Below are 115,343 nucleotides of genomic sequence, written 5' to 3'. Positions count from 1 at the left end.
TTAATGGCGAACCCATCGGATTACCTCACTTTGGTCCCAATGTGTAATTCGTATAAGATAAATCCCTGGACTCAGTTTCTTTAGTTTTTCTGTCACCAGAATCTCATCAAAGTAACCTTTGAAAATTTGGGTTCCTTTGAGCTTGTGGATTTCCACCTGAATATTTTCAATATTCCAATTTGCAGGTATCGAAAGAAAAATTTCACCTTGTGTATACGGGTTGGGATAGACTTCGACTCTAGAAGAAGTGGAGGAAGCTGCTAATCGAAGCAATTTGCTCCAGTTTTCTTCTTTTTCTGGTTCCGTGTACTTGATTCTGTAATAATAATCTAGCGAAGGATTGACCAATGAATCATAAAATTCATAGTCCTTTCTGCCTTCGTCTGAACTTGCACGAAGTTCTCCGATTTGTTTTTCAGTATTCAAGTTGGCGGAGGAGGATCGGAAAATGCTGTAGTGCCCATCGGGATGATCTTCTGCTACTTGCCACTGCAGCAAGGCTCCTTGATCTTTGTTTTTTACCTCAAGGCTTAGCCAGTTAATCGGTAAGATGGTGAGTGTTCTGAAACTACCTACTGTAAAATTTACCCCTGCTAATTCATCAAAGGTCAAAGCTCTTCGTGCCCAGAGTACAGTCGGGTCTAACCCGATAAGATGAGTTCCCGGAGCAGCATAGCCAGTACCCACAATACGAAGGTCTTCCTCATCATCTACGATCAATTTATCGGCAGAAATTCTTAATTCTACGGAGTTGCTACTAGGGTTCAAACCAGAAAACTCAAAATAGGAATACAGTCTATATAAAATCGTGGTTCCGTCCGAATCATCAAATCCAGCATTGAGGTCAGCACCTTTAAATTCTGAAAATTGTATACTTAAATCACCCCCTGAAGAAGCACCTAGGAGCTGTACTTTTCTGATTCCCTCATTTTGGGTGTCCTCAAAGGGAAAGGTCCCATTGATAGCGTCCAGAACGGTAGGAGTATTGTGATAGGTAAAAAGAGAAATATTTTTCCAGCTTCCTCCCAGGTAATTGATTTCTCCACTTCCATCAAGATTGACATGAAGCTCATTGCCCGCCAGATTTAAACTTCCCTCAATCAAATTTAGATTTTGAAGGATTCTCAAATCTTCATCGACTATAAGTTCTCCTGCCATTTTATTTAAGGTAAGGTCTCGAGTTTCGAGGGAAAAGTTTTGGACCAGTTGATCTGTAGCTCCCAAGAATTGTAAATGAGAAAATTCAGAAAGAAATTCTCCAGTACCGGATTGGATTAAGTTTCCCGAGATAATTAAATTACTAGGGAGTATTAAGTCTTCATTACCTTCTAAAATCAGGTTTCTGATGGATTGAGGAGTGGCGGCATCGGTAAAGCTTTTAGAAAGAAAATTTTTCGTTGAGCTTCCGCTCCGGTGAATTACGGTGCCGTTTAATTGAATCGAAGCTGCTTCAATTAAAGGGTTTTCTCCTTCTAAAATCAGCGTACCTCCTTGTCGAAGGTCAAAAGAGTTAGAACTAACGGTGCCTGACCGGAAGCTAATGTCATCATTGCAATTTGTGATAAAGGTGGCTCCATCTTCAATTATCAACTCACCAAATGGTCCTGGTCCGTAGACCGTTGTTTCTGTGTTGAAAGAAAGTGTAGGACAATTGTTAGGAATGACGCTGGTGTCGAGCTCTTGGATGACAGTGCCTGACCGTATCGTAAAACTCAATGCTTTGAATGCCTCTTGGATTCTAAGCTCTACTCCTGGGCCGGGGTCAAAAATTACAGCATACCGACTATTTGTACTGAATCCGCTCCATGCGTCTAATGGAATAATTGTTCTGGAATTTCCTCTAAAAGTCAGCGTACTTGTGGTTGAGTTTCCTATCCAGTTTTGACTATTCCAAGCTCCTATGGGAGTGCCTGGAGCTGCGCCGTTAAAAGCCTGCAGAGTACCGTAAATATCAAGGTTAAATCCATTCAAATTCAATTTCTGCCCAGCTCCAGCCTCAGCATTGATAAATACACTTTTGACAGCTTCATTTTGACTAAGGCTCAGTGTATGCGTTTGATCGATGTAAATGTCATTGGTCTGATTTGGTGAGTTAGCTGCAGCATTCCAAATGAAACCATCGAAAACCTCCCATATTGTAAGATTTTGGAAATCTCCGCTTCCAACCGTTCTGTAGGCTCCTATTTCTTGAGAGAATACATAGCTTGTCAGAAGGCAAAATAATCCTATTGCCGACAATATCCTGTATATTCGGCTCTCAAAAAGTGCTAAGTAGTCAAACAATTTGTCTCGATCTTTCATCGTTTTGACAGTTTAAAAAAGGACAATTAAGTTAGTAAAATGAGTTTGAAAAACAAAATTTCGTTTTGGATTATTTCCTTGATATTCATGGGTTTGACAAGTGCTCAGGCTCAGATCTACCGCATCAGTTTACTGACTTGCGATCCGGGAGAGGACCTTTATATGGCTTTTGGGCATAGCGCCATCCGGGTGCTCAATCGTGCTGAGGGCACCGATTATGTTTTCAACTACGGCACCTTCAACTTCAATACGCCCAATTTCTACGGAAAATTTGCCGCTGGAAAACTCGATTACATGCTTTCGGTCTCTACCTACGGGGATTTTATCTCCACCTACAACAGGGAGCGTCGCGGGGTAAGGGAGCAAGTACTCGACCTCTCTTATGATCAGCAGCAGCACATGGTGGAGTTTCTTCAGGTCAATTACCTCCCTGAGCGGAGAAACTACCGCTACGATTTTTTCTTTGACAATTGCGCCACACGGATCCGGGATGCCATGGATTTGGTGTTGGGGGATAAGTTGGTTTGGAATGATCAGGAAGTAGAAACTAGAGATCGGACCTTTCGCAATCTGATTGATGAATATGTCCTAAGAATTCCTTGGGCAGATCTCGGTATTGATTTGGCGCTAGGCGCGGTGATCGACCGAGATGCGAGTGCACAGGAGGAGCAGTTTTTGCCAGACTACATGGAGCAGGCATTTGCCCGAGCGAGCATTGAAGGAGATGGTCCTACCCGCCCTTTGGTCAAAGAGTCAAATGTGATTTTGGAGTTTCCCAATCCCAATGAAAAACTTCCTGCTGTCAATCCGTATTGGATATTTTGGTTGCTAGCCATTGTATTCACCTTCATTACCTGGATAGGCTTTAAAAAGAAAAGGCTCTTTATTGGGTTTGATGTGGGTTTATTTGCGTTTTTAGGCTTATTGGGAATAGTAGTCTCTCTGCTTTGGTTTGCTACTGAGCATAGTGCGACGAAGTGGAACTGGAATATCCTTTGGGCATTTCCGGGACACCTGTTTTTGGCAGGAGCACTTTTGGCAAAAAATCTTAAAAAATGGGTGCGACCCTATTTGCTTTTCGCCCTGGTCATGGCAGATGCTGCTGTGGTATTTTGGATATTGGGCTGGCAGTCCTTTCATCCGAGTTTGATCCCAATGATGCTGGTGATTATTCTCAGAACCAATTACCTGTATTATAACATAGGAAAGTATAAACCGACGGTTTAGCCTTTGATTTTGGATTTTAAAAACTATTGTGCCCCGTTTTGGTGTTGGACTACTTGGAGACTCAATCATGGAATTTAAACTAACATCAGATTATCAACCTACAGGAGATCAGCCGGGAGCGATACGCCAATTGTCTGCGGGCATTCGCAATGGAGATGATGGGCAAGTCTTGCTTGGGGTAACCGGCTCGGGTAAAACCTTTACCGTGGCTAATGTGATTCAAGAAGTCCAAAAACCCACTTTGGTACTCAGTCACAATAAAACACTGGCTGCACAGCTGTATGGAGAGTTTAAGCAGTTTTTCCCCGACAACGCTGTGGAGTATTTTATATCCTACTATGACTATTACCAGCCGGAGGCTTTTATTCCCAGTTCGGGAACCTACATCGAAAAGGACTTGTCCATCAATGAAGAAATCGAGAAGCTGAGGCTCAGTGCGACATCAGCCCTCTTGACGGGGAGGAGAGATGTTATTGTGGTAGCATCTGTATCCTGCATTTATGGTATCGGAAATCCGGAAGAGTTTGCCAAAAATGTCATCCGACTTCAGGAGGGAGATAGAATTCCCCGTAATCAATTGCTTTTTAAATTAGTGGATATTTTGTATTCACGAACCCATCAGGATTTGACTCATGGTACTTTTAGAGTGAAAGGAGATACAGTAGATATATTTGTTGCGTATGCAGATTGGGGGTACAGAATTTTCTTTTGGGGGGATGAAATCGAAGCGATTCAGCGAATAGACCCTGCTACCGGAAAAAAGCTAAATGATGAGAAGATCATTTCTATTTTCCCAGCCAATTTGTTTGTCACTGGTCGAGATACTTTGGATAAGGCCATTAAGGAGATTCAAGATGATATGGTGGCTCAGGTTAATTTTTTTGAGAAAGAAGGGAAATTTATGGAAGCCAAGCGACTTCAAGAACGCACTGAGTTTGATCTGGAAATGATTCGTGAATTAGGCTATTGCTCAGGTGTAGAGAATTATTCTCGATATTTTGACAGAAGAGAGCCAGGAATGCGGCCTTTCTGTTTGTTGGATTATTTTCCGGATGATTACCTGATGGTGATCGACGAAAGCCACGTAACCGTGCCTCAGGTACGTGCCATGTGGGGCGGAGATCGGTCTCGCAAGGTGAACTTGGTCGACTTTGGCTTTCGGCTTCCATCCGCTTTGGACAATCGTCCGCTTAAATTTGATGAGTTTGAGGATTTGACCAATCAAGTGATTTATGTATCGGCCACTCCGGCGGATTATGAATTGGGTAAGACAGAAGGAGTCGTCGTGGAGCAGATTATCCGTCCCACAGGGCTCTTGGATCCTACTATCGAAGTCCGTCCTAGTCAAAATCAGATTGATGATTTACTTGAAGAAATCGATCAGACGATTCAGACGGATGCCCGTGTCCTGGTGACTACCCTGACGAAGCGAATGGCAGAAGAACTTCAGAAATACCTAGAACGAGCAGGTGTCAAATCCCGCTACATTCACTCAGAGGTGAAGACTTTGGATCGAGTGGAAATTCTCCGGGAACTGCGATTAGGAGTCTTTGATGTATTGGTGGGGGTGAACTTGCTTCGAGAGGGTTTGGATCTTCCCGAGGTTTCCTTGGTGGCTATTCTGGATGCAGATAAAGAGGGATTCTTAAGAAATGAGCGCAGTCTGGTACAGACCATAGGTCGTGCCGCTCGAAACTCCGAGGGAAGAGTGATTATGTATGCTGACAAAATCACCGATTCTATGCAGATGGCCATAGATGAAACCAAACGAAGAAGGGCGCTGCAGATAGCTTATAATGAAGAGCATGGAATCACTCCGACTACGGTCATCAAATCCCGCGATAAAATCATGGGACAAACGAAAGTGGCCGATTCGAAGAAAAATGCTAAAGTCTATGCAGAGCCGATGCCGGGAGACACTGCAGTAGCCGCAGATCCTGTGGTCCAATACCTTAGCAAAGAGAAATTGGAAAAGCTGATCGCTCAAACTCAAAAGCAAATGGAGAAAGCGGCAAAGGAATTGAACTTTATGGATGCGGCTCGTTTAAGAGACGAATGGATGGCACAAAAAGCAAGATTGGAAGAATTGCAAAGAGGGCCAGGAAACTAACCAAACATGACGCTGCAGGAAGTAAAGGCTCTAGCTGCAAAAGGTGAAGGGCTTAAATTGGAATTCAAGAAGAAGATTGCTTTTCCCGAAAAGGTAGTCCGGGAGCTTGTGGCTTTGGCCAATACTGCCGGTGGTGTTTTATTGGTAGGAGTGGATGATGATGGCACTGTCAGTGGTCAGCGATTTATAGAAGAAGAAATTTTTGTATTAGAAAAGGCTATCCGTGAATTGATTTTCCCTCCTTTGGACTATGAAGTCGAGTCGGTAAAGCTGACGGAAAAAAAAGGAGTCGCTATTTTTTCCATTCCTCTGAGCAATAATAGGCCTCACTATTTGAAGGAGAAACAACGAAATCAAGCCTTTGTCCGAGTAGCCGACCGAAGTGTACAAGCGAGCAGGGAAGTGTGGGAGGTGCTGAGGAGAGGTAAAAATCCCAAGGACATGGTATTCACCTACGGGAAGAAAGAAGAAGTCTTAATGAAGTCCTTGGAAGGATTAGGAAAAATCACTCTTAAGGAGTACGCAAAGCTTGCTAAGCTCCCATATTTTTTAGCGAGTAAAACATTGGTTAGACTGGTCTTGGCCAATGTACTGCAAATTCACCCTCAGGAGTCAGAGGATTATTTCACTTTGAAGGAGTCGGGAGTTTGATTCCCGTTCGCTCTGTAAAGCCTTCGATCCCTTGCAATCCTCCCGTATGAATACTGAGAATCTTGGTGCCATTAGGAAAAAATCCTTTTTTAATCAAATCCCAAATTCCATAAAAGTGCTTTCCGGTATAAATGGGGTCTAGATTAATCCCAAATTGCTCATAAAACCACCAGATAAACTCTATTAGGGCTTGCTGAAATTTGGCATAGCCTCCAAAATGATAGGAGGTTTCAATAATAAATTCAGCTTTCTGATGAATTTGATGTTGGTTGATGAGCGATTGGAATTCATCTTTTATAAAGTCTCCTTTCAAGGAAGAAAAACCAATCGCAGTTTGATTTGGTGACAACGCCTCCAGTATTCCTGCCATCGTGCCCCCTGTTCCCATAGCTACTGTGATAAAATCAAATTGGTAGTCCTCTTCTGTTAAAATCTCACTTGCTCCTTTTATTGCCAGTTGATTGGTACCTCCTTCGGGGATCAAGGAGAATTCTCCAAACTTGTTCTTCAAGTCTTCCAAAAATTCAGGTTTAGCTTTTGTCTTATACGCTGACCTGCTGAGGTAATGTAACTGCATTCCATTTGATTTTGCAGCACTCAAAGTGGGATTCAAAGGAAGTGTCTCCTCCCCGCGGATGATTCCCACACAAGGAATGTGAAGTAGCTTGCAAGCTGCCGCTACAGCCTGAATATGGTTGGAATATGCTCCTCCAAAGGTGAGGATTTTAGGGGTTTGATCATCTTGTGCATTTTTAAGGTTGTATTTGAGCTTGAAAAATTTGTTGCCGGAGACTTCCGGGTGAATGAGGTCCAGTCTTTTGACAGCAAGGTCAATTCCCATTTTTTCAAGTAAGGGATGATCAAGTGACTGATTGATGTTTGGGCTTGCAGAGAGCATGAGTTTTGGAATATTAGCAAAGTTAAAGGAGATCCTCTTATTTTTGCCAAATGAATAAGCAAGCCGAAGAAGACTTTGATGAGGAAGAAGTAGAGCTCTATGAGCATTACCGAATAGTCATAGACAAAGGACAGACAGCTACCCGCATCGATAAGTTTATCACGGAGAAAATTGCAAATGCTTCCCGAAATAAGGTGCAGCAAGCCATAGACTCAGGTACAATTTTGGTCAATGGCCAATCCATAAAGGCAAATTACAAAGTCAAGCCCAATGATGAAATCAAGGTCATGCTGACTATGCCTCCTAGGGAAACTGAAGTTTTGGCCGAAGACCTTCCTCTCGATATCGTCTTTGAAGATAGTGACTTGATGATTGTCAATAAGCCTGCGGGGATGGTGGTACATCCTGCTCATGGCAATTGGACAGGAACTTTGGTCAATGGATTGGTTTACCATTTTGAGCATCTTCCTGAAATGAAAGGGAATGTAGGCCGGCCCGGGCTAGTGCATCGGATCGATAAGGATACTTCAGGGCTTCTCGTAATTGCCAAAAATGAGGAGACCATAACCCATCTAGCCGCACAATTTTTTCATCACACCATTGAGCGAACGTATTTAGCTTTGATTTGGGGTGAGCCGGAAGCCGATGAAGGTACCATTAGAGGGCATATAGGTCGAAGTGCTAAAGATCGTAAGGTGATGGATGTTTTCCCTGATGGAGATCAGGGGAAGCATGCGGTGACGCATTGGAAAGTTATCAAGCGACTTCGCTATGTCAGTTTGATTCAGTGCAATTTAGAAACAGGGAGAACCCATCAGATCAGGGCTCATATGAAATACTTAGGACATCCGCTATTCAATGACGCCATGTATGGTGGAGATAAAATCAGAAAGGGTACTCAGTTTTCAAAATACAAAGCTTTTGTTCAAAATTGCTTTCAAATGTTGCCTAGACAAGCCCTTCATGCTAAATCCTTGGGATTTATACACCCTAAAACATCAGAGAAGTTATTTTTTGACTCGGAGCTGCCTGAGGACTTTCAGGGAGTGCTAGAGAAGTGGGAGGGGTATGTGACCACTGAATAATTATTGAATAAATAATTTTCAGCTTATTCATTAAAAAAAAATTAAAATTGGCCTCATTTTCTGAAAAATCATTACTTAACGGTTTAAAGTTTGAAGATTTGATAAAAACAGGCCTCTGAATTCTTTATTAATTAACAAATAGGTAAAATTCAATCGATTTCATTAATTAAACTGTAATAATTAGCTTTAATATTTGAATTATTTGCAAAAAAGAATCTGATCCTTGTATATTTGAATCATCAAGTTCACCTACAAAAGGTAATTGAATTTGATCTTTGAACACACATACTGTAGGATGTTGAAATTGGCAGACAAGCCCTCCTGTCTCGGGGGTGGAGTACCGGTGCTACCGGTGGGATAAAGCATTTTAGCGAGCTCGTAAATTTGCCTAACTACTCCGTGGAGGTTCGAATCCTTCTCCTACAGCAGGTTATTTTGGGTTTATTGTTAATTGACTAAAACCATGAAATTTTGTTTCATGGTTTTTTTTATGCCCAGTTCAAAATAGGTCATTGTCAAATTTTTAAAAAACTAATAGAAATTTTATTCTTAAATATCAATACGGTAATAAAAATCGTATTTAGATAAAAAAACAGAAAATAAATGGCTTATTTTTTATATTAATTTTAATAAACCAATGCTTTTGCTAAATTTGTCATAATCAATGAGGATATTTAGCTTACAAGCTTGAATCTAAACTCAATGATTTTAAACTTTTACTCTTAAACGGGGAGTAATTTCAAAAAGCGACAAGTTAAGCAATGGAGACAGGTTAGAAATAAGCTGTGAGTTAATTTGTCGCTTTTATAAAGCCTTGGCTTTAAATAAAATACAATACTGTAGGATGTTGAAATTGGCAGACAAGCCCTCCTGTCTCGGGGGTGGAGTACCGATAAAATCGGTGGGAAAAAGCGTAGAACAAACCGGACTATTGCCTAACTACTCCGTGGAGGTTCGAATCCTTCTCCTACAGCTTAACAAAGCAGCATCTCGGTGCTGCTTTTCTTTTATCTGGGAGTAATTAGTTATTTTACATCAAATTCACTCCGATGATTCATCGTTTTAAGGAAAAACTGACTAGACATCCCTTGCGAAAGAAAATCCTTCGGGTTTTGACTTTCATTTTTCTGGGGATTCTATTTTTAGAGTTTGTGATTTATTTTGGTTCTAACCTCTTGCTGGTCAATTGGACCCGAAATAAAATCAATGAAGCTACTGCCGGTGTATATCAGGTAGACTTTAATCGCTTGAACTTTTCTCTGATCAGAAGAGGGGTTTTTCTCAATGGAATTGTGATGAAGCCGGTGGAAGCGAATCAATCCGAAATCGATCAAGTTGTATTTGATTTTACCTTGGATGAAATAGCTTTTCGGAATATTTGGTACGATTGGTCTGAGCGGATCATCCGAATCGGAAAAATAGACCTGGATAATCCTGACATTGGAATAGAGCTACCTGAAAAAACAGAAGAGGAGGGGGGGGCTGAAAAGAAGACCCCTGTAAAGCGCCTAGAGGAAGAGATCCAAAAAAGTATTGAACGCATCTCCATGGGAGGAGTGTATATCGATGAAATCGAAATTAATCATGCAGATCTCTTTTTCTTGAATTTTCTGAGTCAAAAGTCCCTTAAAGCTGAAAACTCGAGGGTATTGATTAGGGATGTGGATTGGACGACTGCAAAAAATTGGGAAACACCTTTTAATGCTGCAGGTTTTGAATTTGAACTAGAGCAGGTAGAATTTCCGCTTTCTGATGGTGTTCATTTGATTTTGGCAGAGAATGTTCATGTGAGTTCTTTGGACCGACTGATTGATATTCAAGAATTTCAATTGATTTCAAATCGAGCTGTTCCAAGTAGGTCCTATTATGATCTCAAGCTAGACAGATTAAAAGTGGCTAATATGGATCTCAATCGGGCTTTTTTGACCTCTGAGGTGAAAATTGAGGAGATTGTATTAAATGATCCGGAGTTTCAAATGACAAGCTCAGGGGAAAAGCTTGAAGAGGAGGTCAGTGGTTCGGGTGATTTGAATGGATTGATTGAAGGGATTTTAAAATCATTTTCTATCAAGGAGTTTTCTGTCAATAATGGAAAATTCTCTTCTCGTGATTTGTCTGATAGCGCCAGGTCCAGAGTCGATATCGCTGACGTTGATTTCCGGATGGCTGAATTTTACTTGGGCGCAGATGAAAGTCAATTGAAAAACCAATTTTTTTATGGGAAAGATGCAGCGATGGAATTGGGGGATTTTACCTTGAGCCTTTCTGATGGGGTACATGTGATTAGAGGTGAAAAGGTTTCCATGTCTTCCTTTCTGGATGAAATTGAAGTAGAAAATTTTGAGATTTTTCCCAAAGTCGGAGATCATAGCGATACAAGTATCCGGCAAGTCGTTAGGCTCAGCCTGCCGAAGCTTCAGCTCAATGAAGCTAACCTTAAAAAGCTCTACAATGAATCAAAATTGGATGTTGATCTTCTGGAAATCAATCAGCCAAAGGTGGAGTTTATCGATCGAGTCGCCAGAAAAGACACTTCTCAGCGATTTGCCGCTCAAAAACTCCTTCAAGGATATCTGGAGGAGGTCAATATCAGGCAGCTTAAGATTAATGAAGGTACGGTCCGGTTTGAAAATGAATCCGGGGATCGAAGTGATAATATCGGCTTTGAAAAATTCAGCCTTGAGTTGGAGGATGTACTCTTGCGACCCGAGTCGTCGGCTAATTTGAGAGACTTATTGCTAGCGGAAGAAATGGTGTTGAGCTTGGATCAGTACCAACTGAAGTTAAGGGATAACCTCCATCTTTTTACTGCAGACAAGATTGTGATTGATTCAAAGAGAAACTTGGTAGATGTCAGAAACTTCTCTCTAAAACCCGAAAAGCCCGATCAAATTCAAGAGCTTCTGGATATTTATGACAAATCTGCCACTATTGATTTGAGTGTGCCTGTTTTTCAGCTGAATGGAATCGACGTTCGATCCGCATTGCTGGAAGGCAACCTATTAATTGATTACATCATGGTATCTGAACCTCACCTGATTTATAATCAATACCGCAAACGTAATCAGGAATCAGAGACTTCAGGTTTAAGCTCTTCGGGTGAAATTCAGGATTTGCTTTCTGATTACTTTCAGGTGGTTTCTATAGATTCTATCGCTTTTTTTAAGGGGAAGATGGATTTTACCGATATCACCGGGAGACAAGAAGTGAGTTTTAGCGAAGAGGACCTCTCGCTAAAAGTGAGGGATTTTTATTATGCTCCTGGGCAGGAGGTAGATTTATCGCGAAGCTTTTTCTCAGATGAAATCATCTTGAATCTTGCGGGTTATTCTTTTAGTCTCGCTAAGGGTGACTATGATGTGAGCACGGGTAATCTTCAGTTTAACACCAAGACTGAGGCCATCACCATTGACAGTCTATTGCTAACTCCGGGAGAGCAGCTTGAGAGTAAGTTAGCCTTGTCTTTGCTACTGCCTAAATTGACCCTAGAAGGAGTAGACCTGGAGGAATTTCTTTATGAAAATAGACTGGACTTGACCAAGTTAACTGTGGAGGGAAGCCGAATCAATTTGGATATTGAGCCAGATTTTATCCGTAATGTCAGTAAGCAATCCCAAAGAGGCTCGAGAGCTTTGAGTCGGTCCGTAGAGTATTTGAAAATAGAAGAAATATCTGCCTTAGAATCCGATTTGAGGCTGACTTTTCAGATAGCAAATAAGGAGGTAGAGTCTATTCAAGCTACTTTTGATGTAGCCGTCACTGATTTTTTTCTCGACGAGCAAATGGAAAATGAGTTGATTTTGGCCGAACTTTTTGATGAGGTTTCACTTGCTGTTAATGATTTTTCCTTCGTTTTGCCCGATAGCTTACATAGGGTTCGTTTTTCGGAAGTGTTTATTAACAATAAGGCGGATGAGACGGTGTTTTCAGGTTTGGAAATTGAACCTTTGGATCTTGAAAATGCTCAAGGGACGCTTTTTTCGGGTAAAATCGATGAATTGGGAATTCAAAATAATACCTTGGCTGAAATTCAAAGAACTGGAAAGGTAAATCTGGAAGGTATCCGCTTTTTGAAACCTGAGTTTGTGATTTACCTTGATAGCACTTCCACTCCTAAAGAAGAGCAGACTACCTCAAGAATCAGGAATGAGGAAGCATTCGTAAGTTCCTTGATTTTACAGAATTTATCCATTTCCGACGGGAAATTGGACTTTCATAGAAAAGGAATTGGGCCTCTTCCTCGTTTACAATTTCAAGGGATTGATTTTTCTTTAGCTGATTTGGACATAGACCTTCTCGATTTATCCAAAGCCAATAGTTCTGAATTCTTTTTGGACGAGGATTTGAGACTGTCTATATCGGATTATCAAATCTATAGTAAGGATAGCTTAGAAGTATTGAGGGTAAAAAAGGCATCTGTGTCGGAGCGGAATTTAATCTTGGAAGGTGTACAGTTCAGCCCGGCGATGGGTAGATATGAATACCTGCGCAAGGTTGGTTTTCAGACGGATGCCATTCAGTTGGGGGTGGACCGAATAGCTGTTGAGTCCATTAATACAGAAAAGCTGATTTCAGGTCAGGGCTTGGAGGCAAAGAGAGTTCATGCGACAGGAATGCATGTTGATGTACTTCGCGACAAACGAATTCCTCAAAAGGAAGGAGTGATTAAACTGATGCCTCAGGAGATTTTTCAAGATTTACCTTTCAATGTTAGGGTAGACTCTATTCTTGTGGAAGATGGATTTGTGAGGTATCAGGAATTTGTCGCAAATTCTATGTCTCCTGGAAAAATTGAGTTTGAAAACCTTGAGGTTGTATTGACGCCCTTTGCCATCAGTGATAGTACTACTGAACATCCCATAGCCCATTCGTTTCTTTTGGCGAGGTCCGCACTGATGGGTTCGGGCGAGCTTGACCTGCAAGTGCAGATGCATTATGCCCCACCTTATGAGATGGAGGTAACCGTACAGGTTGACAGATTTGATCTTACACAGATAAATGATATGCTCTCCAAAGGTGCTTTTTTAGAGATCAATTCGGGAGAAGTACTCAAAGGAGATTGGAATTTTAGACTCGATAAGGAGGAAGCCTTTGGTAGAATGGATTTCCGATACGAGGGATTGAAGGTAACTTTTTTGGATAGTGTCACATTAGAAAAGGGAAGAGGGAAACTGGGTCTGATGACATTTCTCGCCAATACCTTAATTAAGAATAACAATCCTAGGAAGTTTCTTGGGAATGTCGTCCGTTCAGATATTTACCTGAAAAGAGATCAATCCAAATTTATATTCAATGCCTGGTGGAAGGCAACCTTAACCGGTTTAAAAGGAAGTGTGGGATTAGGTCAACCCCAGCTGCCGGTGAGAAGGAAGGAAGATGAGGAGTAAACCTATTTATTTTTTAAGAATCTTTATATGATCTATTTTATCTCCCCAGACTATTTCTAGAACAAAAACACCAGTGGGTATTTGATTGACCCAGTAAGTAATCTTTGAATTGATTTGATCTATATTTTGCGCAGTAAAAGTTTCAGTTATGGATAAAGGATGTGTCATTCGTACAGAAATAGATTCATCATTGTATTGTTTAGGATCTAATAAACCTAATTTTAATTCGTTTCCTATTGAAGGGTTAGGATAAGCTCTCCAGACTCCTTTAGTGAATCCTACTCCAGGGATTCTATTGGCAAAAACTTCTGAGTAGATAAAAGCACCAGAAAAATCAACTTGTTTAATTCTATAAAATACATTTCCCCCACCAATTGGAAGATTAGAATCAATGAACAAATAATTTGACAAGTTGTCACTCCATCCAGTTCCAGAAACAGTTCCGATTTTTTGAAAAGATTTAGTTCCATCAATTGAACGCTCTACTTCAAAGTGAGAATTATCTCTCTCTTTTAGAGTTATAAATTGGATGTTGTTAACACGTTGAATTTGTTCAAACTCTACAATGGTATTTCCAAACTCAACACCTAATATTCTACAAGAAGTATAAAGTGCACAGTTAACGCCTGGTTCAGTATTGGGATCATTGGGGTCACAGTACTCTGGCACAAATGCAGGAGCACCCTCGTCTACTTCATTATGATCTGGTTTTTGACCACATATGTAAGCTTGAGTAAAATTATATTCAAGAAATTGACCATTACCATCTATAAACAGGCCTCCCTCACAGTTAACATCTTCATAAGTTCCACAACCTCCTTCAACAATCAAAATAGAGTTTTCACGCATCACCATTTTCCCACTTCCTCCAATATTCACACTGCCTTCAACCAAAATTTCAGAATTATCTCGCATGGCAACTGTTGCCTTTCCAATAATATCAATGTTTCCTCCTACAATTAGGGAGGCCTCATCTCTCATTATAAGTCCGCCAGTAAGACTTTCTTCATCAAAGTTACCAGTAACCTTAAGGTCTCCTTCAATGAGAACTTCACTTGTTCCACCAAGTGATATCGTTGACTCACCTTTTATATCAACATCCCCAGAGATTTTTATTGTTCCACCGAAGGCGTTTAGCTCAACTCCTCTTCCCCCACCGGCAATTTCTAGCCCATCAGTTTCGTAGTCACCGTAAACATTTATTTGAGAGCTATTTCCAGCATATTTTGTAAGTCCATTTACTTTAAGTGACCCATCTTCTAAGATATCAAAAATTACATTTTGATTGACGCTTAATGTTGTAACAATTAACTTGTTCGTACCATTTCCATTTAGGTCTAATTCAGTTGGATAAGAAGCGCTGCCTGTTGCACGACCTGATTGTAATAATAACTCGGTTGCAAAGATATTACCTCCTTTTGTATTTATAACATTGGCTTTAGTTTCACTTTTGATTAGGATTCTCCCATTTATATTCAAAGATCCTCCTGCATTTATATTTAATGTGACATGGCCACCTAGTGATAAGTCGCCTGCTATTGAAACAGGGTGATCTATATCAATCACGATTGGACAAGACGCTGTGCCTTCTGGAGAAGTTCCTGGAGAATTTCCACTTCCGCAAGTTCCTGTCACTGTCCAGCAAGAATTATTGGTCAATGAAGGCGTAGCGCAGGTTCCATTTGAAGTAAATATTCTTTGCCCATAGCTTTCCAACCCGATGAGAAAAATCATCGAAACCAAGACTAAAAGTTTTGTTGTAAAATTTTTTTTCATTTTCAAACCATAAAAAACGCATTTCAAAAATACAGATTTGCATTTCAACTTCCTAATTTTTTGTCCAAAATCTTTGGAAAGTCTGTGCCTAATTCATTTAAAATCAATGCTTAAAATAGAAAGAAGGAGCTGAAGTCACTCTTATCCATCCATAAATGCTGATGAGCTGAACATTTGTACTAGTTTACTTTATTTCCAAGCGGATTTAAAGAAAACCTCAATGTCTTGCCTACTGAAATTACTTTTTCCAGACCTTCAATACCTCTATGTCCTTGCCCCATTGAATCTCCAAGAATAAGATTCCGGAAGGAGCATGTACTATTGTTTCCCTAAGCGCTGTTTGGAGGCTTTGTGGAGACTCCACTTTTTGCGTTGATATATCCCAAATTCCAGCTGTCAATTTGAAGTAAATCTCTTCTCCGTGATAATTTTCTGGATTTGATATAGCGATATTAATAGCTGAACCTTCTGATGGATTAGGATATACGTGCCAAGTACCTTGCTTGGATGATATCCCTGGATAGGAGATGCCGACTACTTTGGAAAAGCTTTCATTGTTTTCCATATCCACTTGTTTGATACGGTAAAAGGAGTGACCTGCAAGTATGGGCAAGCTTCCATCCTGATATTCGTAAACTTTCGGTTCATTAGACCAACCTGCACTGTTTAAGCTAGCCACTGTCTGAAAATTACCGATTTGGTTATCAGATCGTTGGATTTCAAAATGACCATTGTTCCATTCTTGAAGTGTAGCAAATTGGATATGAGCTATTCTTTCTTTTTCCTCTAGTTTTGCGGAGACATATTGATAGTTGATCGGTAGAATTCTACAGCCATTTTGGTCAACATTAACTTCTTCTTGCATCGCTGGAGGAATAGTGTCAGGATTGAAAAGACCACCGCAAACGTAGAAAGAAGCTGTGGCTTCCACTGAAAAAACCAGCCCATTGCCGTTGCTATTGGTTTGTAGGGAGCCGCCTACTTCTACTAGGCTATTACCTCTCACTTCTACTACCCCTTGACCTTGTAATGAAAAATTACCCTCCACAAGCAAGATGCCTGCATCATTTACATCTAAGGTGGCATTGTTTCCAGAAACTGAAAAACTTGAGGTTCTAAAAGTGCCTTTTACGTCTAAGAGTACATCTTTCCCTCTTAATTTTGTTTCGTTTCGAATATGAAGAAAACCATTTTGCCTCACGAATATCTTTCCGTCATTGTCAAAATCAATGTCATCCGCCCGTACAAAGCCGGAATTATCTCCGTCTATTATCAAACTTGAGGCGGTTTCTATATTAACCTGACCATTTATTCTTACACCTCCGCCTTCATTGGTAATGATACTGATTTGATCAGAGCCATTGATGGTAAAATTACCATTTACTGTCAAGGTGGCGCCGTTGGCAACGGTGATCGAATTAAATCCACCGCCAAACTCTACATTTCCATTGATGACAATAGACTCGTTGATGATGACATTGACGTCACAAGGAGTTCTATTGCCACTAACGGTGGGAAAATAGGGTGGAATTGTGGCTGCACTTACTGTACATCCACTTGGCCCAGTGTTATTTGACTTGTCCCAACAGTTGGCGTTTGACCATTGATTATTGGTGCAACCTGTATTGGAAGTATCGAAAGTATAGGTTTGTCCCAAAGACAATAAACTTTGGAAAAACAAAGCTATACTGGCTATTATTTTTATTGATTTTAAGGTATTGTTCAGCATACTAGGATAGACATTTTAAAGCTGTTTTTTCCATTATACTTTTTTGTTAATATGAAATACAAAATTACATATTCAAACAAATAATATTTTGTTATTATCCTTTAAAATGGCTCTAAAGTAATTTATATACCATTTAAAACAAATAATATTTTAAAAATATTTATCTCAAGCCTGATAGATAGGATAGGGGTGGGCTTTCTAGTGAGTCTAAAAAACAGCTGTGTATTGCCAAAATTTTACTTCTCTATGCTATGTTTTTTTATGTGAAAAGATTCTTGTCTCAAATGCTTTTCAGAAGAAAATAACCTATCGAGCCAGTTGGATCTTTTGATATTCTTTTTGGATTCCCCAAGAAATCTCCATGGTGTAGATTCCGGGACGTTGAGTCTGAAGCCATTCTTGGACGTAATTGCCCATTAGCTCTACTTTGTCCACTCGAATGACCGTGTGCTGACCTGACATCGCAATAAGCCTTACGAGAACGGGAACGTCTTGATATGCCTCTTGGCTAATCAGCTCAATAGTTAAATTTGCGCCATTGGTAGGGTTAGGATAGGTTTTCCAGGCGGTTACGCCTTGAAGGGAGGATACTTTAAGGGCTTTGGTCTGACTATAAGTCTCTTTATTGTCAAAGTCTACCTGCTTGATTCTATAAAAAACATTTCCACCTGCGGCAGGAAGGCTTTTATCTACAAAATAATATCCGGTCAATTGATCAGAAAAACCAGCTGCATCAACTGTTCCTATAGATTCCCATGATTTGACATCGTTGATAGATCGTTCTATTTCGAAATACGAACTGTTCCATTCCTTGGCGGTGGACCAGCTGATTTGTCCAGATCTATTGGATGAGACGAGTTCGACTTTGAACTCGGCAAACTCAATCGGTAAAATTCTACATCCCCCGTAATATGCCGGAGAAGGTCCAATATTCATTCTTGCAAAACTGAGGGGAGGAAAAGCACCTTCTTTATTTCCGTCTGTTCGATCATTGCAGATAATTAATGAGCTTCTATCCAAAACAGAAATACTTCCCGAGTTTTCAGGTTTATTAAGGTCTCCTTTTACCAAAACATCTGCTTCACCAGAAACTTGCAAATCTGCTCCTCCACCTTTCAAGGTGAGGTCTGATTCAAATGTGGCAAATCCTAAAATTTTGATGCTTGCGCTTCCTTCAAGAGTGCTTTTGCCACCCACCAAAAGATTGCCATTAGATTGAAGTTGCGCATTGCCGCTTAGGGTCACTGACCCCTCAAAGTTGATGTTCCCATTAGAGATTATGGGGGTACTAGATCGTATTGTAGATGTTCCATTTACCTTGAGAAATCCTTGTTCACCTATGTTCAATGAGGCTGAGCCCGAAAAGTCAAAGTCTTTTTCTACCAGTAGATTTCCTTTAAGTAGGGTTGATGTACTTCCGCTAAGTTGAAAGCTTTCAACTTCACCTAATGCGCCCTCAAAGATTTGTAGAGAATTAGAATTAGAGCCGGTGTTGCTTAAAGTTTTGGTGGAAAAAGCGCCCGAAAGTTTTACGTTTGAGTTACTTCCAGATAGTTTGAATTCATTTTTTACTTGTATGCTGGAAGAGGCATCTAATTCTATGACCCCTCCGTTTCCTGCTGTGGATAAATTGTTTCTTAAAATGACTTTTCCACCATTGATTACTTTCAATTGGGCACCAGTACTAATTTCTAAATCAAAAGCTTCCAAGGTGCCACCGTCCACGGTGAAGATTACACCACCGAAGGAATTTCCGGAGAGTGTGATTTTTTGATCGGAAATGAAATTTAGTAACCCTTCTGAATTTATTGTAAGGCTTTTGAATTGCTGTGAAAAATCATTTTTTCCGGATTTACTTACTGAATGTTTGATGAAGACTTCCACAGGGCAATCAGTCTTGAATTTATCAGTCTGTGGGATCTTATTTGCTGCTTCACCACCTTTTCCTTTTGATGGCTCTTCACAATTGTTCTCTATGTTCCAAACACTCTCATTATCCCAGTCACCCTGACTGCGAGTGGCATAGTTCTGAGCAATTCCGACTCCGGCAAAGCCGAGCCAGAAAAGAAAGATGAGAAATATTTGATTTTTCATGCAGTAAAATTAACCTGCAAAAAAGTATATTCAAAATACAAAAATAATAATATGAAAAGAATCGGATTCTTTTTGATATTTAGCAAAAGCCAAGAATATTTTGATTAGGGCTGATTTTTGATCAAATGAAGAATAAAATTCTTTAAATAATGGAGGTAAAAATATAAAATTTCAAAAATATTGAATTAAGCTCTATAAATAGCTTTTATGTGTCTTTATGCACATAAAGGGGCATTGCTACTCCATCGGATTCAATTGAGCAATAATTAACGAACGAAGATTTTAATGTTCTCTGAATAAGCTTCAGAAGAAAGGTGTAGAAAGTAAAGTCCTGCTTTTTGATTTTTCAGGTATTCATTTAGTTGGCTTTCTACTTGTTCCAAACTGTTGGCAATAAAATCACCTGCGGAAATACCGCTAGAGTCGCTTATCTTGAATGCAATAGCTTGATCTTGACCAATATGGTTTTCCAATTGCACTAAGTGAACATAAGTGCCAGCTTCACTTGGATTTGGATAAAGTCTCCAAGTAGAATTTCCTGATACCGGGGCTACTTGAATAGCTAGTGTTTTGCTGTAAGTGTATTTGCCGTCAAGGTCTACCGATTTCAATCGATAAAATAGACGACCTCCAGTTATCGGAAGTTTCTCGTCTAAGAAGCTGTAGGCTGTGGCTAGGTCTGAGTATCCTACAGAATTTATATTGCCGATTTTCTCCCAGTTTTCTATTCCATTTTGAGCTCTTTCTATTTCAAAATGAGAGTTTTCCCATTCTTTAGCTGTAGCCCATTCTATTTTGGTTATTCGATCCTTTGGTTCAAGCTCTGCTCTTAAATAAAGAAACTCCACAGGGAGAATCCTGAACGAAACGCTGATCTCAACCACCCCGTCCCCACCATTACCCCCGCGATTTATTCCGCCGCCGCCGCCGCCTCCATTGGATGCGTTTGAGGCATTGCCAGTACTTCCAGATGTTCCTCCATCTCTACCTTGGCCTAGAGAATAGTTTTGTCCACTAGCTCCTGAGGCAACTCCACCTCCACCACCGCCAAAGCCGTCTATTCCAGCTCCTCCATCTCCTCCTCTTGCCGTTGGTGGAGATAGATTTGTAATACCTGAACTTCCGTTTCCTTGGGCACCTCCGCCACCTCCTCCAGCTAATAAAGGTTGAGAATTATTACCATTGCCATTTCCGTTGCCATTACCATTGGATCTTTCTATACTATTTCCGTTTCCTCTTAAAGTTCCCGAGCCACTATTTCCTCCTGGAGCGCCATTACCTCCATTTCCGCCTGCCCCTCCTCGGGCACTAAATCCGTTAAATATTGTGGTTTGTCCATCTCTTCCTGAATTATTTGTGCTGCTACCACCAGCCCCTCCTTGACCGATATAGCCGGTTAATACTGCTCCCTCTAAAGCTTCTATTCGAAGCGAACGAACTTCGCCACCACCGCCACCACCAGCTCCATTTCCTCTTCCACCACCGCCTCCTGCTCCTACAATAATTACTTCAAGATCAACCAAGACCTCATCTCCAGGACTTAAATCAGGTCCGGAGTAAGTGGGTACCGTAAAGGTAAAATTGCCACGTGTAGTGATCCTCTCTATGGTTTGACTCTTGACTACCTTTATGTTAATCAAGACTAAAAGGGAAATCGAAGCAAACAGGATTAGCCGCCTAGTCTTTGCAGGCTCTGCAAAGGAGAAAGTAAACTTGTTTGTGAATGAGATCATAATTCAATACGGATCAAATGAAGATCATGACAATAGTTTGGTCTGTCTCCGATTTTCTCAAAATCAGTTCTGAGAGACTTAAAAGACCTAGTCTTTAGATTCGATTTTGTGGGCCTGAGCGGATTTTGAATATTGCTCTCTGAAATACAAAATAAAGTTTGGCTGTAAGGATTTTTTGAATGCATTTTTAGAGACAATTTTTTGACATGAATTACCAGTTTTGAAATGATGATCATTGCATGTTTGATGTTTAGCGTTTTCATGTATTCAAAATGCAAAAATTTCTATTTAAACAAATTTTATTCTGTATAAACTTGAAATTATGCCTCTAAAGTATGTTTTATTAAATAAAAAACAAATATTATTTCAAAAAAAGAGAGTCCCTAAGGTCTCTCTATTTGATGTTTATGATGAAAATTTGAGAAAAGAAGTCCTATTTCCGAATAATTTTGATTACGTCGACACCTTCTTTTGATTGGATTTCGAGGAGTATTACTCCAGGGGAGGACTGCTGAATTTCAGAAGATAATTTTGCATTAAGTTCTTCAAGACTTTTCGTACTATAAAAAATGTCTTTTGTGTATTTCCCAATTAGCCTTACTTTAACCTCTCCCAATTTTGAAAAATCTGTTTCAATTGGTTGGATTTTAAATTCTCCACCAAAGGTTGGATTGGGATAGACGTGCCATTTCTTGTGGCTTGCTTGGGCCTTTGGGAGCTCTACTCTGCTAAGTTCTGAGTAGGAATAGCCTTCATTTGAATCGATTGATTTGATCCTATAGTAAATATAGGTCCCTGAAAGTGGGAGGTAATTATCGCTGAACTGATAAGCATTAAAGTCATCTTCAATGGTGGAGGGAGTAATGTCACCGATTTTGATCCATTCACTTATTCCACCAACTGATCTTTCAATTTGAAATTGAGTTGTATTTTTAGCATTATAGGTAGCCCATTCCACATTTACTTTTCTTGCTTCTTTGATCAGTTGGGTTTGGAGATAGGCCCATTCAAGTGGTAAGACTACTCCATTTAAGACCTCACAGAGTGAATTTAATTGTATCTCGCTAGTCCACGAGATATTTCCAGAACTACCGGGGATAGGAGGGTTTCCATTTTCACATAAATCACTTCCTTCACCAGTCCAGCCATCGATTACCAGTCCACCAGAGCCTATGTTGATGTCAGCATCTCCAAAACTCAGCGTCGCGTTGGGACCCTGCAAATCGATAATGACATTGTCAAAATTAAAATCATTACGATCTTGAGGGATATCTTTTTGGTCAAAAACAATTGAACCTCCATCCTCTACACAGATCCGAAGATTGGAAAGTTCAGTAATATATACCAATCTCAAAATAGAGCCACTACCAACCACAATACATCCATCACTTATCGTAAATCCAGGTTCATCTCCATTATTATCGCGGTCAAGTGTGAGATCGGCACCATTTGAAAGAATTATACCGCCCAGATTGAAATCTGTGGCTGTCCAAGTGTAACTCACGTTATTTCCTGAGAATTTTGGAATCTGCCCTTGGGTAAAATTTGTAGATCCGCCGTTCCATTTGGTTGAATTTAACCCTCCATTTGAATTGGTTTTATCGTCAAGCGAAGTGTTGCTAGAGGTATATGTCCTTGGGGTTCCGCATTCAGCACATTGTGCTTTTGCAGGATTTTGTGTTCCACAGGAGAATAGTAATCCTCCGAGGAGAATAAAATATAAGAAGACTTTTTTCAAGGGTGACGATTGATGGGTGATCAATAACAATCTGCTAACAAATTAGCGACCAGAAAGTTGCAAAACCCCATATCAACTGCAAAAATTATTTTATAAACTACAAAAAACAAAAAAGCCCTCGATTCTAAATAAGACCGAGGGCTTTCTCTATTTGTATTTTTTAACCGTTCATACTGATTAAAAACTCAGCATTATCGCGGGTACCTTTCATTCTATTTAACAAGAATTCCATTGATTCCTGAGAATTCATATCACTCATCAGTTTTCTTAGAATCCAGACGCGCTGCATCTCTTCTTTGTCCATGAGTAGGTCTTCTCTTCTAGTACCTGAACCTAGGACATCGATAGCAGGGTAGATACGTCTGTTGGCCAACTTACGATCTAGCGCAAGCTCCATGTTACCTGTTCCTTTGAATTCCTCAAAGATCACTTCGTCCATTTTAGAACCTGTCTCTACCAGCGCAGTAGCTATTATCGTCAGAGAGCCTCCGTTTTCTACATTTCGGGCGGCGCCAAAGAATCGCTTAGGTTTATGCAAAGCATTAGCATCCACACCCCCGGAAAGGATTTTTCCAGAGCTAGGCACTACTGTATTGTGTGCTCGGGCTAATCGGGTAATGGAATCCAAAAGGATCACTACATCATGGCCCACTTCCACCATTCGCTTGGCTTTTTCCAGAACGATATTGGAAACTTTCACGTGTCTATCAGCAGTCTCATCAAAGGTGGAGGAAATTACCTCTGCGTTGACGGATCTTGCCATATCTGTCACTTCCTCCGGACGCTCATCGATGAGTAATATCATCAAATGAACTTCTGGGTGATTTCTTGTAATGGCATTGGCGATTTGCTGAAGAAGAACGGTCTTACCCGTCTTGGGCTGGGCTACGATCATTCCACGCTGACCTTTACCGATAGGTGCAAACAGGTCTAAAATCCTAGTGGAGTAGCCATCCGGCTTGGTGGATAGATTCAGTCTTTCCTCAGGGAAAAGCGGTGTCAAGTACTCAAAAGGTACTCTATCTCTGATTTCGTCTGTAGTCTTGCCGTTTACTGTCCCAATTTTTAAAAGGGCAAAATATTTTTCGCCTTCTTTTGGAGGTCTGATAGATCCTTTGATATGATCTCCTGTCTTTAGTCCAAATAATTTGATTTGACTGGGAGAAACATAAATATCGTCGGGAGAAGCGAGGTAATTGTAATCAAGAGAGCGAAGGAACCCGTAGCCTTCAGGCATCATTTCCAAAACCCCTTCATTTTCGATGATTCCATCAAATTCCCTTGGGCTGACGTATGGTTTTTTCCTGTTGGAGGGAACCGTCTCGGCAGTTGGGGCTAGGATTTCGTCTTGCGACTTGAAGTTCTTCCTTTTTGGAAGTTCTATTTCTGGTTCAGCTTTAGGCTCTTTCTCGGTAGGGGATTCTTCTGTAGATTCAGTTGGCACGTTGACCTCCTCAAAAATTTTCTTTCTTGGTCTAAAAGTTTTAGCCTCTTCTTGAGCTTTTGGAGCTTCTTTTTTAGGCTCCTCTTTGGCTTTTGCTTCTACCTTTGGTCTAGGCTCGGGCTTTTTTGGCCTTTCTTCGGCTTTAGGCTTAGGCTCTTCTTTTGGCTTTTCTACAGGAGCTGCTGCTTTGGGCTCTTCTGTGATTTCAGTGACGTTTTGGCGTCTGAATTTTGGTTTGAATTCAGGCTCTTCTTTTTTTGCGGTATTCTCAGAGGGAGCTTTTGGAGCAGGTTTTTCACTGGTTTTTGGAGCTTCCTCTGATCCTTGCACTTCGGTTACCGAAGGTTTTTTCTTAGGCAATGCCTGTTCGGGGGTGATGGCTTGTTGATCTAAAATCGCGTAGACGAGTTCGTCTTTTTTGAGCGATTTAAAGTTTTTTACGCCCAGCTCTTCGGCGATTTCCTTCAGTTCAGATAAAAGTCTGATTCTGAGTTCTTCTATGTTGTACATAAAGAGGGAATGTAATAAATGATTTTTTGAATAAAATGCGGTATATGGAATCGTGGATGATTTTCTGAGCAAAAAAGGTCTGCAGGAAAAACTCAAGTCAAAGTGGGCTGACTTGCTCATTCACGGTGATTGCACAATATTAGGTCTTCTGACTGTATTTCGCAAATTTTGTTTCTATTATCACTAATAAATTTAATGCCGTTGAGATCAATTCATTAATTGTCTTAATATGGCCATGCATTTCCAGCTTTGGGAAGTTCCCAATTGTTCGCTGTAAAACTCCAACAGGTAGTCCAGGAGTTTTCTGCGAATCTGAATTCCTGGGTTGAAACTGCAGGCGTAAGAATCATTCATCAAATGCTTGAGGTAATCAAAGGCAAGGACAAATTCATCACCCTTGAATGCCAATGTTTTGCTTTCATCTATATACTCTTGAGGGTCTTCAGGCCCAAAGCCCAAAAACTTGGCTTGCTCGATCAAAAATACCTGGGGAAAATGACGAAGACTTTCTGCTGATCGATCCAAAAGAAGCAAACTTTCTTTTAGAAATTCGAAAAGGTATTCGTTTTGATAATTTTCATAAATGGATTTACCGATCACTTCTGCCATAAACATGGCCATCCCACTACGTTCAAAATTAAAGGGAATTTTTTGGAAAGGTGTGGCTAATTTGTATTCTGAAATTCGATGTAGCCCTTGGTTTTCTTTATCGTAAACCACAAGATCTAACAGGGTCATGGCTTGGAAAAGCGCTATTTTTGATTTTGCGCCCTGTGTTCTCACTCCGTTAATAATATAGGATTTGAGCCCTAGTTCTCTTGTGAAGATCTTGACTATGACACTACTTTCTTTGTAGCGAAGACAATTGATTACAATTCCTTCCGTCTTTTTTAGCATGGACTCAGGGTATGCAGAAGCTGGTTTTTCCTATTTTTGAACATTCTAATACCTTTGGCTTTAGCGTTTGTCTTCATAGAAACATTTTCTACATCTTGCCTCGTAGCTGTTTTTTTCTCCTAGCATCACTTTTTGTTTGGAGTCCGAGAGCCGAAATGAAAATGCTGCCAAGTCACCGCATTTCATGCAGATAGCATGGACTTTTGTAACGTATTCGGCAATAGCCATCAATTTTGGCATCGGTTCAAAGGGATTTCCCTCAAAGTCCATATCCAAACCAGCTAAAATTACCCGCTTTCCTTGGATAGCAAGCTTTTGAGAGACCGCTACAATCTGCTCATCAAAAAACTGCACTTCATCTATACCCACCACATCACAGTTGCCACTCAATAATAGAATGTCATCTGCAAAATTTACCGGAGTGGATCGGATGTAATTTTCATTATGAGAGACTACATTCTCCTCATGATAGCGCTTATCCACCGAAGGCTTAAATATTTCCACCTTCTGCCGAGCAATCCGGGCACGATTGAGCCTTCGGATGAGCTCTTCTGTTTTCCCCGAAAACATCGATCCGCAAATCACTTCGATTTGCCCCTTTTGATAAGGAGAGGAGTTTCTATTGATAGCTGGCTCAATAAACATAACTTATTCGCTGTATTCTAAATGGGGAAACTTATTGATTTCGGCAACTCGGATTCTAATCTCCCCTTTATCCAAAGTAGATTGACAGGAAAGGCGCTCTTGTGGTCCAAGGCGCTTCTGTTTAAAATAATTGGTCTCTCGTTCATTAGGTTCGCTGAGATTTTCCAAACCCTCCACCACAATCATTTTGCAACTGGTGCATCGGCCCTTTTTGCCACAGGCATGCATCCAGTCGATTCCGTTTTCATGAATTAATTCAATAACTTTACGCTTACTTGCCGTCGAATTAATTGTACGATTAAATAGGTTTTCAATGACTATTCTCGGCATTTGTTCGTTTACTTTTCTAAAACATCACCTAAGCAATGACAGTCCAAATTAACAGCAATTATTTAGAAAATTACGCCAAAAACTTCGCTTCTATTGCTTGCGATCGATATTATACAGATAGGCAGTTTATTACAGGCCAGGATATTGTACAGCTGACTTCAGCAGTGCAAGTCAATTTTTTTGTCATCCAACGGCTTTTTGAACTCTGGCAAGAAGAGCTCGAGAAGTTAAAATCCAATCCTTACTTCGATTATCGGGATATCGCTGTACATGAGTCTCTCACTCAATTTATGAACGTGCTCTCCAGAAGGATAAAAGTGGAGCGCAAGCATCTTGAGCCTCTTTTAGTCACCGCAGTCAAAAGTGCCATTCGATTAGCTACCGACCCGGTGGCGTATTATCAGTCAGAAATTGACAAGGCTCCTTTAGAAAAAATCAATGTGTATCTCAAAGAAAATAAGAAGTACTATAAATGGCATACTTCAGTGGTTTCCTTTTTGATAGATAAGACCGGTTTTGGTCATGAGTCCATCAATTATAAAAAAGCAATTGCTACCAATTTCCAAGCTGTCAATGAAAGTCTAGAGTCTGTTAATTTACTTTTGGCAACTTTAGGAGATGTTTTGGCATTTGATTTAGACTCTTATTTGGTAAAAGAATCTGAAATACTCGAGGAGACCCAACCGGAAGAAGTTAAGCCCAGCGAATCCACTTCCTTTTTTGATGAAGTGAGTGATGAGGAGTCTCCTGCACCTGCGGTAAAAACAGTGGAGGCACCAGTCTCCAAACCCGCCGTGGAAGTCCGTGAATTCCAGAGAGGGCCTCTGATAGCTGATGATTTGAAGGTGAAATTTTCGGTAGAGTCTTATAGAGGAATGAAAGCTATTCTGGGAGATTTGTCTGATAGTCTTGCTATCAATCAGCGATTTATGTTTACTAAGGAGCTCTTCGATGGCAATTCGGATTTGCTTAGCCATGCTCTAAAATCAATTGATGATTGCAGCAGTTTTGATCAAGCTATTGAACTAGTTAATCAGCGATATGTTTCAGAGTTGGAATGGGATGCCAACTCTGAAGTAGTGCATGAGTTTGCTCAGTTGATCTACAGAAAATTCTCAGATTAAAACCAAAAAATATTGATCAAAGCGAGGCTGTCTCAAGAGTGAAATTTGTCACATTGAGCACTTGAGAGCCGAGAGTCTCGAAATCGAAAAGTCGGCCGATACGATAGAAATGACCTTCGTACTGCCCAACTCTCGTTGGTCAGATGCTCTGTACACTAGAGCGATTTAAGAGACAGCCTCTTTTTTGAGAGCACTACTTAAACCTTCCTAATTGCTGCGTTCGGGAAGAGTCTAATTTGACAAAGATGAAAAGTAAGATGGTAAAAGCCCAAAGCGAAGACCCTCCGTAGCTGAAAAAGGGTAATGGAATGCCCACCACCGGGAAGAGTCCTACAGTCATGGCGATATTTATCATAAAATGGAAAAGCAATATCGAAATCACAGCGTAGCCATAGACTCTGGAAAAGCGGTTTTTTTGACGCTCTGCCATGATCACCAATCGAATGAGTAAGGTTACAAAAAGAGAGATGATGACAAAACTACCAGTCCAACCAAATTCTTCCCCCATCGTGCAGAAAATAAAATCGGTATGCTGCTCCGGGACAAAGTCAAACTTGGTTTGGGTTCCCTCAAGGTAGCCTTTTCCGAAAAGTCCACCTGAACCGATGGCGATTTTGGATTGAGTCACGTTCCAACCTACCCCCAAAGGATCCAAATTGGGATTGAATAATACCATAATTCGATTTTGCTGATGAGTGGGAAGCTTCGAAACGACATAGTCTATACTATAGCTATATGCGATAAGGCCTACACCGATCAAGGAAAAAACGATTGTTTTTTGCCAGGATTTTTTCCCAAGGAAAATTAAAAACAAGACTATAGCTATAATCCCTCCAGCCAGATAGAGATTGTTTTCTATGCCCAATGATAATAGTGTCAAGGCGATAAAGCCGAATCCCAAAATGTAGTATCGCTGCGGAAATCCTTCTCGATAAAACATCAATAGCAAAGAGAAATAAACCATAGCCGTACCGGTATCCGGCTGTAGAAGAATAAGAGCCACAGGGAGTAACAGCACTCCAAAAGCAATTAACTGATCTTTGGTTTTGGTGAGGTCAAATGTAGGGCGCTCCATGACTTTGGCCAAGGCCAATGCAGTGGCTAGCTTGGCAAACTCACCCGGCTGAATTCGAAATGACCCAAATCCTATGGATAAGACCTGACCATTAACTTCCTTGCCTATAAATGGTGTAATTACCAAAAGCGCAATAAAAAAGAGATAGATAAAAAGAGATAGATTTTCAAAAAAACGGTAATCTGCCACCATGATTAAAATGATCAAAACGACAGAAATCCCAATTCTAACGAGCTGCTGTCCAGAGTTGATTGACATATCAAACATGCTCTGAGGAGCCTGACTATCGTATACGGCTGCATAGATATTAAACCAGCCTATAATAACCAGTGCAAAATAAATGACTACCACTAGCCAATCTACTCTGTTGATATGTACATCAGAATCGCGCATTAATTTTTGAAGTTTCCAACCAAAACATACTCCTCTAGGGCTTGACGGTTGATGCTTCCCCTTAGGTACTTTTCAATCATTAAAGAGGCTGTACTAGCGGCAGCTCTTCCTCCCCACCCAGCATTTTCTACGTAGACGGCAATGGCTATTTTTGGATCATCTTTTGGAGCAAAAGCTACAAATACGGAGTGATCCTCACCATGTGGATTCTGGGCAGTTCCGGTTTTTCCAGCCACTACGATGTCTTGGATGATGGCTCTTGCCGCCGTACCATAGAGTGCCTCAGCCATAGCGTCTTGAATCATATCGAAATGGTGGGCGTCTACTCCTACATCTCTTTTGATTCTGAATTTCTCAGGGATTTGATTAGGGTCTCCATTGACTGCTTTGACCAAATGAGGCGTGTAGAAATACCCTTTATTTGCAAATATGGCTGCTAAATTAGCCATTTGGATAGGCGTAACCTGAAGTTCTCCCTGACCTATAGACAAGGAATAGATCGTGGAATACTTCCATCGACCCTCTCCATAAAACCTGTCATAAAGCTTGCTCGAGGGAACGTCTCCACCTAGCTCGCCGGTAATATCCACACCCAATGAAGTGCCTAGACCAAATTTCATCACTTTTTCTCTCCAGTCGTTGAGACCGATTTCAGTATCCTTATAAGTGTTGGAGGAAATTTCTCTGTTGATGATTTTTCTAAAAGCCTGATGGTAATAAGGATTGCAGGAGTTTCTGATCGCTCCGAATAGATTGACTGGTGAGGGATGATTATGACAAGCTACGAGAGATCGGTTGCAAGCGAAAGTAGTTTCGGGAGTTAAAATCCCGTCCTGCAAACCAATCAAACTCTGCACTACCTTAAAAATAGATCCAGGTGGATATTTGGCCATGATGGGTCTATTGAATAGCGGCTTAGTTTCCATTCGGTTTAGTGCAGTGTAGGTTTTCCCAAACTCTGAACCGGTAAGTTGATTTGGGTCGTAGAATGGAGCCGAGATCATCGATAATATTTCCCCTGTTTTTGGCTCTATGGCTACAACAGAGCCGGTTTTTCCAGCCATCAGCATCTCACCATATCGCTGCAGCTCCATGTCAATGGTGGAGGTAAGATTGGTTCCGGCTACAGAGGCTGTATCGTATTCCCCGTCTTTAAACGGCCCTTTGTCTACCCCTCTGACATTGACCATTTTGTATTTTACTCCTTTTCTTCCTCTTAGGACTTGCTCATAGTAGCGTTCAAGGCCACTCAGGCCCACATAATCTCCCTGTGAGTAGTAGTTGGTGGTGTCATTTTCCAGTTGGCGTGCATTAATCTCACCGATGTAGCCCAAAGCATGCGAAGCTACAGGTTGGGGATAGGCACGCACAGATCTAGTCATCACGAAGAGACCCGGATAATCAATCAAGTAATCTTGAATCCGAGCAAAATCAGTGGTTGAGATTTGCTTGATAAGTGGAGAGGGTTTTACCCAAGAATACTTTTTGGCTGCATTATAGGCTTCGATCAAGTTTTCTTTACTGATCCCAAAAAGCTCCAAAAATCGGGTAGTGTCACCGACTTCAAATTCTTGGGGAACAAGCATCAGGTCAAAAATCGGATTATTATAGACCAAAAGTTTTCCGTTACGGTCGTAAATCAGTCCTCTGTAAGGATGGTCGACGACTCGCTGCACGGCGTTTCGTTCGGCTCTTTTCATAAAACTATCGTCTACTACTTGGATAGAAAATAGCTTGATCAAAAGAATCAAACCTACCGAGAAAATAAAGATGATAATGACTACCGGTCTTTGATCGTTCATCAGATTCTTCTCTTTCTTTTAAAGAACAGCAATTGTACAAGTATAGCCAAAAGCATGCTGAAAATAGCGGAGAATAAACTTTTATTCAACACCCCAAACAACCCTCCTGTACCCCACTGATCGATCGTGAAGAATAGTAAAGAATAGATAAAAAGAAGTGGAAAAGAATAGCTTAAATACCAACTGATACCCATCTCCTGAATATCCGGGTGCACCGTGTCGTCATATCCTCCTGTGGGGCTAATTGCCTTCAGCCATACAGGTCTCAGAAAACCTATCAACGTAGCTGAAGCGGCATGCATTCCCAAACTATCATAAAAAATATCAATGACTAGGCCCAGACCAAAAGCCACAAATAAAAGGGTGGTTTTATTGATACTTATCGAGAGATCCAGAATCAAAAGCAGGTATAAAAAACCCATAGCTACCCCAAAAAGCGCCAGGTTCTTCAATAACAAAACCTGAACAGCCATCAGGATGATACCTGTAAATATAAAAGTGATCAGGGACCTAATATTCATTTTCTATTTCTGCTTCTCGATAGAGTGAATCGAGTTCTTTTATCTGATTGTTTTCGACTAGGTAGACGTAATTAATCTTGCTGAAGTCAGTGCTCAATTCGACAGTGATATCCAAATAGTTTTGATCTGATCCTGGATTGATTTGCGTGATAATGCCCACCTCGATACCCTCTGGAAAAATCGCATTGTATCCAGAAGTAACAACCGTATCTCCTGCTTGAGCAGTCACATGTCTCGGCACGTAGAGCATTTTGACCTCTTTTGAGTTTTTACCGTCCCAATTTATAGACCCGTAAACATCAGAAGATTTGATTTTGGAAGAGACCAAAAGCCCCGTATTCAAAACAGATATAGCTACAGCGTAATTTTTTGAGACCGACTTGATTCTGCCTACAATGCCCGAATGATTAAATACTCCCATTCCCGGCTTGATTCCTTGTGCTTCTCCTTTATCTATGGTCAGGTGATTTTGTGCATAGCGAAGCGTTTGACTGATCACCTTCCCGCTTTTGAAATCATACATTGCCACAAAGCTGCTATCCATAGAATCAGTCGATAAACTGTCTTCTTCTAGATTTACTTTCAGTCTAGCGAGCAGCTGTGCATTTTGCTCAAGGAGATCCTCATTAGCCTCAGCTAAAGAAAGGAAATCGCTGACATCTGATTGTGTCTTTAAGATAGACCCAAAGACTGCATTGGAAGAATTGAAGAAGGCTGCACCTTGAGGCGAATTGTTTGAGATGATTAGCCAAAGCGCCAGCATCTCCAGCAAAATAAATAAAAGAAAAGACCGGAGTCCGTATAGGAATTGGAGGATGCGTAGCATTCAGGCTTTAGGTCATCAAAACGGTTCTAAAATTATGTATGTTTTTCAGCGCAGTCCCAGTACCTCTTACCACTGCTCTTAGAGGATCTTCCGCAATGTGAATAGGGAGTTTTGTCTTTTGGTGTAGACGCTTGTCTAGCCCTTTAAGCAAAGCTCCACCACCTGTAAGATGGATGCCATTGTCATAAATATCAGCGGAAAGCTCAGGTGGAGCGATTTCCAAAGCTTTCAAAACAGCTTCCTCAATTTTTGAAACAGACTTATCCAGCGCAAAAGCAATTTCCGAATAGGAAACTTTGATAACCTTTGGAATCCCTGTCATCAGATCACGACCTCTTATTTCATAATCTTCAGGAGCTTCATCCAATTCAGTAAGCGCAGAACCGATAGCGATTTTCACTTTTTCAGCTGACCGCTCTCCGATAAGTAGATTGTGCTGTCTTCTCATGTAGTCGAGAATATCCTTGGTAAACGTATCCCCTGCCACACGGATGGATTGGTCTGCTACGATTCCAGAAAGAGCTATTAGTGCGATCTCAGTAGTACCACCTCCGATATCTACTATCATGGAGCCCATAGGTTTCTCTATATCTATTCCGATACCTATCGCTGCTGCTATGGGTTCGAATATCATATAGACTTCTTTGGCGCCTGCATGCTCTGCGGAGTCTCTTACGGCTCTTTTTTCTACCTCGGTGATTCCAGAAGGGATACAAATTACCATTCGGTGAGATTGGGGAAACATTCCTTTTTTCTGACCGGGAATCATTTTTATCAAGCCTCTAATCATCTGCTCGGCAGCATAAAAGTCGGCGATTACCCCGTCTTTAAGCGGACGGATGGTTTTTATATTTTCGTGCGTCTTTTCATGCATATTCATGGCCTCTCTGCCTACAGCCAAAACCCGGTTGTTGGTCTTGTCGATGGCAATGATAGAAGGCTCGTCGACGACGATCTTATCTTTATGAATAATCAGTGTGTTGGCCGTCCCTAAATCGATGGCTATGTCACTGGAGAAAAAATCAAATAATCCCATTTTAGATTGATTGGCTTTTGTAGTTGAGGTTTGTAGTTCAATAAATTATACGCAAGGTACACCTTATTAAACGGGGGTCGGCAAAATTATTATCTTCGAGGCAGAAATCGGAGAGAAAGTGGATATTTTTTGAGCTTTACCCCAAAGAAAATCAAGAAGGGCTTCAAATTAATTTTTTAGCAATCAAGCAGTTTAGGGGCAGGTGGGCATGTATTTGCATGATTATTCAATTTAAGGACCAATTGTTTTTCGATTAAAATTATTTTACCTTTGTGCCGTATTCGAAGTTTCTAGAGGGGACACCAAGTCCCCTCTTTCATTATGTATGCTATGTCTGATTTGCGATCTTTAATAGAAGAAATGGTTACTCGTCATCTTCCTGACGACAGCCATTTCCTAGTAGAAGTGAAGATATCCCCTAAAGGAGACCAATCACTTCTTAATATATTGATTGATGCGGATCAGGGTGTCACGATTGAAACTTGTGCAAAGATCAGTCGGGCGGTATCCAATGAGATTGAAGAGAAAAATCTCATAGACAATGCATATCGAATAGAGGTGTCTTCACCAGGGGTTGATTTTCCTTTCAGTGGCTCTAGGCAATATATGAAAAATATTGGCAGGGAATTGAAAGTATTTCTTGAAGATGGAAAAGAAATCAAGGGAAAGCTTTTGTCTGTAGGAGAGAAAGAATTTACTCTCCAGGTAAAGAAAAAAGAAAAAGGAAAGAAGGCCACCGAAGAGGAAGCTTCTTATGCATTTGAGGATGTAAAAAAATCAATTGTTCAAGTATCTTTTAAATAAATCAAATGGATGCCAAAGTCTTAATAGAATCCTTCGCTGAATTTGCGAGGTCTAAAAATGTGGATCGACCTACTATGATCCGTATTCTGGAAGATGTTTTCCGAGCGATGATTCGCAAGAAGTTTGAGACAGACGAAAACTTCGATGTGACGATCAATGCTGACCAAGGCGATTTGGAGATTTTCCGTATTCGGGAGATCGTTGACGATAATTCCGAGGATATTTGGGACTTTGATAAGATTAGTTTCTCGGATGCGCGGAAAATTGAGCCTGATTTTGAAATCGGCGAAGAAGTATATGAAAAGATAGAGTTGGAGGATTTTGGAAGAAGAGCTGTGCAAATGGCCCGTCAGACCCTTATCCAACGAATCAAAGATCTTGAAAAAGATTTGCTATTTAATAAGTACGAGGAGCAAGTAGGAGAGATCGTCACTGCTGAAGTATATCAGATTCTCGGCAGAGAAATTTTGCTCATCGATGGCGAGGGCAATGAGTTGATTTTGCCAAAAGGAGAGCAAATTCCTAAAGATAGATTCCGAAAAGGTGATAGCGTTAAGGCCATCGTGCACAAAGTAGACATGATGAATGGTACGCCAAAAATCATCCTTTCTAGAACCAGTCCTGTTTTCTTGGAGCGGTTATTTGAAAATGAAGTGCCAGAAGTATATGATGGCTTAATTACTATTGTCAAAATCGTCCGAGAACCGGGTGAAAGAGCCAAGGTAGCGGTAGAATCTTATGATGACCGTATCGATCCGGTAGGTGCATGCGTGGGAATGAAAGGGTCTAGAATTCATGCTGTAGTGAGAGAACTTCAGAATGAAAACATAGATGTCATCAATTATACCGAAAATCTGGACCTTTATGTGTCTAGGGCATTAAGTCCGGCTAAGGTTTCTTCTATCTCGGCCAATGAAGAAACAAAAAGAATTTCAGTCTATCTGAAGCCTGACCAAGTGTCGCTCGCGATAGGAAAAGGTGGATTCAATATCAAATTGGCAAGCCGATTGGTAGGTTATGAGATAGATGTATTCAGAGAGTTGAGTGAGACAGAAGAGGAAGATGTAGTCTTGGATGAATTCACCGATGAGATTGATGCTTGGATTATAGAAGAATTGAAAAAAACAGGTTTAGATACAGCAAAGAGTGTTTTGGCATTGTCCAAAGAGGATTTGCTAAGAAGAACCGAACTTGAGGAGGAGACAATCGACGAGATTTTCCGAATCCTCAAACAAGAATTTGAACAATAAGGGTTAGAAAGCCCTGAAAAATACCCAATTTTAAAATAAGATTTCGAAAGAGGTTTTTGCTTATGTCAGAAGAAAAAATGATGCGATTAGGCGCTTTGGCCAGAAAACTCAACGTGGGAACGGCAACCATTGTGGAGAGTTTGGCTAAAAAGGGCTTTGAAGTGCAGGATAATCCCAATTCCAAAATCAACATGGAGCAGGTAGAAATGTTGAACAAGGAATTTAAATCCTCCGCGCAGGAAAAAGAAGAGGCTTCCCATCTCTCGATAGGGAAACGTCATGAGACGGTGTCTTTAGAGCCAGAGCCAAAGCCCGAAAAGGCTCCTGAGCCAGCTCCTGCACCTCCTCCTCCAGTAAAAGAGGAGCCAAAACCTGCTGCCCCTGCTCCTGTAGAAGAAAAGAAAGAAGAGCTCAAGCCTGCTCCCGCACCTACTGCACCAGCTCCTGAAGCTGAGCCGGAAAAGGTTGCCCCAGAAGCTCCCAAGCTAGAAGGAATCAAAGTATTGGGAAAAATTGACTTGAGTAAAAAATCTACTCCAGCACAAAAGTCGTCTGCACCTGCGAAGGGTCAGCATCAGAAAGCACAGCAAAAACCCGCCGAACATAGATCACAAAAACCTCAGCAAAGAACTGAGAAGCCAGTCGAGAGACCTGCTAAAGAACAGCCGAAATCTACACCAAAGCCGCCTACTACTCCTTCGCCAGTAAAACCTGTGCAGGAGAGAAAGCAGGAAACTGAAAAGCCTGCTACTCCTGAGTCACAATTGATTTCTGCAAAAGCTGATTCACTCAAAGGATTGACAGTTTTGGGGAAAATCGAATTGCCTGCTGAAAAAAGCAAGAAAAAAGGTGGGCCAGTTGCCTCTTCTGACGAAAGAAATCGAGATAAGAAACGTCCTCGAAAACGTATCGATAAAGGTGGTAATCAAGGTAACCGAAATCAAGGTCAGCAAAGAGGAGGTCAACGGGGAGCACCTAGAAATGCTCAACCTAGAACACCTAAGGCTGAACCTACACAGAAGGAAATTCAAGATCAAATCAAGCAGACTTTAGCTAGACTTCAGGGGAATAAGCCTGGAGGAGGGAAAGGAAAAAGTCGAAGAGATAAGAAAGCGGAGAGAGATCGTGAAACCGAATTTGAAACCGAAGACAACAACAAGGTATTAAAGGTGACAGAATTTATTTCTGCCAATGACCTTGCTGCATTACTCGACGTATCGGTCAATCAAATCATCTCTACCTGTATGTCATTGGGGATGTTTGTATCTATCAATCAGCGTCTCGATGCAGAAGCAATTACCATTATTGCTGACGAATTTGGCTATGATGTAGAATTTACTAAATCCATAGAGGATGAGATCGTAGAAGAAGAGAAGGACGACGAGGATAACCTCCTTGATAGAGCTCCAATCGTCACCATCATGGGTCACGTCGATCATGGTAAAACCTCACTTTTGGATTACATCAGAATGTCAAAAGTAACCGAGGATGAAGCGGGTGGGATTACTCAGCATATCGGAGCATACGATGTGATGACCCAGACAGGGCATAAGATTGCCTTCCTTGATACACCGGGTCACGAAGCCTTTACTGCTATGCGTGCTCGAGGAGCTAAAATCACGGATGTTGCTATCATCGTGATTGCAGCGGATGATAATATCATGCCTCAGACCAAGGAAGCGATTAATCACGCGCAAGTGGCAGGAGTACCGATGATTTTTGCCATCAACAAAGTGGATAAGCCAAATGCTAATCCTCATAAAATCAAAGAGGAACTGGCAAATATGAATTTGCTGGTAGAAGAATGGGGTGGTAAATTCCAATCTCAAGATATCTCAGCAAAAACCGGTCAGGGTGTAGAGGAACTTCTGGAAAAAGTGCTCCTTGAAGCAGAGATACTTGAATTAAAAGCCAATCCAAATAAAAATGCTGTAGGAACTGTCATCGAGGCTTCCCTTGATAAAGGCCGCGGTTATGTGACTACAATTATGGTTCAAGCTGGTACCTTGAGAATCGGTGATATCATTCTCGCAGGTCAGCATCATGGTAGAGTAAAGGCCATGTTTGATCATAAAGGTAAAAAAGTCAAAGAAGCAGGGCCATCTACGCCAGTGCAGGTGCTCGGTCTGAGTGGTGCACCACAGGCGGGAGATACCTTCAAGGTATATGATTCTGAGCGTGAGGCCAGAGAGATTGCCAACTCAAGAGAGCAAATCCAAAGAGAGCAAAGCTTAAGAACCAAAAAGCATATCACTTTGGATGAAATCGGAAGACGATTGGCAATTGGAAGCTTTAAAGAATTGAATATCATCATCAAAGGTGATGTGGATGGTTCCGTGGAAGCCCTTTCTGATTCCTTGTTGAAGCTTTCTAAAGATGAGGTCAAAGTCAATATCATTCACAAAGGAGTAGGACAAATCTCCGAATCGGATGTTTTGTTGGCCTCTGCATCTGATGCAATCATTATAGGCTTCCAAGTAAGACCTTCTGCCAATGCCAAACGAGTAGCGGAGCAAGAAGAAATTGAAATCCGACACTACTCTATCATTTACGATGCAATCAACCAAATCAAGGATGCGATCGAAGGAATGCTAGAGCCTACCTTCGAAGAAGTCATCACTGGAAATATTCAAGTGAGAGAGGTATTCAAAATCTCTAAAGTGGGTACTGTCGCTGGTTCTTATGTGACTGATGGATTCATTACGAGAAAGAATAAAATCCGAGTGATCCGAGATGGAATCGTGATTCATGATGGTGAAATCGATCAATTGAAACGATTTAAAGATGACGTAGCCGAAGTAAAAGCAGGCTATGAATGCGGTATCTCAATCAAAAACTTCAACAATATCCAAGTGGACGATACCATAGAAGGATATGAGATGAAGGAGATTAAGCGAAAAAAATAAATAGTAATTAGAGGAGAAAAAGGAACGGCAGATGTCGTTCCTTTTTTAGTTTTGAGATATGCTAGAAGCAATACTTCTTCTTTTCTTGATTTTAGCTTGGCTTAGCCTACTCTTGCTTTTTGCCGGATTGATCCGACCGGTTTTAGTTTTATGGTTTTTGGACCGGATGAATCGGTTGAAAGTGATCAAAATTTATGGGTTATCTGTTTTACTTTTTATTGGAATTTATGTGATAATTAATTTACTTTCTGGGATATTATTTTGAATTTTGAACATGAATCAAAATACTGATTGATTTTGAAAAAAGTTTTACCCATAGTGCTCCTCCTTTGCTTTATGAGCTATCATTTTGGGTACTATCTTTTCTATTTTTCTCAAAAATACCAATTGGAAAGCAGCTGGCAGGATAAAATTTATGGAGTAGAAACCAATGAATGGGAAGAGCGCTTGCTGGAGATACCTCTAAGTGCTCCCTATATGGCTGATCAGGAGGATTTTCAAGCAACCAATACTCGATTTGAAAAGGAGGGGAAATATTATCGGGCTATCAAACAGCGGTATCAAAGTGACACCCTTCAGGTTATTTATGTACCTGATACTGCCAGAAAGACCTTGGAATCGACAGTATTGAAGTGGATATCAGTCCTGACTGATCAGGAATTTCCCGTGGAGGGGCAAAACTCAAATCAGCTTAAAGTCTTTGTCAAAGATTACCTGCAACTGGAGTTTCTCGATTTCCAGACCTTAACCATCACTTCCGATTTAAAGCATCAAGGGTTTACTTTTTCAGCTTACATGAGTCCTTATTTTCAATTAGAGTCCCCACCTCCACAGATTAGCTAAGCATTTTTTGGAACATGTAGCTGGCAGGATTTTTCTGTCCCAGCTCTGTTTTCCTACCCTGAGGACAAGGTTTAATCCCTGTTGTCCTCAATCCATTTCACTCTTCTTTCTGTGATTATCTCGATTTTCTTTGAGATCAAATCTGTGGAGTATGCGCTGTTTATTAGCTCAAACAGTCTACTTAACTCTATGGAATTTCGAAAAAGAATATCCAGATGAACAGTGGAGAGTGTGTTTTCTCAATACTATTACGCTAATCAAAAATGAAAAACATCATACTAATTATATTAATCGGGGCAGGGGCTTTCTTTAGCCCGAAAAGGTCATACAGTCAAGGCTGTGTGGCTATCCGTCAATTTTCTGGAATCGGCAATGCTGTAGGCCAGCTCAATGTACAGTCTAAGGGAGACTGGAACCTAAGCACTAATTATCGATATTTTAAAAGCTTCCGTCACTTCCGGGGTACTCATGAGGAGCCCAATCGCATCGAAGACAATACGGAAGTGATCAATTGGTCACATGGGGTGGATTTTAATATTGGATATTCCTTTACCGACCGGATTTATGGGTTGGTTTCTATTCCATTTGCCTATAATGAACGTAGCTCGCTCTATGAGCATGGTCGACAGTCTAGACATACCACTTATTCTGGAGGCTTAGCTGATGTTCGAGTTGGCGCGGGCTATTGGTTACTCTCTGGAGAAAAAGCAACAAAGGGTAATTTGGCACTCGGGCTAGGAGTAAAATTACCTACAGGAGACTACAATGCTGAGAGTACATTTTATAATGTAGGACCCAATGGTAGCTCTGAAATCCGCCCGGTCGATCAAAGTATCCAATTGGGAGACGGAGGTTTTGGGATTACACTAGAGTCTCAGGGATTAAAAGAGTTTAAACCTTCTTTGTTTGGCTATTACAATGCTTTTTACCTTCTCAATCCAAGAAACACCAATGGCACTTTGACCAATCGTTCCCGTCAGAGTGAGGCAATTATGAGTGTACCCGATCAATATGCGCTTCGCGCCGGCCTCTTTTATGGGATCAAAAGCATCCATGGATTGGGTTTTTCTCTTGGAGGAAGGTTGGAGGGGGTTCCCATCCGTGATGTGGTGGGAGAAAGTGACGGTTTTCGAAGACCAGGCTATGTGATTTCGGTAGAACCTGGGCTCAGCTATATGCTTGGCAATGTCACGGCCACTTTGAATGTGCCCGTCGCTTTGGTTAGAAATCGAACGAGAAGTCTGACCGACATCATTGAATCCACGCCTGACAATTTCCGCCATGGTGATGCTGCCTTTGCAGATTACTTGATCAATTTTTCATTGGCTTGGAGGATTCCTAAGAAGGTTCCACTGGTGTTTAATTCGTTGTAGCCAAGGTGAAGTCAAAGGGCCTTTGCGGGTTCTTTGACTTCACTTTTTATACTTTTTGTTGCTAGAATCAAGAGAGAAATCGCCAATACAAAAAGCAAAGCAGCGATTACTGAAAGCACATAAACTTGTTCCTGGAAATTTTTCCAAGCAAAAAGTCCTAACGAAACCAAGGTAACGGTAAACATGAAAAACATAGGAATGGTCACGAAGAGTGCATTTTCTTTTTTTCGTATCATCCAAACGGCAATGGTCAGCAAAGCTAAAGCTGCCAAAAGCTGATTGGCAGAACCAAAAATCGGCCAAAGGGTAGTGAATTCTCCCGAGGCGAGCAGCAGCACGGAAAAAACCATGACAAGCCCAGTGGAAATAAACCGATTATTGGAAATTAATTTTGCCGAAGGTTGTGAAACATCCTCAAAATACTCCTGCACCGTAAATCTCGCCAACCGGGTGCAAGTATCTAGGGTAGTCAAGGCAAAAGCAGAAACAGTCAAGGCGACAAATCCCACGGCAAATTGTTCGGAGATACCCAGGGTGGCAATCATACCTCCTAGTCCCGTAGAAAAAAGTGCAACGGGCCCTTCTACTCCCAGTCTATCCAGGTACTCACTTTTAGTCAAAACAACTACAGCTCCTACGGAGATGATGGCCAAAAAGGATTCGATCAGCATGCCCCCAAAACCCACCACTTTAGCGTCAGATTCTTTATCCAACTGCTTGGAGGTGGTTCCAGATGCCACCAGTGAATGAAAGCCGCTGATCGCTCCACAGGCGATGGTTACAAAAAGAACAGGAAAAATATAGCCCAGATTTTCTGAGGAAAAGGTGATTTCATTTCCCATTTTGATTTCAGGATTAGCAATGAATACTCCCACTATCGCCGCGATCATCATCCCATAAAGCAAGAAGCTATTTAAATAGTCTCGAGGCTGAAGGAGTAAACTTACCGGCGTCACGGAAGCAATAAATGCATAAGCTAAGAGCAAAAGAATCCAAACCTTGTAGTCTAATACAAAGGGCATTTGCATCCCCAAGTAGACAAAATAGTACATCAGAAGAACCCCTACTACAGTAATGACAATAAATGCTAGTTTTTTATTTCCGAATACACGGTTGACAATCCCAAATACCACCGCTAAAGCAATAAAAAGTATGGAGGCCGAGGCTACCCCCGGATTGCTGACAAAAGTCTTAGCAATAATATCTGCAAACACTCCAATGACTAAAATCAAAGTAGAGAAACTGAAGATGACAAATAATTGCTTTCCCCTCAGTCCGATCTGATTTCGGATAATTACTCCGATAGACTTTCCTTCTGTTTTCAGCGATGCGGCCATACTCCCCAAATCATGTACAGCACCAAAAAATATTCCCCCTACCAAAATCCAAATTACCGCAGGAATCCAGCCAAAAGTCACAGCGATAATGGGCCCGACGATCGGTCCTGCACCTGCGATAGAGGCAAAATGATGACCCAAAACCACAATAGGCTTGCTCGGTTCGTAATCGACACCATCTCTGAGCGCATGGGAGGGAGCGGGGTTTTTATCAGAAAGTCCAAATTTCCGATAGACAAACGAGCCATATATTCTATAAGCTAAATATAAAATCACGGCTGAGCTCAGTAAGAGAATGGGCAGGTTCATCTGTTTGGGTTTGGAATTTTAGAGGTCTACAAAATGAAATTCAATCGCTTCCTCCAAAATTAGAATAATTCTCAACGTAGTAAAATCTCTCTATCTATTTAGAGAAAGTATGAGGTCTTTTCATATTCAGTAGCCTTCATAAAGTCGAATCCATTTTATTTAATGGAATTATGGTCTAAATTTGTACTCTTTGACTCGTCAAAAAAAATCAAAAAAAACTCAATATGGCTTGGTTTAAAAGAACTGATAAAGGGATTAAAACCTCAACAGCAGAGAAGAAAGATGCGCCGGATGGACTGTGGTATAAGACTCCCAACGGCAATATCATTCATACTCGAGAGCTTAAAAACAACGCGTTTGTATGTCCTGATGATGACTTTCACGTTAAGATAGGCTCCAAAGAGTATTTTGAAATTCTTTTTGACAACAATAAATTCACGGAACTGGATAAGGATATGAAGTCCGGTGACCCACTCAAGTTTTCCGATACCAAACCCTACACTTCGAGGATCACAGCTACCATCGAAAAGACCGATTTGAACGACGCAGTAAGGACTGCCCACGGTAAAATGAACGGTTTAGAAATTGTGGTTGCTTGTATGGATTTCAATTTCATCGGTGGTTCTATGGGTTCCGTCGTCGGGGAGAAAATCGCTAGAGCAATAGACTATTCTTTAAAGCATAAAGTGCCCTTCTTGATGATTTCGAAATCAGGGGGTGCCCGTATGATGGAGGCAGGTTTTTCGCTGATGCAAATGGCAAAAACCTCCGCTAAGCTGGCGCTTTTAGATCAAGCGGCTATACCCTACATCTCTTTACTTACCGATCCTACCACAGGAGGGGTGACTGCTTCCTATGCTATGTTGGGCGATTTTAATATCGCTGAGCCAGGAGCATTGATCGGGTTTGCTGGACCTCGAGTGATTCGTGAGACTATTGGCAAAGATTTGCCTAAAGGTTTTCAGAGTTCAGAATTTGTATTGGAACACGGATTCTTGGATTTCATCATCGATAGACGGCAGTTGAAAAACAGGTTGAGCACTTTGTTAAACCTCTTGAACAATTAATCAGTTATTCTATAAAAATCTAGATGCCAATCAGGTCAAATTTGATCCTTATTTTGGTCTCTTTTACTGATTAATAAATATATTTGTGCTCCCAATGAAGGGATTTAATCCTTACGAAAAGTAAAAACTAAAATTTCATGGGTTCTGTAATTATTACATCCATAGTAGCATTTACCGTAATTATCTTGCTACTCGTATTTATTCTCCTTTTTGCCCAATCTAAATTGGTTAATTCTGGAGATGTGAAAATCATTATCAATGGTGACGAGAGTAGCCCACTTGTTACAGCTGCAGGTACTACACTTCTTTCTACCTTGGGTAATCAGAAGATTTTCCTTCCTTCGGCTTGTGGCGGTGGAGGAACTTGCGCCATGTGTAAGTGTGTGGTCGAAGAAGGTGGCGGAGAAGTGCTGCCTACAGAAGTTGGTCACCTCAGTAGAGCCGAGCAGCAAGGAAATGTACGATTGGCTTGCCAGGTTAAGGTAAAGCAAGACATGAAAATCCGGGTACCAGATGAGATCTTTGGTATCAAAAAGTGGGATTGTGAAGTCATCTCAAACTATAACGTATCGACTTTTATCAAGGAATTTAAAGTAAAACTTCCTGAAGGGGAAACTCTCGACTTTGAATCCGGTGGATATATTCAGATTGACGTACCTGTCATAACAGTTAACTTCAAGGATATGGATATTACTCCACATCCTGAGCTGGGACACCCTGCCGACGTGTATCAAAGCGATTGGGATAAATTTGGTCTTTGGGATCTTGTCATGAAAAACGATGAGGAACTTTTCCGAGCGTATTCTATGGCTAATCATCCTGCCGAAGGTAATATTGTAATGCTCACCATCCGTATCGCTACTCCACCATGGGACAGAGCTAATAACAAATGGATGGATGTCAATCCAGGAGTTTGTTCGTCCTATGTCTTCTCAAGAAAACCTGGAGATAAAGTGACCATTTCCGGACCTTATGGAGAATTCCATATCAACCCGACAGAAAGAGAAATGATTTATATCGGTGGGGGTGCAGGAATGGCTCCATTGAGATCTCATATTTTCCATTTATTCCATACAGAAAAGACTGGCAGAAAAGTGTCTTATTGGTACGGAGGACGATCCAAAAAGGAACTCTTCTATACTCCTCACTTCAGAGATATCGAGAAGGATTTTCCTAATTTCCAATTTAATATCGGGCTTTCAGAACCACTTCCTGAAGACAATTGGAAAATCAAAAAGTCTTTGGATGATAAAGAAGGTGATGGATATGTAGGTTTCATTCACCAAGTATTATATGACAATTATCTTAAGGATCATCCGGAGCCAGACGAGGTGGAATATTACCTTTGCGGTCCTCCTTTGATGAATGCTGCAGTTCTCAAAATGTTGGATGATCTAGGAATTCCACAAGAGAACATTAGATTCGATGATTTTGGAGGTTAATCTCCACTAAAAATCCCGCTTCGGCGGGATTTTTTTATTTCTTGGTCGGTTTTTGATTATTTTTACCTCATATCCACACCCGCATATGAGTATATCTACCTTTTTTGAGCCCGTAGCAGATTTTCTTTGGCAGAAAAAATTTCCTGACAACTCCTTCTTCAAGCAGATTCATTGGTATGGGGAGGAGTTTCCTGACCTGAAAGGTATCCAAATTGCCCTAGTGGGCCTAAAAGAGGATAGAGGAATAAAAAAAGGAGAGAGTATCGTCCGTTCCGCATCTGAAATTAGAGAGAAGCTTTATGATTTAAAAAAAGGAATAGGCTCTTATCGCATTGCTGATTTGGGAGATTTGATTCCCGGAGATACACTTCAAGAAACGTATGAGCGAATCCAGAAAGTAGGGGAATACCTGATGAAAAATCAAATCCTTCCCATCTACTTTGGTGGAACGCACGATTTGGACTACGGCCAATACCTTTCCTATCAAAAGATGAAAAAATTGGTCAGTTTGTTGACCGTAGATGCCAAAGTGGATATGGAGGAATCTGGAGAAGCTGCTGATCAACATACCCAGGAAATCATTCTTCATCAGCCGAATTTTCTTTTTTCATACACACATATTGCCTACCAAAGTTTTCTAGTAGATCCCTCTCTAGTTAATGTGATGGAGAAGTTATACTTTGATCACATGCGTCTAGGGATTGTTCGCAAGGAATTTAAAGAGATAGAACCCATGATCCGAAATGCGGATTTGTTGAGTTTTGATCTTTGTGCTATTCAGTCCGCAGATGCTCCGGGAGTTGTGGATGCTCAGCCTTTTGGGTTGACCGCGCAGGAAGCTTGTCAGATTTGTTGGTTTGCCGGGATGAACGAAAAATTGAGCTCCTTAGGATTATATGGTTATGAGCCCTATTTTGATGATAGCCACAATAAAACTGCAAAGGTAGCGGCAGTGATGATTTGGTATTTTATTGAGGGATTTTATGCCCGAAAGGATAGTCTTTCATTTAAAAGCAGTGACTACATCAAGTATACAGTCTCTATGGATACTAAGCCTAATACTTTGGTATTTTATAAAAGTAAAAAAAGCGGTAAATGGTGGATGGAAATCCCCCATAATGAGACAGAAAAGTTTGACCGAATCAGTACTGTGCCTTGTAGCTATTCGGATTATCAAACAGCCCAAAAAGGTGAGATTCCTGAGCGTTGGATCAACGCTCAAATAAAGTTGCTTTGATGAAAACTTATTCCAAGCAGCAGCTTGCTCTTCGCAATGGGCAGGATCGTCCCGAGATCTGGATTGCCTTTGAGGGCATAATTTACGATGTCAGCCATTCCAAATTGTGGCGCAATGGAAAGCATTATGAGCACTGGGCTGGGCAAGATCTTACCGAAGAACTTGAGGATGCTCCTCACAGCAGCAAGGTGTTTGAGCGGTTGAATGCCGTAGGAAAATTAGAGAATTTATGATATTGATAGCAGATAGTGGTTCGAGTAAAACTGACTGGCGAGTAATTCACCGCGATGGAACAATCTCTCAACATAGGGGAGTAGGCTTTAATCCCTACTATCAAACGTCAGAAGAAATGGCTCTTCAGATGCGAGATGACTTTTTACTCCAATTGGAAAATGAGATCGAACAAATCTTTTATTACGGCGCAGGCTGTTCAGCACCTGAGCGAAAGGCCGAAGTGTCTCAGGCGCTAGGGACTATTTTTTCAAAAGCGAGTATAGAAATAGATCACGATCTCTCTGCCGCTGCTCATGCTACTTGTGGTCATGAGGCTGGCATCGCTTGTATTTTAGGAACAGGATCAAATAGTTGCGATTACGACGGTGAAAAAATCATTGATTCTAGGCCGGCACCCGGATATATTTTAGGAGATGAAGGAGGAGGAGGATATGTAGGGAGAAAATTTCTAAGAGATTTCATCAATGATGAAATGCCAAAAGAAATTAGATCTGAAGTTCTAGAGCGTTTCCATTTGACTCGGGAGGTTATTCAGGACCATGTCTATCGTCAACCCTTTCCCAATCGTTATATGGCAAGTTTTTGCCGTTTTATTACCGAGCATAGTTCAAATCCCTATTGTTATAAACTTTTCTATGACTCGTTTCAGGAGTTTTTCTCCAAGCACGTATGTAAGTATCAAGATTTTGAAAAGAAACCCGTGAATTTTGTAGGCTCCATAGCTCATTACAATTCAACTATTCTACGGAAAGCGGCTACCGACAGAGGCTTACATGTCCAATTAGTCATCGAAAGCCCTATTGCAGGATTGACCCTTTATCATCAGGAAAAATTATGAAAATAACAGAAAGCACCTCCCACTACGATAACCTTGAGCTCATGTCCGTGCAGGAGCTTTTGCAAAACATCAACCTAGAAGATCATCGTGTACCTGAAGCTGTAAAGGAGCTAATTCCTGTTATCAGTTCCTTGGTTAAGGAAATTGTTCCTCGAATGCATGAGGGGGGCCGATTGTTTTATATTGGAGCAGGGACCTCCGGAAGACTAGGCATTCTCGATGCCTCTGAGTGCCCACCCACCTATGGTGTACCGCATGATTGGGTGATCGGCTTGATTGCAGGAGGAGATGAAGCTATTCGTAAAGCAGTGGAAAATGCCGAAGATGATGAGAATCAAGCCTGGAAAGATATTTCGGAATATGGTTTCAATGAAAAAGATACGGTAATAGGTATTGCGGCTTCCGGGACCACTCCTTATGTCATCGGAGGGGTAAAAGATGCAAAGGATAAAGGACTATTAACTGCCTGCATCACATGCAATCCCAATTCACCGCTGGGTAAAGAAGTAGCCTATCCGATAGAGGTAGTGGTAGGTCCTGAGTTTGTGACGGGAAGTACCCGGATGAAAGCTGGCACAGCTCAGAAGTTGGTGCTGAACATGATTTCTACTGCAGTCATGATTAAGCTTGGCCGAGTCAAAGGAAATAAAATGGTGGATATGCAGCTTTCCAACGCCAAATTAATCAATAGAGGAACAAAAATGATCATGGAGGCCACCGGCCTCAATGAGCGAGAAGCTAGAGCTTTGCTTCTTTCAGAAGGCTCAGTCAGGAAGGCTACAGAGTATTTTTATAAGCATAAGTGATTTTTTGGATTGATGAGCAAATTCCAATAATTGGTTGTACCTTTGCAGCCCAATTAAGGACTTGAGATACAAGTTCTTATTTTACAAATCTTAATACAGCAGTGATGTTGCATACTCTATGAAAAAAGACAATTCAAAAAGACCATTTTTTAGCTCAAAAACTGATTCAGAAGAATCAAAGGGCTATTCTAAATCCAACCCATCCAGTAAAGACGATCAAAGACGTTCACCCAAAAAATTTGATCCAAAGAATGATGGCAAAAGATCTTCTGGTCCCCGTAACTGGAAGCAGGATGAAAACCGAGATAGAAAAGGTAGATTCCAAAAGGATGAAGAAAGTAAATTTCCAAAGAGGACTCTTAAGCCTAGACCGGATTTTGCTAAAGACGAAAAGCCCAAAAAGTTCGAAAAGAAGTTTGACAAAGCTGAGCGAAGGGATGAAAGAGAACCTCAAAAGCGCACCTATTTAGGAAGAGGAAAGGATCAAAAACCAATTTTTGGCGAAAAGGAGCAAGCTCATAAATCGAGTGCCCCTGCCAAAAAAGGCTTTGGTAAGAATAGGCCAAAGGCTCCTATTATGGACAGCGATAGGCCTGATTATAACTTTGACGCTTTACCTTCTAAAAAGTCTAAGGCTGAGGCGAATGAAGAAATTCGACTGAATAAATACATTGCCAATTCTGGAATCTGTAGCAGAAGAGAGGCAGATGAATTGATCAGTAAAGGTTTGGTAAGTGTAAATAATGAGGTGATTACCGAACTGGGTTATAAAGTAAAAAAATCAGATCGTGTAGTTTACAATGGTAAGCGAATCAATCCTGAAAAGCCTGTTTATCTGCTTTTGAATAAGCCTAAGGATTTTATTACCACCACAGATGATCCTATGGATAGAAAGACGGTGATGAATCTTGTTGGGAATGCCTGCGAGGAGCGGATTTTTCCAGTGGGTCGATTAGATCGAAATACCACAGGTCTTCTACTATTTACTAACGATGGGGAATTGGCTGCAAAACTTTCTCACCCATCCAATGAGATTAAAAAGATTTATCAAGTCACACTGGATAAGCCGCTAACCAAAAAAGACGAAGAGGCGATTTTGGAAGGATTGACGCTGGAGGATGGTCCCGCAAATGTGGATGATATGCAGGTTTTGTCTAAGGATAGGACCATTCTTGGTTTGGAAATTCATATCGGTAGAAACCGCATCGTCCGTCGGATTTTTGCTCACTTGGGCTATGATGTGACTGCACTTGACCGTGTGATGTTTGCTGGACTAGATAAGAAGGATTTGAAAAGGGGACATTATCGGTTTTTATCGGAGAAGGAAGTGATCAAACTGAAGTTCTTTATCTAATAATCAAAAAGCTCCTTAATGGGGCTTTTTTTATGCGAGCTACTAATACACGAATTTTTTCTTGTTTTTGTCTGCCTAGATTTGTGTCCTCAAACCTGAAATTATTTAATAGAAAAATGTTTAAGCTAAAGCTTCCATCCATCTCGGAATTGCTTATTGGAATGGTCCAAAGCACCATTCCTAATCAAAAATTGTAATTTGTGAATTCCTGGCGAAAAAAATTATTTACTCGCCCCTGTTCGTGTCTTCACGAACAAGAAAATTCAGATGGGTAGTCTAGTGGTCTGTGAGACATGGGCCACGGAGAAGTATCCTATACCTGTAGTCCCAAAAAAAAATGCCACCTAATCATAAATGACCTGCTGAGGAAGCAGTGGCAAAATATTTTCATTTTCCATCCGCCTCCGGTCTTCTGTCTTTCTTCTATTCTCCGATCTCTCACCCTCTACTCCCTTGTCAATTTGATCACACAAAACCTTTTAAATACTGAGCGAGATCTTTTTTTGTCATAATTCCTCCTTTGCGCCAGAGGATTTTTCCTCTTTTGAACAGCGCATAATGGGGAATAGACCTTACTGCAAATTGCTGGGCAAGCTGTGGGTGCTTTTCCACATCGATTTTGAGGAGTTTGATCTTGCCTTCATAGGAATCAATCACCTCCTCGACCACCGGATTCATGGTTTGACAGGGTCCACACCAGTCTGCATAGAAGTCTACAAACAAGAGCTCCTGACTTTTGCTGAGTAGCTCTTTGAAGTTCTTTTTAGCCATACTTTAAAATAAAAAAAACCGGCTAAATAACCGGTTTTTTAATATGATTTTGATAGTTTAATTAATTGCTTCCAGCAGGAGGAGTTGGCATTTGTACGCCAAGTTTCGCCAAGACCAATTCAGTAAATTTATCTTCTTCCTTGGTGTATAGAAGGATAGGCGCCTGACCTGCAGTTTCAGCAAATACGTGAGTGTAATTGTTTTCTGCGGCTACTGCATTGATTGCATTGATCACCTTAGTCTGAACTGGCTCAAGTAGCTCTTGCAGTTTTCTCTGATAGCTGGTAGAAGCATCTTGATCATACTTCTGTAGATCTTGCTGTAATTTGGTTAATTCTTGCTCTTTGGCAGCTCTAGCTTCTTCAGTCATCGAAGCAGCTGCTTGCTGATAAGATTGTACCTGTCTTTCGAAGTCACCGGCTTTGGTTTGTATACTGGCCTGAAGTTGGGCCTGATAGTCCTGAAGATCAGCACCAATCTGCTCCATTTCTGGCATAAGATCCATGATAAACTCTACATTGGTATAGCCAATTTTTACTTCTTGCGCTTGGGCGACAAATCCTACGCAAAGCATTGCGATTGCGGAAAGGATAACTTTTGCTTTCATATGAATTTAATTTAAATTTTAATAGCTATTTGTAATCTCGCAAAGCTACTGAACATCAATTTGAATTTTTCAGCCTTATGCTCAATTTCATTCTTCTTTAGTTGTTTCTTAATTACTGTCTTCGATTCCTAATTCATCCAGCACAAACTCTGAATAATCGTGCCGGGGGTCTGTATAGATAATCCCAGAGGGTACTGAGGCTTTATCAAACAGAAGAGCCAAATTATTTTTGCGGGATACTCTTTCTATAGCATCGTATATTTTCGACTGTAAGGGCTGAAGTAGCTCTGCCTGTTTTTGAAAATATTGTCCATCTATACCGAATATCCGACTATTAAACACTTGAGAGGCTTTCTCTTTTTCTTTGATTTCTCGAAGACGGGTTTGATACATTTCTTCGGTCAGTAATACTTCTTCTGCCTTGAGCTGTACATACATCTCCTTGATTTCTTTATCCAAACTTTGTGCCTCTTTCGTCCAAGCGTCGCTCAGATTTTGAAGCTCCTGCTGCACTACTTTGTAGTCGGGATGCTTGTTTAATATAAACTCCGAATCTATGTATCCGAACTTTTGTGCTGTCAGCGTACCTGAAATCAGCATAAAGAGCAACAAAAGTACAATTTTTGGCGATTTATTCATGTGCTTGTCTTATTAAGATTTGATTCTGTAAAACGATTCAAATCGTAGAAAATTTTGACATAAATTAACCAAATCCTTTCGCTTTTCAAGCTTATCTAAACTGTTGCCCGATGGTAAAGTGGAATTGTGCTCCACTACGTTGAGTCGTACCAGGTATAGCATCAAATCCATATCCCCAATCGACTCCAAGTAAACCAAAGGCAGGCATAAAGATTCTAGCACCTAAACCTGCAGATTTTTTCAAATCATAAGGGTTAAAGTCACGATAGGATCCCCAGTTGTTTCCCGCTTCTGCAAATCCCAAAAGGAAGATGGTAGCAGAAGGGTTAGGAGATACCAAGAATCTCAATTCCATCACGTATTTGTTGTACACGATACCTCCAAACGGATCAGGATTTTCCGTTCCTCTTGTTTCTCTACCTGGAGTGATGGATTGGTTTTCATAGCCACGGAGACCGATGATTTCTTGGCCGAGAGCAAAGTTGTTAAAGGTCATACCATCACCTCCCATTACAAATCGCTCCAGTGGGATCATACCTATTCGCTGTCCATAGGATCCCAGGAAGCCCATGTGTGCCCTAGCACTAGCTACGAATTTATTGGATCCAAAGAGCGGAGTGTAAACGCTGGCATCAAACATCCACTTGTGGTATTCGAGCCATTTGTACTTTTCCTCATCGGGGGTTTCGCTGGAAATATTCTGATTTAAAGAAGAGTAAGGTGGCGTCAACGAGGTGGATAGGGTAAAGCTAGAACCGAATCTTGGATATATCGGGCTATCCACGTTGTTTCTCGAAATGGTATTATTGAAGGTTAAGCTATTAGACTTTCCAGTGGGGTAGCTCAAACCAAAGGAAGTACCAAACTGATCGAATTCATAAATCTGGAATTGGATAGAGTTACTTATGCTGAAGTAATCATCAGGCCAGGTAACTCTTCGTGCCAAGCCTAATGTAGCTCCCGTAATCTTAAAGAAGCCTAGCTCGTTTCCAAAATTGTTTTGATTGAAGAAGTCTACTTGCCGTTGTACAGAGTGGTTAAAGCTAAAACTCAGTGCATTTGGTTTTTTACCTCCAAACCATGGTTCTGTTAGGGATACGGAGTAGTTTTGGAAGGATCGGCCATTGGCTTGAACTCTTAAGGATAGCTTCTGACCGTCACCGACAGGAAGTGGATCCCATTTGTCAAAGTTGCCTATATTTTTCAGTGAGAAGTTATTGAAGACTAGTCCTACCGTACCGACGAACCCAAAGAATCCGCCCCATCCTCCGGAGAGTTCGATTTGGTCATTAGGTCGCTCTTCCAGCTCAAAGGTGATATCCACCGTAGCCGCTTCGAAATTAGGCCTCAGGTCTGGATTGATTTTTTCAGGATCAAAATAACCTAGCTGAGAAAGTTCCCTGATGGTTCTTACGAGATCTTTTCTACTGAATTTTTGTCCGGGAAGGATTCGGATTTCCCGCATGACTACATGGTCTGAGGTCCGTTCGTTACCCTTGATTCTTACTGAATTCACCGTTACCTGTGGGCCTTCAAATATCCGCATCTCCAAGTCGATCGAGTCGCCCATGACATTGACCTCTACTGGATCTATGTTAAAAAAGAGGTATCCGTCATCCTGGTACAAAGAACTCACATCGTCTCCTCTTTGGGGATCATAGTTCAGCCGCTTATCCAGTTTCTCTTTGTTATAGACATCGCCTTTTTGGATGCCCAATCGAGCCAATAGGATTTCATCAGGATGAATGAAGTTTCCTTCGAAAGTGATATTTCTATAGAAGTATTTTCGCCCTTCCTCCAGTTCTAGATCAATATTGATTTTCTCTTCACTGTAATCATAGACAGAGTCTTCTAGGATTTTGACATCTCTAAAGCCTTGACTTTGGTAGAAGCTGATGACATTTTCCTTATCGTTTCTGTATTCCTTTGGAATGTATTTCGATCCGTTAAAGAAATTGAGCTTAAAGTTTTTATTGATGTAGGTTTTCACATCATTTTGAGAGACAGAGTCGGTGTAAAGCGCAGCTTGGGCAATATCACTAGGCGTGGCCGCCGTGAGTCTCGAATAGACATCTCTAAACACTGCAACACGAGCATGCTCTTTTGTCTTCTTTAACTTCTTCTTAACTCTTGAGTCTGAGATTTCATCATTTCCAAAAACTCGAATTTCGTTGATTTTGACTTTGGTTTTGGGGTCAATATCAAATCGTAATTTCACCGAATTGGGTAAGGTGGTATCTCTTACCTGCACGATTTTCACGTCGGTATTCAAAAAGCCTTTATCCAGAAAATATTTTTCGATATTCCGCTGTGCCGTGTTCATGACATCCTCACGGACTACTCTACCTCTGATGTTTACTTTGTCGCGAAGTTCGCCTTCTTGTGTCTTATTGACTCCGGTAAACTCTACCCTAGAAAATCTGGGACGTTCTGTTAGGTCAAGCAACAAATAGATGTCTTCTCCCTCAATTTTGGTCACTAGGATTTTTACATCGCCGATGATTCCCTGTCCCCATAATTTTTTCAAGGCAGAGGAAATTGCATCACCGGGCACTTCGATCCGGTCATCCACTTTAAGGCCTGAAAGAGAAATGATGGCAGTTTCATCCAAGGTGGACAAACCGACTGCTTTGATTTCAGCGATTCTAAAAGTTTGTGGTTTGGAGTAGTTTAGCTCCAAAATATCCACGGGTCTGGGAGAAGTATAGCGGCTTTGGCCGAGGCGAATTTGCGCCACGGCTGCCGTTGTCCAAATCAGACAAAACAGGATCAATAAACTTCTTTTCATTAATTACTTAAGATTTAACTTGCTCTCCGGTTTTTCCAAACCTTCTTTCTCTATTTTGATAATCCACAATAGCGGCTATCAAATGCTCCCTTCTGAAATCCGGCCAAAGTACTGGAGTAAAATGTAACTCCGTATAGGCCAATTGCCACAAAAGGAAATTGCTGATACGAAACTCTCCGCTGGTTCTGATCATCAATTCAGGATCAGGGATTCCAGCTGTTTCTAAGTGATCAGCGACGACCTTTTGGGTGATTTCTTCCACCGTCAGTGTTCCTTCCGAGATTTTTTGAGCAATGCGTTTGGTCGCTTGGGCGAGTTCCCATTGACCACTGTAGCTTAGGGCTAGGATGACTGTAAGCCCATTATTGGTGGAGGTAGTTTTCTTTGCCTCCATGAGTTTGTCGTAAGCCGTAGGGGGTAAACTGTCGAGATCTCCGATACTTTCCAGACGAATGTTATTTTTCATCATCATAGGGACCTCGTCGGTGATTGTTTTCACCAAAAGCTCCATCAGACCGTTGACTTCTTCTTGGGGGCGGGACCAGTTTTCTGTAGAAAAGGAAAACAGGGTAAGATACTCTACTCCAAGGTTTTCAGCTCCTTCTATGGCATCTTTGACTGCTTGAATGGCATGTCGATGACCAAATATCCTCATGGCGCCTTTTTTCTTGGCCCATCGGCCATTTCCATCCATGATGATTGCAATATGTCTGGGGATCCGCTCTCGGTCTAGTACTTCCTTCATTACTTGGGTTCCGATACCTTACTTTTTTGGAGGTACAAAAATGCTATTTCTTTTCCAATAATTCAGCCTAGGACTCAATTAATTAATAGGCGTAGCATTTTGTACTTGCAAAGGTATAGCTCAAACTAACTCCTAAAAAATAATACCAATCTTTATCATAAGGATTGCCATAATTGATTCCATAGGCTTGGTCAGGGTTTGCAGGATCCTGAAACCTGGGAATAGGAGGAGTGCTGCTGTCTATTTTATCCAAATAGTCAGTAAAGGTAGCTCTGATTCCGGCCTCTACTGCGAGGGTCCATCGATCATTCAGCCTGTACTTCACCCCACCTCCAAATGGAATTACCACCGTGCCTACATTGTACCTTTCGGAGACATTGAAAGCATAGGTATTTCCTTTCGAAAAAAGATGAGTATATCCTATGCCAAAGAAGGCGTAGGGTGACCAGAAGAACTCGGAGTCATTGCGTAGGAAATCCAGAAAATTGAATTCCATCACGGCAGAACCTTCCAGAAATCCTCCTCTAAATCGAGCATCTCTTCTCTCCATAGCCAGGTCAAGCGGACGCACGCTATCTGTGGCCCTCAAAGTACCCAGTGTAAGTCCTACTCTCAGCGACCACACATTGTCAAAATTTCTCTTGCCAAACAACGTTCCTTGAAGACCTAAATGGTCAAGGTCAATTTGTCTAAGGATATCTCCGGTATAAGCCGTTGTACCCAATCCTCCGCCTATTTCATACTTTTGTGCTTTGAGCTCTGATGTACAGAGAATCAAACAAAATAGAAGCAAAAGACTGATAATCTGAAAATTGACCTTTTTCAAGACGATGCAAGTTAGGAAGTAGACCACGTTTAAAAAACGATGATCTGTATTTCTGCGGTTAATAATTGTTAAGCTCCAAGAGCCTATGATTTCTAACGATTGGGAATCAGTTTCTCATATCGAAGCCCCAATTTAATTTATATCTCAAGGTATCAAAAAAATTGTAACTAGGTAATTTCATCAATCGGGCATAAAATCGCTCTTTTCGGACGCTAAGCTTCAAATCTGAAGAAATCGAAGTGGACCTGGAATCCAATGAGATGAGAAATTTTTCTGCTCGTCCCTCTATCTCAAAGCTAATTTCACTTTCATCAGAAACAATAATTGGCCGTACATTGAGATTATGAGGGCTTACCGGTGTGATGACCAGGTTTTTTGCTTCAGGTGAAATTAAGGGTCCACCGCAGCTGAGGGAATACCCTGTCGATCCCGTCGGCGTAGCCACTATCAGTCCATCTGCCCAATAGCTATTGAGGTATTTTCCATCGATATAGGTATGCACGGTGATCATCGAGGAGGTGTCTCTTTTATGGATTGTAAATTCATTCAAGCCGAAATTTAAACCATTGAACAGCTTGCGCTTACTTCTGAGTGAGACTAAGGTTCGATTTTCAATTTGGTAGTTCTCTTGGGCAATATGATTAATAGCTTCAAAAATTTTGTCTGTAGCTACTGTGGCCAAAAATCCCAATCTTCCGGTATTCAATCCCAAGATAGGTGTTTCTAAATCACCTACTTGGCAGACAGCATCTAGTAAGGTTCCGTCTCCTCCAACCGAAATCAGAAAATCCATAGACTTCATATCCTCTCTACCTTCCAATAGCCAATAAGTCATTCCGGTATTTCCATGCATGCGGAGTTGCCGGTCAAATTGCTCGGTAACAAAAATCTCAAACTGATGCTGTTCCAAAGCTGAGAATAGAGCTTGGACATCTTTGAGGAATTCTAGTTTCAGCGCCAAGCCGTGCAAAGCGACTTTCATGTGTTTATTTTTTGGTTTTCATCGGTAGACTGCCCGACTTCAGGTCCTAAATATCTAAAAATCTCAGCAAGTTACCGATTCTATCTTCCTCACTACTTACTCCGGTCTCTTCTTGATAATGATCCAATATTCGATAGCCAAACCGCTCCATTGTCGCTTTGATGTGGCGAAGCTCGGGTTTATCCAATTTTAGTGTCAGCTTGATTTTAGAATCATCAAGTGGGTCATTGCTGATAAACGAACTGAGTACTTTGGTATTTTCCGTCTCTATGATTCTGCAGATTTCTGCAAGTGAATAATCTGTCATATTCATCGATAGAATCAACACAGATCCCTGGGACTGAATAGATAGACTATCTGCAAAAGCCGAAATAGCATCCTCCATAGTCACCACGCCAAGGTAGGAATTCTCCCTGTCCAATACGGCCACAATGTTAGATTGAAACTCGGCACTGACTTTCAGTACATCGTAAATATGCTTGTCACTGAAGACCCAACAATTGGCCGCCTCGGGGTCGAGACTACCTACATTCGCTTCAGGGTTGTTTTGCTCAAAAATCATTTCATCTTTGAGCAAACCTAAAAATTTACCTTTGTCCACTACAGGCAAAACATCTGTCCGAATTTCTTCCATCCAAGCCAAAGCCATCTTGGTTTTGTCACTGAGCTTGAGTGGGGGAATAAGATTGTTGATGAATTCGTTTGCCTGCATGAGAGAAAGATAGGGAATGATTTAGATTTTTAAAACGTCAAACAGTCCTTTCTTGTTCCTGAGTCATTTTCTGAGCAAGAGAAAAGAGGCAATTATAGCGTGAAATAATTATAGGCTATACCCAGAATCACTCCGCCGGCTATGATCAAAGGAGAGGTGATCTTGGTGAATTGAAGTAAAATATAGGTGCCTAGGACCATCAAAATATTAATTAAATTGGCCTCCATAGGCTCAAATAGCAAATAAGCTGCTGCGATAAGCATCCCGCAGGAGACTGCATTGATTCCTTCTAGGGCAGCCCTCACAGGTCTATATTTTTTGAGTTGATCCCAGAATCGAATCACAAAGAAAATCAAGAAAATACCTGGTAAAAATATTCCTGCAGCGGCGATCAGGCCGCCGGCCAAAAAGCCCATAATCCCAAACTCTCTCATGGAAAGTGCTCCTACATATGACGAAATACTAAAGGTAGGACCTGGAACGCCCTGGGAAATGGCATAGCCTGTCAAGAATTCTTCCGAACTCAAAAACTGCTTGAAATCCACAAACTCCGTATACAAATAGGGCACAAGGACCTGACCTCCTCCGAAAATCAAGCTACCGTTTCGATAGAAGTTTTCAAATAGAATCACGGGCTGGTATTTGGTGAGTGCACCGAGCAAGGCAGCAAAGAGTAAGACTCCTGCCCAAAGGTAAAAGTTGCTCCATTGAATAACTAGAGGCTGATCTTGCTCCAGTTTGGGTTGTTTTTTGTATTTGATAGAGGTACTCAATCCTCCGATAATCAATAATATCGGAAAGACATAGGGCGAGCTGTAGAAAAAGGAAATAAAAGTAGAAATCAATACCAGCACCATCGCCTCGGTGGTTTGAATCATTTTACTGATAGTTTTCTGTGCTGCAAAAATGATAAAGCCGATAGCCATTGGCTGAATGAACTTGGCAAAGTTTAGGGCACCGGGAGTATTTTCTTGTAAAAAATAGATTAATGCTGCTGCTGCAGTCATCAGTAGTGTGGCTGGGATAATCCAGACCAAAAGAGCTAAATAGGCGAGATTTGGGCCGCCGACACGAAAGCCAATAGCAGATACAAGCTGGGTGGAAGATGGACCTGGAAGCATATTGCAAAGGGCATTGAGTTCCCAAAGTTCCTCCTCAGAGATGTACTTCCTAAGGTGGACCATTCGCTCCAATAGCATTCCTAAAAAAGCCTGTGGCCCTCCAAAGGCAGTTAGAGAAAGGGTCAGTATGTCCCTCAGAAATAGGTAATATCTGACCCTTTTTACCGACATGTCGATTATTTACGGAGTCCTAGTTCTCGGAGTCTTTCCTCCAGAAATTCCCCCGCAGTAGCGTCTGCAAATTGCTTCGGGTTCTCTGCATCTACACAGCTTGGTAAGCAGGTCAAATCCATTTCTGATCGCGGATGCATAAAGAAAGGAATAGAGTATCGGCTGGTATTCATCAGTTCTCGGGGAGGATTGACTACTCGGTGAATGGTTGACTTCAGTTTCTTATTGGTCAGGCGCTCGAGCATGTCCCCTACATTGACCACAAGCTGATCAGGCAGTGCAGTGATCGGGATCCATTTGCCATCTTTTCGAAGCACCTGAAGCCCATCAGCACTGGCCCCCATCAACAATGTGATGAGATTGATATCGCCATGCTCAGCAGCACGAACGGCATCAGCGGGTACTTCATCAGGGTTTTCGATTGGGAAATAATGAATCTGTCTCAGGATGGAGTTGCCATAGGCTACTTTTTGCTCGAAGTAGTCTTCAGGGAGATTTAAGTTTAACGCGATGGCTTTAAGCATATTTCTGCCCGCATTTTCTAAAGTTCTAAATGCTTCCAAGGCATCTTTTTTAAATTCAGGAAGCTCTTCAGGCCAAATATTGTCAGGGTACTCATTTTTGACAGGATCTCCATTTGGAATTTCGTCTCGCTCTTGTCCCACATGATAAAATTCCTTCAAATCTCCGGTATTCCTTCCCTTTGCATGCTCTTTTCCCTTGCCTGTATAGCCTCTCTGAAATCCAATCTCCGGCTTTTCGTATTTGGTTTTAATTGTATCAGAGAGTGTGAAAAATTTCTTTATCGAATCATACAGGCGATCCTGTAGCTCTTTGGAGAGTCCATGATTCTTTATGGCGACAAAGCCGATGTTTTCATAAGCCTCACCGAGTTTTTTTACAAATTGGGCTTTTTGTTCGGCATTTCCCGAAGTGAAATCTGCCAAGTCTAAACTTGGGATTTCGTCAAATAGAATTTCCATGATATTGATATTCCTGAATTTTTGGGGTAAAAATAATACCTTTAGTATCAAATCCTTTCACAATGAAGAAAAACCTGATCCTAGGCATTACTTTATTAGCCTTGAATTTTGCCTGCAGTGAAGACCGAAAAAAAATTAATGAAGTAGAAGTCGATGCTACGCTTGATTCTGCTACTTTAAATTCTGATAAACCGAAAATAAAATTTTTTCAAGAAGAGAAGGAAGCGGCTTATCCCGATGCCATACTTGAGCTCTATTCTCCATTAGGTAATCAGGTTTTTAGACCGGGGGAAGTCCCTTTTGAATTCAATATTAAGAATTACCCTTTTGGGCAAGTAGGTGATAATTCATTTCGACTGTTTATTATCCTGAATGGTAATGATCCTGTGGGTTTTCGTACGCCGATTTTTCAGCAAGATCTTAAGCAAGGTAGTTATCGTGTGGTCGCGTACTTGGTAGACGAAGATGGGATTGCCCTTAAGAATTTTGGGAATTATATAGACCGGGATTTTCAGGTGGGGGACTCTAGGCCTTTTCCTTATTCTGCTGAGCCTTATCTCGCCCTTAATCTTCCTACAGGTGGACAGGTTTTTGAAGTAGGCGAACCCGTAGTGATTGATTTTTTGGTATTGGGGGGGGATATGGATCTTGATTCGCTTTTGGTAGGAGTGGAACTTGGAGAGTTAAGTTATGAAGTAGATCATATGTCACCGATTCATATCGAAAACCTAAGTCCAGGCGATTATCTTCTTAAAGTACGACTGCTTCGCAAGGATGGAAAAGAGCTTGAGGGGCCTTTCTCTTCTATCAGTAAGCGGATTCTTGTAAGATAAGTCCTTATCTTTGCCCATCGAAAAAAAGAACATACAATGCTATTAGTTAATACCGTACGAGATCAATTTGATCGAGTCTTGGAAGGGCTTCAAAAAAGAAATTTTGTCGAGGCTGAAGGACTCCTTAACCAAGTGATTGATCTGGATGATAAGCGAAAAACTACGCAAACACAAAGGGATCAACTTCAGGCCGAGGCCAATTCTATTTCCAAAGAAATTGGGCAATTGATGCGCGAAGGGAAGAAAGAAGAAGCTGAAAAAATCAAAAATAAAACAGCAGAGCTGAAGCTGGAAATAAAGAGTTTAGATGAAGCCAATGCATCAGCTGAGGAAGAGTTGAAAGCACTGCTTTACACGATCCCAAATGTCCCTCATATTTCGGTTCCGTTTGGAAAGTCAGCAGAGGATAATGAAACAGTGCTGGAGTACGGAGCTATTCCTACGCTTTTTGAAGGCAATTTGCCTCATTGGGAGCTGATAAAAAAGTACGATATCATTGACTTTGATTTGGGAGTGAAAATTACCGGAGCAGGTTTTCCTGTCTATAAGGGAAAAGGTGCCCGGCTACAGAGAGCCTTGATAAATTTTTTCCTGGACGAGGCCCTCAAGGCAGGATTTGTTGAAGTCCAACCGCCCATCCTAGTCAATGAGGAATCAGGCTATGCGACTGGCCAACTTCCCGACAAAGAAGGTCAAATGTATCATGCGACGGCAGATAACTTGTATCTGATCCCTACGGCCGAAGTTCCTATAACCAATCTTTATCGGGATGTGATTCTCACCGAGGAGGAGCTTCCCATCAAAAATGTGGGTTATACCCCTTGTTTTCGTAGAGAAGCGGGTTCTTGGGGAGCTCATGTGAGAGGTTTGAATAGACTTCATCAGTTTGACAAGGTGGAAATTGTGCAGATTACTCATCCTGAGCACTCTTATCAGGCACTCGAGGAGATGAGTACATATGTCCAAGGGTTGCTTAAGAAGCTGGAGTTGCCTTATCGGGTACTGAGATTATGTGGAGGCGATATGGGCTTTACAAGCTCTCTTACTTATGATATGGAAGTCTTTTCGGCAGCTCAGGGGCGCTGGCTCGAAGTCAGTTCAGTTTCCAATTTTGAAACCTATCAGAGCAATCGACTGAAATTGAGATTTAAGGATTCGGAAAAGAAAACGCAGTTGGCACATTCCTTAAATGGTTCAGCATTGGCTTTGCCAAGAATTGTGGCGGCGCTATTAGAAAATAATCAGACACCGGATGGAATTATGATGCCAAAAGTATTGCATCCTTATTTAGGATTTGAAAAGATATAAAGCTTTGGAAAAATACCTTGGAGTAAGGATTTACTTTCAGGAAGTAGAGAAAGTCCAATTCCCCTCAAATAAATTTTGAGGGGAATTTTTATTTTGGCTGGGTGATCAGAACTAAAATGGACCATTGCCGAGGCTGTAGTGCTTTACTTTTCCCAATAGCTTTTTTTGATAAAGAATAGATTTTTTCAATTGCAAAATTTTTCTTTTGTCCGCAATGGATTGCGTGTATTTTTCAGGCCTGATTAATTGTTAAAATATTAGAATAATATTTTTTTATAAAAGTTTACTCAGTATTAAATTTTGTCTTGTCTTGGTTCAAATGCACTTTTAGCATATATAATTTTTTTTGTTTCCTAGTTCAACGGCTAGCTTTGCAGTGTAAATAAGAAACCAATAATTAAAATATGGCATTAGTCGGTAAAAAGGCTCCTTCATTTAATGTAGGGGCGGTAATCAACGGAGAAGAAATCGTAGAAAACTTCAACTTGGAGCAATTCCTTGGAAAGAAAAATGTTATTCTTTTCTTCTATCCAAAGGATTTCACTTTTGTATGTCCTACTGAGCTTCATGCTTTTCAGTCTAAATTGGCTGAATTTGAAAAGAGAGAAACAGTGGTGCTAGGTTGTTCTACGGATACAGAGGAGACTCACTTGGCGTGGTTAATGACTCCTAAAGCAGAAGGTGGTATTGAAGGTGTGACTTACACCATCTTGGCTGATGCAAGCAAAACTATTTCCTTGAATTATGGGGTGTTAGCGGGTGAGTACAGTTTTGATCCTGAGTCTAACCTTTGGTCATTTGAAGGTGCTCCAGTGGCTTACAGAGGAACTTTCTTGATTGATAAAGAAGGTATCGTTCGTCATGAATCTATCAATGATCTTCCACTTGGTAGAAATATCGACGAATACTTGAGAATTCTAGATGCACAGCTTCATGTAGAGAAGTTTGGAGAAGTATGCCCTGCAAATTGGGAAGAGGGAAAAGAAGCTATGCAAGCCACCAATGAAGGTGTCGCCAATTACTTATCCAACAATTAATTTAAAAACATGATCGAACTTACTGAAGATAGTCTAAAGGAGCTTGTAGCTTCCAACGATCAGGTGATCGTACAGTATTCTGCTACTTGGTGTGGAAACTGTCGTATCATGAAACCAAAGTTTAGAAGGCTTGCCGGAGAAAATGCAGACAAGGTTTTTGTCATTGTAGATGCAGAAAAATTTCCTGAATCCAGAAAATTGGCTCAGGTTAATAACCTTCCGACCTTTGCTTCTTTCAAGGGAGGTCAGTTGGTCAAGCAAATTCAGACAAACAAAGAGGACCAATTAAAAACTTTGATCCATGAAATTACCAGTAATTAAGGCAGTTCAAAGAACCTGTACTCCGGAACAAATAGAAACAACGCTGCAGGTATTGGAAAACCTATCTGAGGCGCCTGCTTTAAAGGAACCGGAGATTGACGTAATTGGAGAGCTGATCTCTAATCTTTGTGGTGCTTTGGAGGTTCATGAACTAGTGGCTTCCGGTATGTCTGAAAAAGATGCCGGTAATGCATTTATGAAAAAAGTATTAGGCTCAATAGATAGATAGGCTCTTTTAATTTTAACATGTAGAATCCTAAGCTTATACTTTGGTTTAAATCTATGGAAAGGAAGTTCAGCTATTGAACTTCCTTTTTTATTAGACCAGTAATAGTTTAGCTAAAAGTGCTAAATAGTTAAATCGGGTTACTATTGAGGTTTAAGGTGAAGTCAGCCCTTCAAGGAGTTAATGTCTGACGAAATGCCCATGAGAATATTTTGGGGTATTCCATCCCGACTTACAGTAGGGACAAATTCTGACCATTGAAAAACAAAAAATAAACAGCTGGAAGGAATTGTTAATTTCGTAAAAAATCTAACCATGAAGAAACTACTTCTGCTTGTTTTTCAACTAGGCCTAGTTGGGGTCACTTTTGCTCAAGAGCCATCTGATCGGGATCTGATTTCCAAAACTGTCAACCTGTACTTTGATGGGATGATGGACAGAGATTTCGATAAGCTTCAAGAGGCTTTCCATCCTGAGGCGCGACTGATTGGCTATAGGGGTGAGCGATTGACAGTGACCGAATTCAATGCATGGGCGAGTGCCACTTCATCTGGTTCTCCCAGGAATAAGGAAGAGTTTAAAAATGAAATCGTATCCATACGAGTCCAAGGAAATACTGCTTCGGTCGAGACGGAGTTGTTTTGGCCGGGAATCTACTATTATGATTTTTTGACTCTGATAAAAATAGAGGGGAAATGGAAAATCGTCCATAAAAGCTGGTGGGAAAAACCACTATGAGCTTAGCTTTTGATGGAGGCTGAGGACCTGAGGAATTAGCATTACGTTGTCCTTATTCTTAATTACGTAATCCGCTTTTTCATTTTTGATCTCATCTGGCAGCTGTTGATCGATTATTTGATTAATCTGATCACTACTGCGATGAGGGTCTCTCATGAGAATTCGGTTAATCCTGATTTTGATCGGCGAGCTTACAGTGATTACGGCATCTAACTTTTCATGCGATTCACTTTCAAAAATCAAGGCAGCTTCTTTCAAAACATAAGGGCTGCTTTGTTGGTCTGCCCACTCCTCAAAATCCTTCCCTACGACTGGATGTACAATACTATTGATGATTTTGACTTTTTCTGGGTCGGAGAATATAGTTTTGGCCAAAAATTCCCTATTGAGTTGACCCTTTTCATCATAGGTCTCTTCACCGAAATTTTCTTGAATTTTTGCTCTGATTTCTAGGCTTTCGTTCATGAGTTTTTTTGCTCGATCGTCAGCGTAGTAGACAGGAATACCCAAGATTTCAAAAATTTTGGCAACAGTCGATTTACCCGATCCAATGCCTCCCGTCAATCCAATTCTTTTTGCGCTATTCATATTTAAGTCTCAAAATGGAGGGTTCTACTCTCACCTGATCCAAAAATGGAGGAATAGGGTTGACTTTAATATCTATAGTGGAGTCTTGTCTGTTTCTTTTTGAATAATCAAGAATTGCTTCAAACTCCATGTCTTTGAGGTCTGCTGTCTTTCGTTCATCCACGAGGTAGTACATCATGATCAAAGGGTCTTCTTCTTCTAAGTTTACATTTCTGGGGAAGTTGATTTTTTTGATTTTGAGTCTTTTATTTCCTTCCAGAAAGGCCACTAATTCCAGATTGACTTGAATAGCATTTTCTTCCAGTTGCATAAACTCTTCCAGTTCTTTTGAAATAGAGAGTTCTACCATCTTGCTGATTGAGTTATCTAGCCGGTTCTCATCGAGTTTGATGGGGAAGTTACCGTCAAAAAGCTCAACAAGAGATTTGGGCCCTCTCAATGAGATTTCTGAAGGCTCAAAAGTGGGGGGGGCTACCAATCGGCGATTCTTTGCTAAAGTGTAGCTGGCTGAATCTAGAACGGGTGTCAACTTAGCAGTGATCAAAGGCTCTATGGAATAGTGAATGGAATCATCCACCATTGAAATCAATTGGGTCGGAGAGATGAATTCAGAAAAAGTTCGCTTCAAATCAGCAGTAAGTAGATGATTTGAATTGTCGGGACGATCCAGTTCGATAGTAAAGGCGGTATTGTTGATGTTGAAGTATTTACGGAGCAAGTCCCACCCGTTTCCGCTGATTTCTATGGGCACGGATTCGGGCAAAGGCTTGATAGCCATAAAATTCTCCTGATCGTAGTTAAACTCGATCGGGAAATCGACAATAGTTGTATAATCGTCCTTATTGAGGGCGTTTAAAATCCAAAAAGTGGTAGCCGCTGCTACACAGAGGACTACCACTTTTAGATTAGAGAGTTTTTTTGGAGAAATCCCACTCGAGGATTTTTTAGTTTCCGGCAAAATTCAATATTATTTAGTTGTCTTTTTAGAGAAATCCATTGAGACAGCGGACTTTTCTACTTTGACTTTAAATCCACGGTCCAATTCAAGGATGACAGCGTCATTTTCTAGAGCACTTACTTTTCCATGCAAGCCTCCAATAGTTACGACATCATCACCTTTTTTGATTTCCTCAATGAATTTTTTGGTCTCTTTTTGTTTTTTCTGCTGTGGACGGATCATGAAGAAATACATGATCAAAATGATGGATCCAAAGAGAAATACCTGTCCCATAATGCCTCCACCACCTACTGCGGCTTGGGCTAAAACTACTGCTACCATGTATTATCGTTTCACTGGTCCGACCGCACCTGAACTAGCAACTTTTGGAGTTACTGTTCCTCTCATTCTAAGTCGAGTTACGGTAGGGTTAGTATTAGCTTGAATTGTAACCGTCGGAGATTGTGCTCCTGTTTTGGCAGTAGAGTTGAATACAACTTTCACAAAACCTTCTTCTCCTGGATTGACAGGGGCCTTGGTCCAGTCAGGGCTAGTACAGCCACATGATGCAGTGATGTTAGAAATGACGAGAGGAGCCTCACCATTGTTGGTGAAATTAAAAACTCGCTCGATCACTTCACCTTCACGGATAGTACCGAAGTCATACTCCATTTCTTGAAATTGGAAAGCACCTAAGCTACTTGGATCAGCAGTTTGGGTTGATTGTGCATTTACAGGAGTGATTGACGAGCCTTTCGTTTCCAGCTGTGCAATCTTGTCTTCTAAAGCTTTGATTTTCTCATCCTGTTCACTTTTTTGGCTACAAGAAGTGCCTAAAGCTAGGGCAAGGACCAAAGCAGCTAAACTCATGAATTTCGTTTTCATATTAGTTTTTCTCTTGATTTATTTGGTCGATTAATTTATTTACATCACTAAGCAGGTTTTCTGCTTTATTTTTTGCTTCGCTGATGACCCGCTTTCCTTCGGTTTTAGCTTCATTAAGATGGAGCTCTTTACCTTCTACAAGTTCCTCTATTAATTCTTCTAGCTCCTTTTTGTATTTTGAAAGTCTAAAAGAAAGGCGGTCCCTGGTATTGCTACCACTATCGGGGGCGAAAAGTACACCTAAAACGGTACCGATTCCGGCTCCGATGACGAGTGCGATGAGTGAATTACTGTTTTTGCTCATAGTTTTATTATTTATTGTCCAAAAGTCCTCGTCCACTTTTACGGATTTTACCATTTTCGGTTAGTTCTTTGGACATGACATCCAGCAGCCCGTTTACAAATTGCTTGCTTTTTGGAGTGCTGTAAGTTTTGGAAATGTCAATGTACTCGTTGATACTTACCTTGACTGGAATGCTTGGGAATCGTTGCATTTCCGTAATGGCCATCGAAATGATGATTTTATCCGTAAATGCCAAGCGCTCAATGTCCCAATTTTTTGTTTTTTGGGCTATCATAGCCTTGGTCTCCTCCATATTTTCAATGGTGAAGTTAAAGATATTTTGAAAAAACTCCTTGTCTTCTTCCCAATTGATCGCGATTTCGGGCAATTCACCCTCAGGATTATCTTCTGGGTGTGCGGCATTTTTCAAAACTTTAGAAGCTAAGCTTCTTACAATGGACTTGTTCTCTGTCCAATTAAGGTCTTTTTCTGCAAAGTAGTTCAAAATCACCTCGTTTTTAAAAATGATTTTCTTCAGCAATTCGTCTACTGCCTGAAAGTCCTGTTCTACATTTGGCTCAGTGAGAGCGATGTAGGCTTGATATTCTTCCGAAGGTTTGATATAGTCTCTAAACCACTCTCTTATCTCCAACTCTAGGTCATCGAGATTTGCATTTTGCTGAGCTACCGCTGCACGATATTGATTCGACTCACGTAGACGAAGCAGAATACTATTTTTAGCTAGATTGAGGTCATTGGCAAAAAAGGCAGGCTTAGAACTTGCTATACGGCTCTTTTTCTCAGACTCTTTTTCGACATGTTTGGAGAAGGCCTGTAAGAGCTCTATAGCCAACAAATAAAGCTGGGGAATCCGCTCGGCAGATGCTACCATGTTTTTGAGTAAAAACGATTGGTCTTTTTCGTTGGCTAGATGGTATTTTTTGATGGCTTCAAGAACGGCTTTTTTCACCTTAGGACTTGCGTCTGAAGCCTTAAGATGGTCTTTGGAAGTCAGGTTTTTTTCAAATAGGTATAGCGCGGCTTCGGCTTCTCTGCTGAGGGCAGCTTTGTCCTGTACCTCCATACTATTCAAGTCTGGTAGAAAAGACTCTCTTATAAAGTCTTTGGCAAGGTTGAAATTAGATCCCTTGCACTGCTCATAGGCATAAAGGTTTTGAAAAGCTTTGACCCTGAGGATTCTTCTATTTAGCATAATGTGTAAAACGAGCTGTAAATATAGGCATTTTGGATGGGCTTGTCCCAGCCGATTAAATACAAAAAACCACCGAAAGGAGTTCCGGTGGTTTTTTGATTAATAAATAAGAGAATTAGAAAGGAAGTTTTACTTTTCCTATAGCTTCGATTCGTTCTTTAGCAGTTGCAATCGCGGCTTGCTGAGCAGGTATTTTCTCTGTTTCTGATTTTTCTAAGGTAATTAAGCAGGTATCGTAGATTTTTTCTGTTTGCTGCATTACGATATCTCTATTGTACCCACCTAAATATTCTGCTCCCACATTGATCACACCGCCGGCATTGATCAGAAAATCCGGTGCGTAAATGATTCCCTTGTCAAGAAGCATTTGTCCATGCTTGGATTCGTCCTGTAATTGATTATTGGCTCCACCGGAGATCACCGCACATTTCAATCTGTCAATGGTCTCGTCATTGATGGTTGCCCCCAAAGCGCAAGGAGCATAAATGTCCATTTCCAAATCGTAGATCATCGAAGGCTCGATAGATACAGCACCTGTCTCAAGCGCCACCTGCTTTACTTTATCTTCGAAAATGTCTGTAATCAAGACTTCTGCTCCTTCTTTGATCAGGTGGTGGATTAAGTACTTTCCAACTTGACCGACACCCTGCACACCAATTCTTTTTCCTGCAAGGGAATCTGAACCAAAGGCCTTTTTTGCCGCGGCTTTCATACCCACATAGACTCCGTAGGCTGTCACAGGAGAAGGATCACCTGCTCCTCCTTTAATCTCCGGAAGTCCTGTCACATGCCTAGTCTCCATAGCGATGTATTCCATGTCAGAAGTTTTCATGTTGACGTCTTCGGCAGTGACATAGCGTCCTCCGAGGCTTTGGACAAAACGCCCAAATCTTCTTAAGAAAGCTTCATTCTTCAGTCGAGGGTCTCCGATGATGACTGCTTTTCCCCCGCCAAGATTTAATCCCGCCAAGGCATTTTTGAAGGTCATCCCCCTAGAAAGGCGAAGGACATCTGTGATAGCTTCTGATTCTGTGGCATAAGGCCACATTCTTGTGCCTCCTAAGGCCGGCCCTAGGGTAGTGTTGTGAATGCCGATGAGGGCTTTGAGGCCTGTGGCCTGATCATGGCAAATCACGAGCTGCTCGTGATCCATGGTGGTGATTTGTCCAAAGATGGATCCTTCTTTCACGGTTTCGGAAGCTTTAATTTCTAACATGTGAACTTAGCTTTTTAGAATGTGTTATATTTGGGTTGTCCCTGAATAGGAAACAGGCCGATACAAAATTAAATACTTTTATTGGCCTTCAAAGGGTGAATATATTCAGTTTCCTCATTCTAATTCCTCGATTTTAACGTTTTTATTTGGTGAAACCACTCTGGAGACTCAATAAGTATTTATACAAATACAAGGGCTTACTGCTTTTGGGAGTACTATTTACCGTAATCTCAAATATATTCGTAATTATTCCTGCGCAATTGGTTCGTCTGGCCATAGATTATGTGGTAGAAAGTTTTTCTATTTTTAGACCCCTGGAGTTGGGTGGATTAGGAGAAAGTGCCCAAGAAATTTTCTTGAAATTTGTACTCGTCTTCGGAGTCTTGATTTTGACGATGGCTTTGCTTCGTGGTTTTTTTCTTTTCCTTATTCGGCAGACGATTATCATCATGTCTCGTAAAATCGAGTACGATATGAAAAATGAGATTTTCGATAAATACCAAAATCTCTCGCTGAGCTTTTACAGAAAAAATAGTACCGGAGATCTTATGGCTCGCATCACAGAGGATGTCAGCCGAGTAAGGATGTACCTTGGCCCTGCGATCATGTATGGATTGAATTTACTCATTCTGTTTCCATTAGTCATTTCTTATATGGTCATGGTCAATCCTGAGTTGACCTTTTATTCCCTGCTTCCCCTACCGATACTTTCGATCAGTATTTATTTTGTCAATAACCTGATCAATGAGCGATCAGAAAAAATCCAGCGGAGTTTATCCAACCTGAGCACATTTGTTCAGGAGGCCTTTTCCGGAATTCGGGTGCTTAAGGCCTTTGTCAGAGAGGATGATAGCGTCAGAAATTTTGCTATGGCGAGCGAGGATTATAAGGACAAGTCTATTCGTCTGACCAAAGTCAATGCCCTATTTTTCCCCTTGATTATGGCTTTGGTGGGTATTTCGACGATTATTACGGTTTATATTGGAGGCCTACAAGTCATCAATGGAGAAATCGGCTATGGGGTTATTGCTGAATTTATCCTCTATGTCAATATGCTTACCTGGCCTGTGACATCTCTAGGCTGGATTACCAGTATCGTACAGCGGGCAGCAGCTTCTCAGACTAGAATTAATGAATTTTTGGATGAGAAAAACGACATCAAGAGCTCTGATCATATCAAAGATGAGATTCATGGCGATATCAAAGTAAGTAACCTTAGCTTTACCTATCCTGATTCGGGAATAAAAGCGCTGGATCAAGTAAGTTTTGAAATCAAAGCAGGACAAACGCTTGGTATCATTGGGACCACGGGCTCGGGTAAATCTACCATCGCAAACTTACTCATGAGAATGTATGATCCTACAGAAGGTCACATTGAGATAGATGGCAAAAATATCCAAGCCTATGATATCGCTCATCTGCGAAAAAATATAGGATATGTGCCTCAGGATGTGTTTCTGTTTTCTGATTCCATTGGGAATAACATTGCTTTTGGGCTAGATTACAGTGATCAAGAGAGAATAGAGCAGGCTGCCAAAGACGCTGATGTTTATCAAAATATTATCGATTTTCCGAAAGGTTTTGAAACTGTACTAGGGGAGCGGGGCATCACTTTATCTGGTGGGCAAAAGCAGCGAGTGTCCATTGCAAGAGCTATTGCCAAAGAGCCTCAAATCCTGATCTTGGATGATTGTCTCTCAGCAGTAGATACCAAGACAGAAAATGTGATCCTCACGGCTATGAAAAATATCATGCAGCAGCGAACCTCTATCATTATTTCACATCGAGTTTCCTCTGCTAAGCTTGCCGATCAAATTATTGTATTGGATGATGGTAAGATCATCGAAAGTGGTAATCACGATCTACTGATCGCCCAAAAAGGTGTCTACGCAGAACTCTACGAAAAGCAAACTCAAGCAGGGGAATCGGTTGATTCTGAAATTTGATTTTTCTAGACTTTTCGCTTTAAATCAGTAACTTACCTGAATTAGAATAATTTTTGAATTTATGAAAGAAGAAAAAAAAGGAATCCAAGATATCGAATCTACCCTTCAGGAGATTGGGCAGAAAATCGAAGAGTTGATCAAAAAAGGTGCAGAGGCAGGCGCTGATGTCAAAGAAGACATAGAGCAGAAGATTGAGGAGCTTAGATCCAATAAAACCACCCTTGAGGAAGAATTACGAAAAGGTAAAGAACTTCTTCAAAGAGAGTTTGAGGAAAAGAAGGAAGAATTTAAAGAAAAGAAAAAAGCCTTTGACCCAAAACTAGAGGAATCAAAGGGCTTTTTTAAAGAAGGCTTAAAACAACTGGGCTTAGCTTTCAAGGCACTTTTTAAAAAATAAAAAACCTGTCTATAGTTTGCTAGACAGGTTTTTTGAAGATTAGATCAGCGATCTTTTAATGCATTGCAACGGTCATAAGCAGGATCAATATCGATAAATACATCTTCCTTAGCTGTCACAAACCATGTGCTTAGAATCTCATCTTCTTTCTTTCTGAGTGTGGCAGCCTTCATCTTTTCATAATCGTCATTGAGGTTGGCGCGGTGTGCCGGGTAACTAGCTTTAAAGTAAAGAATTCTGATTTTTGTACCCTCTCTTGGATCTTCGAAGCGGATAGGTTCCGTCATAGAGCCTACTTTCATACTGTCAATCATAAAGAAAAGCACCGGATCTTCAAATGTCCTTAATGTCAGACGATTGGAATTCGATCCAGGATCAGTGAAATATCCTCCATTGTCGGAGGTATTTCTGTCATCGGAGAACTCCTTGGCCGCTTTGGCAAATTCAATTGTTCCTGCTTCAATTTCACTTCTGAGACTATCTAAATAGCGTTCAGCTTTCAAAATATCTTCTTCTGTAGCTTTGGGAATTCTGAGAATATGCCGGGTATTGAATGAGCCATTTCTATTTTCTAAAAGCTGTATCATGTGAAATCCAAACTGAGTCTCTACTGGATCAGAGATTTCTCCCTGACGAAGTCCAAGCGCAGTTGCCTCGTATTCTGGTGCAAGCTCACCTCTCCTAAAGAATCCTAAATCTCCACCCTGTGCAGCAGATCCCGGATCTTCTGAATATCTCTTGGCTAGATCAGCAAATTCCGCCTTCCCCGCTAAGATGTCTTCTTTAAACTGCTTAAGTTGATCATAAAGTGCTTCTTTGGTTGCCCGATTGACTTCCGGGCGCTTGACGATTTGACCAACAGTCACCTCTTTCGAAAAGAGAGGGAGAGAATCCGTAGGGATACTTTGAAAGAACTGTCGAACTTCTGCAGGTGAAACCGTGACCCCTTCCGTAATTCTCGATCGCATCCGTTCTACGATCATCTGCTCTTCGATGGCGTCGTACATCTCATTCTTGAGTTGTTCGGCTGTCTTGCCGTAGGTCTGTAGAAGCATATTTTCATCTCCTCCAAACTGCTGCATGACCATATTGAATCGATTTTCTGTTTGAAGTTGTACTTCCGGCGCTGTGACGATCACAGAGTCGATCTCTGCCTTGGCCACCATGAGTTTGTTTATCAAAAGCGTTTCAAACACTTCACAACGTGTAGGAGGGGTGATTCCTTGTTGTGACTGCCCTATGGCTTCAATAAATGTTTTCTGAACATCAGACTCCAGTAAAATCTTATTGTCCACCTTGGCGACAATTTTATCAATTACCTGGCCCGTCGTAGGGTTGCTTTCCTGTGCAGTGACTTGATGAATGCTCAAGCCACAAAATAATGCGAGGGTAAGTCGGTTTACTATTTTCATTCGTATTCACTTCGGGATTTTAGTCCGTAAGTTTTAAAGTTTTTTACTGATTGATAGCCACGAAAGCTTCTTCTATGGCTGTTTTATTGATTTGTACAGCGTACTTGCTTCGGAGGTTTTCCAGAAGCTGTTTGTCAAGATGTTCCTGATAATCCTTGATTACCTGTCCTCGGGTTTCTTCAAATTTCTTCGGACCAGCGGGTATAGTTTCCCCTTTTAATAATAAGTAGCGCTCGCCTTCAATAGTCAATTCCTCAAAACCGGGAGTAGCATTTGAAAGAGAAAGTATTGGGTGTTCACGAATCTCTAGCTTTCCGCTTTCTATTCGATAGGCTAAAGGGGTGTTTTGGCGCGCTTGCTCGGTAAATTCCTCTACAAAGGCTTCACTGTACTGTTGATTGGATAGGGCTGACTTAGCATTTTCCAGTTTGTCATTTTCCAGAACTTTCACAATAAGAGCTGGCATCCGTTCCTCCCAGCGATAATTGTCAATATGCTGTTCATAATATCTTCGTTGACCCAAGGAGTCTTGAATTCCTTTCTGCCATACCTTCTCATTCATCAATGAAAAAAGCAGGATGCCGTCACGGTATTCTTTGAGCAGCATTTGGTACTCTTTATTGGAAGACTCCAAATCTTCCTCCTCCTTTTGATCGAGAAGGAAGCCTAGGTATCGATCATACCAAAACTCAAAGTAGCCTTGGTTTTTGGGCTTTGGGTTGGCTTCATCCCAAGCCAAGAAATCTATAAAATCACTGATTTTGTAATCAGTACTTTTGATTTTGAAGAGCTCTTCATCTCCAGACAGGCCGAGCTGATTGATTTGATTTTGAAATTGTTCCTTTGGAATTTGGTAGAGCTCATTTTGGAGTCTGCTGACCAAGGGATCATTTTCCTTAAATCCATAGCGGGACTTTTGGATAGCCAAAACCTGAGATTGGATCATGGTAGATCGTGATTCGCGCAGGATTCTGGAGCGAATTTGATCTTCCATTTGCTCAAACGAATCCAGAGGTTTCCTATCTTCTAATCGCAAGATATGATAACCATAGCGTGTTTTGATGGGAGGAGAAACTTCCCCTGCCTCTGTCAAGGCAAAGGCTGTGTTTTCAAAATCCGGGATCATGTTACCCACACTAAACCAAGGAAGAAGTCCTCCTTTTTGGTTGGTAGCAGGATCCTCAGAGTAATTCTTTACGATATCCTCCCAGACTGTGGTAGGTTTTTGAATTTCGGTGTAGATGTCTGCTACTTTTCTTTTGGCTTGATCCTCGGAGTTGGGATTATCCTGATTCACTCTTACCAAAATATGAGAAACCTTCACTTGACCCGGGTTCGGTTTGCGTTCTTGTACTTTGATGATGTGGTAGCCGAAGCTAGTAAGAATAGGCTCGGAGACATCGCCGGGTTTTAGACCATAGGCAGCATCTTCAAAGGGCTGCACCATCTGTAGGGAAGTAAAATAGCCCAAATCCCCTTGATTAGTTCTGGCAGAGGGATCGTCTGAGTATTCTACCGCTAAGGCATTGATGTCACCTCCTGCCAAGATTTCCTGACGAACCTTTAGTGCCATCTTTAAGACGATCAAGCTATCCTCCGAGCTCGCATTAGGAGGAAACTGAAATAAAATATGGCTGGCTCGAATCACTTCCTGCATCCTTGCGTAGGATTTTCGAAGCTCTCCCTCTTCTAGTGAATTTTTGATCAAGAAAGGGGCCTTTAAATTTTCTTTGAAGGCCTCAAACTCTTGTCTAAACTCGAAAGACTCATGTAATCCTAGGGCTTCCGCTTCGCGTACTTTGAGTTTATAGTTGATAAATAGCTCGAGGTTTTCCTCAAAATCCTTTCTGCTCAGTCCTGGTGATCCATTGGAGCCTTTTCCCATCAGATAAATAAATTCATCCTTATCCACAGACTGGCCATCTACTGTAATCAATTCGTCGGAAGTAGTTGAATTTTGGGCAATACTTGGACTGCCGAACATTGTCAGTAGTAATAAAGAGAATGAAAATACCGAAGCCTTGCGGATAGTCATGGATCAGATTGCTGATTTTGAAGATGCAATGTTACAAAATTATCAGGATTTCAAGGGAAATGCCTTTGACAACAGTGATTTAACAAGAATTAGGAAGAGAAACGTTTGATCAGCCGACAGATATTGGTACCGGACTTACTTTCAAACTGGATTTCGTCCATTATCTTCTTTACCAAAATGATGCCTAAGCCGCCTTTTCTTTTCTGTGCAATCACATTTTTAAGATCCGGAGCTTCATACTCCAGCATATTAAAAGCTTCTCCTTGGTCTTGGATTTCAAAAATTAATTGGTTGTCTAGGTGATGAAACGTGAGTTGAATGATATCTTCTTCATTGCATTGATGAGAATGGATGATCAGATTGGCGCATACTTCCTCCACCGCCAATTTGATTTGATGCTGCTCATGCTCAGAAAGGCACAGCGGATCCAGCACCTTTTCCATAAAGGCCCTCAATTCCGACAATGCGGTAGTTTGACATGATATCTTGAGCTTGTGGAGCATCTTAATATTACTTGGTAGCGGCCTCCTTGTCCGGGAGAATGGTCATTAACTGATCGAGGCCTAAAATTTTGAATACTTCAAAAACATTGGGATGTAGGCCGAATAATACAAATCGAATGTTGGCCTCTTGAAAATCCTCCAGATAGGACATAAAAACTCCAAGTCCTGCTGAGGAAATGTAAGAAAGCTCCCTGCCATCAACCATGATGGATTGCGCCCCTCCTTCTATCATGCCTCGAATAGCATCATCGAGCTCTACGCTATTGCTTGCGTCAATTTCACCTTCTAGGAGAAGAATATGATGCGGCTGTTCTTCTTTGATAGTTATGGAAAGCATGTTGTTTCTGTTTCAGGTAAATTTTACAATGACAGTAGAATAATCATCATCTATCATTCCATCTCCTCCTACAAACTCATGAAGAGAATCCACCAAAATGGACTGTATTTCCCTCGGAGATTTGGATTTATTCTTTTCTACCAAGGTTTTGATCTGCTCAAACCCAAATTGCTGCTGTAGTTCATTTTTTGCTTCTACAATCCCGTCGGTAAATAAAACTAATAGGTCTCCACTTTGGTAGGAGAAGGTCTTTTCCTCAACGTGTTTTTCATATTGGATGTTTCTTAAAATCCCTAAACCCAATCCATCAATCCCCAAATAGTCTGCTTTTTGAGTGGAATTTTGGTACATCAGCGTAGGTACATGTCCCGCTCTCGCATGGCAAACGGTATTTTGCTCGGTATCTAGTATGAATATAGAGGCGGTGATAAAATGATTTCGCTCCAGACATTTACTTAAGGCAGCATTGGCCCTGATCATAAATGTTGCGGGACTTAGGTTGAGCTGAATCAAACTGTGGAAAATCCCTTTCATCTGAGACATGTGAAAAGCAGCAGAGGTTCCTTTACCAGAGACATCCCCGATGATGATTACGAAACGATTTTTGTCCAGCTGAAAAGTGTCGTAGTAGTCACCTCCGACTTCGTCCGCGGCATTGGAATAGGCACAGATTTCAAAAGCATCGTTATGGTCGAGTTTAGATGGGAGCAATGCTTTTTGCACTCGTTGGGCGATTTTTAATTCCTCCTGATAGCGTTCATTGCGGACGGCCTGATTTAGCAATCGGTGATTTTCGACCGCAATACTCGCTTGACGTACAAAGGTGCTGATGATGGTAATCATTTCTTTGTTAAATCCATCTCGTACTTCTTTGAATAAGACGAGCTGCCCGATCAAGGATTTATTCACCACTAGAGGCACGATCAATCCCGTTAGGTATTTGGGGTGGTCGAGGCGAATAGAAAGCGGCTGAAGGAGGTCAGGCACGTCTGCCTCTAGCCATTGTTTTCGGGCTTTGTTTTTTTCAAGCAGCGCATACAATTCTTTTTTTGAAGCTTTTCCCAGAAATCGATCTTGGATAATTTCATTTTCCTCTTCTCGATTTACCTCTAGCCAAGCGGCATCTGCGTAGGAGGCGCTCATGCAAGAGTCAAGCAAAATATCCAAAACCTGCTCTTCATTTTCGTCGGGTTTAATGGATTGACTAAGTCGCTGAAAGTTGATTGCCTCGGTCAGCTTTTGCTCAAAAACTGAAGAGGTAGGCAAATTGAATAGGGTAACCAAAAAGCTGAATAAAGCATAGATGATCGTGAAGAAAAAGAGAGAGATCAGAAACAGATTATCCAGGAGATTGATAGGATAAATATCTGTGGATGATAGGAAGCGATTGGTCTGAAAAAAGAGGAGACCGGAGCAAAATAAAATGAGAAACAGAAAAAGGAGAGACTTCCACTTCTCTTTAAAGGTAAGGTAGGGGATCCATTTGAGATTGACCGATAGGACTCCCGCCATCAGGACGGTGATCGAAAGGACAAAAAGAAAAGGATAATCGAATGAAACCGGCTGGAAAAAGACAAAAAACAAGGTGCCCAGTAGGATAAGCTCATAGGTTTGCCATTGCTTGACGACTTGTTTGTTTTTTTGATATAGGATGAGCGTTTTCCAAATCAGAGCAGTAGAAATGATAAAAATCGAGATCAGGGCAAAATGCACATGGTAGAAGAAATTTCTCAGAAAAGGCTCCTCAGCCAGCTTGCTGTCTCCTAATAGGTAGTAGAACACCTGAACCAATATATAGACGCCTGTGGCAAAAATTCCGGTAGATGCTGCTCTCCAGATAAGCTCAAGAAAATTATTTTTGGAGTCTTTGCTGATTCTAAACTGATAGAACCAGTATACCATCAAAAAGAAAAGAATCTCCAAAATCCAGGTAAATTCTTCAGAGATCCCTGCATCAATATTGTTGATTTTCCCGAATAGACGCACCAAATCCACAAAAAGCAGTGCTAGCCAGACTAGTATGGCCATTAAAAAGCTGAGCTTGCCGATATGTAGGGATGGTAGTTTTGGCATGGACTTCAATTCCCAATATTACTCATTGGAATCCGAAAAAAAGGGCTATTCACTTTTAAGCTAACTGTAGAACTGTTAAAAAATTATAATTAATGAGTTTGATTTATAAAAACACAATTTCTTCGATCAGTTCTTTGCCATATTTTTCCTCGATCAGTCCCATAATCTTACTTCTACTCATTTGCAATTCACGCTTGATCGGTCCTGAACTTATTTTTACAAAGAGTTTATTCTGACGAATGAAAACGGACTCTGTTCGGTCTGAAATTGTTTTCCCTACGAGCTCTCCCCAGTCATGAATCAAAGACTTCTCTTTGAACTTGTCCTCTAGCCGGTAAGCCTTCAGAAGCTCTTGAAAGGCTTCTTCCAAGGGGGCGGCTTCTTTTTTTCTTCCGGGAAAATACTTGTTTTGGTTCATGGAGATTTACAAAAATAATGTTGATGCGATACTGTCAGCGATTAGTTTACCGCTTTTGCTCAAAGATAGCTTATTATCTTTCCAAAGGAGCCAACCTTCGGATTCCATTTTGGTAAGTACGGCTTGTTTTTCATTTTTCAGGTTGATTCCATGATGTTCCTGAAGCCAAGTCAAGTCTATGCCCCAGCTAGTTCGCAAGCCGGTCAAGAGGTACTCATTTATTTGCTCATTTTTACTCAGTTGCTCTACTTCGAGAGGAAGTATACCAGCCTGCAGATGCTTTAGGTAGCCGGGATTGCTTCTTGGATTGGAGCCGCGATTCTCACCATCAAAGGAATGAGCACCGGGACCTAATCCCAAGTAGGGCTTTCCTAGCCAATAGGAGGTATTGTGAATAGCGCGATGATCAGGAAGGGAAAAGTTAGAAATTTCATATTGCTCATATCCTGCCTTCTCAGTCATTAGCTGCATGATTTCAAATTGCTCGGCGACAAATTCTTCTGAAGCAGGACTGAACTTGCCTTTTTCGGTCCAATTGCCTAAAGCAGTTTTTGGCTCTACTGTCAGCGCATAGCAGGAAAGATGACCGGGGTTCTGCTCGAGGGCGGTCTGTAAATCCCTCTCCCAGATGAGATGGTTGGGCCAAGGAAACCCATAAATCAAATCCATACTGAATTTTTTGAAACCCGCAGCCCGAGCCATTTCTATGGCATGATAAGATTCCTCGGCACTATGTGCCCGATTGTAAAAGCGAAGTACTTCCTCATCAAAACTTTGGATCCCTAAGCTCAGACGATCGAAGCCAAGCGATTTCCATTGTGCTAAATTTTCCTCACTTAGGTCATCCGGATTAGCTTCAAGCGTGACTTCTTTCAGGTCTAAGTCAAATTCTTCCTGGATCACCTGAAGAATAAACTCAATCCATTTGGGGGCTAGTAAGGAAGGAGTCCCTCCGCCGAAATAGATGGTTTCGACTGATTTATTTTTAAAATAGTCCGATCTCAAGCTTGCCTCTTTTCCGATCATCTTCACCATCTGCTCTAGGGTGGAGGTGTTGGTGCTAAAATGAAAATCACAATATCTGCAGGCTTGCTTACAAAAAGGTATGTGGATATAAATGCCTGCCATGTCTATTTCTTTTAATTTGCAAAGATAATCAAACCCTCAAGCTCTTGAGTAATCCGACCAAATGGTGTTTTTGGATTTTTTTGCTCTATGTCCATCCGCTGATGGGTCAGGAAGGCTATGTCTTAGGTTGGGAATTGGAGACTGAGAAAACGGTGAATTGGGAGACTTTTAATTCGGAGGAGGCTCGGGTCAAAGGCTTAGATTCTTTAAAACAGCAATTTGCCCTCAGTGGATTTTTGGGATCAAGTTGGGAAAAGGTCTACGATCAGAATGACTCCCTCAGGGTAAGGTTTTACTTGGGACCAAAGGTAGAGACCCTTCAGCTTAAAAATGGAAATCTCCCAAGTGGGTTGATCTCTCAAAGTGAATGGGGTGTACTTTCACTGGATAAGTATAGTTTATTGGTCAAAGATATCTTGACTAAATTGGAGAATACCGGCCATCCTTTTGCGTCTATCCGAATGGATAGTGTCCGCCTTGATAGTGGTAGGCTTTCTGGAAAACTGATGCTTGACCAGGGGCCATTGATCTTGTGGGATAGTATTGGGATAAATTCTTCGAGTAAAACCAATCCGAAGTATTTGCAGCGGCTGAGTGGGATAGAGGTGGGAGATGTTTTTTCTCAGCGACAGCTTGATGAAAGCGCCCTTCGGCTGAGTCGCTCTCCTTATTTCGAATTGCAGGGAAAGCCTCAGGCTATTTTTCGATTGCAAAAAGCTCAGCCTACTTTTTTACTAAGAGAGAGGAATGCCAATGTCATTGACGGAATCATCGGATTACTTCCAAATGAGAATGATCCAGGGAAAGTTTTGGTGACGGGGCAGCTGGATTTGAGACTGTATCATCTCGGGGGAAGAGGCAGAGATGTGATTTTGAAATGGCAGCGGTTTAATGAACAAACGCAGAGCTTGGACTTGAGGGTAAAAGAATCATTTATTTTTAATTCAGGCATTGATCTGAGTGGGGAGTTTAGTTTGCTGAAGCAGGATACCTCCTTTATCAAGAGGGAATTAGGATTGAATGTGGGATTTAGGGCCAATCAGAATTTTTACCTCACTTTCTTTACCAAGCGACAGGCAAGTGACCTCTTAGCAAGCTCAGGATTTCAAGGTTTGGATCGTTTACCTGATTTTGCTGATTTTCGGTGGAATGAATATGGGATCAAATTGGAGGGGGATTGGTTGGATCAACCCATATTTCCTAGGAGAGGATTCAGATTTGGGTTGGACTTTGCTACGGGAAATAAACGTATCCTTCAGAACACGGCCCTTCCTGAGGAACTGTACGAAGGTCTGAACCTAAATACCCCACAGTATGCCTTGCAATTGGATATGGAGAAACACTTTTTTGTCAAATCTTTTTGGGGCATGTTTTTCCGATCTGCCAGCGGTCTGATTCAAAATGAAAATCTCTTTCTCAATGATTTATACCGTATCGGGGGACTACAAAGTATCCGAGGTTTCAATGAGAACAATTTTTTTGCTTCGACCTATTCTTATCTAACTATGGAGCAGCGACTTTTTTTTGATCGAGAATCCTACCTTCTGATTTTTGTGGATGCAGGGATTTTAGAAAACCCTAACTTTGGGGGTCGAAAGGACAAACCTGTAGCTGTAGGTGCAGGTCTTAATTTAGATACAGGCAATGGATTGTTTAGATTTATCTATGCAGTAGGAAAATCAAATGAACAGGCCTTTTCTCTATCCCTTTCAAAAATTCACTTTGGCTATCTGGCAAGATTTTGATGCGATCTATTGTAAAAAGTTTGATTTTATGGTTCTTTTTTTTGGCTTCTTCAGGGGCTCTCAACGCCCAGGTTTTGGAAGACCTGAGCGATGGCTGGGAAAACCGACCCACGGGATCTTGGTTTAAATCCAATGATCAAATCAGTCAACTTGTAGATTTAAGTACATTTCCTCAGTCCAACCTATACTTGGAGGTTCCATCAGGCACGGTGGTCTTTGCGGGGGAGAAGCTTTGGTTTTTTGCTGAATCGGATACGCTGCTCCTCAGGCAAGTCGCCTCGATAGCTGAGGAATTGGATGAGAAAGAACTGAAATTGACTTTGTTTAAAGAAGGTATTCAGCCCAAGCAGGCCAACATCGCAAAAATCCTCGGTCAACAACTTGTCGAATCAAAAGCGCCGGTAGTGGCACAGGAAGTGAAGCAAAGAAGCCAAAACAGACAGGAGATTAGAGATTTCTTTACCTTGGCGATGATTGCCATTTTACTTTTGATGGCGGTGTATAAGCTGGCATATCCTTATATTTTTGGTCTGATGCTACAGCCAAGGGGGCTTTTGAGTGATGAAGATTTTTCGGATATGGGTAGTATGCAAAAATTTTTCTCTTTGGATGTGGTTTTTTACGTCTTTATTGTAAATCTATTTCTGTCTCTATTAACTCTGATGAGTCTTTCTTTTTTTCGTCCGGATTTGATCGAGATGATCAGAGAAAGAGTAGCTGTTTCCCTGATTGTCATTTGGTTACTAGGCGGGATTGGTTTTTTGATGCTCACGATAGTCAAGTTTCTTGGAATCAGACTAATTGCATTTTTATTTGATTTGGCTCGTGTGGAATATGCACACTTTTTCTATTTACTGAGGCTGATTGTCTGGTCTGGAATGCTGGTTTTAATGGTGATGAGTTATTATTTATTTAATTCTTTTTACTCCATGGACCGCGTGATTACGACGCTGTTAACTGGATTTTTTTGGTTTTACTTAGTTGGGGTTTTCATCCTGTTTGTAATGATGATGAATAGGTTGAGCTTTAAGAAATACCATTTATTTACTTACCTTTGCATCGCAGAATTAGTGCCTTTTCTCGTATTCGCAAAATGGATTCTGGGATTAGGTCAATTTTAAACTCAAAATTAGGATCGTAAAGCATGAATGCAGCTATCAAGGATCGGTTTAAACCAGTCAAAAGTATTCTTGTCTCCCAGCCCAAACCCAACGACGTCAATTCTCCTTATTTTCAACTTGCTGAAAAGTACAATTTGAAGATTGACTTTAGGCAGTTTATTAAAGTAGAACCTGTTTCTCCGAAGGAATTCAGAAAGCAAAAAATCGATATCTTGAAGCATACGGCGGTCATTTTTACCAGCCGGAATGCGATTGATCATTTTTTCAATATTTGTAAGGATTTCAAAATAGAGATGCCCCCGGATATGAAATATTTCTGTATTTCTGATCAAACGGCACATTACTTACAGAAGTACATCGTCATCAGGAAAAGAAAGCTTTTTGTGGGACAGAAGACCGCCCAAGATTTGTTTGACTATTTCAAAAAGCATAAATCAGAGAAATACCTCTTCCCATGTTCTGATATCCGAAAGGATGATATTCCAGAATACATGTCGAAGAATGGCATAGCATTTACGGAGGCTACCATTTATCACACGGTCGCGGCAGACTTATCTGACCTCGCTGAAGTGAAATACGATATTTTGGCCTTTTACAGTCCTTCTGGAATTAAGTCTTTGAAACAGAATTTCCCTGACTTTGAACAAGGAAATACCAGAATAGCGGCTTTTGGGCCTACGACGGCCGAGGCAGTCAGGGAATTGGATTTGATTTTGGACATAGAGGCGCCCTTACCTAATGCGCCTAGTATGACGGGTGCATTGGAGCTTTATATAAAAAAAGCAAACAATTTGTAAATCTTAGAATCAAAACCTGTGGTTTTTCAGTTTAAATCCTTAGACTAGTCGTATTATTATCTGACAAAACCAGGTGCAAATGATTTTAAAAGGTTTTTGGAAGTGCTTTTTTGTAGTAGGGTTTTCAGTTGGACTTTTACTTTCTCATATAAGTGAAGCTCAGCAGGATGCTCAATTCACACAGTACATGTACAATGGCATGTATTACAACCCTGCATTTGCGGGTAAAGAAGGTGGCTATCGCTTTTCGGCGCTTCATCGCACACAATGGGCCAATTACAGCTCTATTTCAGGCACAGGTGGTGCGCCTATCACACAATTAATTACTGCACAAGGCAGTTTGGAAGGCAAAAATTTAGGATATGGACTGACCGTAGTCAATGATCAAATCGGACCAACGTCAAATTTGGAAATAAATCTCCAAGGAGCTTACCATAAAAAAATTAACCGATCTACATTAAGTATAGGTGCCTCGGTAGGGATGTTTTCCAGTTCCTTAGATTACGGAGAGTTATCAGTAGTCAATCCAGAACCTAATCTGCCGACATCGGGTAAAGAAAATTCAATCAATTTGAACATTGCCTTCGGTCTTTTATTGGACCGTGGGGATTATTACCTAGGTTTGAGCTCGAGACACATCAATGAACCGGATTTCGATTTTGGAGAAGGGGCTTATGGCAATCAATTGGTTAATCACAGCTATTTTCTGGCAGGATATAGAGTAAGACCTATAGGTCAACTGCGACTAGAACCAAGTTTATTGATTAAATCTGCCGGCTTTAATAATTTTTCCTATGATGTGAGCGTTATTGCAACGCATCAAAATAGGATAAGTGGAGGTTTGGCTTTCAGAGGGGAGGAATCTATCAGTATTTTGCTAGGTTATGCCTTATTGCCAGACAATTCCTTAAATTTGGGCTACTCATTTGATTTAGTAGTCAGTGGATTAGAAGCAAAATCCCCTACCAGCCATGAGTTATTACTGAGATATCGACTGACCACTGTTAGTAGAGAGGTACAGCGAGTCATACAGCGGACGCCGAGATTCCGTTTTTGATGAGTTGGTTTTTGAGATTTTACGGAGAGAACTCGCTGAAAAGTTCGCATTTAACTTATTTTAAAATTGGCAGGTTATTTGCATAAATGAATAAAATTCAGCTAAATTTCGCTCCTTGAGTACAATTTAATGCGCACATTAATTTGATGATATAAAAAACGTCATTTATGTATAATAAATTCAACCTACGCTTTCTGCCGGTTATTTTAGGCTTGGCCATAGCGACAATTCTTCCCGGTTGCGGGCTCTTTAATAAAAAAGGGTCGGCAAGTGAAAAGATGAACCGAAGAGGTGAAGTGACCGGAGTTCCTAAGCGTGACATGTGGCAACAAAATCTACCCTACGATATGGTGCCCGTAAAAGCAGGTACTTTTTGGATGGGACAATCTGATGAGGATATTGCTTTCACTCAATCTTCGATGAATAAGCAGATCACTATCTCGGAGTTTTTCATGGACAAATATGAGGTATCAAATAATAAGTACCGTCAATTTTTGGAAGCTGTGAAAGAGGGCGTTTACGCCACAGGCACACCCACTACTCTTAAAGAAGAGCCGCAACTCAATTACGATGAGCTAAGACCAGATACTACTGTTTGGTCTACAAGTTTTTCATATCATTATGGGGATCCTTTGATGGAGTTTTATTTTGACCACCCTGCTTTTGATAATTACCCTGTGGTAGGAATTACTTGGGATCAAGCGAAAAAATATTGCGAGTGGAGAAGCTATCATCAAAATGCAAATGACGAGTACAACTTTGATGCTCCATCCTTTAGGCTCCCAACAGAAGCAGAATGGGAATATGCAGCTAAAGGTGGTAAAGATGTAGCCAAGTATCCTTGGGGAGGTCCTTACCTTAAAAATAAGAGAGGATGTTTAATGGCAAACTTCAAGCCTGGAAGAGGAAATTACATTGATGATGGATTTGCTTACACTGCTCCGGTAGATGTTTTTGCACCGAACGGCTTCGGTCTTCATAATATGTCAGGAAACGTGGCCGAATGGGTACTTGATGCCTATGCAGCAACTTCCAGAACAGCAACTTGGGACCTTGATCCTGTTTATGATGTACCTACCGAGCCTAGAAAAGTGGTAAGAGGCGGAAGCTGGAAAGACATTGCTCACTACCTAGAGACTTCTACTCGTACCTATGAATATCAAGATGTAGCCCAAGCTCATATCGGATTCCGAACAGTGACCACCTTTATTGGAAGATCTGGATCTATGGATGTGAAGTCTAGCTCAAGAAGACGTCGATAATATTTCAACAACCAACCCTATAAAAACCAGAACCTTAATTTCTATTTAACAAATGGCTAGCAACAGCAACTTCTTTTATTCCAGCGTAATGCCGAAAATTTACGGTATTGGCGCTGCAGTCGTAATCCTTGGAGCGATGTTTAAAATCCTTGATTGGCAAGGAGCAAATTGGATGATTGGTATTGGTCTTTCTACCGAAGCCGCCATTTTCTTCCTATCTGCTTTTGAACCCAGAGCTAATGAAGTAGACTGGTCTAAAGTATATCCTGAATTAGCAGAAGATGGTCCTGCAGCTCCTAAGCGTGCTCCGAAGGCAACAGCTGCCGCTGGAGATCAAGTTTCACAAAAACTTGACGATATGCTAGCAAAAGCTAAAGTAGGCCCTGAGTTGATAGAAAGTCTTGGAAAGGGAATGCAAAACCTAGCTACCTCTGCAGAAAAGATGGGTAATCTTGCTGATGCTGCAGTAGCAACCAACGAATACGCAACTAATGTAAAGTCTGCCGCTAAAACGCTAGTAGACATGAACGCTTCTTATGGCAAAACAGCAGCTGCTCTCACTGAAATGTCTGCTGCTTCTCAAGATGCCAAAGAATACCATACACAAGTAGTGACAGTTACCAAAAATTTATCTGCCTTGAATGCGGTCTATGAAATGGAGCTTCAAGATGCAAATAGTCATGTTAAGACTTTGAATAAGTTCTATTCAAATATGACTGCGGCAATGGAAGGACTTAGCGAAGCTGGTAAAGAAACGCAAGCGTTTAAAACAGAGCTTTCTAAGCTAAACCAAAATGTCAGCTCACTCAATAAAATATATGGTGGAATGCTATCCGCTATGAAAGGTTAATTCTTTTCAATTCACACAAATACCATTAGATAAAAACAAATGGCTGGAGTTAAAGAAACACCTAGACAGCGGATGATTGGAATGATGTACCTAGTACTGACAGCATTGTTGGCACTTCAGGTAAGTAATCAGATCCTTCAAAAGTTTGTCTTGATCAATGACGGAATGGAGAGAACTTCTCGTAACTACATTCTGAAAAATCAAGCAACTGTAGAATCCATAGCATATACTGTAGAACAGCAGGGAAATAATGAAAAAGATCTCCCTAAAGTTGATGCAGCAGAGGAAATCAGAACTGCTACCGCAGAAATTTATGCCTATTTAGGCGAATTGAAGCAGCAGCTGATTGAGCAATCAGGAGCAAGAAATGAGGAAGGTAACTTCGTCAACTCTTCGCTAAAGAATACTGAAGTAGCTGGAAATCTTTTTGTGAATAGCGGAAAAGGAGAGGAGTTGAAAGTCTCTTTAAATTCATACCCTGCAAAAGTTCAGGAAATATTGAACAGCGTGGGAATTACAGATCGTGCATTTAATCCTATTGCACTTGATGCATCTGAGATTGATTTATTCAAAAATGATAGCGAGGCTAGAAGTAAGAGTTTTGTCGCTTTGAACTTTGTTAAATCGCCTGTAGGTGCTGTAATGGCCTTACTCTCTCAGTATCAAAATGAGGTCCTAAATATTGAAAGTGAAGCATTGGCGACTATCGCTAATACTATCGGTTCATTCTACTTCAAAGCTGATATTACAGAAGCACAAATTTCTGCAGTATCCAATATTGTAGCGGCAGGTACTAAGTTCGAAGGAACGATGTTTATTGCTTCTTCTTCATCTTCCGCATTGCCTGCAATGACAGTAGATGGTAGATCTGTAGAAGTGGATGAAAAAGGTTTTGGAAGAATTGAATTTACTGCTACTCCTGCATCCGAATACGATGATAGAGGGTTGGCTAGAAGAGTTCTTTCTGGTGAAATCGTCACTAATATCGGAGGAGAAGATCAAGTGCTTCCTGTCGAGTACGAGTACTTCGTGGCTCAGCCTGTGGTAAAGGTATCCTCAGAAGTCGTACAGCAGTTGTATGCTGATTGTGCTAATGAGCTTCTTATCGAAGTACCAGCTTTAGGTAATACCTACGCTCCGGAATTTAATATCAGTAATGGTCAATCAATTAAAGGTAATTCGCCTGGACAAGTGACCATCATCCCTGCTGCTTCAGGAAAAGTGACCATTGGTGTCAGCAGTGGAGGCAATAAAATTGACGATGTGGTGTTTGATATTAAGCCAGTACCAGCCCCATCAATCGTTCCTGTAATGTCTAATGGTTCTGAGGTTGATATTAGTCAAGCTCAAGCGATTGGTTCTTTGACAGGTCTTCAGGTTCAAGCGAATCCTGAACCAACCTTCGGAAGAACAATGGCAAAAGATGCGAAGTTTGACGTTACCGGCGGAGAGGTTAGACTATTGAGAAATGATGTGCCAAGACAGACAATACAAATTACTAACGGAAATTCACTTGCTATGCGTCAATTGCTAGAAAGTGCTCGTCCGGGTGATGATATCGTAGTAGTGGTGAATCAGGTAACTCGTACAAATTTCAGAGGAAACAAAATTCCTTCTACACTGAATCAAATCATTCGAATCAGCGTGAAATAAGCGCTGAGTCGAATACAGCATAAAAGATTATGAAAAATATCCTTCAAAAATTATTCTTTGGAGCATTGGTAATCGGTCTCATGGGACCTTTGACTAGCAATGCACAAGTAGCTACAAGTGTCAATCCTTCCGGTTTCGGAGATAGACAGTTTGATATGGATACTATTTTCTCTGCAAAAAAAATCAGAGAGGATGATAAGATGTATCAGATAGGTGTTTGGCGCAGAATCGATTTGAGGGAGAAATATAATCTTTCACTCTATGGTTCAGGTGATGCCAAGTCCAATGGTATTATACCTCAGATTTACAAGGCTGTAGTGGAAGAAAACGCACTCGAGGTTTTTGGAGATGAGGATTTTACTCAGCCACTTTCAATTGCTGAGTTCCAAGAAAATTTCTGGTTAAATGCCACGGGAGATAGCATTTTCGTGAAGCAATTGTTCTACTTAGATTTTAAAGAGGACTTTGTTTTTGATAAGCATCATTCAGATATGGTGTTTGATATCAAATTCATTCACTTGGTGATGCCCTCAGCGACCAATTCCAATGCAGGTGAAAAGACTATAGGTTTCATCAGGTATAAAGATTTCTTTAATTATTTTAAAGATCATCCTGAGGCAAGGTGGATTAATTTCCTAAACTTATCTAAGAGCTTGACTTACGATGAAGCTTTCGAAACCCGTCTATTCAGATCTGTAGTTCGTCGCTATACCAATCCAGATGAGGCATTGATTGCTGACTTGGTTGACTTAGATCATCCTGATCCGGATATGCAGGCTTATCTAGATGCCTTAGCATTCGAATACCAATTATTAGAATTTGAAAACTCCTTATGGGAATGGTAAAATATAAAAGGGGCTTTACGCCCCTTTATTTTTTTCTTTCCACTTGATGAGTTCCATTGCTTTACTTTTACCGATGACTGCAGCTAGTTCATCTTCCGAAGCCTGACTTATCTTTTTGACTGATTTGAAATGACTCAGTAATCGATCAGCAGTAGTAGGACCTATTCCCGGTATTGCAGTCAATTGCGTACCAAAAGCATTTTTGCTACGGACTTTTCGGTGAAAAGTAATCGCAAAACGGTGAGCCTCATCTCTTATACGCTGTAATAACCTCAAGCTCTCAGACTTTTTGTCAATATGAATAGGATAAGAATCACCAGGGAAATAAATCTCTTCTAGTCGTTTAGCTATGCCTATGATCGGCATTTTCCCATAGACTCCCAGCTCTTTTAAGGCTTCCACTGCTGATGAAAGTTGTCCTTTTCCACCATCAATGACGATAAGTTTTGGCAGTGGCTTGCCTTCTTCAATTAGCCTTTTGTATCGTCTCCCTACTACCTCGGTCATACTTGCAAAGTCATTGGGTCCTTCTACCGTTTTGATATGATAGTGCCGATACTCTTTGACTGCCGGTTTGCCATTGAGAAAGCACACCATGCTCGCTACAGGATTGGTTCCTTGGATATTAGAATTATCAAAACACTCGATATGATCAGGTATCTCAGGTAAACTTAAGTCTTGTTGTAATTGCCGAATAACCCGGTCTTTCTTGTCCTGATTGAGTCCTAGGAGCAGTGCTTTTTCCTTTTTGTAGAAAAGAGCATTTTTGACTGACAGATCTATAAGATGTTTTTTGTCCCCAATTTTTGGAAGGAAAAGATTAAGCCCTTCAATCGGGTCTTTGATTTCAATATTCACCAAAACTTCATCTGCATCACTATTGAACTGATCTTGTAATCGGATCAATGCAGTAACCAATAACTCTTCCTCGCTTTCGTCTAGTTTTTTCTTTAGTTCTACGTTTTTTGAAACGATCAGTGCCCCACTTTTCACCCGCATATAGTTGACATAGGCTTGCTTTTCATCCATGACAATAGTACAGACATCATGGTTGCTGATGCTTGGGTTAGCGATAAGTGATTTGGCCTGATATTTTTCTAAAAGATCAAGCTTCTCCTTGGTTTTTTGAGCTTTTTCAAATTCGAGGTTTTCTGCAAACTCCTGCATTTGCTGTTTGAAAATCGTCTTGGCTACTCCTAAGTTTCCCTTGAGGATATGCTTTGCTTGATCGAGATCCTTGAGATAATCCTGCTCTCCTTGTTTCCCTACACAAGGACCTTGACAATTGCCGATATGGTATTCCAAGCATACCTTATATTTTCCTTCGTCAATCTTGTAGGGAGAGAGATCGAGCTTGCAGGTTCGGATGGTGAATAGTTCACGGATAAGGTCCAAGACATTATTCATGGCTTTCACACTTGCAAATGGCCCGAAATAAGTACCTCTTTTGGGAATGTATTTACGTGTGGGAAAAATCCTTGGGAAGTTTTCCTTTGTGATCAATAAATAAGGGTATGTTTTATCGTCTCGAAGGAGAATATTGTATTTGGGCTGTGATTTTTTGATGAGGTTGTTTTCAAGTAAGAGCGCGTCAAATTCACTATTTACGAGGGTGATTTCTATACGATTGATCTCTCGGACCATTCTCCTTGTTTTGAGATTAACCCCTGTGTTTTTATTAAAATAGCTGCTTACTCTCTTTTTGAGGCTTTTTGCTTTTCCTACATAGATCAGTTCATCCGTCTCATTGAAGTATTTGTATACTCCAGGATGATCCGGAAGCTGATTGTACTGATCTATGGAATAGGAGGAAGACTGCATAGCACGAAATTAAAAAAACAGCTCCGGAAAGAAGCTGTTTTTGATGAGGTATTGGCTAAAATCAGAAATCATTTTTTCGGGAATCGTAATCAAATTCTACGAAACGCTGACTTTCTCGCTCATAAGTATCACAATCAATCTCTATGCTGAGTGGGCGCTCAGGCCTTGGGAAAGGACCTTTGGTATAACCAAGGCTTTGGTCTGCATATACTTTTTCCATATACTTGACCCAAACTGGCCTAGCGGTACGACCTCCTTGTCCTTCTATCCAGCTTCTGAAGTGTATGGCACGGTCATCTCCTCCCGTCCAGACTCCAGATACGAGATCTTTACTGATCCCGATGTACCATCCATCGGAGGCATTCTGTGTGGTTCCTGTTTTGCCACCTAGTTCATTGCCTTCTCGCAAGGCCCACGGCACTCCCTGACTAGTACCCTGCTCCTCTTCAAATCCACCCCGAAGCATGTAAGTCATCAGGTAGGCGTGTTCTTCACTCATAGCAGGACGCTTTTTGGGTGTGAATTGTTGAATCACATTTCCATTTTTATCCTCGATTCGATCGATGTAGAACGGAGTGGTATGTTCTCCCTTGTTGACAAACGTACCAAATGCTCCCACCATTTCGAAAATGGATACGTCATTTACTCCAAGTGCCAAAGCGGGAACCTCCTCTAAGTCACTAGTGACTCCCAAGCGTCGTGCCGTTTCTACTACTAGCTTTGGACTGAGTTTTTTCATCATGTAGGCGGTGACTGAGTTGACTGACTTGGCCATTGCCTTCCTAATTGTCATTTTTTCGTAGGTAAATTTGCCATCAGCATTAGATGGAGACCAAGCCGGTTGACCTGGAATGTATACTTCCACAGGTTGGTCGATTACCGAGTAGCAAGGGCTGTAGCCATTTTCGATGGCAGCAGCGTATACAAAAGGCTTAAAGGTCGATCCAGGCTGTCTTTTACTTTGTTTGACGTGGTCAAATTTGAAATATTTATGGTCAATACCACCTACCCATGCTTTGATATGACCGGTATGAGGGTCCATACTTACAAATCCCGTTTGAAGGAATTTTTTATAGTATCGCATAGAGTCCATGGTACTCATCAAGGTGTCGATTTCTCCATTCCATGAAAATACCTTCATGGGTTTTTTTTCATTCAGCTTGTAGTTGATGGAATCAACATCATCTTTATAGCGGACTTTGAGAAGTCTGTAGGCCTCGGTACGTTTGACAGCGTTTTCTATAAATCCCGGGATGACGCGATTGTCACTATCGATCCAAGGATCTCTATTTCCCATTTCCTTAAAAAATTTCTCCTGAAGCGCCCGCATGTGCTCATCGACGGATTCTTCAGCATAGCGCTGCATTCTACTATCTATAGTGGCATAGATCTTCAATCCATCCCCAAATAAGTCGTAATTAGTACCATCAGGCTTTAGGTTTTCTTTGGACCAGCGCAAAAGATCTGCTTTAATCACTTCTCTGAAGTAGGTAGCCAAACCCTTGTTGTGATTGGATACATTATAGTTTAGCTCGATGGGAAGCTTTGAAATGGAGTCGTATTCTGACTCTGAGATTACATCTGTTTTCACCATCTGTCCCAATACGGTATTCCTTCTTCGAAAAGAATTATCAGGATTGAATACAGGACTATAGTAAGTAGGGGCTTTGAATAGCCCCACCAATACGGCAGACTCTTGAATATTCAGGTCAGCGGGATCTTTTCCAAAAAAAGTCGAGGCCGCTGTTTTTATACCGTAAGCGTTGGATCCAAATTCTGAGGTATTCAAATAAAGCGTCAGAATTTCATTTTTTGTGTAGGCTTTTTCCAACTGTGTGGCGACGATCCACTCTTTGGTCTTGACGATGAGCATTCGTAGTCCCGGTACAGAACTCAAAAATCCCTGATTGGCTACATTTCTTGTTTTGAAAAGGTTTTTGGCAGTCTGCTGACTGAGGGTAGAACCACCCCCGGCATCTTGCCTGAGGATAATGGACTTTACAAAAACCCGTATCATAGCAGTCATATCGATTCCTGAGTGATCTTCAAATCGAACGTCTTCTGTAGCGATTAATGCTTTGACGAGATTAGGAGAAAGCTCATTGTAGGTGACAGGAGATCGGTTTTCTCGATAGTAGGTACCGAGTAGGACCCCGTCTGAGGAGTATAGTTCTGACGCGACTTCACTTTCGGGATTTTCTAAGGCCTCGAAATCGGGTAGAGGTCCGAAGAGTCCCAAGAAATTGACACTCACCATCCATATAAATAGGATAAAGCCAAATACCCCCGCGAAAAACGCAATCCAAAGATATTTGATGATTTTTTTGGCCCAAGAAGTAGTCTCAGGTCTGGTATTTTTACTCATATTTTATTGGTAAGCGACCTTGAAAAAGGCCCGGTATTCTTCGATATTTTTGGTTCTGTTTAGGATCTGAAAGTTTTCAATCGAGATGACAAATGCATTTGATTTTACTTGCTCTGTAATGGCATTCGATTCGAAATCAGATTGAAATAGTTCATAATATTCTTTGGCCTTTGAGGCGTCGGTAAATGGACTGATGATAAATATGGCATTCTCTCTATTCATATTCATATTACCCGTTCTTAGCCTAGAATTGGGGAAATTCTGAGCATGAAATCTTTCCAAATCACCCACTACTCCTTGTGCTTTTTCGGCTTCCTCAGGGCTCATACTCAATACCATGATATGGGTTTGTGCTTCGTCCATTACAAAGGGTGAATCAGGCAAAGGATTGACCATTTCCGTAGAGTCAGCTAGTGCAATCTTCATCTCCGTAGAATCTATGGCTGTAGAATCAACGGCATTTAGAGCCGCAAGTTCCTCTGCTGACAAAAGAGGATTCAGCATATTCCTTGCCAATTCTACCAATTGTTCCTCCTTTGCGTTTTCGATGTAGTTTTCTAATCGCTCACGATACCTAGCCCTGCTTTCAGTTTTACCTGTCACCATGATGTCAAGGAGGAGAAGTTTTTCAGTATTGCGGGTTAGTGGATATTCCTTTAAGGTGGATTGGATAAGCGAACGGGCTTGCTGATACTGTCCTGCATAGTAGGAATTATAAGCGTTCTCGTAATTTTTAGAAGACTCGATGTAAGCAAGATTACCCGAGGCTGCGTCAGGATTATTGACAAAATAGGTATACTGTGACTCGGGGTATTCACGATTTAATCTTCCCACATATTGTTGAGCATTGCCAGCCAATTCTTTTTGGCCAAGGTATAGTAAATAATAGGCCTCGGGTTTTCTCGAACTTTCAGGGTATTCACGCACCAATGTTTCGAGGTTTTCTACACTTTGCTCGATCTCGCTTAAGTCAAAATAAAGCAGCTTTCCCAACTCAAAATAGGACTCTTCCAATTCTTCATTGAGGAGGCCGATTTCTTCTGAGCTTGAAGGAATTTGAGATAGGAGTTGATCAATATCAGGAAGCTGATTGAGCGGATTATTTTCTTCTGAATCAAGCGTAGTACTGTCTTCCTCAGTCAAGGTTTCCGATTGACTGTTTTCAAAGACAACAGCTCTCCTTCGCCAATTATCCTGAAGGGGCCGATTACCCCAAGTGCGATAAAAATCAATCGCTCCCTGCTGCATGGCGACAGCATTGTCAAAGTAGAAGGTGGACCCTGAACCTCGATCGGCAAAGGCCAAAAGATTGTCAAAAATCCCTGTACTTTTTGGTTTTTCCTGCGCTTTGGCTTCTGCGATCAATCGCTCTTCTTCTGCTTTGATATATCCTTCTGCCACTACACGTTGTTCTTCTTCCGAAAGCTGACTGAGGAAAATTAGGCTATCGTTGGATTGTATTCGCTCCACATGAAAGACAAACTGATCTAGGGTGGTTTTCCGATCTTCGATTTGGATAGCTGCGGGACTTCCCTCTCGGATAAAAGTCAATGCACTGTCCAAATAATATTTCGTGGCTCGGTAATCTTTAAACTCTGACAAGTGAATATCTGCTAATTTCTCATAGATATAGCCCTTCAGCCGCTCATTGCTTCCCGGTTCCTTGGCCGCCTGATGCAATAAGTCAATGGTCAAAGGAATGTCCCCCTGCTTTTCTTCAAAAAGTGCTCTTTCGTAGATGACGACATCCTTCAGATCTCTGTTTTTAGGATCTTCATACAGTGACTCGTAGTAGTTACGAACCTTTCTCAGGTCTTTGGAAGCATTGAGTTCGGCTACTTGCTGTGCATATAATTGTGAATAAAAGCTACGGTTATAGGGAGGATTGCCTTCTTGCGCTTTTTGGTAAAAGTCATAGGCTAATGCATCTAATCCTTCTCGCTGATAGCGCTGAGCAAGGATGAAATTAATTCGGGATTTTTCTTTTGGATTTTTCGCGTATTCCAGTGCTTTATCGAGTGCACCAATTACCCCGTTTTTATCAGATCGCCTTTCGTAGTAATAGGCTAAGGTTCTATATAGTTCAAAACGATTTTCATCATTGATTTCCGTTTCTTTGGAAAGGTAATCTATGGTGAAATTAGCATTTTCAAACTCCTCTAAGTCCACATAGAGACGCAGCAGGCTGATCAATGTTTGATGCCGCAAATCTTTGTCCTTACTATTGACATTGACATAGCGAAAGGTGTTTTGGGCATCGTCAAATTGTCCTTGGAGGTAGTCGATTTTGCCGATGAGAAAATAGGAATCGTCCACCCATTTGGAAATCCGATGCCACTCCACGGCTTTGGAAGCGAGCTCTCGGGCGGATTCTAGTTTTTCTTTGTTACTCTGAATGGTCGCCGAGTCGATAGGTACAAATACCGGTAAAATTTGAGTGTAATCCTCGTTGTAATTTGCGATGACTTCCTTCTCTACTTCTTGGATTTTTGTATTCGAGAGATAGTAAGCATTATACCTTGAGGTCAGGTTATGAAAAGCGCGATTGGTAAAGGTATTCCTTTCCGAAGAGCAGGAACCCATAAAAATAACCGATATAAGAAGTAGGCTTTTGAAAAACCGCATGCGATAGGTTAGGAAATTAAGTGCCAAAATAGGGTTTTTGTACTACTTAATGAACGATCATGTGATTTCAATTATTTTGCCAATTCCCTACGGCTGATTTTTGTGGCTATAAATTTTGGTTAATTTGTGTGAATGAAAAATAGAGAAGCCAAAAAGCAGCCTTTTGACCCACCTGTATATGTGAAATACATAGGGCTTTCTTTTCAGCTTTTTGCCGTGATTGGTGGGGGAACTTGGCTGGGATGGTGGATTCAAGGTAAAAGCAGTATGAAGTTTCCACTTTGGATTCTGTTGTTTGTTTTTTTGTCCATTGTGTTGGCATTTTATCAGCTGTGGACCTCGCTTAAAGAGGATGATAGGCGCAAATAAATTCATCTCATTTCAGGAATGCTGTCAGTATTTGAACCCCTTAGGCTAAGGGAAGGGCGTTTTAAGCCTTTCTCAGATAGATTAAGTGAAGCATATTGAAACCCTACTTTCTCATGGCGGATAGGTCTATTGATTAGGTAAGCGGGTCCACATATTAATTATTTCCTGTATTTTTGTATTCACGCTATTGATTATGAAACTGCTTAGAAACTTCCATCTCAGTTTTTTGCTGTTATCCCTACTGATCGTCCTTTTGATTCTACTTCTTCAGCAAGTTTTGCCGCAAGTAATTCATCAGGACATTTGGGTCATTTTCGGGTTTTTGATGTTTTTATCTTATTTCATTACCTCCGTGGCGGTTTGGCTATATAAAAAATCTCCTGAAAATATTCTGCAAATCAAGCTTTTGGGTATGGTGATACGCATTATTAGCGCCCTCGGCTTTATTGGGATCTTGGTGTTTTTGGGTACGGAGAATATTATTTTGTTTATAGGCGATTTCTTTATGATTTTTTTGTTCTACCTGATTTTTGATATCTACACCTTTATTTCTAACTTGCGCCCGATTTCAAAGTAGCCCTCAAAAAAACGAGTTGATGACGCGCAAAATTCTGGCCTTAAGTGTTTTATTCTCAGTATTTTTACTGAGCCTCACCAGCGCGACTTTCGCAGCAGGTTCTGAAGCCGAAGGAGGAGAAGATCCGACAGGTTTTATCATGCACCACATCAAGGATTCGCATGAATGGCATTTTTTCAATGTAGGGCATACTCATGTCACTCTTCCATTGCCGGTGATTACCTATGCACCCGACCGTGGTTTGGAGTTTAATATGTCTTCTGACTTCCAAAATCACGAAACTCATCTTTTTGGAAAAGAGTATGCACATGATGGTATTTACATCGACGAGCATGAGCACTTGGGAAGGGTAGATGGAGGTACGATTTACGATTTCTCCTTGACCAAGAATGTAGCGATGATGATTTTGGTGATTGGTTTGATGTTGTATTTTGTCCTTTCTGCAGCTAATCACTATAAAAAACACGGTGCAGTAGCACCCAAAGGGGCTGCCTCTTGGATAGAGCCGGTGGTGATTTTTGTACGGGATGAAATCGCCGAAAAATCTATCGGACCCAAGTACAAGAAGTTTGTACCTTATCTGTTGACGCTGTTTTTCTTTATTTGGATTGGAAACTTGCTTGGACTTCTTCCAGGTGCGGCCAACTTGACTGGAAACATTGCAGTGACCTTTACCTTGGCAGTTTTGACTTTTATCATTGTCAATGTTAATGGAAATAAAGACTATTGGAAGCACGTATTTGCTACGCCGGGCGTACCGGGTGCTTTGCTGCCAATCATCGTAGTCGTGGAATTTATCGGATTATTTACCAAGCCATTTGCTTTGATGGTCCGTTTGTTTGTGGCGATTACTGCCGGTCACATTGTGATTTTGGCTTTCATCGCCTTGGTATTCATCTTTGAATCTTATGCTATCGGAGTAGTATCTACCTTGATGGTTACCTTTATCAATATGATCGAATTGTTGGTTGCGACGATTCAGGCTTACGTGTTCACGCTGTTTACAGCGATGTACATCGGAGGTGCAGTCGCAGAGCATGCCCATGATGATCATCATTAATCGAATTTCTTTGTTCAATTTATAAATCTAACGTTTATGTTAACTTCTATCTTATTGTCTGCTGGATTGGCACTTATGGGTGCAGGTATCGGTGCAGGTATTGTTGCGATTGGCGCAGGACTTGGTATCGGTCGTATCGGTGGTCAGGCAATGGAATCTATTGCTCGTCAGCCTGAGGCTGCTGGCAAGGTTCAAACTGCTATGTTGATCATTGCAGCTTTGATCGAGGTGGTTTCCCTGTTTGCAGTGGTAGTTTGTCTACTTATTGCTTTGAACGCAGGTGGAGTAGCCTTCTAAGAACAATGAATAGGGATTGGCGCTTGGCCAATCCCTTCCTTTTGAACAAAAACGAAATTTATCCCATTTACCATGGATCTGATTATACCTAGTTCGGGCCTGATATTCTGGCAATTGATTGGCTTTTTAGGCCTGTTCTTTATTTTGGTCAAGTTTGCTTGGAAACCCATGCTTGCCGCATTGGAAGAGCGTGAAGGCAGCATTGACAATGCGCTGAAAGCTGCCGAGCAAGCCCGAAACGAGATGGCAAATTTGAAAGCCGAAAATGAAAAACTATTGGCTGACGCTCGTGTAGAGCGTGATACCATTTTGACGCAGGCTCAACAAGCTTCAAAGCGTATGATCGAAGAGGCCAAAGAAGAGGCTACTAAGCAAGGCGCTCAGATGATCGAAAATGCCAAAATAGTCATCGAAAATGAGAAAAAAGCAGCTTTAACTGAAGTGAAAAATCAGGTAGCTGTCTTGACTATTGAAGTTACAGAAAAATTACTTCGCAAGAATTTGTCAGATCAAGCCGCTCAAAAAGAGTTGGTAGACGAGTTCGTCAAAGATCTCAAGCTAAACTAATCCAATTCCATGTCAAATCATCGAGTTGCTTCCCGCTATGCCAAGTCTATCTTGGAACTCTCCTTGGAAAAAGGATTGCTAGAGGAAGTATATGTGGATTTCAAAAAACTACTGTCTATTTCAGAAGAAAACAGGGAATTTGTTCTTTTGATCAAAAATCCTATCGTCTCTTCCGATAAGAAGCTTAAAGTATTGCAGGCTCTTTTTGCAAAAGATTCGCAAGAGATGACTGTAAAATTCTTTGAAATTGTTGCCCGTAAAAACAGAGCAAATGTATTGGTGGATGTGGCTAAAGAATTCGAAGCGCAATACAACTTACATAATTCTATTCAAGTAGCGGAATTGAGCACCACCTATGCTATAGATGCTTCTCAAAAAGCATCCTTTGAAAAATTGGTCAAAGAGATTTCCGGCAAAAAGACGGTTCAGTTTATCGAAAAAATAAATCCCGATCTGATCGGGGGTTTTGTACTAAAAGTCAACGATCGTCTATTGGACGAATCTTTGAAAAGTAAGCTAAACGCACTCAAGGTGGAGTTTAGTCACAATCATTACGAGAGTAAAATTTAATTTAAAAGTATTAATCAATCTATATCATGGCAGAAGTAAGACCAGATGAAGTTTCGGCAATCCTGAGAGAGCAACTCTCCGGTGTCAGAACAGAGGCCGAACTTGAAGAAGTGGGAACAGTCCTCCAAGTGGGGGATGGTGTAGCCCGTATCTATGGACTTTCAAAGGCACAGTCCGGAGAATTGCTGGAATTCGACAATGGTCTGAAAGCAATGGTTCTAAACTTGGAAGAAGATAACGTAGGTGCTGTACTTTTTGGCGACTCCAAGGAAATCAAAGAAGGTGATACCGTAAAAAGAACCAAGAAGATTGCTTCCCTCAAAGTAGGTGAAGGAATGCTTGGTCGTGTAGTCGATACACTTGGTAATCCTATTGATGGTAAAGGTCCTATCACAGGTGACTTGTACGAAATGCCTTTGGAGCGAAAAGCTCCCGGGGTAATCTATCGTCAGCCCGTTACTGAACCTCTTCAGACAGGTATCAAGTCAATTGATGCTATGATTCCTATCGGAAGAGGACAGCGAGAATTGGTGATCGGTGACCGTCAGACAGGTAAAACTGCCGTGGTAATTGATACCATTCTAAATCAAAAAGAATTTTACGATAAAGGTGAGCCTGTATTCTGTATTTACGTAGCGATCGGGCAGAAAGCCTCTACTGTAGCAGGTGTTGTAGCAGCTTTGGAAAAAGGCGGCGCTATGCCTTATACGGTGATCGTATTGGCAGGAGCTTCTGACCCTGCGCCAATGCAGTTCTTTGCACCATTTACAGGAGCAGCGATTGGTGAGTTTTTCCGTGATACAGGACGTCCTGCATTGGTGGTTTATGATGATCTTTCTAAGCAGGCTGTTGCTTACCGTGAAGTTTCTCTACTTTTGAGAAGACCTCCGGGACGTGAAGCTTACCCGGGAGACGTATTCTACTTGCACTCAAGATTGCTCGAGAGAGCTGCCAAAATCAATAAGTCTGATGCCATTGCACAGCAGATGAATGATTTGCCTGAGTCAATCAAGCATTTGGTAAAAGGAGGAGGATCTTTGACTGCCCTTCCAATTATCGAAACTCAAGCAGGTGACGTTTCTGCCTATATCCCGACTAACGTGATTTCCATTACCGACGGTCAGATTTTCTTGGAAACCAACCTCTTTAACTCAGGTATCCGTCCTGCGATTAACGTAGGTATCTCCGTATCCCGAGTGGGTGGTAATGCCCAAATCAAAACCATGAAAAAGGTAGCCGGTACCTTGAAATTGGATCAGGCACAGTTCCGTGAATTGGAAGCCTTCTCTAAGTTCGGTTCCGATTTGGATGCCTCTACCAAGCGCACGATTGAGCGTGGTAGAAGAAACCAAGAAATTCTAAAGCAGCCACAGTACGCACCGGTAGCCGTAGAGCATCAGGTAGCGATCATCTATGCTTCTACGAGAGGACTGATGGACACTGTGCCTGTGGAGAAAGCAAGAGCCTTTGAGCGTGAGTTCTATTTGTTGCTCGATGCTTCTTACCCTGAAGCGCTTCAAGCTATCCTTGCCGGTGATATCGACACTGCAGGAGAATTGCTTGAAAAAGCAGCGGCAGAACTTGCTCCTAAGTTTTCTAAATAAACAATTATCATCCGGAGCTTCGGCTCCGGTACTTTATACCGAAGTACAATTAAGCACTGATGGCTAACCTTAAGGAAGTAAAGCAGCGTATCACCTCGGTCGTTTCGACTCAGCAGATCACCAAGGCCATGAAAATGGTAGCTGCGGCGAAACTCAGACGAGCTCAGGACAAAATCGTTCAGATGCGTCCTTATTCTCAGAAGTTGACAAATATCCTCAACAATGTCTCAGCCGCTGCCGAAGGTGCGGAAGATCTGATCTATGCCCAAAAGCGCGAAGTGACTAAGGTACTGATAGTTCCGATCACTTCTGACAAAGGTCTTTGTGGTGCCTTCAATTCAAATGTTATCAAGGCTGCCAATCTTGCAATAAATGAGCAGTTTGCTGGTAAGCAAATTTTCATTCTTCCTTTGGGGAAAAAGGCCTACGAAAACTTCAAAAAGTCTGACTTCGCCTTAATCGATCAGTTTTATCAAGTATTTAGCGATGTGGCTTTTGACAATGTAAAGTCTGCAGCTGAGTTTGCGATGAATGGATTTGTAGCCGGAGACTACGATCAAGTGGTGATGGTCTATAATGAATTCAAGAATGTAGCTACTCAGATCATCCGCACGGAGCAGTTTTTGCCAATGGCCAAGGAAGATGTAACTGCTGAAGTAAGCACCTCTGAGACCGAGTACTTATTAGAGCCTTCGAGAACCTATATTTTGGAAGAATTGGTACCTACTGCATTGAAGATTCAGTTTTACAAAGCAGTACTTGACAGTAATGCTTCCGAGCATGGTGCGCGAATGACTGCAATGGATAAGGCAACTGAAAATGCTGGAGAATTGCTTAAAGAATTACGCTTGATGTACAACCGTACCCGTCAAGCGGCGATTACCAATGAGATTTTGGAAATCGTAGCCGGTGCCAATGCACTTGGCGGAAAGTAATAGCCAATAGACCCATATTTCTAGACCACAGCTTGCAAAGGCTGTGGTTTTTTTGTGGGATTTTTTTAAATTGAACTAAAGTTTTTAAGAAATCAATGTTCAATTTACCTGAAGAAAGAAATCTACCAATCCAATTTTTATCATCTACTTTAGGTAAGACTGCGGCAACCTATAAATTTTATTGGTTTCTCTCTTTAATTCAATTGATTGAAGAAGAAGGTATTATTCTTGAAAAAAGAAAAATATTTGCAAGGATGCTTGCCAACGCTTGGTATACTGTTAATTATTTCAAAATCTCTTTCGGTAAGCAAGATAAAGTTCATGAGGCCGTTTCATTTTTTAAAGTGGAGAAAAAGATTCCAATTGACTTGGGGCAGACGAAGGTTTGGGAACAAATATTATCTTTTAAAGACCCTAGATCTGTTTCAATTCTTTCACATTTTGATAATCAAGTTCCTCATTGGTTTCTTTCGCCCTGGTTTCCATCGATGAGTAAGCGTCAGATTTATAAGAACTCTAAAGATCCGAAAAGAATGAGTCCGTATTTTTTAGAATCAGTTTGCATCGAAGTAAATCCAGAGTGGCTACCTTATTTTTTAAAAAACTCAGCAGTTTTAAAAGATTTTTGCCTCTGGAATTTGAGTTTGTTTTTGCAAAAGCATAATCCAAATGTCCCTGATATTCCCAATAAACTTATTAAACCAATAAGTAGGTCATCGCTTTATAAGCAAAAGAAAGGTTTCTGGAATTTCTATTTTGATGAAGTCAAAGAGCAGAAGTGTATCTATTCTGGAGAAATTCTAACTACAAATAATTATGCCTTAGATCATTTCGTGCCATATAACTTTGTTTCTCATGACCTGAATTGGAATTTGGTGCCAGCTCATGCGTCAACGAATGGATCAAAAAGCGATAAGCTTCCGCCTCTAAATCGATATTTTGACTCTTTTTTTGAAATCCAGAAAAGAGCCCTTCAAGTAGTCATTAAGAAAAATCCAGATTCAAAGTTTATAGAGGACTATTTATCAATTTTTCCATCTCTTGAGAGCTTTCAGTATTCTGGTTTGTCAAAGAATAGATTTAAAGAAACGATTGAACCTTTAATTACTATTGCTCACAACAATGGGTTTGAATTCTATGAGCCTAAAACAAAATAATTTTTCACACCTCACAGCCAAAGAGCGATCATCTCTTTCTTTCCCCGCAAAGAGAGTGAAGGAAATGACTCTGCTTAATGGAGAAATTTTAGACTTTGGTTGTGGCTTTGGAAAAGATGTAGAAATCCTTTCTCAGCAAGGGTTTTCGATTGAGGGTTATGATAGACATTATCAACCTGATTATCCTAAGAAACGATATGATACCATCATTTGCTTTTATGTGTTAAATGTGTTGATGCCTGAAGAACAATCCCTGGTTTTAATGGAGATTTCAGCATTACTGAAGCCTTCTGGAAAAGCCTACTTTGCTGTACGTCGGGATTTGATTTATGAAGGGTTTCGAACTCATAAAATTCACCAAAAACCTACCTACCAAACTAATGTGATCCTACCGTTTAAGTCAGTCTTTAAAAATGAATTTTGCGAGATTTACGAGTATGGACATTTTTATCAATCAAAGAAGGATGATGTGGAATGTCCATTTTGTAATCCCAGTTCGGAAACTGAATTGATCCTAGAATCTGCACAAGCTTTTTCAATTTTGGATAGGTATCCTGTTAATCCTGGTCATGCTCTGATTATTCCGAAACGACATATATCAAATTATTTTGAGTTGAGTTTTAAGGAGCAATCTTCCTGTATATTTATGCTCAATGAGGTAAAAAAGGTGATCCAAAGACGCTACAAGCCAGATGGATTCAATTTAGGAATTAATATTGGTGAGAATGCTGGACAGACCGTTTCACATGTTCATATTCATTTGATTCCAAGATATACGGGTGATGTTGAAGATCCGAGAGGTGGGGTGAGGGGAGTGATTCCAGGAAAAAGTGTTTATTAAATCTTAATCCCAATTTATCATTCCCTCAATAGGTTTCCTGTACCCAGCGCATCAAAAATACATCATTTACTTCGTAGTAGATATTTCCTTCCGCGTCTGTTTCCTGATAGATCATTTCCTTTTCTTGGAGGACCTGAAGGGATTTGATGACAGTCGCAGAACTCCCTAAGTTGTGTTCACTCAGAAAGGATTTTGAGGTAGGTTGATAAACCTTCTCCGATTTGGCGACGGCAGTCAATAACTTCCATTGTTGGGTGCTCAAGAGGTTCCTGAAATGCAGAAAGAAAGCTTCGTTCTCCTCCAAAATCTGTTGGGCACATTTTTGCCAATCAGTCTTTTTATAGACTTTTTTTGGAACTTGAACTAGCCGATTGCAGAGTAATTGTACATAATAAGTATGACCTTTAGTCCAATCAAGAATTTGATCTGTAAGTTCGGGGGATAAGCTTTTTTGATGTTTTTTGAAAGTATCAATGATAAAAGTCCGGTATTGCTTCGGATCAATTTTTTGGAGCTGTATCGGGCTTGCACTTTTAAAAAAAGGGCGGGAAGGATTGGAAAACAGCTCATTTAAAATAGATTGCTGACTTCCTGAAAACAGAAAATTAACATTTTGAAGCTGCTGAATGACCGATCTCAACCAGGCATCGGTGTTTTTCTCAGGATAAGCATGAATTTGCTGAAATTCATCAATCGCAATCACCATGGGCCTCTCCGACCTTTCCAGAAAATTCAAAAGATCTATTACCGGCTGCTTTGCCTCATTTACCTGAAAACTCACTTGCGGAAGTCCACTTAATTGATCAAAAGATATCATCGGTCTGAGATTTTTGACAAAGGACCAGACTTTTCTCCCCCAACTGTCTTTTTCAGAAAAATGATGAAGCAATGCGGTACCCAGGGAATTCAGCAGTTGTTTTTCATTTTCGGTCGAAAGAATATCGATGTAAATGAAGTCCCAATTTTTTGGCATGTGCTCCGCCAAATGATGAATTAAAGCGGTTTTTCCTAGGCGTCGCTTTCCATATAATAAGCAAGATTGACCATTTGTCAGGTTTTTAAGGAGCTGATGAGTTTCTTTTTCTCGATCACAAAAATATTCCGGCCCATAATATCCTGTAGTTGGAAAGGGATTTGCAGGTGTTTTATGACGCTTAGCCATGGTTTTAAAATTAACTTACCTTTTGTTACTTACCAAAAGTAACTTACCAAAAGTAACTTACCAAAAGTAAGTTGATGAATTTTTATAAGCCATCTAAACTAGTTCAATTGGTTAGGATACTATTCGCGGCTAGCAAGTGTCAGTCGGAGGACAGCGACTAGGGGAAATGGTAAAGTAAAAAGCGGTTTAAATTCCCCGCTTTTTACCCATGATTCCATCAATCGAAAATTTCCCGCCACCAAAAACTAACAGACCCAAAAAGGTTAGGAAATAGAGTAAGGGGAGCTCTTTTCGGCCAAAAGGATCATCCCAATGGGCATAGAAAGCAGCGGTAAGCATCGTTACCATCAGGGGAATAGTCGCTAAGCGTACTTTGAATCCGATCATAATCAGAGCGGCACAAAGCACTTCCGCAAAAGTGGCTAGTCCCAAAGATATCGTAGGACCCAAGCCAAAGGGATCGGCAAATTTGACTTCATCGGCCATCAAGCGATTGATTTTTGGAATGCCATGGGTGAGCATCATTCCTCCGGCACCAAGACGGATAATGAGTAGAACTAGGCTTTTTTCAAGGGATTCGCGCATAGGGTTAACTAGATTTGATGACTCGAAAGTACTACGTCGGGAGAGAGATGGAAGTTAAATTTTTTTGATGGAGGGTACTTTGGGATGATTGGTTGGTCTTCAGCTTCTTTTGTCCCTTGAAAGCAATTGAATTGCTGTATGCCTCGGACTTTGGACATTCAGCCCAAATACGACAAAAATTTACCTGATGGCACTATCCCCGACTTTCAGGATTTTATCATCAATTAATTAAACCTCCCTACCTCAAATCCACTAATGGCCATCGTAGCCTCTTTTTGCTGATGGAGTTCAGTCAGGAGTTTGCCGGTGGCCGGCGCCATAGATATCCCCATCATGGCATGTCCACTACCTACCAAAACATTGGAATAGCCCGGTGCATAGCCGATGTAAGGGAGTCCGTCGGGCGAACAAGGGCGTAGACCTTTCCAAATTTCGGTTTCTTTGGGAAATTGGGCTTGAAAATCCGGGTAGTAGCGATTGATGGACTCAAAAATACCCTGCACCCGCTTCATGTCGATTTTCTGGTTAGTTCCGGCGATTTCCATCGTTCCTCCAAATCGTACCTGATTGTCGTAGGGGCTCACCGCTACTTTCATCTCGGTCAGGATGGTGGCCTGCTTGATCTCCGGCTGATTATTCTGCAAAAAGGAATAGCCTTTTCCGCCCATCATGGGAAGTGAAAAACCTAGTTTTTTTGCCAATTCACCGGACCAAGAACCTCCGCAGAGCAGAATTTTTTCCGCTTCAAGCTTTCCCTTGTCAGTTAGGACTGCTTGGACTTTGGTCTCTGATTTTTCAAAGCCTAAGACCTGGGTTTGGGTCAGGAATTTCACTCCTTTCTCTTCCAGGTATTTTTTCAAATAGCTGTACAAGGCACCGGGGTCAAGGTGGGCATCTCCTGGAAAAAGCACAGCCCCTTTGGCTTTGACCTCCAAGTGTGGTTCGATCTTTTGGATGTCTTTAGGGCTGAGAATTTCAGCCTCCAAGCCATGCTTTATTGCTAAATGAGCAAATTCAATCTCTTCTTTTTCTACCGCATCTGTCTGATACAGCATCATGAGTCCTTTTTCTTGAAAGGCCAAGGCTGCCTCCGGATGCTCCTCTCGGAATTGGAGGTAGAGGGATTTGGATAAAAGGGAGATGTTTTTCAAAAAGGGGATGGCTTTTTCGACCTGCTTTTGATTGGCAGATTTGAAAAAGAGGAAGCTCCACTGCAATAATTTGTAATCAAATCGGGGATGGATGTAAAAGGGGCTTTTGGAAGAAAACATCCAGGAAATCCCCTTGGAAATCATACCCGGTGCGGCAAGCGGAATAATATGCGAGGGGACGATCATGCCCGCATTGCCTGTGGAGCAATTGTCCTTCAGGTGAGTACGGTCAATGATGGATACTTCAATTCCTTCTTTTGAAAGAAAATAGGCCGAGAATAATCCCACTATGCCACCGCCGATGATAAGGGTAGATTTCATTTGACTTCCTATCCTTTAAGGTCTTCAAGACCTCGAAGGTATTTTTTGAATGATAAATACAGTGAATTAAGACCTTCTAGGGTTTTCAAAACCTCAAAGGTCACCTCAACGATTAAATTACTTGAAATCCATGGACATAAGGATCATCCTCATCCAAGATGATGGTATTGTAGCCATAGACCTTAGCCCAACCTTCGATGCTGGGAATGATGGCTGGCTTACCTCCGATTTTGGTTACTTCTTCTATCCTTCCAATAAACTTCGAACCAATGAAGCTTTCATGGATAAATTCATCACCGGGTTTTAATTTTCCTTTGGCATACCACTGCGCTATTCTGGCTGAAGTGCCTGTTCCACAAGGAGAGCGGTCAATAGCTTTGTCCCCGTAAAAGACCGCATTTCGGGCGGTGCTGTTTTCATCCAAAGTCTTTCCGGTCCACATCACATGGGAAAGTCCCCGGATTCGTTCATATTCGGGATGAACAAAATCATAGCGTTCGTTCATTTTTGATCGGAGATTTCGGGCCATGCTGATCAATTGCTCGGCTTTGAAGTGCTCCAACCCAGGAAAATTTTCCTGTGGATCGACGATGCAGTAGAAGTTTCCCCCATAGGCTACATCCACGCTGAGTTTGCCAAGTTCTTCGATCTCGATTTCCAAGTTTTCGGCTGCCAAATAGCTTTTCACATTGGTCAACTTCACAGATTTCACCTTTTTGCCTTCCTGCTTGTATTCGACTAGAACCAAACCTGCCGGCGCTTCCATCCGCAAAAAGCCGGGAGTTTTAGGATAAATCAAGCCTTCCTCGATCGCGATAGTAATCGTACCGATAGTACCATGCCCGCACATAGGGAGGCAACCGGAAGTTTCTATAAAAAGAATGGCAAAGTCATTTTCCGGATCATGTGGAGGAAAGAGCATGGAGCCGGACATCATATCATGACCGCGAGGCTCAAACATCAGCCCGGTTCGTATCCAATCGTAGTTTTCCAGGAAATACTGACGCTTTTCCAGCATGGAATTACCTTTCAAAAAGGGAACACCACCAGAAACTACCCGAACGGGATTGCCACAGGTGTGGGCATCGATGCAAGAGAAGGTATGGCGGGAGGGCATTTTAGAGAATGGGAAGGTTTTTAAGATTAAGAGCCAGAAATACGATTGAAATATAGTTGAAATAGGCCCCGCAAGCAGGGCCTTTTTCTACTGTGTTTCACCTGAAGAAGGAGGTCATATTTCCATTGTATTTCATTTTTTAAATTCCCCATCCACCATTCTCCATATTCCCAAAGGATTATCTTTGCGCAGCGCATCAGGAAGAAGTTCATCGGGCATATCTTGAAAGGCGATGGGTCTTGCAAATCGCTTGATGGCATAAGAACCGACGGAAGTACTTCGGGCATCGGTGGTTGAAGGGTAAGGCCCCCCATGCTGCATGGCATGACCGACTTCTACACCTGTGGGGACGCCTTTGAAAAGTAGTCTTCCACATTTTTCTTCGAGCAGATTGATCAAGTAAAGCTGATTTTTGAGTTCTTCCTGCTCCGCCCAAACCGTGATCGTGAGCTGTCCGTGGAGATGTTTGGCGATTTCTTGCAGTTCGTCCTCGCTTTCATAGACTACCATCATGGCAAAAGCGCCAAATACCTCCTTTTGAAAAACGGAATCTGTTAGCCAATCACTTGCCTTGATTTCTGCCAAAGCCGTACTTCCATTGATCAGGTGTTGGGCGTCTGCGACTTTTACCCAACGGAGCTCCTCGCGGGATTGAAGCAATTGAAGGGAATTGTAATAAGCCTCAGTGATTCCCGGATGAAGCATGGGTGCAGAGGCGATATCATTCAATTCTTCTGAAATAGCTTTTTCAAATGCAGGTGCTTGATCCTTTGGGACGAAAATCAATCCTGGATTGGTGCAAAACTGACCCACTCCTAAGGTCAGTGAACCCACGAAGGCTTTTGCCAAAGCATCATTTTCTTTTTTTAGTTTTTCAGGAAAGCAAAAGATAGGATTGACAGAACCCATTTCGGCATAGACAGGAATAGGTTCTTCCCGCTGATTGGCCAGATCAAAGAGTGCCTTGCCTCCAGTATGCGAACCTGTGAATGCAAGAGCTTTTGCCAAAGGATGCTGAACCAAAGCTTGACCTTCTGCGATTCCTCCTTCTACATGGGTAAAAAGCGCCGAGGGTAAACCGGCTTTCAAAATTGCCTGGTGGATACAATCTGCTACTTTTTGAGAGGTCTTGGGATGGGCCGGGTGAGCTTTGTAGATCACCGGGCATCCCGCTGCCAAGGCGGAAATAGTATCGCCGCCTGCTGTAGAGAAAGCCAAGGGAAAATTACTCGCGCCAAAGACGACTACCGGACCTAGGGGAGTCAAAAATCTTCTGATATCTGCCCGCGGAAGTGGTCCTCGATCAGGCAATGCCGGATCAATAGTTGCCTCGACCCATGAGCCTTCTTTGACCAAGTTGGCAAAGAGTCGGACTTGGCCGATCGTTCGTCCCAGTTCACCATTGATACGTCCATCCGGAAGGTTGGATTCTTCAACGGCAAGAGGAACGATTTCTGCGCGATTTTCTTCCAGTAACTCAGCTAAGCCCTCCAAAAAATCGGCTTTTTCTTTTCCCGGAAGGTTTTTGTAAAAAAGAAAAGCTTCTTGGGCGGCGTTGAAAATTTGGTCTAGGTTCATGGTTTTTTAATTTTTAGAAATACTATTGAAATACTTTGAAATAAATCCCGCAAGCGGAATGAAATATTTCGCTGAGCTCAGCGAAGCATATTTCCATGTATTTCTATCGTATTTCATTTTTATAATAACGGCCGATTTTTGATCCCATCCAAAATGATTTTTTCAATTCTTTCCCTTTCTTCTCCGATGAGTGTCAATCTTGGTGCTCTGACGTGCTCAGAACCGATTTCACAGTGCTGCTCAGCCAGTTTGATATATTGGACTAATTTAGGATGAATATCCAACTCGAGCAAAGGCAAGAACCAACGGTAAATTTCACGGGCTCTTTCGATTTCACCTTTTTGCACCAAATTATAAATGGTGACAGTTTCCTTTGGAAAAGCACAGACTAGGCCGGCTACCCAACCGACAGCGCCCATTAACAATTCCTCTAGGGCTAAGGTGTCTACTCCACAGAGGATTTGGAACCGATCTCCAAACCGATTGATCATACGGGTGACATTAGAAATGTCCCGAGTCGATTCTTTGATGGCTTGTATATTTTCGCATTCGGCCAATTCGGCAAACATATCCACTGTCACGAGTGTCTTGTAGTCCACCGGATTATTATAAATCATTATGGGGAGTTGGGTAGAATTAGCGACAGTCTTGAAATAAGTCACCACTTCTCGAGCGTCTGCGGCATAGCGCATAGGAGGAAGAATCATTAGCCCTGAGGCACCGAGTTCTTCTGCCTTTTTTGCCCAAAACAAAGCGTCTTTCGTCGCTCCTTCTGCTATATTCAAAATGACGGGTACTTTTCCCTTTAGGTAGTTGACAGTCTCGCGGGTAAGGGTGATTTTTTCTTCTTGGGAAAGTACGGAACTTTCCCCCAAAGTACCGCCAAGAATGATTCCATGGACTCCCGATTGGAGTTGAAAATCTAAGTTTTTGAAAAATAGCTCCATGTCCAAGCTTCCGTCGGGATGAAATTTGGTGGTCACTGCGGGAAATACGCCTTTCCAATTCATAATTAAAGGGTTTTTATCTCAGGGATGATGATTTTTAGAATGACTCAAAAGTAGATCAAAGGAAAAAGAAAAGCTTTCACAGGATTAGTCCATTCTGATACAATATTGATCAAAATGAATGGAAATGGATATATTCCGGTGAATTTTATATTAATTTTAGCTATGGCCAAGATTATTTCCTTTCAAGTTCCCAAATCCCAAAAGGAGTTTGTCCGCTATCAGGAGGATCGTGGAAAGACGTTTTATGATAAACTTCATCAGCACCCTCAGCTCCAGTTGACTGTGATTTTGGAGGGTAAGGGGCAATTGCTCAGCGGGGATTATATGGGGCGTTTTTCGGCTGGTGATGTGTTTTTCTTAGGAGAAAATGCACCCCATGTTTTCCGTAGTGATCCGGAATATTTTGAGGAAGACAGCTCATTAAAATCTGCGGGGAATACGGTTTTCTTCGATTTTGCTGCTTTGGAAAGGGCCATCGGAGAATTGGATGAGCTTTTGCCATTAAAAAGGTTTCATGAATTTGCGGGGCTTTGTTTTCAGGTTTTTGGATGGTCTCAAGAAAAAATTATGACCTTGATGGAGGAGTTTGGGAAGTCGGAGGGACTGCATCGGTTTCAGTTGGCGATACAGATTTTGACTATTTTGGAAAAAGCCGGTGATGATCTCAAGCAACTCAATCAAGAGGGAGTGATGCGGGGACTCTCTGAGAAAGATGGGAGTCGGATGAATCAGGTGATGCAGTATTTATTGGCGCATCGTTTTGAAAAGATTAGCTTGGAAGAGACTGCTGCCGTAGCTAACCTTTCGAAGGAGGCATTTTGTCGCTATTTCAAATTGCGAACACGTAAGACTTTTACCCAATACTTACTTCAGCTTCGGATCAATGAAGCTCAGAAGCTATTGCAAGAGACGGATTTGGGGATAGCTGAAATTGCTTTTCGGGTGGGATTTGAAAACCTGTCTTATTTCAACCGAACATTTAAAAAAATCACAGGCTTGACACCACGGGATTTTAAGCCACTAACGTAAATATGCAGCTACTTTTTCTCGGATTGTTTTTTTGACCCCTTCCCAGGTTTGGCCTCTGAGGCTTACAGGGTCCTCATCTTCTTCAGCATCCTGAAAATAAATCATCACCTGTGGGATAGAGATGAGTAGATTTTGTGTGCTGTACTTTTCTTTATGATTTTTGATAAAATCAATCACAGAATAGTGTTGAAGCAATTCGGCGATGTCCCAAAAATCTTTCTTTTTTCCTCGGCCCAAAATCGCTTGGATTTTCATAGCCATGATGTCTTGATCTGAAAAAAAGCGAATCCCCTCAATGGTCTCCAAAGGTCCAATAAGTGGGTGGGGATGCCGAACTATGTCCACTTTTACATCATTTATATAGCAAAATATTCCAAATCTTTCAGGACGGTCTTCTAAGATAAAACCAGAACTAAATTCTTGTTTTAGGCAGTCAATTACTTTGATGTTTTCAAAATCGGACGTAGAAAAAAAGTCAAGATCTATCGATTTCCGATGACCTAATTTTAGCGATAATGCTGTTCCCCCAACCAAAGAAAATTTATTTAAGCAGGGTAATTTGCAAAGGTGCTTTAATAAGGAAAGAGTTCTGGGTTCGACTGTCTGAGTTTGTAGCATCTGAATTCTTCAATGGGTCGATCAATTACTGCGGCTGCTAGGTACATACGCATTTCAGGTAAAAATTTAGCGTTGAGTAAAACCTCCCTGACCAAATCATCTCCATAGTACCTTCGGCAGTTGCGGATATCGGGGACATCGCCTCGCTCAAAAACCCGTTCGATGACAAATTTATATTTCTTGTCATAATCTAGGTTTTCGAAATCCACATCCCAAAATATCCGGTTATCGAAGATGGGTTTTTCTTTCATCTGTTTATAATTTGTTTTTTAGAGGTCATAACTTGTCCCGAGTATCGGCATAGCCTGTCTTGCACATTTTCCCCGATATATTGGGGCATCCCCCTGTGTGTCGCTTTGGGTCATGCTCGATTTCATCACGTCGAAGTTAATCAAATTCAATCAAGCTTACTGCATGGCCTGTATCAGGTGGTAGGAGAAGGAAATGATCTCTTTGTAATTTTCCTTGCCGATTTTTTCGTCGATTCCATGAAATCGTGATAGGCTGGTAGAGTCCATTCGAAGAGGATAAAAGCGGTATACTTCATCCGAAATCTCATAAAAATATCGAGCATCTGTGCCTCCTCCGATCATACTGGGAACCACAATGCTCTCAGGAAACATTCCTCGGATTGTTTTTTCTAAAGTTTTGTATTCTTCTGAATCGATCCCTGAGACAGGGGAGGGATTGGTGGCAAAGCCTTCTAGCTCAACTTTGACAAGGTCCGAAATGGTGTTTTCGATATGAGCTTTGACGGATTCAATATTTTCACCGGGAAGGATTCGAAAGTTTACCCGAGCTTCGGCAAGGGTAGGGATGACATTGTCTTTGACTCCTCCGGAAATAATCGTCGGAGCGGTGGTTGTATGCGCATTCAAACCTTCGAGAATAGGGCCTTTGAGTAGCCAAGTGTTGGCAAAGGCCATGCGAAGGAAAAAGGGCAATTCAGGGCCTAAATACTCAATCTGATAATCAAGCGGAGTGACCATTTTGTAGGGCAGTTGGTTGTTTTCCAGATCTACAATGGCCTGTGCGAGAATTCCAATGGTGTTTTCCCGTGGAGGTGCAGAGCTGTGGCCTCCTGAGGTTTCCACAGTCAATTTGAAAGTGGCATATCCTTTTTCGGAGAGATTGATAATAGCTACCGGATGATCAATCCCGGCAATCAAGCCTTCTGTGATAAAACCTCCCTCATCGATGGTCATGGCTGCTTGTACACCTTGGGATTTTAGGTATTCGGCTACTTTGGCAGCGCCATTTTTACCTCCTATTTCCTCATCATGTCCTGAGGCGATGTAAAGGGTACGGGATGGCTGATAGGATTCGGCGAGTAGCATTTCTACCGCTTCTAAAACTCCCAAAAGTGTGCCCTTGTCATCCATGGTGCCTCTACCGATGATATGGGTGTCGGTGATCTGTCCAGAAAAAGGAGGCGCTTCCCAATCCTTGATCGTGGGCTCATCTACTGGTACCACATCCTGATGCGACATGAGAATGAGTGGTTTTTTCTCAGGGTCGCTTCCTTCCCACTTGTAGAGCAGGGTGTAGTCACTGATTTTCTCCAAGCTCAAGTTGGCATGGGTCAAGGGAAAAGTTTCTTCCAAGAACTGATGGAAACCCAGAAACTCCGCTGAGTCGGGAGGAGTGTTTTCATTGAAGGAGATGGTTTTGAACTGAATGGCTTTGGAGAGGTTTTCATAGACCTGATCTGAAATGGACAGTTTTTCGAGGGGTTCTGCCTCCACCTGCTTGGAGGTCATTCGAAGGGTATTAAATAAAAGCACGGCTAGCAGTAGGATCACTGCGGCCAATAAGCCTAGAAATATTTTTCTCATGATAGAAGGGGTTGCTGAGTAAATCAGAGAATTGAAAATAGTCAAAAAAGAGTTAGCAAAAGATTTTGCTCTTTTGATTTTAACAGGATTTTTACTTTCGACCCTTTCTCAGGTACAGAGGTTTGGTTCTGACCTTATTTTAAAATTTGATGTTTTTGGGAGTATTTTCAGCGAACCGTGATGTGAAAGCAGTTCTGCTTTCGTTCTTTGATCACGAAGATCTTATTTTCTTTTTGGAAGTGACTCAGTACTTTTTCCAGTTGCTTTTGTTTCTTGTAATCCCAAGACTTCACCCCATTAAAACGGATATAGGAAATATCAAAGGAGCGTCCATAGGAGTGAGTACTAATTCCCTTAGTCGCATTTCGATTTCTACGGCCCAGTTTCTTTTGTTGATCGATGGTGCGCGTGCCCGAGGTGACGGTGAAAAAGCCTTCGTCTCCAACCAAAGCCTGGAATGTCTGACCTATCTGCTCGAGTACCTTTTTTGACTCTGATGTGAGATAGGGATGGCTATGGGTAAGTTTTTCCACTTCATAGCCTTTGCCCGAATTGACTTCTACGAGCGCTCCATCTTTCACCAATTGGAAAAGTTGCTCTTCGTCCAGAATAGGGCTATTACTAGTTTCTTCAGCAGCGGAAAGGTGATTGGAATAGGAGTCTTTTCGAAGTCTTCCCTTGAAGGTACTTAGATCCGGAACGATGAAAATATCCTCCGGCTTGGGCATCAGTTCGGGAAGCTCTAGGGGTTGATCCACAATGTTGGGAGCTGGATCACCGATGAGAATGGCATAGGTTTCAGAGAGTCGTTTTTTGAGCGCAGGTTGGTAAGTGACCATGGCAAGGGTGCCAAGTGAGAACAATGTGAAAAATAAAAACACGAAGAATAGGGTTGTTTTCTTCATTAGACTGGAACTGGTGATTTTTAGGGTGAAGTGGGAATATAAGAATTGGAGTAAGACTAGCCAAATCTTACTATTTAAACGGTGCTGATTCCGGATTTATTATAAATTTCGTTTTTGAATTCTCTTTTCATTGCCTCATGTTGCTTTGGTTTTTTCAAAAACAAGTAGATTAGAAATAAAGGAATAATGGCTAAAAAGCCTTGGGAATTGGTAACAAAACCAAAAATGATGATTCCCGCCAAAAACCCTATAAAAAAGGCATCGATGAAGTGAGCTTCCATGGGGGCTAATCGATTTGATTCCCCGCCACGGCCTTTAGGTTTGCAAAGAGGAATTATTTGGAAAAATCAGACCTAATGCTTTTCTGATTATCAAGTGACTCAGATATTCAATAAATTAAAAAAGAATGGGGTGAACTTTCGCCACGGCTAGGCTAGTGACCTATTGTCCGTATCAGTCCCCATTCTTAATTGAGTTGCCAGTAACCAGTTAGAATTTTAGGCTTCAAGGCCTGTTAAAGGTTTTAGTTTCCGCAACTCTCATTTGTTAAACTTCAACGTCTAAATTATGAAATTCAAATCAGTTATCGGAATTGATGTAAGT

100 protein-coding genes are annotated in these 115,343 nt (G+C 41.3%); 45 read left to right on the top strand and 55 right to left on the bottom strand.

Features of this window, described 5'->3' with window-relative positions; genetic code table 11:
• Nucleotides 1-2,301: a T9SS type A sorting domain-containing protein gene (locus BLQ57_RS07910; RefSeq protein WP_087938719.1), complete on the bottom strand. Its 2,301-nt coding sequence runs from the start codon at nt 2,299-2,301 to the stop codon at nt 1-3.
• A gap of 39 nt (nt 2,302-2,340) precedes the next feature.
• Here BLQ57_RS07910 and BLQ57_RS07905 point away from each other — a divergent pair, with 39 nt between their 5' ends.
• The 3 genes from BLQ57_RS07905 to BLQ57_RS07895 all read left to right on the top strand — a co-directional run bounded on the left by BLQ57_RS07905 (nt 2,341) and on the right by BLQ57_RS07895 (nt 6,289).
• Complete coding sequence (locus tag BLQ57_RS07905; RefSeq protein WP_087938720.1) at nt 2,341-3,528, top strand: lipoprotein N-acyltransferase Lnb domain-containing protein; 1,188 nt, start codon at nt 2,341-2,343, stop codon at nt 3,526-3,528.
• Between the two features lie 67 nt (nt 3,529-3,595).
• Entirely contained in the window at nt 3,596-5,638 is a 2,043-nt protein-coding gene (gene uvrB / locus BLQ57_RS07900) for an excinuclease ABC subunit UvrB (protein ID WP_087938721.1), read from the top strand.
• A 6-nt stretch (nt 5,639-5,644) separates the two neighbouring features.
• Nucleotides 5,645-6,289 carry an AlbA family DNA-binding domain-containing protein gene (locus BLQ57_RS07895; protein WP_087938722.1) on the top strand — a complete coding sequence of 215 codons (645 nt, stop codon included), beginning with the start codon at nt 5,645-5,647 and terminating at the stop codon, nt 6,287-6,289.
• Here BLQ57_RS07895 and BLQ57_RS07890 read toward each other — a convergent pair.
• Nucleotides 6,264-7,187, bottom strand: a complete 924-nt coding sequence (locus BLQ57_RS07890) for a 1-aminocyclopropane-1-carboxylate deaminase/D-cysteine desulfhydrase (RefSeq protein WP_087938723.1) — start codon at nt 7,185-7,187, stop codon at nt 6,264-6,266. The two genes, BLQ57_RS07895 and BLQ57_RS07890, sit on opposite strands and share 26 nt — an antisense overlap.
• 50 nt (nt 7,188-7,237) lie before the next feature.
• Here BLQ57_RS07890 and BLQ57_RS07885 point away from each other — a divergent pair, with 50 nt between their 5' ends.
• Nucleotides 7,238-8,272 (top strand): RluA family pseudouridine synthase, encoded by a 1,035-nt coding sequence (locus BLQ57_RS07885; protein ID WP_087938724.1) that lies wholly within the window; start codon nt 7,238-7,240, stop codon nt 8,270-8,272.
• A gap of 1,049 nt (nt 8,273-9,321) precedes the next feature.
• The gene (locus BLQ57_RS07880; RefSeq protein ID WP_087938725.1) at nt 9,322-13,659 is read left to right on the top strand and encodes a DUF748 domain-containing protein; all 4,338 of its coding nucleotides are present in this window, start codon (nt 9,322-9,324) and stop codon (nt 13,657-13,659) included.
• A 6-nt stretch (nt 13,660-13,665) separates the two neighbouring features.
• Here the strand turns inward: BLQ57_RS07880 and BLQ57_RS07875 are convergent, their stop codons facing one another.
• From BLQ57_RS07875 to BLQ57_RS07830, 9 genes are all read right to left on the bottom strand, one after another.
• Nucleotides 13,666-15,435: a hypothetical protein gene (locus BLQ57_RS07875; RefSeq protein ID WP_087938726.1), complete on the bottom strand. Its 1,770-nt coding sequence runs from the start codon at nt 15,433-15,435 to the stop codon at nt 13,666-13,668.
• A 238-nt stretch (nt 15,436-15,673) separates the two neighbouring features.
• Complete coding sequence (locus BLQ57_RS07870; RefSeq protein WP_087938727.1) at nt 15,674-17,164, bottom strand: hypothetical protein; 1,491 nt, start codon at nt 17,162-17,164, stop codon at nt 15,674-15,676.
• Between the two features lie 306 nt (nt 17,165-17,470).
• Nucleotides 17,471-19,258 (bottom strand): T9SS type A sorting domain-containing protein, encoded by a 1,788-nt coding sequence (locus BLQ57_RS07865; protein ID WP_087938728.1) that lies wholly within the window; start codon nt 19,256-19,258, stop codon nt 17,471-17,473.
• Between the two features lie 266 nt (nt 19,259-19,524).
• Nucleotides 19,525-20,991 (bottom strand): glycine-rich domain-containing protein, encoded by a 1,467-nt coding sequence (locus BLQ57_RS07860; RefSeq protein WP_087938729.1) that lies wholly within the window; start codon nt 20,989-20,991, stop codon nt 19,525-19,527.
• A gap of 433 nt (nt 20,992-21,424) precedes the next feature.
• Entirely contained in the window at nt 21,425-22,729 is a 1,305-nt protein-coding gene (locus BLQ57_RS07850) for a hypothetical protein (protein WP_139162689.1), read from the bottom strand.
• A gap of 160 nt (nt 22,730-22,889) precedes the next feature.
• The gene (gene rho, locus BLQ57_RS07845) at nt 22,890-24,683 is read right to left on the bottom strand and encodes a transcription termination factor Rho (protein WP_087938732.1); all 1,794 of its coding nucleotides are present in this window, start codon (nt 24,681-24,683) and stop codon (nt 22,890-22,892) included.
• Between the two features lie 207 nt (nt 24,684-24,890).
• Nucleotides 24,891-25,580, bottom strand: a complete 690-nt coding sequence (recO, locus tag BLQ57_RS07840; protein WP_087938733.1) for a DNA repair protein RecO — start codon at nt 25,578-25,580, stop codon at nt 24,891-24,893.
• 60 nt (nt 25,581-25,640) lie between these two features.
• Complete coding sequence (locus tag BLQ57_RS07835) at nt 25,641-26,225, bottom strand: thymidine kinase (RefSeq protein WP_087938734.1); 585 nt, start codon at nt 26,223-26,225, stop codon at nt 25,641-25,643.
• 3 nt (nt 26,226-26,228) lie between these two features.
• A complete protein-coding gene (locus tag BLQ57_RS07830; RefSeq protein ID WP_087938735.1) occupies nt 26,229-26,555 on the bottom strand; it encodes a 2Fe-2S iron-sulfur cluster-binding protein in 327 nt (108 codons plus the stop codon).
• Nucleotides 26,556-26,590: 35 nt separating this feature from the next.
• Between BLQ57_RS07830 and BLQ57_RS07825 the strand changes: the two genes are divergently transcribed.
• Entirely contained in the window at nt 26,591-27,679 is a 1,089-nt protein-coding gene (locus tag BLQ57_RS07825) for a hypothetical protein (RefSeq protein WP_087938736.1), read from the top strand.
• A gap of 193 nt (nt 27,680-27,872) precedes the next feature.
• On the opposite strand, the gene rodA is transcribed toward BLQ57_RS07825, so the two are convergent.
• The 5 genes from rodA to BLQ57_RS07800 are packed head-to-tail and all read right to left on the bottom strand — an operon-like array spanning nt 27,873 to nt 33,332.
• Nucleotides 27,873-29,147, bottom strand: coding sequence for a rod shape-determining protein RodA (gene rodA / locus BLQ57_RS07820; protein ID WP_087938737.1), 1,275 nt, complete (start codon nt 29,145-29,147; stop codon nt 27,873-27,875).
• Nucleotides 29,147-30,949, bottom strand: coding sequence for a penicillin-binding protein 2 (gene mrdA, locus BLQ57_RS07815; RefSeq protein WP_087938738.1), 1,803 nt, complete (start codon nt 30,947-30,949; stop codon nt 29,147-29,149). Before mrdA ends, rodA begins: the two co-directional genes overlap by 1 nt.
• Nucleotides 30,949-31,470: a rod shape-determining protein MreD gene (locus tag BLQ57_RS07810; protein ID WP_087938739.1), complete on the bottom strand. Its 522-nt coding sequence runs from the start codon at nt 31,468-31,470 to the stop codon at nt 30,949-30,951. The genes mrdA and BLQ57_RS07810 overlap by 1 nt, the downstream gene beginning before the upstream one ends.
• On the bottom strand, nt 31,460-32,296 hold the full coding sequence (gene mreC / locus BLQ57_RS07805) for a rod shape-determining protein MreC (RefSeq protein WP_087938740.1): 837 nt from the start codon (nt 32,294-32,296) through the stop codon (nt 31,460-31,462). Before mreC ends, BLQ57_RS07810 begins: the two co-directional genes overlap by 11 nt.
• A 7-nt stretch (nt 32,297-32,303) precedes the next feature.
• Nucleotides 32,304-33,332 (bottom strand): rod shape-determining protein, encoded by a 1,029-nt coding sequence (locus BLQ57_RS07800; RefSeq protein WP_087938741.1) that lies wholly within the window; start codon nt 33,330-33,332, stop codon nt 32,304-32,306.
• Nucleotides 33,333-33,662: 330 nt separating this feature from the next.
• On the opposite strand from BLQ57_RS07800, the gene BLQ57_RS07795 reads away from it, so the two are divergent.
• The 5 genes from BLQ57_RS07795 (at nt 33,663) to BLQ57_RS07770 (ending at nt 40,508) form a co-directional block, all read left to right on the top strand.
• Nucleotides 33,663-34,136, top strand: a complete 474-nt coding sequence (locus BLQ57_RS07795; protein ID WP_087938742.1) for a ribosome maturation factor RimP — start codon at nt 33,663-33,665, stop codon at nt 34,134-34,136.
• Between the two features lie 5 nt (nt 34,137-34,141).
• Nucleotides 34,142-35,386, top strand: coding sequence for a transcription termination factor NusA (gene nusA, locus BLQ57_RS07790; RefSeq protein WP_087938743.1), 1,245 nt, complete (start codon nt 34,142-34,144; stop codon nt 35,384-35,386).
• A 62-nt stretch (nt 35,387-35,448) separates the two neighbouring features.
• On the top strand, nt 35,449-38,292 hold the full coding sequence (infB, locus tag BLQ57_RS07785; RefSeq protein ID WP_087938744.1) for a translation initiation factor IF-2: 2,844 nt from the start codon (nt 35,449-35,451) through the stop codon (nt 38,290-38,292).
• Nucleotides 38,293-38,589: 297 nt separating this feature from the next.
• Nucleotides 38,590-39,135, top strand: coding sequence for a hypothetical protein (locus BLQ57_RS07775; protein ID WP_169712725.1), 546 nt, complete (start codon nt 38,590-38,592; stop codon nt 39,133-39,135).
• Nucleotides 39,136-39,398: 263 nt separating this feature from the next.
• A complete protein-coding gene (locus BLQ57_RS07770) occupies nt 39,399-40,508 on the top strand; it encodes a transporter (protein ID WP_087938747.1) in 1,110 nt (369 codons plus the stop codon).
• An 11-nt stretch (nt 40,509-40,519) separates the two neighbouring features.
• On the opposite strand, the gene BLQ57_RS07765 is transcribed toward BLQ57_RS07770, so the two are convergent.
• A complete protein-coding gene (locus BLQ57_RS07765) occupies nt 40,520-42,154 on the bottom strand; it encodes a carbon starvation CstA family protein (protein WP_087938748.1) in 1,635 nt (544 codons plus the stop codon).
• A gap of 224 nt (nt 42,155-42,378) precedes the next feature.
• Here BLQ57_RS07765 and accD point away from each other — a divergent pair, with 224 nt between their 5' ends.
• From accD to BLQ57_RS07730, 7 genes are all read left to right on the top strand, one after another.
• Entirely contained in the window at nt 42,379-43,221 is an 843-nt protein-coding gene (accD, locus tag BLQ57_RS07760; RefSeq protein ID WP_087938749.1) for an acetyl-CoA carboxylase, carboxyltransferase subunit beta, read from the top strand.
• 137 nt (nt 43,222-43,358) lie between these two features.
• Complete coding sequence (gene nqrF / locus BLQ57_RS07755) at nt 43,359-44,663, top strand: NADH:ubiquinone reductase (Na(+)-transporting) subunit F (protein ID WP_087938750.1); 1,305 nt, start codon at nt 43,359-43,361, stop codon at nt 44,661-44,663.
• Between the two features lie 85 nt (nt 44,664-44,748).
• Entirely contained in the window at nt 44,749-45,900 is a 1,152-nt protein-coding gene (locus BLQ57_RS07750) for a formimidoylglutamase (RefSeq protein ID WP_087938751.1), read from the top strand.
• The gene (locus tag BLQ57_RS07745; RefSeq protein ID WP_087938752.1) at nt 45,900-46,133 is read left to right on the top strand and encodes a cytochrome b5 domain-containing protein; all 234 of its coding nucleotides are present in this window, start codon (nt 45,900-45,902) and stop codon (nt 46,131-46,133) included. Before BLQ57_RS07750 ends, BLQ57_RS07745 begins: the two co-directional genes overlap by 1 nt.
• Nucleotides 46,130-46,972 carry an N-acetylglucosamine kinase gene (locus BLQ57_RS07740; RefSeq protein WP_087938753.1) on the top strand — a complete coding sequence of 281 codons (843 nt, stop codon included), beginning with the start codon at nt 46,130-46,132 and terminating at the stop codon, nt 46,970-46,972. The genes BLQ57_RS07745 and BLQ57_RS07740 overlap by 4 nt, the downstream gene beginning before the upstream one ends.
• Complete coding sequence (murQ, locus tag BLQ57_RS07735; RefSeq protein WP_087938754.1) at nt 46,969-47,778, top strand: N-acetylmuramic acid 6-phosphate etherase; 810 nt, start codon at nt 46,969-46,971, stop codon at nt 47,776-47,778. The genes BLQ57_RS07740 and murQ overlap by 4 nt, the downstream gene beginning before the upstream one ends.
• A 118-nt stretch (nt 47,779-47,896) precedes the next feature.
• Entirely contained in the window at nt 47,897-49,132 is a 1,236-nt protein-coding gene (locus tag BLQ57_RS07730; RefSeq protein WP_087938755.1) for a pseudouridine synthase, read from the top strand.
• Between the two features lie 465 nt (nt 49,133-49,597).
• Here the strand turns inward: BLQ57_RS07730 and trxA are convergent, their stop codons facing one another.
• From trxA to BLQ57_RS07675, 10 genes are all read right to left on the bottom strand, one after another.
• Nucleotides 49,598-49,903 carry a thioredoxin gene (gene trxA, locus BLQ57_RS07720; protein ID WP_087938757.1) on the bottom strand — a complete coding sequence of 102 codons (306 nt, stop codon included), beginning with the start codon at nt 49,901-49,903 and terminating at the stop codon, nt 49,598-49,600.
• 61 nt (nt 49,904-49,964) lie between these two features.
• Nucleotides 49,965-50,510 (bottom strand): OmpH/Skp family outer membrane protein, encoded by a 546-nt coding sequence (locus BLQ57_RS07715; protein ID WP_087938758.1) that lies wholly within the window; start codon nt 50,508-50,510, stop codon nt 49,965-49,967.
• A 108-nt stretch (nt 50,511-50,618) separates the two neighbouring features.
• The gene (locus BLQ57_RS07710; protein ID WP_087938759.1) at nt 50,619-51,149 is read right to left on the bottom strand and encodes an OmpH/Skp family outer membrane protein; all 531 of its coding nucleotides are present in this window, start codon (nt 51,147-51,149) and stop codon (nt 50,619-50,621) included.
• 91 nt (nt 51,150-51,240) lie between these two features.
• Entirely contained in the window at nt 51,241-53,937 is a 2,697-nt protein-coding gene (locus tag BLQ57_RS07705) for a BamA/OMP85 family outer membrane protein (protein ID WP_087938760.1), read from the bottom strand.
• 7 nt (nt 53,938-53,944) lie between these two features.
• Nucleotides 53,945-54,682, bottom strand: coding sequence for an isoprenyl transferase (locus BLQ57_RS07700; protein ID WP_087938761.1), 738 nt, complete (start codon nt 54,680-54,682; stop codon nt 53,945-53,947).
• Nucleotides 54,683-54,764: 82 nt separating this feature from the next.
• Entirely contained in the window at nt 54,765-55,508 is a 744-nt protein-coding gene (gene porG / locus BLQ57_RS07695; RefSeq protein WP_087938762.1) for a type IX secretion system protein PorG, read from the bottom strand.
• A gap of 106 nt (nt 55,509-55,614) precedes the next feature.
• The gene (locus tag BLQ57_RS07690) at nt 55,615-56,490 is read right to left on the bottom strand and encodes an NAD kinase (protein WP_087938763.1); all 876 of its coding nucleotides are present in this window, start codon (nt 56,488-56,490) and stop codon (nt 55,615-55,617) included.
• A 46-nt stretch (nt 56,491-56,536) separates the two neighbouring features.
• Complete coding sequence (locus BLQ57_RS07685; protein ID WP_087938764.1) at nt 56,537-57,202, bottom strand: CBS domain-containing protein; 666 nt, start codon at nt 57,200-57,202, stop codon at nt 56,537-56,539.
• A gap of 92 nt (nt 57,203-57,294) precedes the next feature.
• The gene (chrA, locus tag BLQ57_RS07680; RefSeq protein WP_087938765.1) at nt 57,295-58,494 is read right to left on the bottom strand and encodes a chromate efflux transporter; all 1,200 of its coding nucleotides are present in this window, start codon (nt 58,492-58,494) and stop codon (nt 57,295-57,297) included.
• A gap of 5 nt (nt 58,495-58,499) precedes the next feature.
• Nucleotides 58,500-59,480 (bottom strand): isopenicillin N synthase family dioxygenase, encoded by a 981-nt coding sequence (locus tag BLQ57_RS07675; protein ID WP_087938821.1) that lies wholly within the window; start codon nt 59,478-59,480, stop codon nt 58,500-58,502.
• A 59-nt stretch (nt 59,481-59,539) separates the two neighbouring features.
• Between BLQ57_RS07675 and BLQ57_RS07670 the strand changes: the two genes are divergently transcribed.
• From BLQ57_RS07670 to BLQ57_RS07645, 6 genes are all read left to right on the top strand, one after another.
• On the top strand, nt 59,540-60,310 hold the full coding sequence (locus BLQ57_RS07670; protein ID WP_087938766.1) for a hypothetical protein: 771 nt from the start codon (nt 59,540-59,542) through the stop codon (nt 60,308-60,310).
• Between the two features lie 36 nt (nt 60,311-60,346).
• Nucleotides 60,347-61,618: a serine--tRNA ligase gene (serS, locus tag BLQ57_RS07665; RefSeq protein WP_087938767.1), complete on the top strand. Its 1,272-nt coding sequence runs from the start codon at nt 60,347-60,349 to the stop codon at nt 61,616-61,618.
• A gap of 404 nt (nt 61,619-62,022) precedes the next feature.
• Nucleotides 62,023-62,655: a peroxiredoxin gene (locus tag BLQ57_RS07660; protein ID WP_087938768.1), complete on the top strand. Its 633-nt coding sequence runs from the start codon at nt 62,023-62,025 to the stop codon at nt 62,653-62,655.
• 9 nt (nt 62,656-62,664) lie between these two features.
• On the top strand, nt 62,665-62,976 hold the full coding sequence (locus BLQ57_RS07655) for a thioredoxin family protein (protein ID WP_087938769.1): 312 nt from the start codon (nt 62,665-62,667) through the stop codon (nt 62,974-62,976).
• The gene (locus BLQ57_RS07650; RefSeq protein ID WP_087938770.1) at nt 62,957-63,205 is read left to right on the top strand and encodes a DUF6952 family protein; all 249 of its coding nucleotides are present in this window, start codon (nt 62,957-62,959) and stop codon (nt 63,203-63,205) included. The genes BLQ57_RS07655 and BLQ57_RS07650 overlap by 20 nt, the downstream gene beginning before the upstream one ends.
• Nucleotides 63,206-63,517: 312 nt before the next feature.
• Nucleotides 63,518-63,940: a nuclear transport factor 2 family protein gene (locus tag BLQ57_RS07645; protein WP_087938771.1), complete on the top strand. Its 423-nt coding sequence runs from the start codon at nt 63,518-63,520 to the stop codon at nt 63,938-63,940.
• Here the strand turns inward: BLQ57_RS07645 and coaE are convergent.
• The 7 genes from coaE to BLQ57_RS07610 all read right to left on the bottom strand — a co-directional run bounded on the left by coaE (nt 63,935) and on the right by BLQ57_RS07610 (nt 69,062).
• The gene (gene coaE, locus BLQ57_RS07640; protein WP_087938772.1) at nt 63,935-64,528 is read right to left on the bottom strand and encodes a dephospho-CoA kinase; all 594 of its coding nucleotides are present in this window, start codon (nt 64,526-64,528) and stop codon (nt 63,935-63,937) included. The two genes, BLQ57_RS07645 and coaE, sit on opposite strands and share 6 nt — an antisense overlap.
• A complete protein-coding gene (locus tag BLQ57_RS07635; RefSeq protein WP_087938773.1) occupies nt 64,521-65,486 on the bottom strand; it encodes a YbbR-like domain-containing protein in 966 nt (321 codons plus the stop codon). Before BLQ57_RS07635 ends, coaE begins: the two co-directional genes overlap by 8 nt.
• Before the next feature lie 9 nt (nt 65,487-65,495).
• Nucleotides 65,496-65,807, bottom strand: coding sequence for a preprotein translocase subunit YajC (gene yajC, locus BLQ57_RS07630; RefSeq protein ID WP_087938774.1), 312 nt, complete (start codon nt 65,805-65,807; stop codon nt 65,496-65,498).
• Nucleotides 65,808-65,810: 3 nt separating this feature from the next.
• Complete coding sequence (locus BLQ57_RS07625; RefSeq protein WP_087938775.1) at nt 65,811-66,350, bottom strand: DUF1573 domain-containing protein; 540 nt, start codon at nt 66,348-66,350, stop codon at nt 65,811-65,813.
• A gap of 1 nt (nt 66,351) precedes the next feature.
• Nucleotides 66,352-66,654, bottom strand: coding sequence for a YtxH domain-containing protein (locus tag BLQ57_RS07620; RefSeq protein WP_087938776.1), 303 nt, complete (start codon nt 66,652-66,654; stop codon nt 66,352-66,354).
• A gap of 7 nt (nt 66,655-66,661) precedes the next feature.
• Nucleotides 66,662-67,846: a transcription antitermination factor NusB gene (nusB, locus tag BLQ57_RS07615; protein WP_087938777.1), complete on the bottom strand. Its 1,185-nt coding sequence runs from the start codon at nt 67,844-67,846 to the stop codon at nt 66,662-66,664.
• A gap of 115 nt (nt 67,847-67,961) precedes the next feature.
• Complete coding sequence (locus BLQ57_RS07610) at nt 67,962-69,062, bottom strand: Glu/Leu/Phe/Val dehydrogenase dimerization domain-containing protein (RefSeq protein ID WP_087938778.1); 1,101 nt, start codon at nt 69,060-69,062, stop codon at nt 67,962-67,964.
• Between the two features lie 149 nt (nt 69,063-69,211).
• On the opposite strand from BLQ57_RS07610, the gene BLQ57_RS07605 reads away from it, so the two are divergent.
• Both BLQ57_RS07605 and BLQ57_RS07600 read left to right on the top strand, forming a co-directional pair.
• Nucleotides 69,212-71,008, top strand: a complete 1,797-nt coding sequence (locus BLQ57_RS07605) for an ABC transporter ATP-binding protein (RefSeq protein ID WP_087938779.1) — start codon at nt 69,212-69,214, stop codon at nt 71,006-71,008.
• A gap of 61 nt (nt 71,009-71,069) precedes the next feature.
• On the top strand, nt 71,070-71,405 hold the full coding sequence (locus BLQ57_RS07600; protein WP_087938780.1) for a hypothetical protein: 336 nt from the start codon (nt 71,070-71,072) through the stop codon (nt 71,403-71,405).
• 44 nt (nt 71,406-71,449) lie between these two features.
• Here the strand turns inward: BLQ57_RS07600 and BLQ57_RS07595 are convergent, their stop codons facing one another.
• The 7 genes from BLQ57_RS07595 to hemW all read right to left on the bottom strand — a co-directional run bounded on the left by BLQ57_RS07595 (nt 71,450) and on the right by hemW (nt 79,311).
• Nucleotides 71,450-72,817: a peptidylprolyl isomerase gene (locus tag BLQ57_RS07595; RefSeq protein WP_087938781.1), complete on the bottom strand. Its 1,368-nt coding sequence runs from the start codon at nt 72,815-72,817 to the stop codon at nt 71,450-71,452.
• A gap of 43 nt (nt 72,818-72,860) precedes the next feature.
• Nucleotides 72,861-74,852 (bottom strand): peptidylprolyl isomerase, encoded by a 1,992-nt coding sequence (locus BLQ57_RS07590; RefSeq protein WP_087938782.1) that lies wholly within the window; start codon nt 74,850-74,852, stop codon nt 72,861-72,863.
• Between the two features lie 89 nt (nt 74,853-74,941).
• A complete protein-coding gene (locus tag BLQ57_RS07585) occupies nt 74,942-75,355 on the bottom strand; it encodes an ATP-binding protein (protein ID WP_087938783.1) in 414 nt (137 codons plus the stop codon).
• A gap of 7 nt (nt 75,356-75,362) precedes the next feature.
• A complete protein-coding gene (locus BLQ57_RS07580) occupies nt 75,363-75,692 on the bottom strand; it encodes an STAS domain-containing protein (protein WP_087938784.1) in 330 nt (109 codons plus the stop codon).
• Nucleotides 75,693-75,704: 12 nt separating this feature from the next.
• The gene (locus tag BLQ57_RS07575; RefSeq protein ID WP_087938785.1) at nt 75,705-77,765 is read right to left on the bottom strand and encodes a SpoIIE family protein phosphatase; all 2,061 of its coding nucleotides are present in this window, start codon (nt 77,763-77,765) and stop codon (nt 75,705-75,707) included.
• Between the two features lie 103 nt (nt 77,766-77,868).
• Nucleotides 77,869-78,183, bottom strand: a complete 315-nt coding sequence (locus tag BLQ57_RS07570) for a DciA family protein (protein WP_087938786.1) — start codon at nt 78,181-78,183, stop codon at nt 77,869-77,871.
• 6 nt (nt 78,184-78,189) lie between these two features.
• Nucleotides 78,190-79,311, bottom strand: a complete 1,122-nt coding sequence (hemW, locus tag BLQ57_RS07565; RefSeq protein WP_087938787.1) for a radical SAM family heme chaperone HemW — start codon at nt 79,309-79,311, stop codon at nt 78,190-78,192.
• 44 nt (nt 79,312-79,355) lie between these two features.
• On the opposite strand from hemW, the gene BLQ57_RS07560 reads away from it, so the two are divergent.
• The 8 genes from BLQ57_RS07560 (at nt 79,356) to porN (ending at nt 88,641) form a co-directional block, all read left to right on the top strand.
• Complete coding sequence (locus BLQ57_RS07560) at nt 79,356-81,056, top strand: BamA/TamA family outer membrane protein (protein WP_092824037.1); 1,701 nt, start codon at nt 79,356-79,358, stop codon at nt 81,054-81,056.
• Nucleotides 81,056-82,177: a DUF4271 domain-containing protein gene (locus tag BLQ57_RS07555; RefSeq protein WP_087938789.1), complete on the top strand. Its 1,122-nt coding sequence runs from the start codon at nt 81,056-81,058 to the stop codon at nt 82,175-82,177. Before BLQ57_RS07560 ends, BLQ57_RS07555 begins: the two co-directional genes overlap by 1 nt.
• A gap of 23 nt (nt 82,178-82,200) precedes the next feature.
• Nucleotides 82,201-82,974, top strand: a complete 774-nt coding sequence (locus BLQ57_RS07550) for a uroporphyrinogen-III synthase (protein WP_087938790.1) — start codon at nt 82,201-82,203, stop codon at nt 82,972-82,974.
• 79 nt (nt 82,975-83,053) lie between these two features.
• Nucleotides 83,054-84,031, top strand: a complete 978-nt coding sequence (locus tag BLQ57_RS07545; protein WP_087938791.1) for a PorP/SprF family type IX secretion system membrane protein — start codon at nt 83,054-83,056, stop codon at nt 84,029-84,031.
• Nucleotides 84,032-84,198: 167 nt separating this feature from the next.
• Nucleotides 84,199-85,293, top strand: a complete 1,095-nt coding sequence (porK, locus tag BLQ57_RS07540; protein ID WP_087938792.1) for a T9SS ring complex lipoprotein PorK/GldK — start codon at nt 84,199-84,201, stop codon at nt 85,291-85,293.
• 52 nt (nt 85,294-85,345) lie between these two features.
• Nucleotides 85,346-86,143 (top strand): type IX secretion system motor protein PorL/GldL, encoded by a 798-nt coding sequence (gene porL, locus BLQ57_RS07535; RefSeq protein ID WP_087938793.1) that lies wholly within the window; start codon nt 85,346-85,348, stop codon nt 86,141-86,143.
• Nucleotides 86,144-86,182: 39 nt separating this feature from the next.
• A complete protein-coding gene (porM, locus tag BLQ57_RS07530) occupies nt 86,183-87,796 on the top strand; it encodes a type IX secretion system motor protein PorM/GldM (protein ID WP_087938794.1) in 1,614 nt (537 codons plus the stop codon).
• 29 nt (nt 87,797-87,825) lie between these two features.
• The gene (porN, locus tag BLQ57_RS07525; protein WP_087938795.1) at nt 87,826-88,641 is read left to right on the top strand and encodes a type IX secretion system ring subunit PorN/GldN; all 816 of its coding nucleotides are present in this window, start codon (nt 87,826-87,828) and stop codon (nt 88,639-88,641) included.
• Between the two features lie 15 nt (nt 88,642-88,656).
• Here the strand turns inward: porN and uvrC are convergent, their stop codons facing one another.
• The 3 genes from uvrC to porW form a co-directional block, all read right to left on the bottom strand.
• A complete protein-coding gene (gene uvrC, locus BLQ57_RS07520) occupies nt 88,657-90,462 on the bottom strand; it encodes an excinuclease ABC subunit UvrC (protein ID WP_087938796.1) in 1,806 nt (601 codons plus the stop codon).
• A gap of 61 nt (nt 90,463-90,523) precedes the next feature.
• Nucleotides 90,524-92,827 (bottom strand): penicillin-binding protein 1A, encoded by a 2,304-nt coding sequence (locus tag BLQ57_RS07515; RefSeq protein ID WP_087938797.1) that lies wholly within the window; start codon nt 92,825-92,827, stop codon nt 90,524-90,526.
• 3 nt (nt 92,828-92,830) lie between these two features.
• On the bottom strand, nt 92,831-95,452 hold the full coding sequence (gene porW / locus BLQ57_RS07510) for a type IX secretion system periplasmic lipoprotein PorW/SprE (protein ID WP_087938798.1): 2,622 nt from the start codon (nt 95,450-95,452) through the stop codon (nt 92,831-92,833).
• A gap of 132 nt (nt 95,453-95,584) precedes the next feature.
• Between porW and BLQ57_RS07505 the strand changes: the two genes are divergently transcribed.
• The 10 genes from BLQ57_RS07505 (at nt 95,585) to BLQ57_RS07460 (ending at nt 103,429) form a co-directional block, all read left to right on the top strand.
• On the top strand, nt 95,585-95,821 hold the full coding sequence (locus tag BLQ57_RS07505) for an AtpZ/AtpI family protein (protein ID WP_087938799.1): 237 nt from the start codon (nt 95,585-95,587) through the stop codon (nt 95,819-95,821).
• Between the two features lie 193 nt (nt 95,822-96,014).
• Nucleotides 96,015-96,398, top strand: coding sequence for a hypothetical protein (locus BLQ57_RS07500; protein WP_087938800.1), 384 nt, complete (start codon nt 96,015-96,017; stop codon nt 96,396-96,398).
• A gap of 19 nt (nt 96,399-96,417) precedes the next feature.
• Entirely contained in the window at nt 96,418-97,458 is a 1,041-nt protein-coding gene (gene atpB, locus BLQ57_RS07495; protein WP_087938801.1) for a F0F1 ATP synthase subunit A, read from the top strand.
• Nucleotides 97,459-97,494: 36 nt separating this feature from the next.
• Nucleotides 97,495-97,755 carry an ATP synthase F0 subunit C gene (gene atpE, locus BLQ57_RS07490; protein ID WP_087938802.1) on the top strand — a complete coding sequence of 87 codons (261 nt, stop codon included), beginning with the start codon at nt 97,495-97,497 and terminating at the stop codon, nt 97,753-97,755.
• Between the two features lie 72 nt (nt 97,756-97,827).
• Nucleotides 97,828-98,322, top strand: coding sequence for a F0F1 ATP synthase subunit B (locus BLQ57_RS07485; RefSeq protein WP_087938803.1), 495 nt, complete (start codon nt 97,828-97,830; stop codon nt 98,320-98,322).
• A 9-nt stretch (nt 98,323-98,331) separates the two neighbouring features.
• On the top strand, nt 98,332-98,892 hold the full coding sequence (atpH, locus tag BLQ57_RS07480) for an ATP synthase F1 subunit delta (protein ID WP_087938804.1): 561 nt from the start codon (nt 98,332-98,334) through the stop codon (nt 98,890-98,892).
• A 26-nt stretch (nt 98,893-98,918) separates the two neighbouring features.
• Nucleotides 98,919-100,496 carry a F0F1 ATP synthase subunit alpha gene (gene atpA / locus BLQ57_RS07475; RefSeq protein ID WP_087938805.1) on the top strand — a complete coding sequence of 526 codons (1,578 nt, stop codon included), beginning with the start codon at nt 98,919-98,921 and terminating at the stop codon, nt 100,494-100,496.
• Nucleotides 100,497-100,555: 59 nt separating this feature from the next.
• A complete protein-coding gene (atpG, locus tag BLQ57_RS07470; protein WP_087938806.1) occupies nt 100,556-101,431 on the top strand; it encodes an ATP synthase F1 subunit gamma in 876 nt (291 codons plus the stop codon).
• Nucleotides 101,432-101,526: 95 nt separating this feature from the next.
• Complete coding sequence (locus BLQ57_RS07465) at nt 101,527-102,588, top strand: HNH endonuclease domain-containing protein (RefSeq protein ID WP_087938807.1); 1,062 nt, start codon at nt 101,527-101,529, stop codon at nt 102,586-102,588.
• Nucleotides 102,569-103,429, top strand: a complete 861-nt coding sequence (locus BLQ57_RS07460; protein ID WP_087938822.1) for an HIT family protein — start codon at nt 102,569-102,571, stop codon at nt 103,427-103,429. The genes BLQ57_RS07465 and BLQ57_RS07460 overlap by 20 nt, the downstream gene beginning before the upstream one ends.
• Nucleotides 103,430-103,454: 25 nt before the next feature.
• On the opposite strand, the gene BLQ57_RS07455 is transcribed toward BLQ57_RS07460, so the two are convergent.
• From BLQ57_RS07455 to BLQ57_RS07430, 6 genes are all read right to left on the bottom strand, one after another.
• Complete coding sequence (locus BLQ57_RS07455) at nt 103,455-104,591, bottom strand: AAA family ATPase (RefSeq protein WP_087938808.1); 1,137 nt, start codon at nt 104,589-104,591, stop codon at nt 103,455-103,457.
• Between the two features lie 186 nt (nt 104,592-104,777).
• Nucleotides 104,778-105,176, bottom strand: coding sequence for a DoxX family protein (locus BLQ57_RS07450; protein WP_087938809.1), 399 nt, complete (start codon nt 105,174-105,176; stop codon nt 104,778-104,780).
• A gap of 224 nt (nt 105,177-105,400) precedes the next feature.
• On the bottom strand, nt 105,401-106,648 hold the full coding sequence (locus tag BLQ57_RS07445) for an NAD(P)/FAD-dependent oxidoreductase (RefSeq protein WP_087938810.1): 1,248 nt from the start codon (nt 106,646-106,648) through the stop codon (nt 105,401-105,403).
• Between the two features lie 112 nt (nt 106,649-106,760).
• Entirely contained in the window at nt 106,761-107,765 is a 1,005-nt protein-coding gene (locus BLQ57_RS07440) for a 4-hydroxyproline epimerase (RefSeq protein ID WP_087938811.1), read from the bottom strand.
• Nucleotides 107,766-107,897: 132 nt separating this feature from the next.
• Complete coding sequence (locus BLQ57_RS07435) at nt 107,898-109,343, bottom strand: aldehyde dehydrogenase (NADP(+)) (protein ID WP_087938812.1); 1,446 nt, start codon at nt 109,341-109,343, stop codon at nt 107,898-107,900.
• A 119-nt stretch (nt 109,344-109,462) separates the two neighbouring features.
• Nucleotides 109,463-110,353 (bottom strand): dihydrodipicolinate synthase family protein, encoded by an 891-nt coding sequence (locus BLQ57_RS07430; protein ID WP_087938813.1) that lies wholly within the window; start codon nt 110,351-110,353, stop codon nt 109,463-109,465.
• A gap of 162 nt (nt 110,354-110,515) precedes the next feature.
• On the opposite strand from BLQ57_RS07430, the gene BLQ57_RS07425 reads away from it, so the two are divergent.
• Nucleotides 110,516-111,382: an AraC family transcriptional regulator gene (locus BLQ57_RS07425; protein ID WP_087938814.1), complete on the top strand. Its 867-nt coding sequence runs from the start codon at nt 110,516-110,518 to the stop codon at nt 111,380-111,382.
• Here the strand turns inward: BLQ57_RS07425 and BLQ57_RS07420 are convergent.
• The 5 genes from BLQ57_RS07420 to BLQ57_RS07400 form a co-directional block, all read right to left on the bottom strand.
• The gene (locus tag BLQ57_RS07420; RefSeq protein ID WP_087938815.1) at nt 111,374-112,000 is read right to left on the bottom strand and encodes a nucleotidyl transferase AbiEii/AbiGii toxin family protein; all 627 of its coding nucleotides are present in this window, start codon (nt 111,998-112,000) and stop codon (nt 111,374-111,376) included. The genes BLQ57_RS07425 and BLQ57_RS07420 overlap by 9 nt on opposite strands.
• Nucleotides 111,955-112,251 (bottom strand): DUF6922 domain-containing protein, encoded by a 297-nt coding sequence (locus tag BLQ57_RS07415; RefSeq protein ID WP_087938816.1) that lies wholly within the window; start codon nt 112,249-112,251, stop codon nt 111,955-111,957. Before BLQ57_RS07415 ends, BLQ57_RS07420 begins: the two co-directional genes overlap by 46 nt.
• Nucleotides 112,252-112,407: 156 nt before the next feature.
• Entirely contained in the window at nt 112,408-113,835 is a 1,428-nt protein-coding gene (locus BLQ57_RS07410) for a M20 family peptidase (RefSeq protein WP_087938817.1), read from the bottom strand.
• A 167-nt stretch (nt 113,836-114,002) separates the two neighbouring features.
• Nucleotides 114,003-114,740, bottom strand: coding sequence for a DUF5715 family protein (locus BLQ57_RS07405; protein WP_139162688.1), 738 nt, complete (start codon nt 114,738-114,740; stop codon nt 114,003-114,005).
• Between the two features lie 74 nt (nt 114,741-114,814).
• Nucleotides 114,815-115,021, bottom strand: coding sequence for a hypothetical protein (locus tag BLQ57_RS07400; protein WP_087938819.1), 207 nt, complete (start codon nt 115,019-115,021; stop codon nt 114,815-114,817).
• Between the last annotated feature and the right edge of the window lie 322 nt (nt 115,022-115,343).

The organism is Algoriphagus faecimaris, assembly GCF_900101705.1.
In the GTDB taxonomy this organism is placed as follows: domain Bacteria; phylum Bacteroidota; class Bacteroidia; order Cytophagales; family Cyclobacteriaceae; genus Algoriphagus; species Algoriphagus faecimaris.
Note: the sequence above shows the minus strand (reverse complement) of the source record. Positions and strands in the feature narration are given on the sequence as shown.

What these genes read in the sequence shown, in the direction of transcription:
- BLQ57_RS07420 (WP_087938815.1), bottom strand. Translation starts at nt 112,000, where the DNA reads ATGCTACAAACTCAGACAGTCGAACCCAGAACTCTTTCCTTATTAAAG.
- porL (WP_087938793.1), top strand. Translation starts at nt 85,346, where the DNA reads ATGGCTAGCAACAGCAACTTCTTTTATTCCAGCGTAATGCCGAAAATT.
- BLQ57_RS07690 (WP_087938763.1), bottom strand. Translation starts at nt 56,490, where the DNA reads ATGAAAGTCGCTTTGCACGGCTTGGCGCTGAAACTAGAATTCCTCAAA.
- coaE (WP_087938772.1), bottom strand. Translation starts at nt 64,528, where the DNA reads ATGAATAGCGCAAAAAGAATTGGATTGACGGGAGGCATTGGATCGGGT.
- BLQ57_RS07810 (WP_087938739.1), bottom strand. Translation starts at nt 31,470, where the DNA reads ATGAATATTAGGTCCCTGATCACTTTTATATTTACAGGTATCATCCTG.
- BLQ57_RS07745 (WP_087938752.1), top strand. Translation starts at nt 45,900, where the DNA reads ATGAAAACTTATTCCAAGCAGCAGCTTGCTCTTCGCAATGGGCAGGAT.
- BLQ57_RS07825 (WP_087938736.1), top strand. Translation starts at nt 26,591, where the DNA reads ATGACAGTCCAAATTAACAGCAATTATTTAGAAAATTACGCCAAAAAC.
- porW (WP_087938798.1), bottom strand. Translation starts at nt 95,452, where the DNA reads ATGCGGTTTTTCAAAAGCCTACTTCTTATATCGGTTATTTTTATGGGT.
- atpA (WP_087938805.1), top strand. Translation starts at nt 98,919, where the DNA reads ATGGCAGAAGTAAGACCAGATGAAGTTTCGGCAATCCTGAGAGAGCAA.
- porM (WP_087938794.1), top strand. Translation starts at nt 86,183, where the DNA reads ATGGCTGGAGTTAAAGAAACACCTAGACAGCGGATGATTGGAATGATG.
- BLQ57_RS07570 (WP_087938786.1), bottom strand. Translation starts at nt 78,183, where the DNA reads ATGAACCAAAACAAGTATTTTCCCGGAAGAAAAAAAGAAGCCGCCCCC.
- BLQ57_RS07505 (WP_087938799.1), top strand. Translation starts at nt 95,585, where the DNA reads ATGAAAAATAGAGAAGCCAAAAAGCAGCCTTTTGACCCACCTGTATAT.
- mreC (WP_087938740.1), bottom strand. Translation starts at nt 32,296, where the DNA reads ATGCTACGCATCCTCCAATTCCTATACGGACTCCGGTCTTTTCTTTTA.
- nusB (WP_087938777.1), bottom strand. Translation starts at nt 67,846, where the DNA reads ATGCTAAATAGAAGAATCCTCAGGGTCAAAGCTTTTCAAAACCTTTAT.
- porN (WP_087938795.1), top strand. Translation starts at nt 87,826, where the DNA reads ATGAAAAATATCCTTCAAAAATTATTCTTTGGAGCATTGGTAATCGGT.
- BLQ57_RS07865 (WP_087938728.1), bottom strand. Translation starts at nt 19,258, where the DNA reads ATGAAAAATCAAATATTTCTCATCTTTCTTTTCTGGCTCGGCTTTGCC.
- BLQ57_RS07905 (WP_087938720.1), top strand. Translation starts at nt 2,341, where the DNA reads ATGAGTTTGAAAAACAAAATTTCGTTTTGGATTATTTCCTTGATATTC.
- hemW (WP_087938787.1), bottom strand. Translation starts at nt 79,311, where the DNA reads ATGGCAGGCATTTATATCCACATACCTTTTTGTAAGCAAGCCTGCAGA.
- atpE (WP_087938802.1), top strand. Translation starts at nt 97,495, where the DNA reads ATGTTAACTTCTATCTTATTGTCTGCTGGATTGGCACTTATGGGTGCA.
- BLQ57_RS07580 (WP_087938784.1), bottom strand. Translation starts at nt 75,692, where the DNA reads ATGCTTTCCATAACTATCAAAGAAGAACAGCCGCATCATATTCTTCTC.
- BLQ57_RS07910 (WP_087938719.1), bottom strand. Translation starts at nt 2,301, where the DNA reads ATGAAAGATCGAGACAAATTGTTTGACTACTTAGCACTTTTTGAGAGC.
- BLQ57_RS07670 (WP_087938766.1), top strand. Translation starts at nt 59,540, where the DNA reads ATGAAGAAAAACCTGATCCTAGGCATTACTTTATTAGCCTTGAATTTT.
- BLQ57_RS07895 (WP_087938722.1), top strand. Translation starts at nt 5,645, where the DNA reads ATGACGCTGCAGGAAGTAAAGGCTCTAGCTGCAAAAGGTGAAGGGCTT.
- BLQ57_RS07870 (WP_087938727.1), bottom strand. Translation starts at nt 17,164, where the DNA reads ATGCTGAACAATACCTTAAAATCAATAAAAATAATAGCCAGTATAGCT.
- BLQ57_RS07650 (WP_087938770.1), top strand. Translation starts at nt 62,957, where the DNA reads ATGAAATTACCAGTAATTAAGGCAGTTCAAAGAACCTGTACTCCGGAA.
- BLQ57_RS07795 (WP_087938742.1), top strand. Translation starts at nt 33,663, where the DNA reads ATGTCTGATTTGCGATCTTTAATAGAAGAAATGGTTACTCGTCATCTT.
- uvrB (WP_087938721.1), top strand. Translation starts at nt 3,596, where the DNA reads ATGGAATTTAAACTAACATCAGATTATCAACCTACAGGAGATCAGCCG.
- atpB (WP_087938801.1), top strand. Translation starts at nt 96,418, where the DNA reads ATGACGCGCAAAATTCTGGCCTTAAGTGTTTTATTCTCAGTATTTTTA.
- BLQ57_RS07610 (WP_087938778.1), bottom strand. Translation starts at nt 69,062, where the DNA reads ATGTTAGAAATTAAAGCTTCCGAAACCGTGAAAGAAGGATCCATCTTT.
- BLQ57_RS07465 (WP_087938807.1), top strand. Translation starts at nt 101,527, where the DNA reads ATGTTCAATTTACCTGAAGAAAGAAATCTACCAATCCAATTTTTATCA.
- BLQ57_RS07445 (WP_087938810.1), bottom strand. Translation starts at nt 106,648, where the DNA reads ATGAAATCTACCCTTATCATCGGCGGTGGCATAGTGGGATTATTCTCG.
- trxA (WP_087938757.1), bottom strand. Translation starts at nt 49,903, where the DNA reads ATGGCTAAAAAGAACTTCAAAGAGCTACTCAGCAAAAGTCAGGAGCTC.
- BLQ57_RS07885 (WP_087938724.1), top strand. Translation starts at nt 7,238, where the DNA reads ATGAATAAGCAAGCCGAAGAAGACTTTGATGAGGAAGAAGTAGAGCTC.
- BLQ57_RS07600 (WP_087938780.1), top strand. Translation starts at nt 71,070, where the DNA reads ATGAAAGAAGAAAAAAAAGGAATCCAAGATATCGAATCTACCCTTCAG.
- BLQ57_RS07715 (WP_087938758.1), bottom strand. Translation starts at nt 50,510, where the DNA reads ATGAAAGCAAAAGTTATCCTTTCCGCAATCGCAATGCTTTGCGTAGGA.
- porK (WP_087938792.1), top strand. Translation starts at nt 84,199, where the DNA reads ATGTATAATAAATTCAACCTACGCTTTCTGCCGGTTATTTTAGGCTTG.
- BLQ57_RS07425 (WP_087938814.1), top strand. Translation starts at nt 110,516, where the DNA reads ATGGCCAAGATTATTTCCTTTCAAGTTCCCAAATCCCAAAAGGAGTTT.
- murQ (WP_087938754.1), top strand. Translation starts at nt 46,969, where the DNA reads ATGAAAATAACAGAAAGCACCTCCCACTACGATAACCTTGAGCTCATG.
- BLQ57_RS07455 (WP_087938808.1), bottom strand. Translation starts at nt 104,591, where the DNA reads ATGGCTAAGCGTCATAAAACACCTGCAAATCCCTTTCCAACTACAGGA.
- BLQ57_RS07435 (WP_087938812.1), bottom strand. Translation starts at nt 109,343, where the DNA reads ATGAACCTAGACCAAATTTTCAACGCCGCCCAAGAAGCTTTTCTTTTT.
- BLQ57_RS07685 (WP_087938764.1), bottom strand. Translation starts at nt 57,202, where the DNA reads ATGCAGGCAAACGAATTCATCAACAATCTTATTCCCCCACTCAAGCTC.
- BLQ57_RS07590 (WP_087938782.1), bottom strand. Translation starts at nt 74,852, where the DNA reads ATGACTATCCGCAAGGCTTCGGTATTTTCATTCTCTTTATTACTACTG.
- BLQ57_RS07660 (WP_087938768.1), top strand. Translation starts at nt 62,023, where the DNA reads ATGGCATTAGTCGGTAAAAAGGCTCCTTCATTTAATGTAGGGGCGGTA.
- BLQ57_RS07500 (WP_087938800.1), top strand. Translation starts at nt 96,015, where the DNA reads ATGAAACTGCTTAGAAACTTCCATCTCAGTTTTTTGCTGTTATCCCTA.
- BLQ57_RS07595 (WP_087938781.1), bottom strand. Translation starts at nt 72,817, where the DNA reads ATGAAAATAGTAAACCGACTTACCCTCGCATTATTTTGTGGCTTGAGC.
- BLQ57_RS07460 (WP_087938822.1), top strand. Translation starts at nt 102,569, where the DNA reads ATGAGCCTAAAACAAAATAATTTTTCACACCTCACAGCCAAAGAGCGA.
- nqrF (WP_087938750.1), top strand. Translation starts at nt 43,359, where the DNA reads ATGGGTTCTGTAATTATTACATCCATAGTAGCATTTACCGTAATTATC.
- recO (WP_087938733.1), bottom strand. Translation starts at nt 25,580, where the DNA reads ATGCTAAAAAAGACGGAAGGAATTGTAATCAATTGTCTTCGCTACAAA.
- BLQ57_RS07585 (WP_087938783.1), bottom strand. Translation starts at nt 75,355, where the DNA reads ATGCTCCACAAGCTCAAGATATCATGTCAAACTACCGCATTGTCGGAA.
- accD (WP_087938749.1), top strand. Translation starts at nt 42,379, where the DNA reads ATGGCTTGGTTTAAAAGAACTGATAAAGGGATTAAAACCTCAACAGCA.
- BLQ57_RS07880 (WP_087938725.1), top strand. Translation starts at nt 9,322, where the DNA reads ATGATTCATCGTTTTAAGGAAAAACTGACTAGACATCCCTTGCGAAAG.
- BLQ57_RS07625 (WP_087938775.1), bottom strand. Translation starts at nt 66,350, where the DNA reads ATGAAAACGAAATTCATGAGTTTAGCTGCTTTGGTCCTTGCCCTAGCT.
- BLQ57_RS07620 (WP_087938776.1), bottom strand. Translation starts at nt 66,654, where the DNA reads ATGAGCAAAAACAGTAATTCACTCATCGCACTCGTCATCGGAGCCGGA.
- BLQ57_RS07655 (WP_087938769.1), top strand. Translation starts at nt 62,665, where the DNA reads ATGATCGAACTTACTGAAGATAGTCTAAAGGAGCTTGTAGCTTCCAAC.
- infB (WP_087938744.1), top strand. Translation starts at nt 35,449, where the DNA reads ATGTCAGAAGAAAAAATGATGCGATTAGGCGCTTTGGCCAGAAAACTC.
- BLQ57_RS07575 (WP_087938785.1), bottom strand. Translation starts at nt 77,765, where the DNA reads ATGCCAAAACTACCATCCCTACATATCGGCAAGCTCAGCTTTTTAATG.
- serS (WP_087938767.1), top strand. Translation starts at nt 60,347, where the DNA reads ATGCTATTAGTTAATACCGTACGAGATCAATTTGATCGAGTCTTGGAA.
- BLQ57_RS07440 (WP_087938811.1), bottom strand. Translation starts at nt 107,765, where the DNA reads ATGCCCTCCCGCCATACCTTCTCTTGCATCGATGCCCACACCTGTGGC.
- BLQ57_RS07730 (WP_087938755.1), top strand. Translation starts at nt 47,897, where the DNA reads ATGAAAAAAGACAATTCAAAAAGACCATTTTTTAGCTCAAAAACTGAT.
- BLQ57_RS07415 (WP_087938816.1), bottom strand. Translation starts at nt 112,251, where the DNA reads ATGAAAGAAAAACCCATCTTCGATAACCGGATATTTTGGGATGTGGAT.
- BLQ57_RS07750 (WP_087938751.1), top strand. Translation starts at nt 44,749, where the DNA reads ATGAGTATATCTACCTTTTTTGAGCCCGTAGCAGATTTTCTTTGGCAG.
- BLQ57_RS07515 (WP_087938797.1), bottom strand. Translation starts at nt 92,827, where the DNA reads ATGAGTAAAAATACCAGACCTGAGACTACTTCTTGGGCCAAAAAAATC.
- BLQ57_RS07890 (WP_087938723.1), bottom strand. Translation starts at nt 7,187, where the DNA reads ATGCTCTCTGCAAGCCCAAACATCAATCAGTCACTTGATCATCCCTTA.
- nusA (WP_087938743.1), top strand. Translation starts at nt 34,142, where the DNA reads ATGGATGCCAAAGTCTTAATAGAATCCTTCGCTGAATTTGCGAGGTCT.
- yajC (WP_087938774.1), bottom strand. Translation starts at nt 65,807, where the DNA reads ATGGTAGCAGTAGTTTTAGCCCAAGCCGCAGTAGGTGGTGGAGGCATT.
- chrA (WP_087938765.1), bottom strand. Translation starts at nt 58,494, where the DNA reads ATGTCGGTAAAAAGGGTCAGATATTACCTATTTCTGAGGGACATACTG.
- atpH (WP_087938804.1), top strand. Translation starts at nt 98,332, where the DNA reads ATGTCAAATCATCGAGTTGCTTCCCGCTATGCCAAGTCTATCTTGGAA.
- BLQ57_RS07860 (WP_087938729.1), bottom strand. Translation starts at nt 20,991, where the DNA reads ATGATCTCATTCACAAACAAGTTTACTTTCTCCTTTGCAGAGCCTGCA.
- mrdA (WP_087938738.1), bottom strand. Translation starts at nt 30,949, where the DNA reads ATGAACGATCAAAGACCGGTAGTCATTATCATCTTTATTTTCTCGGTA.
- BLQ57_RS07485 (WP_087938803.1), top strand. Translation starts at nt 97,828, where the DNA reads ATGGATCTGATTATACCTAGTTCGGGCCTGATATTCTGGCAATTGATT.
- BLQ57_RS07800 (WP_087938741.1), bottom strand. Translation starts at nt 33,332, where the DNA reads ATGGGATTATTTGATTTTTTCTCCAGTGACATAGCCATCGATTTAGGG.
- BLQ57_RS07875 (WP_087938726.1), bottom strand. Translation starts at nt 15,435, where the DNA reads ATGAAAAAAAATTTTACAACAAAACTTTTAGTCTTGGTTTCGATGATT.
- BLQ57_RS07765 (WP_087938748.1), bottom strand. Translation starts at nt 42,154, where the DNA reads ATGAACCTGCCCATTCTCTTACTGAGCTCAGCCGTGATTTTATATTTA.
- uvrC (WP_087938796.1), bottom strand. Translation starts at nt 90,462, where the DNA reads ATGCAGTCTTCCTCCTATTCCATAGATCAGTACAATCAGCTTCCGGAT.
- BLQ57_RS07740 (WP_087938753.1), top strand. Translation starts at nt 46,130, where the DNA reads ATGATATTGATAGCAGATAGTGGTTCGAGTAAAACTGACTGGCGAGTA.
- rodA (WP_087938737.1), bottom strand. Translation starts at nt 29,147, where the DNA reads ATGCGCGATTCTGATGTACATATCAACAGAGTAGATTGGCTAGTGGTA.
- BLQ57_RS07545 (WP_087938791.1), top strand. Translation starts at nt 83,054, where the DNA reads ATGATTTTAAAAGGTTTTTGGAAGTGCTTTTTTGTAGTAGGGTTTTCA.
- BLQ57_RS07830 (WP_087938735.1), bottom strand. Translation starts at nt 26,555, where the DNA reads ATGCCGAGAATAGTCATTGAAAACCTATTTAATCGTACAATTAATTCG.
- BLQ57_RS07550 (WP_087938790.1), top strand. Translation starts at nt 82,201, where the DNA reads ATGAATGCAGCTATCAAGGATCGGTTTAAACCAGTCAAAAGTATTCTT.
- atpG (WP_087938806.1), top strand. Translation starts at nt 100,556, where the DNA reads ATGGCTAACCTTAAGGAAGTAAAGCAGCGTATCACCTCGGTCGTTTCG.
- BLQ57_RS07430 (WP_087938813.1), bottom strand. Translation starts at nt 110,353, where the DNA reads ATGAATTGGAAAGGCGTATTTCCCGCAGTGACCACCAAATTTCATCCC.
- BLQ57_RS07450 (WP_087938809.1), bottom strand. Translation starts at nt 105,176, where the DNA reads ATGCGCGAATCCCTTGAAAAAAGCCTAGTTCTACTCATTATCCGTCTT.
- rho (WP_087938732.1), bottom strand. Translation starts at nt 24,683, where the DNA reads ATGTACAACATAGAAGAACTCAGAATCAGACTTTTATCTGAACTGAAG.
- BLQ57_RS07705 (WP_087938760.1), bottom strand. Translation starts at nt 53,937, where the DNA reads ATGAAAAGAAGTTTATTGATCCTGTTTTGTCTGATTTGGACAACGGCA.
- BLQ57_RS07700 (WP_087938761.1), bottom strand. Translation starts at nt 54,682, where the DNA reads ATGAAGGAAGTACTAGACCGAGAGCGGATCCCCAGACATATTGCAATC.
- BLQ57_RS07555 (WP_087938789.1), top strand. Translation starts at nt 81,056, where the DNA reads ATGCGATCTATTGTAAAAAGTTTGATTTTATGGTTCTTTTTTTTGGCT.
- BLQ57_RS07645 (WP_087938771.1), top strand. Translation starts at nt 63,518, where the DNA reads ATGAAGAAACTACTTCTGCTTGTTTTTCAACTAGGCCTAGTTGGGGTC.
- BLQ57_RS07400 (WP_087938819.1), bottom strand. Translation starts at nt 115,021, where the DNA reads ATGGAAGCTCACTTCATCGATGCCTTTTTTATAGGGTTTTTGGCGGGA.
- BLQ57_RS07710 (WP_087938759.1), bottom strand. Translation starts at nt 51,149, where the DNA reads ATGAATAAATCGCCAAAAATTGTACTTTTGTTGCTCTTTATGCTGATT.
- BLQ57_RS07770 (WP_087938747.1), top strand. Translation starts at nt 39,399, where the DNA reads ATGAAAAACATCATACTAATTATATTAATCGGGGCAGGGGCTTTCTTT.
- BLQ57_RS07410 (WP_087938817.1), bottom strand. Translation starts at nt 113,835, where the DNA reads ATGAGAAAAATATTTCTAGGCTTATTGGCCGCAGTGATCCTACTGCTA.
- BLQ57_RS07835 (WP_087938734.1), bottom strand. Translation starts at nt 26,225, where the DNA reads ATGTTTATTGAGCCAGCTATCAATAGAAACTCCTCTCCTTATCAAAAG.
- BLQ57_RS07405 (WP_139162688.1), bottom strand. Translation starts at nt 114,740, where the DNA reads ATGAAGAAAACAACCCTATTCTTCGTGTTTTTATTTTTCACATTGTTC.